Annotated in this window: 109 protein-coding genes and 1 riboswitch (2 of these 110 cut by a window edge); of the genes, 65 read left to right on the top strand and 44 right to left on the bottom strand. The window is 73.4% G+C overall.

Translation table 11 applies throughout. The annotated features are described in order from the left end of the window. Positions 1-292: the end of a carbohydrate kinase family protein gene (locus ACZ6W9_RS06825; protein WP_389956288.1), read on the top strand. It extends 695 nt beyond the left edge of the window; 292 of the gene's 987 nt are visible here — the last part of the coding sequence; its start codon lies beyond the left edge, outside the window; it ends in the stop codon at positions 290-292. 117 nt (positions 293-409) lie between these two features. Here the strand turns inward: ACZ6W9_RS06825 and ACZ6W9_RS06820 are convergent, their stop codons facing one another. Then, the gene (locus ACZ6W9_RS06820) at positions 410-679 is read right to left on the bottom strand and encodes a sulfurtransferase TusA family protein (RefSeq protein ID WP_389955057.1); all 270 of its coding nucleotides are present in this window, start codon (positions 677-679) and stop codon (positions 410-412) included. Positions 680-708: 29 nt separating this feature from the next. Next, complete coding sequence (locus ACZ6W9_RS06815; RefSeq protein WP_362945627.1) at positions 709-1,845, bottom strand: cysteine desulfurase family protein; 1,137 nt, start codon at positions 1,843-1,845, stop codon at positions 709-711. A gap of 130 nt (positions 1,846-1,975) precedes the next feature. Between ACZ6W9_RS06815 and ctaC the strand changes: the two genes are divergently transcribed. From ctaC to ACZ6W9_RS06795, 4 genes are all read left to right on the top strand, one after another. Then, positions 1,976-2,809: an aa3-type cytochrome oxidase subunit II gene (gene ctaC, locus ACZ6W9_RS06810; protein WP_470116846.1), complete on the top strand. Its 834-nt coding sequence runs from the start codon at positions 1,976-1,978 to the stop codon at positions 2,807-2,809. Then, positions 2,806-4,467 (top strand): aa3-type cytochrome oxidase subunit I, encoded by a 1,662-nt coding sequence (ctaD, locus tag ACZ6W9_RS06805; protein WP_389955047.1) that lies wholly within the window; start codon positions 2,806-2,808, stop codon positions 4,465-4,467. Before ctaC ends, ctaD begins: the two co-directional genes overlap by 4 nt. Next, positions 4,464-4,859: a cytochrome c oxidase subunit 4 gene (locus tag ACZ6W9_RS06800; protein WP_189244589.1), complete on the top strand. Its 396-nt coding sequence runs from the start codon at positions 4,464-4,466 to the stop codon at positions 4,857-4,859. Before ctaD ends, ACZ6W9_RS06800 begins: the two co-directional genes overlap by 4 nt. Before the next feature lie 200 nt (positions 4,860-5,059). Next, positions 5,060-6,271: a L,D-transpeptidase gene (locus ACZ6W9_RS06795; RefSeq protein WP_470116845.1), complete on the top strand. Its 1,212-nt coding sequence runs from the start codon at positions 5,060-5,062 to the stop codon at positions 6,269-6,271. A 168-nt stretch (positions 6,272-6,439) separates the two neighbouring features. On the opposite strand, the gene qcrB is transcribed toward ACZ6W9_RS06795, so the two are convergent. Genes qcrB through ctaE form a run of 4 tightly spaced genes read right to left on the bottom strand, consistent with a single transcriptional unit; the run spans position 6,440 to position 10,629 of the window. After that, a complete protein-coding gene (qcrB, locus tag ACZ6W9_RS06790) occupies positions 6,440-8,086 on the bottom strand; it encodes a cytochrome bc1 complex cytochrome b subunit (protein WP_389955040.1) in 1,647 nt (548 codons plus the stop codon). Beyond that, positions 8,083-9,189 carry a cytochrome bc1 complex Rieske iron-sulfur subunit gene (gene qcrA / locus ACZ6W9_RS06785; RefSeq protein WP_470116844.1) on the bottom strand — a complete coding sequence of 369 codons (1,107 nt, stop codon included), beginning with the start codon at positions 9,187-9,189 and terminating at the stop codon, positions 8,083-8,085. The genes qcrB and qcrA overlap by 4 nt, the downstream gene beginning before the upstream one ends. After that, entirely contained in the window at positions 9,186-9,995 is an 810-nt protein-coding gene (gene qcrC, locus ACZ6W9_RS06780) for a cytochrome bc1 complex diheme cytochrome c subunit (protein ID WP_470116843.1), read from the bottom strand. Before qcrC ends, qcrA begins: the two co-directional genes overlap by 4 nt. Positions 9,996-10,011: 16 nt before the next feature. Further along, a complete protein-coding gene (gene ctaE, locus ACZ6W9_RS06775) occupies positions 10,012-10,629 on the bottom strand; it encodes an aa3-type cytochrome oxidase subunit III (protein ID WP_470116842.1) in 618 nt (205 codons plus the stop codon). A 197-nt stretch (positions 10,630-10,826) separates the two neighbouring features. Here ctaE and ACZ6W9_RS06770 point away from each other — a divergent pair, with 197 nt between their 5' ends. Both ACZ6W9_RS06770 and trpD read left to right on the top strand, forming a co-directional pair. Further along, positions 10,827-11,225 carry a response regulator gene (locus ACZ6W9_RS06770; protein WP_389956286.1) on the top strand — a complete coding sequence of 133 codons (399 nt, stop codon included), beginning with the start codon at positions 10,827-10,829 and terminating at the stop codon, positions 11,223-11,225. Positions 11,226-11,263: 38 nt separating this feature from the next. Beyond that, positions 11,264-12,310 (top strand): anthranilate phosphoribosyltransferase, encoded by a 1,047-nt coding sequence (gene trpD, locus ACZ6W9_RS06765; RefSeq protein WP_389955030.1) that lies wholly within the window; start codon positions 11,264-11,266, stop codon positions 12,308-12,310. Positions 12,311-12,455: 145 nt separating this feature from the next. Here trpD and ACZ6W9_RS06760 read toward each other — a convergent pair whose 3' ends face one another. After that, on the bottom strand, positions 12,456-12,743 hold the full coding sequence (locus ACZ6W9_RS06760; protein WP_362945608.1) for an Lrp/AsnC family transcriptional regulator: 288 nt from the start codon (positions 12,741-12,743) through the stop codon (positions 12,456-12,458). A gap of 63 nt (positions 12,744-12,806) precedes the next feature. Next, positions 12,807-14,531, bottom strand: coding sequence for a DEDD exonuclease domain-containing protein (locus tag ACZ6W9_RS06755; protein ID WP_389955026.1), 1,725 nt, complete (start codon positions 14,529-14,531; stop codon positions 12,807-12,809). Between the two features lie 239 nt (positions 14,532-14,770). Between ACZ6W9_RS06755 and ACZ6W9_RS06750 the strand changes: the two genes are divergently transcribed. Together ACZ6W9_RS06750 and ACZ6W9_RS06745 are read left to right on the top strand one after the other, a co-directional pair. Continuing rightward, positions 14,771-16,093: an NYN domain-containing protein gene (locus ACZ6W9_RS06750; protein WP_389955023.1), complete on the top strand. Its 1,323-nt coding sequence runs from the start codon at positions 14,771-14,773 to the stop codon at positions 16,091-16,093. 181 nt (positions 16,094-16,274) lie between these two features. Beyond that, positions 16,275-17,216 carry a C40 family peptidase gene (locus tag ACZ6W9_RS06745; protein WP_389955020.1) on the top strand — a complete coding sequence of 314 codons (942 nt, stop codon included), beginning with the start codon at positions 16,275-16,277 and terminating at the stop codon, positions 17,214-17,216. A gap of 34 nt (positions 17,217-17,250) precedes the next feature. Here the strand turns inward: ACZ6W9_RS06745 and ACZ6W9_RS06740 are convergent, their stop codons facing one another. From ACZ6W9_RS06740 to ACZ6W9_RS06730, 3 genes are all read right to left on the bottom strand, one after another. Next, a complete protein-coding gene (locus tag ACZ6W9_RS06740; protein ID WP_389955016.1) occupies positions 17,251-18,363 on the bottom strand; it encodes a sensor histidine kinase in 1,113 nt (370 codons plus the stop codon). Between the two features lie 11 nt (positions 18,364-18,374). Further along, positions 18,375-19,073: a response regulator transcription factor gene (locus ACZ6W9_RS06735; RefSeq protein WP_389955013.1), complete on the bottom strand. Its 699-nt coding sequence runs from the start codon at positions 19,071-19,073 to the stop codon at positions 18,375-18,377. Between the two features lie 68 nt (positions 19,074-19,141). Continuing rightward, complete coding sequence (locus ACZ6W9_RS06730; protein WP_470116841.1) at positions 19,142-19,846, bottom strand: VanZ family protein; 705 nt, start codon at positions 19,844-19,846, stop codon at positions 19,142-19,144. 489 nt (positions 19,847-20,335) lie between these two features. After that, positions 20,336-20,494: riboswitch (cyclic di-AMP (ydaO/yuaA leader) on the top strand. An 82-nt stretch (positions 20,495-20,576) separates the two neighbouring features. Between ACZ6W9_RS06730 and ACZ6W9_RS06725 the strand changes: the two genes are divergently transcribed. The 4 genes from ACZ6W9_RS06725 (at position 20,577) to ACZ6W9_RS06710 (ending at position 24,502) form a co-directional block, all read left to right on the top strand. Continuing rightward, entirely contained in the window at positions 20,577-21,140 is a 564-nt protein-coding gene (locus ACZ6W9_RS06725; RefSeq protein ID WP_389955009.1) for a C40 family peptidase, read from the top strand. Positions 21,141-21,252: 112 nt separating this feature from the next. Beyond that, on the top strand, positions 21,253-22,041 hold the full coding sequence (locus tag ACZ6W9_RS06720) for a hypothetical protein (RefSeq protein WP_389955006.1): 789 nt from the start codon (positions 21,253-21,255) through the stop codon (positions 22,039-22,041). After that, on the top strand, positions 22,038-23,375 hold the full coding sequence (locus ACZ6W9_RS06715; protein WP_389955004.1) for a M48 family metallopeptidase: 1,338 nt from the start codon (positions 22,038-22,040) through the stop codon (positions 23,373-23,375). The genes ACZ6W9_RS06720 and ACZ6W9_RS06715 overlap by 4 nt, the downstream gene beginning before the upstream one ends. Beyond that, the gene (locus ACZ6W9_RS06710) at positions 23,372-24,502 is read left to right on the top strand and encodes a glycosyltransferase family 4 protein (protein ID WP_389955000.1); all 1,131 of its coding nucleotides are present in this window, start codon (positions 23,372-23,374) and stop codon (positions 24,500-24,502) included. Before ACZ6W9_RS06715 ends, ACZ6W9_RS06710 begins: the two co-directional genes overlap by 4 nt. A 114-nt stretch (positions 24,503-24,616) precedes the next feature. Here the strand turns inward: ACZ6W9_RS06710 and ACZ6W9_RS06705 are convergent, their stop codons facing one another. Beyond that, complete coding sequence (locus tag ACZ6W9_RS06705) at positions 24,617-26,410, bottom strand: AMP-dependent synthetase/ligase (RefSeq protein WP_389954998.1); 1,794 nt, start codon at positions 26,408-26,410, stop codon at positions 24,617-24,619. Positions 26,411-26,610: 200 nt separating this feature from the next. Between ACZ6W9_RS06705 and ACZ6W9_RS06700 the strand changes: the two genes are divergently transcribed. The 8 genes from ACZ6W9_RS06700 to ACZ6W9_RS06665 all read left to right on the top strand — a co-directional run bounded on the left by ACZ6W9_RS06700 (position 26,611) and on the right by ACZ6W9_RS06665 (position 32,906). Further along, complete coding sequence (locus ACZ6W9_RS06700) at positions 26,611-27,378, top strand: metallophosphoesterase family protein (protein ID WP_389954995.1); 768 nt, start codon at positions 26,611-26,613, stop codon at positions 27,376-27,378. Between the two features lie 52 nt (positions 27,379-27,430). Beyond that, positions 27,431-27,868: an SRPBCC family protein gene (locus ACZ6W9_RS06695; protein ID WP_389954992.1), complete on the top strand. Its 438-nt coding sequence runs from the start codon at positions 27,431-27,433 to the stop codon at positions 27,866-27,868. Between the two features lie 97 nt (positions 27,869-27,965). Continuing rightward, positions 27,966-29,135, top strand: coding sequence for an ArsA family ATPase (locus tag ACZ6W9_RS06690; RefSeq protein ID WP_389954989.1), 1,170 nt, complete (start codon positions 27,966-27,968; stop codon positions 29,133-29,135). Continuing rightward, on the top strand, positions 29,128-29,844 hold the full coding sequence (locus tag ACZ6W9_RS06685; RefSeq protein ID WP_389954986.1) for a hypothetical protein: 717 nt from the start codon (positions 29,128-29,130) through the stop codon (positions 29,842-29,844). Before ACZ6W9_RS06690 ends, ACZ6W9_RS06685 begins: the two co-directional genes overlap by 8 nt. 51 nt (positions 29,845-29,895) lie before the next feature. Then, positions 29,896-30,840, top strand: coding sequence for an ROK family glucokinase (locus ACZ6W9_RS06680; protein WP_389954984.1), 945 nt, complete (start codon positions 29,896-29,898; stop codon positions 30,838-30,840). A gap of 3 nt (positions 30,841-30,843) precedes the next feature. Continuing rightward, entirely contained in the window at positions 30,844-30,987 is a 144-nt protein-coding gene (locus ACZ6W9_RS06675) for a hypothetical protein (protein WP_470116840.1), read from the top strand. Continuing rightward, entirely contained in the window at positions 30,984-31,691 is a 708-nt protein-coding gene (locus ACZ6W9_RS06670) for an endonuclease/exonuclease/phosphatase family protein (protein ID WP_389954981.1), read from the top strand. Before ACZ6W9_RS06675 ends, ACZ6W9_RS06670 begins: the two co-directional genes overlap by 4 nt. A gap of 81 nt (positions 31,692-31,772) precedes the next feature. Next, a complete protein-coding gene (locus ACZ6W9_RS06665; RefSeq protein WP_470116839.1) occupies positions 31,773-32,906 on the top strand; it encodes a hypothetical protein in 1,134 nt (377 codons plus the stop codon). Positions 32,907-33,014: 108 nt separating this feature from the next. Here the strand turns inward: ACZ6W9_RS06665 and ACZ6W9_RS06660 are convergent, their stop codons facing one another. Beyond that, positions 33,015-33,503, bottom strand: coding sequence for a hypothetical protein (locus tag ACZ6W9_RS06660; RefSeq protein WP_362934372.1), 489 nt, complete (start codon positions 33,501-33,503; stop codon positions 33,015-33,017). Positions 33,504-33,569: 66 nt separating this feature from the next. Continuing rightward, entirely contained in the window at positions 33,570-34,334 is a 765-nt protein-coding gene (locus ACZ6W9_RS06655; protein ID WP_362934375.1) for an alpha/beta hydrolase, read from the bottom strand. 149 nt (positions 34,335-34,483) lie between these two features. On the opposite strand from ACZ6W9_RS06655, the gene ACZ6W9_RS06650 reads away from it, so the two are divergent. The 3 genes from ACZ6W9_RS06650 (at position 34,484) to crcB (ending at position 36,228) form a co-directional block, all read left to right on the top strand. Next, positions 34,484-35,302, top strand: coding sequence for a lysophospholipid acyltransferase family protein (locus tag ACZ6W9_RS06650; RefSeq protein WP_389954974.1), 819 nt, complete (start codon positions 34,484-34,486; stop codon positions 35,300-35,302). A gap of 105 nt (positions 35,303-35,407) precedes the next feature. Next, positions 35,408-35,857, top strand: a complete 450-nt coding sequence (locus ACZ6W9_RS06645) for a fluoride efflux transporter FluC (RefSeq protein ID WP_389954971.1) — start codon at positions 35,408-35,410, stop codon at positions 35,855-35,857. Continuing rightward, positions 35,854-36,228 (top strand): fluoride efflux transporter CrcB, encoded by a 375-nt coding sequence (gene crcB / locus ACZ6W9_RS06640; RefSeq protein ID WP_389954968.1) that lies wholly within the window; start codon positions 35,854-35,856, stop codon positions 36,226-36,228. Before ACZ6W9_RS06645 ends, crcB begins: the two co-directional genes overlap by 4 nt. Before the next feature lie 83 nt (positions 36,229-36,311). Here the strand turns inward: crcB and ACZ6W9_RS06635 are convergent, their stop codons facing one another. From ACZ6W9_RS06635 to ACZ6W9_RS06615, 5 genes are all read right to left on the bottom strand, one after another. Beyond that, on the bottom strand, positions 36,312-37,283 hold the full coding sequence (locus tag ACZ6W9_RS06635) for an acetylxylan esterase (protein WP_389954966.1): 972 nt from the start codon (positions 37,281-37,283) through the stop codon (positions 36,312-36,314). A 217-nt stretch (positions 37,284-37,500) separates the two neighbouring features. Further along, positions 37,501-38,364, bottom strand: a complete 864-nt coding sequence (gene mmuM / locus ACZ6W9_RS06630) for a homocysteine S-methyltransferase (protein WP_389954964.1) — start codon at positions 38,362-38,364, stop codon at positions 37,501-37,503. A gap of 322 nt (positions 38,365-38,686) precedes the next feature. Further along, entirely contained in the window at positions 38,687-40,315 is a 1,629-nt protein-coding gene (locus ACZ6W9_RS06625; RefSeq protein ID WP_389954962.1) for a DUF885 domain-containing protein, read from the bottom strand. Positions 40,316-40,405: 90 nt separating this feature from the next. After that, entirely contained in the window at positions 40,406-43,123 is a 2,718-nt protein-coding gene (locus ACZ6W9_RS06620) for a VIT domain-containing protein (RefSeq protein WP_389954959.1), read from the bottom strand. After that, the gene (locus ACZ6W9_RS06615; RefSeq protein ID WP_470116838.1) at positions 43,120-43,992 is read right to left on the bottom strand and encodes a MerR family transcriptional regulator; all 873 of its coding nucleotides are present in this window, start codon (positions 43,990-43,992) and stop codon (positions 43,120-43,122) included. The genes ACZ6W9_RS06620 and ACZ6W9_RS06615 overlap by 4 nt, the downstream gene beginning before the upstream one ends. Before the next feature lie 109 nt (positions 43,993-44,101). On the opposite strand from ACZ6W9_RS06615, the gene ACZ6W9_RS06610 reads away from it, so the two are divergent. Continuing rightward, a complete protein-coding gene (locus tag ACZ6W9_RS06610; protein WP_362934402.1) occupies positions 44,102-44,569 on the top strand; it encodes a Dps family protein in 468 nt (155 codons plus the stop codon). 425 nt (positions 44,570-44,994) lie between these two features. Then, positions 44,995-45,546 carry a hypothetical protein gene (locus ACZ6W9_RS06605; protein WP_389954952.1) on the top strand — a complete coding sequence of 184 codons (552 nt, stop codon included), beginning with the start codon at positions 44,995-44,997 and terminating at the stop codon, positions 45,544-45,546. A 25-nt stretch (positions 45,547-45,571) separates the two neighbouring features. On the opposite strand, the gene ACZ6W9_RS06600 is transcribed toward ACZ6W9_RS06605, so the two are convergent. The 3 genes from ACZ6W9_RS06600 to ACZ6W9_RS06590 all read right to left on the bottom strand — a co-directional run bounded on the left by ACZ6W9_RS06600 (position 45,572) and on the right by ACZ6W9_RS06590 (position 46,629). Further along, a complete protein-coding gene (locus tag ACZ6W9_RS06600) occupies positions 45,572-45,775 on the bottom strand; it encodes a hypothetical protein (protein ID WP_389954949.1) in 204 nt (67 codons plus the stop codon). A gap of 210 nt (positions 45,776-45,985) precedes the next feature. Continuing rightward, a complete protein-coding gene (locus ACZ6W9_RS06595) occupies positions 45,986-46,420 on the bottom strand; it encodes a PIN domain-containing protein (RefSeq protein WP_389954946.1) in 435 nt (144 codons plus the stop codon). Beyond that, complete coding sequence (locus ACZ6W9_RS06590) at positions 46,417-46,629, bottom strand: hypothetical protein (RefSeq protein WP_389954943.1); 213 nt, start codon at positions 46,627-46,629, stop codon at positions 46,417-46,419. Before ACZ6W9_RS06590 ends, ACZ6W9_RS06595 begins: the two co-directional genes overlap by 4 nt. A gap of 141 nt (positions 46,630-46,770) precedes the next feature. Between ACZ6W9_RS06590 and ACZ6W9_RS06585 the strand changes: the two genes are divergently transcribed. Beyond that, positions 46,771-47,313: a GNAT family N-acetyltransferase gene (locus tag ACZ6W9_RS06585; RefSeq protein ID WP_389954940.1), complete on the top strand. Its 543-nt coding sequence runs from the start codon at positions 46,771-46,773 to the stop codon at positions 47,311-47,313. Between the two features lie 218 nt (positions 47,314-47,531). Here the strand turns inward: ACZ6W9_RS06585 and ACZ6W9_RS06580 are convergent, their stop codons facing one another. From ACZ6W9_RS06580 to ACZ6W9_RS06565, 4 genes are all read right to left on the bottom strand, one after another. Further along, positions 47,532-48,341 carry an endonuclease/exonuclease/phosphatase family protein gene (locus tag ACZ6W9_RS06580; RefSeq protein ID WP_389954938.1) on the bottom strand — a complete coding sequence of 270 codons (810 nt, stop codon included), beginning with the start codon at positions 48,339-48,341 and terminating at the stop codon, positions 47,532-47,534. 235 nt (positions 48,342-48,576) lie between these two features. Further along, positions 48,577-49,245, bottom strand: a complete 669-nt coding sequence (locus tag ACZ6W9_RS06575; protein WP_389954935.1) for a DUF998 domain-containing protein — start codon at positions 49,243-49,245, stop codon at positions 48,577-48,579. A gap of 186 nt (positions 49,246-49,431) precedes the next feature. Next, entirely contained in the window at positions 49,432-50,673 is a 1,242-nt protein-coding gene (locus ACZ6W9_RS06570; protein ID WP_470116837.1) for an RNA polymerase sigma factor, read from the bottom strand. A gap of 2 nt (positions 50,674-50,675) precedes the next feature. Further along, positions 50,676-51,101, bottom strand: a complete 426-nt coding sequence (locus ACZ6W9_RS06565) for a YciI family protein (protein WP_389954928.1) — start codon at positions 51,099-51,101, stop codon at positions 50,676-50,678. A 185-nt stretch (positions 51,102-51,286) separates the two neighbouring features. Between ACZ6W9_RS06565 and ACZ6W9_RS06560 the strand changes: the two genes are divergently transcribed. After that, positions 51,287-51,490: a DUF6203 family protein gene (locus ACZ6W9_RS06560; protein ID WP_389954925.1), complete on the top strand. Its 204-nt coding sequence runs from the start codon at positions 51,287-51,289 to the stop codon at positions 51,488-51,490. Between the two features lie 184 nt (positions 51,491-51,674). Here ACZ6W9_RS06560 and ACZ6W9_RS06555 read toward each other — a convergent pair whose 3' ends face one another. Then, positions 51,675-54,935: a P-loop NTPase fold protein gene (locus ACZ6W9_RS06555; RefSeq protein WP_389954921.1), complete on the bottom strand. Its 3,261-nt coding sequence runs from the start codon at positions 54,933-54,935 to the stop codon at positions 51,675-51,677. Between the two features lie 384 nt (positions 54,936-55,319). Beyond that, positions 55,320-56,231, bottom strand: coding sequence for a bifunctional helix-turn-helix transcriptional regulator/GNAT family N-acetyltransferase (locus tag ACZ6W9_RS06550; RefSeq protein ID WP_389954918.1), 912 nt, complete (start codon positions 56,229-56,231; stop codon positions 55,320-55,322). Positions 56,232-56,429: 198 nt separating this feature from the next. Here ACZ6W9_RS06550 and ACZ6W9_RS06545 point away from each other — a divergent pair, with 198 nt between their 5' ends. The 3 genes from ACZ6W9_RS06545 (at position 56,430) to ACZ6W9_RS06535 (ending at position 60,351) form a co-directional block, all read left to right on the top strand. Next, the gene (locus ACZ6W9_RS06545) at positions 56,430-57,419 is read left to right on the top strand and encodes a lactonase family protein (protein WP_389954915.1); all 990 of its coding nucleotides are present in this window, start codon (positions 56,430-56,432) and stop codon (positions 57,417-57,419) included. Between the two features lie 75 nt (positions 57,420-57,494). After that, positions 57,495-59,039, top strand: a complete 1,545-nt coding sequence (locus tag ACZ6W9_RS06540; protein ID WP_389954912.1) for a N,N-dimethylformamidase beta subunit family domain-containing protein — start codon at positions 57,495-57,497, stop codon at positions 59,037-59,039. Between the two features lie 286 nt (positions 59,040-59,325). Beyond that, entirely contained in the window at positions 59,326-60,351 is a 1,026-nt protein-coding gene (locus ACZ6W9_RS06535) for a 6-phosphofructokinase (RefSeq protein ID WP_389954909.1), read from the top strand. Positions 60,352-60,910: 559 nt separating this feature from the next. Here ACZ6W9_RS06535 and ACZ6W9_RS06530 read toward each other — a convergent pair. Further along, a complete protein-coding gene (locus tag ACZ6W9_RS06530; RefSeq protein ID WP_362934451.1) occupies positions 60,911-61,084 on the bottom strand; it encodes a hypothetical protein in 174 nt (57 codons plus the stop codon). A gap of 80 nt (positions 61,085-61,164) precedes the next feature. Here ACZ6W9_RS06530 and ACZ6W9_RS06525 point away from each other — a divergent pair, with 80 nt between their 5' ends. Continuing rightward, a complete protein-coding gene (locus ACZ6W9_RS06525) occupies positions 61,165-61,422 on the top strand; it encodes a hypothetical protein (protein WP_470116836.1) in 258 nt (85 codons plus the stop codon). A gap of 531 nt (positions 61,423-61,953) precedes the next feature. Next, positions 61,954-63,156 (top strand): tRNA uracil 4-sulfurtransferase ThiI, encoded by a 1,203-nt coding sequence (thiI, locus tag ACZ6W9_RS06520; RefSeq protein WP_362934457.1) that lies wholly within the window; start codon positions 61,954-61,956, stop codon positions 63,154-63,156. A 29-nt stretch (positions 63,157-63,185) separates the two neighbouring features. Here the strand turns inward: thiI and aroF are convergent, their stop codons facing one another. Beyond that, the gene (aroF, locus tag ACZ6W9_RS06515; protein ID WP_389954901.1) at positions 63,186-64,223 is read right to left on the bottom strand and encodes a 3-deoxy-7-phosphoheptulonate synthase; all 1,038 of its coding nucleotides are present in this window, start codon (positions 64,221-64,223) and stop codon (positions 63,186-63,188) included. A 443-nt stretch (positions 64,224-64,666) separates the two neighbouring features. Between aroF and ACZ6W9_RS06510 the strand changes: the two genes are divergently transcribed. The 3 genes from ACZ6W9_RS06510 (at position 64,667) to ACZ6W9_RS06500 (ending at position 67,415) form a co-directional block, all read left to right on the top strand. Next, complete coding sequence (locus ACZ6W9_RS06510; protein ID WP_389956283.1) at positions 64,667-65,287, top strand: molybdopterin-dependent oxidoreductase; 621 nt, start codon at positions 64,667-64,669, stop codon at positions 65,285-65,287. A 49-nt stretch (positions 65,288-65,336) separates the two neighbouring features. Next, positions 65,337-66,554: a sensor histidine kinase gene (locus tag ACZ6W9_RS06505; protein WP_389954898.1), complete on the top strand. Its 1,218-nt coding sequence runs from the start codon at positions 65,337-65,339 to the stop codon at positions 66,552-66,554. Positions 66,555-66,647: 93 nt separating this feature from the next. Further along, on the top strand, positions 66,648-67,415 hold the full coding sequence (locus tag ACZ6W9_RS06500; RefSeq protein ID WP_389954894.1) for a LytR/AlgR family response regulator transcription factor: 768 nt from the start codon (positions 66,648-66,650) through the stop codon (positions 67,413-67,415). A gap of 561 nt (positions 67,416-67,976) precedes the next feature. Here the strand turns inward: ACZ6W9_RS06500 and ACZ6W9_RS06495 are convergent. Beyond that, positions 67,977-68,825 (bottom strand): deoxyribonuclease IV, encoded by an 849-nt coding sequence (locus ACZ6W9_RS06495; protein ID WP_389954892.1) that lies wholly within the window; start codon positions 68,823-68,825, stop codon positions 67,977-67,979. 153 nt (positions 68,826-68,978) lie between these two features. Between ACZ6W9_RS06495 and ACZ6W9_RS06490 the strand changes: the two genes are divergently transcribed. The 9 genes from ACZ6W9_RS06490 to alc all read left to right on the top strand — a co-directional run bounded on the left by ACZ6W9_RS06490 (position 68,979) and on the right by alc (position 77,709). After that, positions 68,979-69,644, top strand: a complete 666-nt coding sequence (locus ACZ6W9_RS06490) for a 2-oxo-4-hydroxy-4-carboxy-5-ureidoimidazoline decarboxylase (protein WP_389954889.1) — start codon at positions 68,979-68,981, stop codon at positions 69,642-69,644. 109 nt (positions 69,645-69,753) lie between these two features. Further along, positions 69,754-70,068, top strand: coding sequence for a hydroxyisourate hydrolase (gene uraH / locus ACZ6W9_RS06485; RefSeq protein ID WP_362934475.1), 315 nt, complete (start codon positions 69,754-69,756; stop codon positions 70,066-70,068). Between the two features lie 8 nt (positions 70,069-70,076). Next, a complete protein-coding gene (pucL, locus tag ACZ6W9_RS06480) occupies positions 70,077-71,030 on the top strand; it encodes a factor-independent urate hydroxylase (RefSeq protein WP_389954886.1) in 954 nt (317 codons plus the stop codon). Positions 71,031-71,032: 2 nt separating this feature from the next. Continuing rightward, a complete protein-coding gene (locus tag ACZ6W9_RS06475; RefSeq protein WP_470116835.1) occupies positions 71,033-71,893 on the top strand; it encodes an FAD binding domain-containing protein in 861 nt (286 codons plus the stop codon). Next, complete coding sequence (locus ACZ6W9_RS06470) at positions 71,893-72,366, top strand: (2Fe-2S)-binding protein (protein WP_470116834.1); 474 nt, start codon at positions 71,893-71,895, stop codon at positions 72,364-72,366. The genes ACZ6W9_RS06475 and ACZ6W9_RS06470 overlap by 1 nt, the downstream gene beginning before the upstream one ends. 95 nt (positions 72,367-72,461) lie before the next feature. Continuing rightward, positions 72,462-73,835 (top strand): 8-oxoguanine deaminase, encoded by a 1,374-nt coding sequence (locus tag ACZ6W9_RS06465; RefSeq protein ID WP_389956280.1) that lies wholly within the window; start codon positions 72,462-72,464, stop codon positions 73,833-73,835. 265 nt (positions 73,836-74,100) lie between these two features. Next, positions 74,101-75,282, top strand: a complete 1,182-nt coding sequence (locus ACZ6W9_RS06460) for a glycerate kinase (protein WP_389954877.1) — start codon at positions 74,101-74,103, stop codon at positions 75,280-75,282. 103 nt (positions 75,283-75,385) lie between these two features. After that, a complete protein-coding gene (allB, locus tag ACZ6W9_RS06455) occupies positions 75,386-76,759 on the top strand; it encodes an allantoinase AllB (protein WP_389954874.1) in 1,374 nt (457 codons plus the stop codon). After that, positions 76,756-77,709, top strand: a complete 954-nt coding sequence (gene alc, locus ACZ6W9_RS06450) for an allantoicase (protein WP_389954872.1) — start codon at positions 76,756-76,758, stop codon at positions 77,707-77,709. Before allB ends, alc begins: the two co-directional genes overlap by 4 nt. 63 nt (positions 77,710-77,772) lie before the next feature. On the opposite strand, the gene pknB is transcribed toward alc, so the two are convergent. The 4 genes from pknB to thiO form a co-directional block, all read right to left on the bottom strand. Further along, the gene (gene pknB, locus ACZ6W9_RS06445; protein ID WP_389954869.1) at positions 77,773-79,746 is read right to left on the bottom strand and encodes a Stk1 family PASTA domain-containing Ser/Thr kinase; all 1,974 of its coding nucleotides are present in this window, start codon (positions 79,744-79,746) and stop codon (positions 77,773-77,775) included. Between the two features lie 249 nt (positions 79,747-79,995). Next, entirely contained in the window at positions 79,996-80,754 is a 759-nt protein-coding gene (locus ACZ6W9_RS06440) for a thiazole synthase (RefSeq protein WP_362934502.1), read from the bottom strand. 5 nt (positions 80,755-80,759) lie between these two features. Next, positions 80,760-80,954: a sulfur carrier protein ThiS gene (thiS, locus tag ACZ6W9_RS06435; RefSeq protein ID WP_389956277.1), complete on the bottom strand. Its 195-nt coding sequence runs from the start codon at positions 80,952-80,954 to the stop codon at positions 80,760-80,762. A 2-nt stretch (positions 80,955-80,956) separates the two neighbouring features. After that, positions 80,957-82,129 (bottom strand): glycine oxidase ThiO, encoded by a 1,173-nt coding sequence (gene thiO, locus ACZ6W9_RS06430; RefSeq protein ID WP_389954865.1) that lies wholly within the window; start codon positions 82,127-82,129, stop codon positions 80,957-80,959. A 334-nt stretch (positions 82,130-82,463) separates the two neighbouring features. Here thiO and ACZ6W9_RS06425 point away from each other — a divergent pair, with 334 nt between their 5' ends. From ACZ6W9_RS06425 to thiE, 3 genes are read left to right on the top strand one after another with little or no spacing between them, the layout of a single operon-like run. Then, positions 82,464-83,621, top strand: a complete 1,158-nt coding sequence (locus ACZ6W9_RS06425; RefSeq protein ID WP_389954862.1) for an NAD(P)/FAD-dependent oxidoreductase — start codon at positions 82,464-82,466, stop codon at positions 83,619-83,621. Between the two features lie 48 nt (positions 83,622-83,669). Continuing rightward, positions 83,670-84,044 carry an Rv2175c family DNA-binding protein gene (locus ACZ6W9_RS06420; RefSeq protein WP_389954860.1) on the top strand — a complete coding sequence of 125 codons (375 nt, stop codon included), beginning with the start codon at positions 83,670-83,672 and terminating at the stop codon, positions 84,042-84,044. After that, complete coding sequence (thiE, locus tag ACZ6W9_RS06415) at positions 84,022-84,663, top strand: thiamine phosphate synthase (RefSeq protein ID WP_362934514.1); 642 nt, start codon at positions 84,022-84,024, stop codon at positions 84,661-84,663. Before ACZ6W9_RS06420 ends, thiE begins: the two co-directional genes overlap by 23 nt. A 14-nt stretch (positions 84,664-84,677) precedes the next feature. Here the strand turns inward: thiE and ACZ6W9_RS06410 are convergent, their stop codons facing one another. Further along, positions 84,678-85,745 carry a polyprenyl synthetase family protein gene (locus tag ACZ6W9_RS06410; RefSeq protein WP_389954857.1) on the bottom strand — a complete coding sequence of 356 codons (1,068 nt, stop codon included), beginning with the start codon at positions 85,743-85,745 and terminating at the stop codon, positions 84,678-84,680. A gap of 391 nt (positions 85,746-86,136) precedes the next feature. Here ACZ6W9_RS06410 and metF point away from each other — a divergent pair, with 391 nt between their 5' ends. Next, positions 86,137-87,081, top strand: coding sequence for a methylenetetrahydrofolate reductase [NAD(P)H] (metF, locus tag ACZ6W9_RS06405; RefSeq protein ID WP_389954854.1), 945 nt, complete (start codon positions 86,137-86,139; stop codon positions 87,079-87,081). 181 nt (positions 87,082-87,262) lie between these two features. Here metF and ACZ6W9_RS06400 read toward each other — a convergent pair whose 3' ends face one another. Together ACZ6W9_RS06400 and ACZ6W9_RS06395 are read right to left on the bottom strand one after the other, a co-directional pair. Beyond that, positions 87,263-87,835 carry a GNAT family N-acetyltransferase gene (locus ACZ6W9_RS06400; RefSeq protein WP_389954851.1) on the bottom strand — a complete coding sequence of 191 codons (573 nt, stop codon included), beginning with the start codon at positions 87,833-87,835 and terminating at the stop codon, positions 87,263-87,265. A gap of 144 nt (positions 87,836-87,979) precedes the next feature. Then, positions 87,980-88,510, bottom strand: a complete 531-nt coding sequence (locus ACZ6W9_RS06395) for a YbaK/EbsC family protein (protein ID WP_470116833.1) — start codon at positions 88,508-88,510, stop codon at positions 87,980-87,982. A 118-nt stretch (positions 88,511-88,628) separates the two neighbouring features. On the opposite strand from ACZ6W9_RS06395, the gene ACZ6W9_RS06390 reads away from it, so the two are divergent. Beyond that, complete coding sequence (locus ACZ6W9_RS06390; protein ID WP_470116832.1) at positions 88,629-89,474, top strand: L,D-transpeptidase family protein; 846 nt, start codon at positions 88,629-88,631, stop codon at positions 89,472-89,474. A gap of 569 nt (positions 89,475-90,043) precedes the next feature. Then, a complete protein-coding gene (locus ACZ6W9_RS06385; RefSeq protein WP_362934532.1) occupies positions 90,044-90,490 on the top strand; it encodes an SAV_6107 family HEPN domain-containing protein in 447 nt (148 codons plus the stop codon). A gap of 211 nt (positions 90,491-90,701) precedes the next feature. On the opposite strand, the gene ACZ6W9_RS06380 is transcribed toward ACZ6W9_RS06385, so the two are convergent. The 6 genes from ACZ6W9_RS06380 to ACZ6W9_RS06355 form a co-directional block, all read right to left on the bottom strand. After that, positions 90,702-91,922, bottom strand: coding sequence for a PP2C family protein-serine/threonine phosphatase (locus tag ACZ6W9_RS06380; RefSeq protein WP_389954841.1), 1,221 nt, complete (start codon positions 91,920-91,922; stop codon positions 90,702-90,704). A 146-nt stretch (positions 91,923-92,068) separates the two neighbouring features. Next, positions 92,069-92,563: a transcriptional regulator BldD gene (gene bldD / locus ACZ6W9_RS06375; protein ID WP_179818469.1), complete on the bottom strand. Its 495-nt coding sequence runs from the start codon at positions 92,561-92,563 to the stop codon at positions 92,069-92,071. 233 nt (positions 92,564-92,796) lie between these two features. Next, positions 92,797-93,729 (bottom strand): universal stress protein, encoded by a 933-nt coding sequence (locus ACZ6W9_RS06370; protein ID WP_470116831.1) that lies wholly within the window; start codon positions 93,727-93,729, stop codon positions 92,797-92,799. Next, complete coding sequence (locus ACZ6W9_RS06365) at positions 93,726-95,150, bottom strand: amino acid permease (RefSeq protein ID WP_389954835.1); 1,425 nt, start codon at positions 95,148-95,150, stop codon at positions 93,726-93,728. Before ACZ6W9_RS06365 ends, ACZ6W9_RS06370 begins: the two co-directional genes overlap by 4 nt. A gap of 206 nt (positions 95,151-95,356) precedes the next feature. Then, entirely contained in the window at positions 95,357-96,292 is a 936-nt protein-coding gene (gene arcC / locus ACZ6W9_RS06360) for a carbamate kinase (RefSeq protein ID WP_470116830.1), read from the bottom strand. A gap of 37 nt (positions 96,293-96,329) precedes the next feature. Then, a complete protein-coding gene (locus ACZ6W9_RS06355) occupies positions 96,330-97,574 on the bottom strand; it encodes an arginine deiminase (RefSeq protein ID WP_389954829.1) in 1,245 nt (414 codons plus the stop codon). Positions 97,575-97,846: 272 nt separating this feature from the next. Between ACZ6W9_RS06355 and pyrR the strand changes: the two genes are divergently transcribed. From pyrR to metK, 14 genes are all read left to right on the top strand, one after another. Beyond that, positions 97,847-98,413, top strand: coding sequence for a bifunctional pyr operon transcriptional regulator/uracil phosphoribosyltransferase PyrR (gene pyrR, locus ACZ6W9_RS06350; RefSeq protein WP_389954826.1), 567 nt, complete (start codon positions 97,847-97,849; stop codon positions 98,411-98,413). Then, positions 98,410-99,345, top strand: a complete 936-nt coding sequence (locus ACZ6W9_RS06345; protein ID WP_389954824.1) for an aspartate carbamoyltransferase catalytic subunit — start codon at positions 98,410-98,412, stop codon at positions 99,343-99,345. Before pyrR ends, ACZ6W9_RS06345 begins: the two co-directional genes overlap by 4 nt. Next, positions 99,342-100,646 carry a dihydroorotase gene (locus tag ACZ6W9_RS06340; protein ID WP_362934556.1) on the top strand — a complete coding sequence of 435 codons (1,305 nt, stop codon included), beginning with the start codon at positions 99,342-99,344 and terminating at the stop codon, positions 100,644-100,646. The genes ACZ6W9_RS06345 and ACZ6W9_RS06340 overlap by 4 nt, the downstream gene beginning before the upstream one ends. 264 nt (positions 100,647-100,910) lie before the next feature. Beyond that, the gene (gene carA / locus ACZ6W9_RS06335; protein ID WP_389954821.1) at positions 100,911-102,047 is read left to right on the top strand and encodes a glutamine-hydrolyzing carbamoyl-phosphate synthase small subunit; all 1,137 of its coding nucleotides are present in this window, start codon (positions 100,911-100,913) and stop codon (positions 102,045-102,047) included. Next, positions 102,040-105,375 carry a carbamoyl-phosphate synthase large subunit gene (gene carB, locus ACZ6W9_RS06330; protein ID WP_470116829.1) on the top strand — a complete coding sequence of 1,112 codons (3,336 nt, stop codon included), beginning with the start codon at positions 102,040-102,042 and terminating at the stop codon, positions 105,373-105,375. Before carA ends, carB begins: the two co-directional genes overlap by 8 nt. 257 nt (positions 105,376-105,632) lie before the next feature. Next, positions 105,633-106,484 carry a dihydroorotate dehydrogenase electron transfer subunit gene (locus ACZ6W9_RS06325; RefSeq protein WP_389954815.1) on the top strand — a complete coding sequence of 284 codons (852 nt, stop codon included), beginning with the start codon at positions 105,633-105,635 and terminating at the stop codon, positions 106,482-106,484. After that, positions 106,474-107,448 (top strand): dihydroorotate dehydrogenase, encoded by a 975-nt coding sequence (locus tag ACZ6W9_RS06320; protein ID WP_362934565.1) that lies wholly within the window; start codon positions 106,474-106,476, stop codon positions 107,446-107,448. The genes ACZ6W9_RS06325 and ACZ6W9_RS06320 overlap by 11 nt, the downstream gene beginning before the upstream one ends. Continuing rightward, entirely contained in the window at positions 107,445-108,158 is a 714-nt protein-coding gene (pyrF, locus tag ACZ6W9_RS06315) for an orotidine-5'-phosphate decarboxylase (RefSeq protein ID WP_389954810.1), read from the top strand. Before ACZ6W9_RS06320 ends, pyrF begins: the two co-directional genes overlap by 4 nt. Before the next feature lie 186 nt (positions 108,159-108,344). Next, a complete protein-coding gene (gene mihF, locus ACZ6W9_RS06310) occupies positions 108,345-108,668 on the top strand; it encodes an integration host factor, actinobacterial type (RefSeq protein ID WP_012889515.1) in 324 nt (107 codons plus the stop codon). 197 nt (positions 108,669-108,865) lie between these two features. After that, positions 108,866-109,438, top strand: a complete 573-nt coding sequence (gene gmk / locus ACZ6W9_RS06305) for a guanylate kinase (protein WP_389956275.1) — start codon at positions 108,866-108,868, stop codon at positions 109,436-109,438. Between the two features lie 12 nt (positions 109,439-109,450). Continuing rightward, positions 109,451-109,717: a DNA-directed RNA polymerase subunit omega gene (gene rpoZ, locus ACZ6W9_RS06300; protein WP_362934571.1), complete on the top strand. Its 267-nt coding sequence runs from the start codon at positions 109,451-109,453 to the stop codon at positions 109,715-109,717. An 8-nt stretch (positions 109,718-109,725) separates the two neighbouring features. Next, complete coding sequence (gene coaBC / locus ACZ6W9_RS06295) at positions 109,726-111,066, top strand: bifunctional phosphopantothenoylcysteine decarboxylase/phosphopantothenate--cysteine ligase CoaBC (protein ID WP_389954806.1); 1,341 nt, start codon at positions 109,726-109,728, stop codon at positions 111,064-111,066. Positions 111,067-111,309: 243 nt separating this feature from the next. After that, the gene (locus ACZ6W9_RS06290) at positions 111,310-111,678 is read left to right on the top strand and encodes a hypothetical protein (protein ID WP_389954803.1); all 369 of its coding nucleotides are present in this window, start codon (positions 111,310-111,312) and stop codon (positions 111,676-111,678) included. Between the two features lie 214 nt (positions 111,679-111,892). After that, positions 111,893-112,395, top strand: partial view of a methionine adenosyltransferase gene (gene metK, locus ACZ6W9_RS06285; RefSeq protein ID WP_362934581.1) — the start only. The gene runs 685 nt beyond the window's last position; the window shows 503 of its 1,188 coding nt (coding positions 1-503); the start codon lies at positions 111,893-111,895; its stop codon lies beyond the right edge, outside the window.

Below are 112,395 nucleotides of genomic sequence, written 5' to 3'. Positions count from 1 at the left end.
GCGCAGGGGCGAGCCCATCCTGCACGTCCCCGCCGTTCCCGAGCTGGGCAAGGCCGACCCCACCGGCGTCGGCGACGGCTTCCGCGCCGGATTCCTGGCCGGCCTGGCCTGGGGTCTGTCCCTGGAGCGCTGCGGCCAGCTCGGCAACCTCACCGCCACCCACGTCCTGGAGCACGTCGGCGGGCAGGAGTACCGCCTCGGCCAGCGGGTCTTCCTCGACCGCTTCGCCGCCGCCTACGGCTCCGAGGCCGCCGACGAGGTCTCCCGCCACGTGCGCTGCCACCACCCCTAGCGCCTGCCTCGCGGATCACCCCGTGGCGGGCGGGGTGATCCGCGGCCGGGACCAGGCGGTCCCGGCCGTACGGCACGCCGGGCACGGCGGCGGACGGCCCGTGCCGGGCCGGGCGGCTCAGTAGTTGCGCCGCACGTGGATGGCCCAGCCGCCCGTGGGAAGCTCGTGGCTGGCCACGTGGTGGTGCGACTTGAGCCGGCACCAGGCCGGGATGTCGGTGAACGCCGCGGGATCGTCGGCGAGGACCGACACGATCGCCTCACGCGGGACGTCGTTGATCTGCTGGGCGAGCATGATGATCGGAATCGGGCACTTCTTGCCCAGCGCGTCGATGGTCAGCGCCGGGGTCTGCCCGGCCCCCTCCGCGGTCGTCTGGCCGGCCGTCATGGCAACTTCACTCCCCGAAGAATGGTCGGTCACGGCTGCATCCCCGCTTCCTCGCGGATCCTCTTCACCACGTCCGGCAGGACGGCGAGGAAGCGGTCGACGTCCGCCGCGGAGGCCCCCCGGGGCAGCGACACCCGGAGGTTCCCGTGTGTCAGCACCCCCATGGCCTCCAGGACATGCGACGGGCGAAGCGTGCTCGCCGTACACGAACTGCCGGACGACACGGCGAACCCCGCCCTATCCAACTCTGTCAACAGTGCCTCGCCGTCCACGTAAAGACACGAAAAGGTGACGATGTGCGGGGCGCGGGCCACGGGGTCGCCGATGACCTCGACGTCCGGCACGATCCTCGGCACCTCGCTCCTGATCCGGTCCACGAGCGCGGAGAGGCGGGCCGACTCCCGGGCCGCGTCGGCGGCGGCGGCCCGCAGCGCGACGCCCGCGGCGATGATCGCCGGCACGTTCTCGAAACCCGGGACCCGCCGCCGCTCCCGGTCGTCCTCCGGCAGCGGGGAACGCCACCGGACGCCCTTGCGGACCGCCAGCACCCCGACCCCGGCCGGGCCGCCCCACTTGTGCGCGCTCGCGGTCAGCACCGACCAGCCGGCCGGCACCGGCATCCGGCCGACGGTCTGCGCGGCGTCCACCAGCAGCGGCACGCCCGCCTCGGCGCACGCCGCGGCGGCCTCGGCCACCGGTTGTGAGGTTCCCACCTCGTGGTTGGCGCTCTGCAGGCAGGCCAGGGCGGTGTCCCCGGCGCCGACGGCCGAGGCGAAGGCGGCCGGATCGACCGCGCCCGCCCGGTTCACGCCGACCGTCTCGACGGTTCCGCCGTCGCGCTCGTGCAGCGCGGCGGCGTGCAGCACCGCGGAGTGCTCCACCGCGGAGACCACCAGGCGGCGGCCCGCCCTGCGGCGGCCGGACAGTGCGCCGAGCACGCCCAGATGCGCCGCCTGGGTGCCGGAGGCGGTGAAGGAGACCTCGTCGGGCCGGGCGCCGATCGCCTCGGCGACCTCGGCGCGCGCCTGTTCCAGTAACATCCTTGCGCGGCGGGCTGAGCCGTACAGCCGCGCCGGGTCGGCCCAGCCGGCGTCGAGCGCCGCGATCAGCGCCTCGCGCGCCTGGGGGTGCAGCGGTTCGGTGGAGGCCGCGTCGAAGTACGCCATTCCTCAATCGTCGCACCGCTCGGTGGAACCGGGGGCTGCGCGGGGGGGCGAGGTGAGTCCGCGCTAATGTGTCCCCCAGCGTGAAGCTGTGAACTACGAGTTGTTAATACGAACAAACGACCGCCCAGGAGTGACTTCTGGGCTTCATCTGTGGGGTAGGCGATCCGTGAGTCCGACCCGCCGTTCTGCACGGCGTCCGTTGGCCCGCCGCCGGGTGCCACGCGCTGCCGCTCTGGCGCTGCTGCTGGTTTCCGTGACGGCGTGCAGTGCCGATGAGTGGAAGCGCGCCGGCATGCCCGTCGGCATCACCAAGCAGGCCGAAACGGTCCAGAGTCTGTGGAACGGATCCTGGATCGCCGCTCTCGCCACCGGTGTGGTCGTGTGGGGCCTGATCCTGTGGTCCGCGGCCTTCCACCGCAAGAGGAAGAACTCGAAGGAGGAGCTGCCTCCCCAGGTCCGCTACAACCTCCCGATCGAGATCCTCTACACGGTGGTCCCGATCATCATGGTCGGCGTGTTCTTCTACTTCACCGCCCGGGACGAGACCTACATCGACCAGATGTCCGGCAAGCCCGACGTGAAGGTGAAGGTCGAGGCGTTCCAGTGGAGCTGGCGCTTCACCACCGACTACAACGGCAAGCAGGTGGAGGTCGTCGGCCGGCCGGTCAGCGACTACACCAAGGGCCCCCAGCTGGTGCTCCCGGTGGACAGGAAGGTCGAGTTCGACCTGCACTCGCCGGACGTCATCCACTCCTTCTGGGTGCCGGCCTTCCACTTCAAGCGTGACGTGATCCCGGGCGTGGACAACAAGTTCGAGGTCGACACGCTGAACAAGCCCGCCGTCTACGCCGGCCGTTGCGCCGAGCTGTGCGGTGTGGACCACAGTCGCATGCTCTTCTCGGTGAAGCTCGTCCCCCAGGCCGAGTTCGACCAGTACGTCGCTAGTCAGGCGGGTGCCCAGTGACCGCACTTAACGAACCCCTCACCTCCGTCCCGGTGCCGGACCGCAAGGGCTCCGTCATCGCGAAGTGGTTGTCCTCCACCGATCACAAGATCATTGGGCACCTCTATCTGATCACTTCGTTCGCGTTCTTCCTGATCGGCGGCGTGATGGCGCTGATCATGCGGGCGGAGCTGGCTCAGCCGGGTCTGCAGGTCACCACCAACGAGCAGTTCAACCAGCTGTTCACCATGCACGGCACGGTGATGCTGCTCATGTTCGCCACGCCGCTGTTCGCCGGATTCGCCAACGAGCTGATGCCGCTGCAGATCGGCGCGCCGGACGTGGCCTTCCCCCGGCTGAACATGGTGAGCTACTGGCTGTTCACCTTCGGCAGCCTCATCGCCCTGTCGGGCTTCCTCACCCCGGGCGGCGCCGCCGACTTCGGCTGGTTCGCCTACACCCCGCTGTCGAACGCGATCAGCTCGCCCGGCGTCGGCGGCGACCTGTGGATCTGCGGCCTGGCCATCTCCGGTCTGGGCACGATCCTCGGCGCGGTGAACTTCATCACCACGATCGTCACCATGCGCGCCCCCGGCATGACCATGTTCCGCATGCCGCTGTTCACCTGGAACGTCCTCCTCACCTCGATCCTGGTGCTGATGGCCTTCCCGGTGCTCGCCGCCGCCCTGCTGGCCCTGGAGGCCGACCGCAAGCTCGGCGCGCAGATCTTCGCCCCCGAGACCGGCGGGCCGATCCTGTGGCAGCACCTGTTCTGGTTCTTCGGCCATCCCGAGGTGTACATCATCGCGCTGCCGTTCTTCGGCATCGTGACCGAGGTCATCCCGGTCTTCAGCCGCAAGCCGCTGTTCGGCTACATCGGCCTGGTCGGCGCGACCATCGTCATCGCCGGCCTGTCGATCACCGTGTGGGCGCACCACATGTTCCCGACCGGCCAGGTGCTGCTGCCGTTCTTCTCGTTCATGACGTTCCTCATCGCGGTCCCGACCGGGGTGAAGTTCTTCAACTGGATCGGCACGATGTGGCGGGGCCACCTGTCGTTCGAGTCGCCGATGCTGTTCGCGGTCGGCTTCCTGGTCACCTTCCTCTTCGGCGGTCTGACCGGCGTCATCCTCGCCTCGCCTCCGCTGGACTTCCAGGTCTCGGACTCCTACTTCGTGGTGGCCCACTTCCACTACGTCGTCTTCGGCACCGTGGTCTTCGCGATGTTCTCCGGCTTCTACTTCTGGTGGCCGAAGTTCACCGGCAAGATGCTGGACGACCGGCTGGGCAAGTGGCACTTCTGGACGCTGTTCATCGGCTTCCACACCACCTTCCTGGTGCAGCACTGGCTGGGCGCCGAGGGCTTCCCGCGTCGCTACGCCGACTACAGCCCGATCGACGGCTTCACCGACCTGAACATGATCTCCTCGGTCGGAGCCTTCATCCTCGGCGCCTCCACGCTGCCGTTCCTCTACAACGTCTGGAAGACGGCCAAGTACGCGCCGAAGGTCACGGTGGACGACCCGTGGGGTTACGGCAACTCCCTGGAGTGGGCGACCTCCTGCCCGCCGCCGCGGCACAACTTCACCTCGCTGCCGCGCATCCGCTCCGAGCGTCCGGCGTTCGACCTCAAGTACCCGCACGTGACCGCGCCTCGTGAGCTGGAGGACGCCCGATGAAGGTTCAGGGCTGGTTGTTCATCCTCTGCGGCGTCTTCTTCGCCGCGGTGGACGTCGTCTACTGGTACTGGTCCAAGGAGCCGGTCGGCACGACGGCGATGGCCATCTCGGTGGGCTTCGCCTTCATGATCGGCTACTACCTGATGTACACCGCCCGCCGCATCGGCGACCAGCCCGAGGACGACAAGCAGGGCGAGATCGCCGACGGCGCCGGGGAGCTGGGCTTCTTCAGCCCGCACAGCTGGTGGCCGCTGTTCGTCTGCCTGGCCGTCGCGCTCACCGCGGTCGGCCTGGTCATCGGCTGGTGGCTGTTCATGATCGGTGTCTTCGCGGTCATCATGAGCATGATCGGCTTCGTCTTCGAGTACTACCGGGGGCACTTCTCCCACTGACCGGCCCCGCCGGTCTCCGCCCCCACGGGGTCCCCGCCGCGGCGAGGGCCCCGCGGGACATCCGAAAGCGGACCACGGAAAGTTTCCGTGGTCCGCTTTTTGGCGTTTGTTAGCTGCACAAGCCGGATGTCCTCCGTAGTGATCCCCTTACTCCGGGTAATAACTGAATTAGTGGTTCAGAACCGGGACAGGGAGTTCATGTGCGGCAGGCGATCCGTGGTCCGATATGGGGGGTGAGCCTGCTGGCCCTGGCGCTGGCGGCCTCCTCCTGCTCGGACACCACCTCCACCCGGACGGCGGGCACGCCGGGCGCCACGCCGCGCGCCGACGCCGCCGTCGCCGTGAGCCCTCTCAACGGGGCCCTCAACGTGCCGACCGACGCGACCGTCCTGGTCTCCGCCCGCGACGGCACCCTGAAGAACGTCACCGTCACGGGCCGCAAGGGCCCCCTGGCGGGCGCGATGAGCGCCGACGGCACCCGCTGGCACAGCTGGGGCACGATCCCGCCGGGGGCCTCCTACCGGGTCACGGTGACCGCGGTGAACCCCGACGGCAAGCTCACCCAGACCACCAGCTCCTTCACCACGGTCAAGGCCCGGGAGACCTTCTCGATCGAGAGCGTCCAGCCGAACAGGGACGACACCGGGCTGACCGTCGGCGTCGGCATGCCGATCATGCTCACCTTCGACAAGCCGATCACCGACCGCGTCTCGGTCGAGCGGAACCTGCTGGTCACCGCCTCCAAGCCGGTCTCCGGCGCCTGGCACTGGTTCGACGACAAGACCGTGCACTTCCGCCCGAAGACCTTCTGGCCGGCCCACACAAAGGTCAGGCTGGAGGCCCGCCTCGCCGGGGTCCGCGGCGGCGACGGCCTGTACGGCAAGCGGAACCTCACGCTGGACTTCAAGGTCGGCCGCTCGCAGATCACCCGGGGCAGCACCGACACCCACTACCTGACCGTCAGGCGCGACGGGAGGAAGGTGCGGGTGATGCCGATGAGCGCCGGCCAGGGCGGCGCGTGGAAGTACTACACGACCAACGGCATCCACCTGGCCATGTCACGCGAGAACGTCACGGTCATGACATCGCCCGGGATCGGTCCCGGCGAGTCGGGCTACTACCAGATGACCGTCTACGACACGGTGCGGATCTCCAACAGCGGCGAGTACGTCCACGCCGCGCCGTGGTCGGTCGGCTCGCAGGGCAACTCCAACGTCAGCCACGGCTGCGTCAACGTCAGCCCGGCGGACGCCAAGTGGTTCCTCGACAACACGCTGGTCGGCGACCCGATCATCATCACCGGCTCGCCGCGCCCGCTGGAGCCCACCAACGGCTGGGGGCAGTGGCAGGAGAGCTGGAAGGACTGGCTGAAGTGGAGCAGCACCAAGCACTTCGTCACCGAGGAGCTGTGACCACCCTCCGAAAGGCCCTGAGCGGGCCGTACGGACGTCGTCGCCCCAGCTTCAGGGGTCATCGGCCGGTGAGGCCGTACGAAGCCCTGAGGGGCCGTGTGGAGACGGAAGAAGGGCCCGGACACCGTGGCGGTGTCCGGGCCCTTCCCGTGGCGGATCAGCGGTGGATCAGTGGGTGAGGGACCTGTCCTCGCCCGGCTCGATCGCGGCGTGCTCGTCGCCGTGACCGTGACCGTCCTCCAGCGGGATCTTCTCGCCGCCGTAGGCCCGGCTCATCTTGACGCGGAGCCTGCCGATCGGGCCGCGCAGCTGCCTGGGCGGCACGCCGTCGCGCTCGCCGCCGCCGTCGCCGTCCGCGCCCGGGAGCATCGGGACCGCGGCCTTGCCGCGCACGTGGGCCTCGATGATCGGGTTCGGCGGGACGTGGACCTCGATGTACTCACCGGTGGGCAGGCGCTTGATGACGCCCGACTCCACACCGTGCCCGATGACCGCGGCGTCGGCGCGCTGCAGGCCGAGGCAGATCCGGTAGGTGACGTAGTAGGCGATCGCCGGGCCGAGGAAGATCAGTACCCGGCCGGTGTAGGTGGTCGCGTTCAGCGAGACGTGGAAGAACGCGGCCAGCTCGTCGTTGGCGCCCAGCAGCCACAGGACGCCGTAGAAGGTGACCGCCGCCATGCCGATCGAGGTGCGGTGCGGGTTGTTGCGGGGGCGGTCGGCGATGTGGTGCTCGCGCCGGTCGCCGGTGACCCACTGTTCGATGAACGGGTACAGCGCCAGGCCCGTCATGATGATCCCCATCGGGACCAGCGCCGGGATCAGCACGCTCATCGGCAGGGTGAACCCGGCGACGTTGATCTCCCACGCGGGCATCAGGCGGAGCGAGCCCTCCAGGAAGCCCATGTAGAAGTCGGGCTGCGAGCCGGCCGAGATGTCCGCCGGGGTGTAGGGGCCGAACAGCCAGATCGGGTTGATCTGGGCGAAGGCGCCCAGCAGCGCGATGACGCCGAAGGTGAACATGAAGTAGGCGCCGGCCTTGACCATGAAGGCGGGGTAGAACGGCGCGCCGACGACGTTCTCGTTCGTCCGGCCCTTGCCCGGCATCTGGGTGTGCTTCTGCACCCACATCAGGATCATGTGGGCGGAGATGAGCGCCAGGAGGATGCCCGGGATGAGCAGGATGTGCAGCGAGTAGAACCGGGAGATCACGTCCTCGCCGGGGTACTCGCCGCCGAAGAGGAAGAACGTGATCCAGGTGCCGACCAGCGGCAGCGAGATCGCCACGCCCTCGGTGATCCGCAGACCGGCGCCGGAGAGCAGGTCGTCGGGGAGGGAGTAGCCGGTCAGGCCCTCCAGCAGGGCCAGCGTCAGCAGGCCGACGCCGATCAGCCAGTTCAGCTCGCGCGGCTTGCGGTACGCACCGGTGAAGAACACACGGAGCGCGTGCACCATCATGCCGCCGATGAACAGCAGGGCCGCCCAGTGGTGCATCTGCCGCATCAGCAGGCCGCCGCGCACGTCGAAGCTGATGTGCAGCGACGAGGCGTACGCCTCGGACATCATGACGCCCTTGAGCGGCTCGTAGGAGCCGTCATAGGGGACCTCGCCCATGCTGGGCTTGAAGAAGAACGTCAGGAACGTGCCGGTCAGCAGCAGGACGATGAACGAGTAGAGGGCGATCTCACCCAGCAGGAAGGACCAGTGGTCGGGGAAGATCTTCCTCAGGTTGCGCCGCATGAAGTTCCCGGCGCCCAGGCGGTCGTCGAGGAAGGTGCTCGTTCCCGCGATGGGCTTCGGGACGGTCGTGGTGCTCACGCGTGGCCTCCGTTCTCACGGACCTTCGCCTCGGCGTCCCCGCGCTCCCAGAAGCTGGGACCGGGCGGGACGGCGAAGTCCGCCGTGGCGACGAGGAAGCCCTCCTCGTCGACGTCGATGGGGAGCTGGGGCAGAGGCCGGGCCGCCGGGCCGAAGATCACCTTGGCGCCGTCGGCGGCGTCGAAGGTGGACTGGTGGCACGGGCAGAGGATGTGGTGCGTGGTCTGCTCGTACAGGGCCGCGGGGCAGCCGACGTGCGTGCAGATCTTCGAGTACGCCACGATGCCGTCGTGCGTCCAGTTCAGGTTCGTGCCGGACTTGAGCTCCTCCGGCCGGAACTTGAGCAGGATCAGCGTGGCCTTGGCCAGCGCGTTCAGGTCGTGCTCGTACCCTTCGGGCACCACGGAGAGGATGCCGCCGGGGGAGTTGAAGTCCGCCGCGCGGATCGGCGCGCCGGTGCCCTCGACGACGAGCCTGCGCGGCTTGCCGTCCTTGGTCTTCTCGCCCCAGACGGTGTGCCGGAGCTTGGCGGGGAAGTCCTTGTAGCGGGGGCCGAGGTCGCGCAGCAGGACCAGCGGCGCGAGGCCCAGCGGGGCCGCGGCGAGCAGCAGCGTACGGCGCAGCATCGGGCGCTTGACGAAGCCGCTCTCGTCGACGCCGTGCTTGAACGTCTCGGTGACGTACTCGCGGGTCGGGCCGTCGGAGGCCATCTCGTGGCGTTCCTGGACCATGTTGTACTTCGGCATGACCAGGCGGACCCAGACCACCATGCCGGCGGCCATGGCCAGCAGCGCGAGGGCGAGCGAGCCGCCCAGGGCCACGTTGGAGGCGCGCGCCGAGTCGATGTCCCCGACCTGGAAGACCACGTAGGAGACGATGAAGGCGACGCCCCCGAGGGCGGTCAGGAGGAAGCAGAGGGCGGCGATCCGCTCGCCCTTCCTCGCGGTCGCCTCGGCCTGCGGGACGACCCCGGGGACGCTCTGGTCCCCGGGGCGCTCGTCGACGCCGAGCACGGGCGCGCTCGTGGCGGGCGAGGGGGTGCCGATGACGCGCTTGGGAACGCGCCCCTCGGGCTGTTCGATGTCGTGGTTGTTGTCAGTCATTTGGCCTGTCGCTTCTTCGCGGTGATCCAGATGGCGGCCAGGACGAGCAGGCTGAGACCGACGATCCAGGCCGTCAGACCCTCGGTGACCGGGCCGATGCGGCCGAGACCGGCGCCGCCCGGGTCGACCTGGCTGCGGACGCCCGTGATGTAGGCGATCATGTCCCGCTTCTGCTCGGGCGTGATGATGCTGTCGTTGAACACCGGCATGGCCTGCGGGCCGGTGATCATGGCCTCGTAGATCTGCGTCGGCGTGGACTCCGTCAGGTTCGGGGCGTACTTGCCCTGGGTCAGGGCGCCTCCGGCACCGACGAAGTTGTGGCACTGGATGCAGTTCGCGCGGAACAGCTCGCCGCCCTTGGCCGGGTCGCCCTTGGCCGGGTCGACCTGCTCGGCCGCGGGGACGGCGGGGCCGCCGCCCAGCGACTGCACGTAGGCCGCGAGCTGGCGGATGGTCGTCTCGTTGACCCACGGCGGCGGCGGCTTGCGCGGCGCCTGGGCCTCGGGCTTGGCCAGCGGCATGCGCCCGCTGCTGACCTGGAAGTCGACGGCCGCGGCGCCGACGCCGACCAGCGACGGCGCCTGGTCGCCGCCCTCGGCGTTGAAGCCGTGGCAGCTGGCGCAGCTCTGCTGGAAGAGCTTCTTGCCCTCGGCTACGTCGTCGGCCCGGCCCGCCGCGATGGAGGCGTCGGCGCGCCCCGTCGTCGAGGCCACGAAGGTGTAGAGACCTCCGAGCAGCCCGAGGGCCAGAAGCAGGACGGCGTATCTCGCGAGGGGATGCCGCCGTCCAGCGGTGATCCTAGTCACAGAGATCCCCGATTCCTTAGTGAATGCCGTAGATGGTCACGAAAAGGCCGATCCAGACCACGTCGACGAAGTGCCAGTAGTAGGACACGACGATGGCGCTGGTCGCCTGCTCACGGGTGAAGCGCTTCGCGGCGTACGTGCGTCCCAGCATGAACAGGAACGCGATCAGTCCACCGGTCACGTGAAGGCCGTGGAAGCCCGTGGTCAGGAAGAACACCGAGTCGTACGCGGAGTGCGACAGGGTGTGCCCCTCGTGGACCAGCTGGCTGTACTCGTACAGCTGGCCGCCGACGAACACGGCGCCCATCAGGAAGCTGACGACGTACCAGAAGCGCAGCTTGGCGACCTGGCCCTTCTCGGCCGCCCACACGCCAAGCTGGCAGGTCACACTCGACAGGACCAGGATGATCGTGTTGACCAGCGAGAACTGGACGTTCAGATGAGCCTCGGGCCAGGGCATGCCCCGGCCGATGCTCACTGACCGGATGGTGAAGTACATCGCGAACAGCGCCGCGAAGAACATGAGCTCGGAGGACAGCCAGACGATCGTCCCCACGCTGACCAGGTCGGGCCTGCGGGACGAGTGTGCTGTCGTCGTCGTTGAGATTGCGGATGCTGTCGCCACGCCCAGCATTATTGCGGCTCCCCTGGTCGGGTCGCCGCACGGCCCCCCGATAGGGGCCCTGAATGTCACCTCAAACAGGACGAACAGAGTTTTCCGTCCGTCAGTGCCTCCGCCCTGGGTCCGCGGGCGGGGTGACCGGTAGCATCCCAGGTGACCATACATCGACAAGGGATGAGTGAGCGCAGACCGTGAGCACCGACGACAAGATGAGGGTCCTCGTCTACAGCGACGACGCCGCCACCCGGGAGAAGGTGCGGCAGGCCGTCGGCAGGCGCCCGGCCGCCGACGTGCCCCTCGTGGAGATCGTGGAGTGCGCCACCCACGCCAAGGTCGTCCAGCACCTCGACTCCGGCGAGATCGACGTGGCGGTGCTCGACGCGGAGGCCCAGCCGGCCGGCGGCATGGGGGTGGCCCGCCAGGCCAAGGACGAGGTCCACGACTGCCCGCCGATCTGCCTGCTGATCGCCCGCAGGGACGACCGCTGGCTGGCGGAGTGGTCGCGGGCCGACGCCGTCGTGCCGCAGCCCATCGACCCGGTGACGCTCGCCGACGCCGTCGCCGGCCTGATGCGCCGCCGGCTGTCCGGCCGCCTGACCGCCCACTGACCCCGCCCGCCGAAGACCCCGAGGACCCCGGAGACCCCATGGACGCGCGCACCACCTGGCCCGCGCTGCTGTCGGCCCTGATCGCCGGTGAGCACCTGACGGCGGACGAGACCGCCTGGGCGATGAACGAGATCATGTCCGGTACGGCCACGCCCGCGCAGGTCGCCGGCTTCGCCGTGGCGCTGCGGGCCAAGGGGGAGACGGTCGCGGAGGTGACCGGCCTGGCGCGCACGATGCTGGACCACGCCACGCCGCTGACCGTCGAGGGCCGCGTCGTCGACGTCGTCGGCACCGGCGGGGACCGCGCCCACACCGTCAACGTCTCCACGATGGCCGCGATCGTGGCCGCCGCCGCGGGCGCGCGGGTCGTCAAGCACGGCAACCGCTCGGCGTCCTCCTCCGTGGGCGCCGCCGACGTCCTGGAGCACCTCGGGATCGTGCTCGACCTGCCGCCCGCCGCCACCGCTCGGCTGGCCTCCGAGGTGGGCATCGCGTTCTGCTTCGCGGCCTTCTACCACCCGGCGCTGCGCTTCGCCGGTCCGGCCCGCAAGGAGCTGGCCATCCCGACGGTGTTCAACTTCCTGGGCCCGCTGACCAACCCGGCCCGGCCCCAGGCCCAGGCGATCGGCATCTTCGAGCCGCGCATGCTCCCGGTGATCGCCGGAGTGTTCGCCGAGCGCGGCGTGTCGGCGCTGGTCTTCCGGGGCGACGACGGGCTGGACGAGCTCACCACCGGCACCACCTCCACGGTCTGGGTGGTGCGTGAGGGATCCGCCACGCAGACCGTCTTCGACCCGGCCGTGCTGGACATCCCCAGGTCGGCCCCGGACGCGCTGCGCGGCGGCGACGTGGTCTTCAACGCCCAGGCCGTCCGAGACCTGGTCGGCGGCCGGACCGGGCCGGTCCGCGACGCGGTGCTGCTCAACGCCGCCGCCGCGCTGGTCGCCCACGACGGCCCGGAGGACGACCTGGACGCCGCGATGACGGCCGCCTACGCCCGCGCGGTGGAGGCCGTCGACTCCGGCGCCGCCGCCGCGCTCCTCGACCGCTGGATCGCCGCCAGCCGGTCGCTGAAGCGGGCCTGAGCCCCGGAACCCGGGCCGGAAGCCGGGAACGGGGCCGAAGGGCCCGGACCCTGAGGATCCGGGCCCGAAGGATCCGGGCCGGGAGTCCGCCCGTGGAACCCGGCCGGGCCGGCCCCGCCTGCCGCGCGGGCCGGCCGGGGAGACGTCAGTCGGACTCGCCGAGGCCGATCGAGAAGGCGGCGTCGAGGTCGTGCCGGGAGTAGGTGCGGAAGGCGACGTGGGTCTCGGTGTGCAGCACCCCGGGCACCTTGTTGATCCTGCCCGGGATGACCTCGGCGATCTGCTCGTAGGCAGGGACCCGCACCATCGCCATCAGGTCGTACTCGCCGGTTATGGAGTACACCTCGCTCACCCCGTCGAGTTCGGCGATCGTCTGGGCGACCTCGGGGATCCGGTCCACCTCGGCGGTGATGTGCACGATCGCGGTGACCACGGGCTTCCTCCTCGTTGAGTGCGGCTTGCAGTCTCGCAAAGCTGCTTGCAGTCTCAGAAGCTATCAGCGCTCCGGGCGGCCCTCACGCGGCCGGTGGGAGTCCATCCCGCGGTAGGCGTGGTCGATGCGGGCCCGCAGCCGCCCGGCCCCGTGCACCGGCAGGCTCCAGGTGCCCTCCACCTGCACCAGCCGCACTCCGGGGCCCTCCAGCCAGCGCAGCACGCACTCGGTCTCCTCGGCCAGGGCGGCGGGCAGCGGGCCGGGCCCCGGCACGACGGTCTCGGCCGTGGCCACCAGCGCCTCCACGAAGGGCACGGGGTGGACGCCGCGGGCCATGACCCCGGCCGAGACCAGCCGGCCGTGCCGTACGACGTGGACCTCCCAGGCGCCGTCCGCCGCGGGGGCGGCGGCGACGAGATGGGGGAGGGAGGTCAGCGCCCGCAGCCGCTGCATGCGCGCGGCGACCCGGACGTAGGCGGCCAGCCGGTCGCGGTCGGCCGCGGCCTCCTCGTAGCGCTGGTCGAGCGACAGGCGCGTCATCCGCGCCTCCATCGCGGCGAAGACCGCCGAGGCGTCCAGCTCCATCGCCCGGCGCGCGGCCGCGGCGAGCTCGCCGTACTCCTCGGGGCTCTGCCGGCCCTCGCAGGGCGCGCCGCACCGGCCGATGCCGAACAGGGCGCAGGCCGGGCGCCGGGAGCGGGGGGTGATCCGCTCGGTGCACTGCCGCAGCGGGACCGTCTCGTGCAGGGCGGCGCGGGCGTCCTCGGCGGCGCGGGAGCCGCCGAACGGGCCGAGGTAGGCGGCGCCGTCGTCCTTGACCTCGCGGACGATCGACAGGCGGGGGAACCGCTCGGCGGTCAGCTTCAGCCAGACCGCCCGCTCGGGGAAGCGCGACCGGCGGTTGTAGCGCGGCTTGGCCGAGCCGATCAGCCGCAGCTCCCGGACCTCGGCCTCCAGCGGGGTCGCGCAGACGATGGGCCTGACCCGCTCGGCCAGCCCGACCATCTCGCGGATCCGCGGGCGGGTCTCGCTCGCGGTGAAGTAACTGCGCACGCGGGTGCGCAGGTCGACGCTCTTGCCGACGTACAGGGGGTCGCCGCGGTGGTCCTCGAAGACGTACACGCCCGGGGCGGCGGGCACCGAGTCGGCGAGATGGCGCTTGCGGCGCTGCTCGCGGGTGGGCGCCCGGGTGAAGCCGCGCAGCTCCTCCAGGGTGTGCACGCCGAAGGACCCGGCCCGCTCCAGCAGCGCGTGCAGCACGTCCACCGTGGCGCGGGCGTCGGCCAGGGCGCGGTGGCGGGGCTCGGTGCCGCTGAAGAGCCGGGCCAGCGTGGCCAGCTTGCAGTTGGGGGCCTCGTCACGGGTCAGCAGCCGGCGGGCCAGCACCACGGTGTCGACCACCGGGTGGTCGGGCGGGGGATGGCCGTGGGCGGCGCAGGCCGCCTTGACGAAGCCCACGTCGAACCCGGCGTTGTGCGCCACCAGCGTCGCGCCCCGGGCGAACTCCAGGAAGGACGGCAGCACCGCCTCGATCTTCGGGGCGGCCACGACCATGCCGTCGGTGATGCCGGTCAGCACGGAGATGAACGGGGGGATGGGGGACCCGGGATCGACCAGCGTGGCGAACTCACCCAGGACCTCGCCGCCCCTGACCTTGACCGCGCCGATCTCGGTGATCGCGTGCTCGGCCGCGGAGACACCGGTGGTCTCCAGGTCGAACACGACGAACGTGATCTGGTCGAGGGGGGTGCCCAGCTCGTCCAGCGTTCCCTGTACGGCGTACTCCACGGTTCAAGACCATAGAAGCCCCCACCGACATTCGCCGCCCGGCCCCCGGTGTCCGCCCGGCGGGCCGGAGCCGTCGATCTCCGCTCGGGCCGGTGCCGCCGGGGGCCGATCTCACGCGGTGATCTTCGCTCGGGCCGGTGCCGCCGGGGACGGCCGTACGCGGTGATCTCCGCTCAGGTCGGTGCCGTCGCGGGCTGGCCGTACCCTTGACGTCAAGACCGATCCGAGTAGGGGCCGTGATGAGTTCAGCCGGAGAGGGCCTGTCTCGTCCGCTGCCCGAGCAGGTCCGCTCACACGTCGTGGAGCTGGCGGCGCAGGTCCTGGGGGCGATGCCCGCCGCCGCCGTGCCCTCCCCGCTCAGGGGGATCGCGAAGTTCGACCCGCGCAAGCGGGCCAGGCTGGGCAGCGCGCCGATCGCCGCCCAGCTGGAGAACGACAAGGAGTTCCGCGAGGTGGTCGCCGAGGCGCTGGCGGCCGAGTGGCCGGACCTGGTGGCGAGCCTCGCCGAGGGCGTGGCGCCGCCGGCGGCAGAGCCGTCCCTGGTGGCGGCCGCGGCCTACCTCACGCGCCCGCCCGGCTGGGCGGACATGGTCGAGGCCGCCCGCGACGACCTGGAGCGGTCGGCCGCCGCGGCCGAGGGGTCGGCGATGGAGCAGACCGTCACCCGGCTGCGCGAGCAGCTCGCCGCCCAGAAGACCGCCGCCAAGGAGGAGGGCGAACGGCTGCGCGAGCAGCTCAAGGGCGCCCGCTCGGAGATCTCCGACCTGCGGCGCCGGCTGCACGACGCCCGCGAGCGCGCCCGGGCCGCCGAGGCGCGGGCCGCCGGGGCGGAGGAGGAGGCCCGCGAGGCCATGGCCGCCGCCGCGTCGGCGGGCAGCGCGGGGGAGAGCGAGCTGCGCCGCCTGCGCGAGCGCCTCGCCGACGCCGAGCGGCAGCTGGAGACCACCCGCCGGGCCGCCCGCGAGGGCCGCAGCCTGGAGGACGCCAAGGTCCGCATGCTGCTCGACGCCCTCCAGGACGCCGCCGCGGGGCTGCGCCGGGAGCTCGCCCTGCCCTCCGGCATCCACCGGCCCGCCGACTCGGTGCTCTCTGTGGCGCCCGGCGGGCAGGGGGCCCAGGCGGTGCCCGCGCGGGCGCTCGCCGACGACGACCCGGCCCTGTTCGACCAGCTGCTCGCGCTGCCGCAGATCCACGTGATCGTGGACGGCTACAACGTCACCAAGACCGGGTACGGCACGCTCACCCTGGCCGACCAGCGGGCCCGGCTGCTCACCGGCCTCGGCGGGCTGTACGCGCAGACCCGGGTCGAGCTGACCTGCGTCTTCGACGGCGCCGAGCTGAACGGCCCGGTGCCGGTGTCGGCCCCGCGGGGGGTGCGGGTGATGTTCAGCTCGCCGGGGCAGATCGCCGACGACCTCATCCGCCAGCTCGTCCGCGCCGAGCCGGTCGGCCGCGCGGTCGCGGTGGTCTCCTCCGACCGGGAGGTCGCCGAGTCGGTCCGCCGGATGGGCGCCCGGCCGGTGCCCTCGGTGCTGCTGCTGCGGCGTCTCGGGCGTACCTGAGGCCCGTGTCCCGGCCGGGACACGCCGGGCCATCGGGAGAGATCACTTCGAAATCAAGCAAAACCCCCGAAAAGGTGAGCCAGCCCTTACCTGTTCTGTACTATTTCGCCCCAGGTCTTCGCACTGGGGAGGCGGCACTGTGGCCGTGGCGGGTATGCCGGTTTGGGTTGGACGTGTACCGGTGGCCGCGGGGCTCGCCCTCGCGCTGCTCCTGGTGCCGGTCGGCGGTGCGACCGCCGATCCGCAACCCACGCTCGCCCAGGCCAAGCGGAAGCTGGCGAAGCTCAACGACGAGGCCGACAAGATCGTCGAGAAGTACAACCAGGCGGGCGAGAAGTGGAAGAAGGCCCGCAAGAAGTACGAGACGCTGAACGGCGACCTCTCCAAGCAGACGGCCAAGGTCGCCGGCCTGCGCGAGGAGCTCGTCACGATGGCGGTCAGCTCCTACCAGTACGGCTCCGTGACCGGCTGGGAGGGACTGATCAACCAGAGCGACCCCGGGTCCCTGCTGAGCAGCATGGCCGCGGCCGACCAGATGGCCGCCTCCCGCGCCCGCTACCTCAACGCCTTCGACGAGGCCACCAAGACGCTGCGCGACAACCGGGACCGGGCCAAGACCGCCCTCTCCGAGGCCGACAAGACGCGTGACGAGCTGGCCGGCGAGAAGGCCAAGGTCGAGAAGCTGGTCAAGGCGCAGACCAGGCTCCTGGACCGGCTGGGCACCTACCAGCGGGGCAATCCCAACGGAACCGGGATCAAGTACAACGGCCCGGCCTCCGGAAACGCCCGCGCCGCCCTCGCCTTCGCCTACGCCCAGATCGGCAAGCCGTACCGGTACGGCGCGACGGGCCCGGGAAGCTGGGACTGCTCCGGGCTCGTCCAGGCGTCCTGGCGGAGCGGGGGCGTCAGTCTGCCCCGCACCACCTGGGAGCAGTGGAGCTGGGGCGCCAGCCGCCGGGTGCCGGTCAGCTCGCTCCAGCCCGGCGACCTCGTCTTCAGCTCGGGCCTGGGCCACGTCGGCATCTACGTCGGCGGAGGGAAGATGGTGCACGCCCCGCAGACCGGGGACGTCGTCAAGATCGCTCCCCTCCGCAGCGCCCTGGTCGGCGCCGTCCGCCCCTGAGGCGCCCGGGACCCCGAGGGGTCGGCGGGACCTCCTACGGCGCGCCGGGGAGCCGTACCGTGGCGAGGAGGCCGCCGTCGGGGCGGGGGGCGAGGACGAGCGTCCCGTCGTGGGCGCGGACGATGCTGTGCACGATGGCCAGGCCGAGCCCGACGCCGGGGTGCTCGCCGGTGCGCACGCGTTCCGTTCCGCGCCGGAAGGGCTCGGTGAGGGCCGGCACCAGTTCCGGCGGGAGCCTGCGGCCCGTGTTCTCGACCCGCAGCACGCTCGTGCCGTCGTGCGCCTCGGTGCGGACCGTCACGGTGCCGCCGGCGGGGAGGTTGTGGACGACGGCGTTCTGGACGAGGTTCGTCACCATCCGCAGCAGAAGCTCGGCGGAGCCGCCGGTCCTGGCCGCCCCGCCGGTGACGTCCAGCGTGATCCGGCGCTGCTCGGCGAGGGGGAGCAGCGTCTCGGCGGCCTCCTCGGCGAGGAGGGAGAGGTCGACGCTCTCGCGGGTGAAGTTCCCGCGGTCGCCCCGGCTGAGCAGCAGGAGGGCCTCGATGAGGTCGATCGCCCGCTGGTTGACGGTGTGCAGGCGCTCGATGAGCTCGTCCCGGTCCCGCGCGGGGTCCCTGCGGGCGACGTCGAGGAGCGTCCGTGAGATCGCCAGCGGGGTGCGCAACTCGTGGGAGACGTTCGCGGCGAACCTCTGCTGCTCGGCGAAGTGGGACTCCAGCTGTTCGAGCATCGAGTCGAACGCGTCGGAGAGCTCACGGAACTCGTCCTGGCGGCCCTCCAGGCGGATCCGGTGGGACAGCGACCCGTTCCCGGTCATCCGGGCCGCGTCCGTGATCTGTGTGAGCGGCGCGAGCATCCGGCCGGCGAGGATCCATCCGCCCAGCAGGCCGAACGCCAGCAGGAAGGCCAGTGCCTGTGCCGCGCGGGGGACGAAGGCGCGCTGGAGGTCGGTGCGGTTGGGGATGAACCGCAGGGCCGGCGCCCCGGGCCGGGCCGCCTCCGGCCCCGTCCCGAGGGCGCCGTCGGGCACGTAGCGCAGCAGGAACACCCACACCACGGCCAGCAGGAGGGCGCCGGCGAGCATGAGGAACCCGGCGTAGCTGATGGTGAGCCTCAGCCGGACGCTGGGCCCCGGACGCCTGTTCAACGGGCTCCTGCTCAACGGGCGCCGGGGCGGGCGGGATCGCCGCCCGCGCCGCCGGTGTCGATCCGGTAGCCGACGCCGGGCACCGTGGCGATGAGCCACGGCTCACCGAGCCGTTTGCGCAGCGCGGAGACGGTGATGCGGACGGCGTTGGTGAAGGGGTCGGCGTTCCCGTCCCAGGCCCGCTCCAGCAGCTCCTCGGCGCTGACGACCCCGCCCTCGGCGGCCACGAGGACCTCGAGCACGGCGAACTGCTTGCGGGTGAGCGCGACGTAGCGTCCGTCCCGGAAGACCTCCCGGCGGAAGGGGTCCACCCGCAGGCCCGCGATCTCCCTGACCGGGGGCCGGGCGTGGGCGCGTCTGCGGTCGAGCGCCCGGAGGCGCATCACGAGCTCCCGGAGGTCGAACGGCTTGGTGAGGTAGTCGTCGGCGCCGAGCTCGAACCCGGAGGCCTTGTCGTCGATCCGGTCGGCGGCGGTGAGCATGAGGATCGGGATGCCGCTGCCGGAGGCGACGATGCGCCGGGCGATCTCGTCGCCGGAGGGGCCGGGGATGTCGCGGTCGAGGACCGCGAGGTCGTAGGAGTTGACGCTGAGCAGCTCCAGGGCGGAGTCGCCGTCGCCGGCGATGTCGGCGGCGATCGCCTCCAGCCGCAGACCGTCACGGACGGCCTCGGCCAGGTACGGCTCGTCCTCCACGATCAGTACGCGCATGCCGGAAGCCTAGGCGGCCCGGCATATCGCCGGGGTATGCGAGGACCTGTACGCGGCGGGCACTCGGCTCAGCCCACCGGCGCCGGCTCGGGGCGGGACCGGCCCGGCGGAGCCTCCGCCGCGGTGCGCCACCAGCGGTGCGACGCCAGGGCGGCCAGTGCGGCGCCGGCGGCGTTGAGCAGGACGTCGTCCACCGAGGACACCCGGTCCAGCCGCAGGACGTACTGCGCGGTCTCGACCATGATCGAGCAGCCTGCCCCGAGCGCGAGGATCCGCGGTACGGACGCCAGCGCCGCGAACCGCATCGGGGCGAAGAACCCCAGCGCCGCGAAGATCAGCAGGTTGCCGCCGATGCCGAGCGGCCCCATCGTGGGCAGATCCTGCAGTGGGAGCAGACTCACCCGGCCGGGGGCGACGCCGGCCTCCGGGCCGGGCATCATGGTGATCCATACGAACGGCACCGTGCCGTGGACCATGCCCACCTCGGCCAGCGACGTCCGCCACGCCGACGCGGCGCCGGCGGCACGCCGGACGCGCGCCAGAGCCCACGCCACCAGGGCGGACGGCGGCACCGCGACCAGTGTCATGAGCAGCACGCCGTTCTCCGTGCCGAGGCAGCCGTGCCACCGGCCGGCCGCGCAGCTCGGGGCGGCCATCAGGAGCGGCCGCCGCAGGACGAACGCCACGCCCGCCAGGCCGAGGACCGCCAGGCAGGCGAGCACGATCCCGCGCGTACGGCGGGGCGGTGCTGACAGGGATGCACTCCGGTTCATGCCTCCCATCGAAGGGGGAGGGCCGTTGCGGGGACGTATGCGATTTTCGATACGCCGGCGATACACGGAGTCCCCGGTCGTCCCCGGTCGTCCCCGGCCGGCCCCCGCCGCGGGCCGGGACGGCGGGGCGGCGGAGCGGGACGGCGGGGCGGCGGCACGGCCGGTCGCACGCTCCGTCAATGATCGTTACCATCACGTGATTCACGTCACAAAAGCCATGATTTTTCGGACTGATCACGGAAGTGTGACAAGCGTCATATTTGCCCGGTGAAATCGGCCCCTGAACAGTGGCCCGTCGATCGCCCGAGGCGTTTTCGATCTATGTATCTTTTGTGATTCCTTTGCCCTCTCCTGGGAAACAGGGGTAACTTCTGGCGTCGCGGCGAGCAAGCCATGCCACCGCGCCGGGCCCGGCCCGTCATGCCGGCGCCTGTCAAAGATCCATAAAGATCCATTCGGCCGTCGCACCCTGCGAGGAACGCTCCCACCTGCGACGGCCTGCCGAATCCGTGCAGCCAGGAGGCACGGAACCGGGGACCCACCGGCCCGACACGCGGCCAGGGGTGAATCGGCGCGCCCGACGCGCCGTAGGGCTTCTTCCCGGCCCGAACCCGTCAGCTAACCCGGTAGGCGTCAGCGGAAGTCCCAAGGAGAAATCCTGTCTACCACCCCGCGTAACCCCCGTTCGTCGCGCTTTTTCCGCGTTTGCGCCAGTGGTTTCGCCCTCACCGTGACGGCCTCGGCCGGAGCGGTCACGATGGGCTCCCCGGCGGCGCTGGCCGACACGGGAACCGGTCCCGTTCTCCAGGTCAGGAGCACCGCCTCTCAGGTTGAGAGGCCGGTCGCCGCCTCCGCCGCCTCCGCGGCGCACACCAGCGCCAAGAAGACGGCGAAGGCGAAGAAGACCACGCTGAGCAGGACCGCACTGCAGAAGGTGAAGGCGTCCAAGGCCGTCTCGGCGGCCAAGAAGCAGATCGGCGATCCGTACCGGTGGGGAGCCTCCGGTCCCGGCGCGTTCGACTGCTCCGGTCTCGTCCGGTACGCGTGGCGCAAGGCCGGCGTCTCCCTCCCCAGGGTCACGAACAGTCAGTACCGAGCCGTGCGGAAGAAGGTCTCGTGGAGCAGCCTGCGCCCCGGTGACCTGCTGTTCTTCTACGGCAAGGGCCACGTGGGCATGTACGTCGGCAAGGGGAAGATGGTCCACTCCCCGAGCAGCGGCAAGACCGTCAGGGTCGTCCCCCTGAAGGGGTACTACCGGTCCTCCTTCTCCGGGGCGGTCCGTCCCGGAGCCTGACGGATCCCGGCCGCCGCCCCCCTGGAGCGACCGGGAAGACGGCCCCGCCCGTCCCTTCGAAGGGACGGGCGGGGCCGCCGCGCGTCCGGGGCCGGTCGCTAACATCGGACGTGTGCGCGTCCCGACAGAGCGTCGTGCCGTGCTCGCCGGAACCCTGACACTGGCGGTCGCCGCCCTGGCCACCGGCGCGGGCCCGTTCCCCGCGCCGCGCGACCCGTGGCCCGGCGGCTCCGTCACCGTCCGCGGCGAGCACTCCGTCGTGATCGGCCACCGCGTCCCGGCGGCCCGCCTCGCCGACCTGGCGGCCGGCGCCGACCGCGCCCGCCGTACGGTCCTCGACGTCTGGGGGCCGGTCCGGGCGGTGGTCCTGTTCCCCGCGGACGACGCAGAGGCGGCGGCGCTGGCCGGCGCCGCGCCCGCCGCCGTCGCCGGCCTGGCCGCGCTGGCCGACGCGGGCCGGGTGATCGTCCTGCCGTCGGGGTACGCCAGGCTGAGCGGGACCGGCCGGGACGTGGTGCTCGCCCACGAGCTCACCCACGTGGCCACCGGCGCCACCCGCGGCGGCCGGGTGCCGGTCTGGCTGTCGGAGGGGTTCGCCGACTACGTCGGTTACCGTGACGCCGGGATCGCGGTCCCGGCGGCCGCCGCCGAACTGGCCGCCGAGGTGCGCGCGGGCCGCCTGCCCGAGCGGCTCCCCGGCCCCGCCGACTTCGCCGCGGACGCCCCCCGGCGGGCGCAGGCGTACGAGGAGGCGTGGCTCGCCTGCCACTACGTCGCGCGGCGGTACGGCGAGCGGACGCTGGTGAGGCTCTACGGTAGCGATGTCGGCGATGTGCTGGGCCTGTCCCCGGCGGAGTTCGCCGCCGGCTGGCGCGACCACCTGAGAAGGGAGCTGGGTTGACGTCCTCCCCACGCCCGAGGGCGGTGTCCCGGCGATCGGCCGCGCCGGATGCGGCCGACGCCGCAGCGGCGGCGGTCGTGCCCGGGGGGTGGCGGCCCGCCGGATGGGCGCTGGCCGCCCTGGGCGCGGCCACGGTCGCGGTCGTGGCGCTCACCACGCCCTGGCGGGCCCTGCCGTCCGCCGCCCCGGCCGTCGCGCCCGACCCGGCGCGCGACTTCACCGCCGGGCAGATCGCCCGCTCCGAGGCGTTCGACGCCGCGCTCACCGCGCCCGCCTACCTTTCGCTCGGGCTGACCCTCCTGGTCGCCGGGGTGCTGGTGGCAACCCCGCTGGGCGCCCGGCTGCTCGGACGGCTGCGCGGACCCCGGTGGGTGCGGGCGCTGCTCGGCGTCGCCGGGCTGTCCGCGGCGGTCGAGGCCCTACGCTGGCCGCTGGGCATGTGGTCGGAGACGCAGCTGCGCGCCTACGGCCTGTCCACCCAGACCTGGCCCTCCTGGACCGCGGACCGGCTCAAGGACATCGGTGTCCGGACCGCGCTGCTCGCGATCATGGTGCTCGCCGTGACGGTGCTGGCCGGGCGCTTCCGGCGCTGGTGGATACCCGCCGCGGCCGGCGCGTTCACGCTGACCGTGGCCGCGTCCTTCGCCTACCCGGTGGTCATCGAGCCGATCTTCAATGACTTCACGCCGATGGCGGCCGGGCCGCTGCGCGACGACCTGCTGGCCATGGCCGCCCGCGACGGCGTGCCCGTCGAGGACGTCCTGGTCGCCGACGCCTCCCGGCGCACCACCGCGCTCAACGCCTACGTCTCCGGGTTCGGCGCGACCCGCAGGATCGTGGTCTACGACACCCTGCTCCGGGCGCCCGCGAAAGAGGTCGAGCTGGTGGTGGCGCACGAGCTGGGCCACGCGAAGGCGGGCGACGTGCTGTACGGCACGCTCGTCGGGGGGCTGGGCGCCGCCTTCGGCGCCTGCCTGCTGTACCTGGTGCTCGCCGCGGGCCCCGTACGGCGTCGCGCCGGCGTCGCCTCGGCGGCCGACCCGCGGGCCGTGGGCCTGATCATGGGGTTGCTGAGCCTGGCCACGGTCCTGTCCGGGCCCGCGCAGAACCTGGTCAGCAGGCAGATCGAGGCCCGCGCCGACGCGCACGCGCTGGAGCTGACCCGCGACCCGGAGACGTTCGCCGCGATGCAGCGGCGCCTGTCGGTCACCAACGTCTCCGACCTGTCGCCGGACTTCCTGGAATACGTCCTCTACGGTTCTCACCCGACGACGCCGCAACGGATCGCCATGGCGCGCTCATGGGCCCGGCTGAACGGCGTCCCGGAGCCGTGAGCCGCGCGCTGTTCCTCACCAACGACTTCCCGCCCCGGCCCGGGGGCATCCAGGCGTTCGTGCGCGGCCTGGCCGACGGCCGCCCGCCGGACTCGGTGGTCGTCTACGCCCCCCGCTGGCCCGGCTGCGACGACTTCGACGCCCGCCGGCCGTACCCGGTCGTGCGCCACCCCACCTCGCTGATGCTGCCCACGCGCGGGGTCGCCCGCCGGGCCGCCGAGGTCGTGGCGGCGTACGGCTGCGACACGGTGGTGTTCGGGGCGGCGGCCCCGCTCGGGCTGCTCGCGCCCGCGATGCGCGCCGCCGGGGCCCGCCGGATCGTCATGGTCACCCACGGGCACGAGGCGGCCTGGGCCGGCGTCCCCGGCGCCCGCGGGCTGCTGGCGAGGATCGGCGGGCACGCCGACGTGGTCACCTACCTGGGGGAGTACACCCGGCGGAGGCTGGAGCGGGTGATCCCCTCCGGCAGGCTGGCCCGGCTCGCGCCAGGCGTCGACACCGGGGCGTTCCGGCCCGGCGCGGGCGGGCATGAGGTGCGCGCGGCGCTGGGCCTGGGGGACCGGCCGGTCGTGGTCTGCCTGTCCAGGCTGGTACCGCGCAAGGGCCAGGACGTCCTGCTGCGGGCCTGGCCGCTCGTGCTGCGAGCCGTGCCGGAGGCCGTGCTGGTGATCGTCGGGGGCGGCCCGTACCGCCGCACCCTGGAACGGCTGGCCCGGCCGCTGGGCGACGCGGTCCGGATCACCGGGCCGGTGCCGTGGGCCGCGCTGCCGGCCCACCTCGACGCGGGCGACGTGTTCGCCATGCCGTGCCGTACCAGGCTGGGCGGCATCGACGTCGAGGGGCTCGGCATCGTCTACCTGGAGGCGTCGGCCAGCGGCCTGCCCGTGGTGGCGGGCTCCTCCGGCGGCGCGCCGGACGCGGTCCTACCGGGGGAGACCGGCGTGGTGGTGGACGGCACCCGCCCGCGGGAGGTGGCGCGGGCCGTGACCGGGCTGCTGGAGGACCCGGAGCGGGCGCGGAAGATGGGCGAGCGCGGGCGCGACTGGGTCACCCGCGAGTGGGGCTGGGACCTGGTGTCCGCCCGCTTCGCCGAACTGCTGCGGGACCCGGCGTCCACCGGGTCGTGAGCCGGCGCCCGCCGGGCTGTGAGCCGGGGACCTCGTACGGCGGCGCCCGGCCCGCGACGGGCCGGGCGGAGGCGGTGCGGCGGGGGCGCCGGCGGTGCGGCCGGCCGTACGGTGTCAGCCGTACAGGGCGTCGATCCGGTCGGCGAAGTCGCGCATCACGAGGTTGCGCTTGATCTTGAGGCTGGGCGTGACGTGCCCGGTCTCCTCGGTGAGGTCGGTGTCGAGCACCGTGAACTTCTTGATCTGCTCGGCCTTGGACACCGACCGGTTGGCGGTGTCCACCGCCTTCTGCACCTCGGCGAGGACGGTCTGGTCGGTGCTGAGGTCGGCCAGGGAGGCCCCCTCCCTGCCGTTGGTCTTCTTCCACTGCTCGAGGGCCTCGGGGTCGAGGGTCACGAGCGCGGAGACGAACGGCCGGCCGTCGCCGACCACCATCGCCTGGCTGACCAGCGGGTGGGCGCGGATGAGGTCCTCCAGCGGGCCGGGCGCGACGTTCTTGCCGGCGGCGGTGACGAGGATCTCCTTCTTGCGGCCGGTGATGCGGAGGTAGCCGTCCCCGTCCAGCTCGCCGACGTCGCCGCTGTGGAACCAGCCGTCGGCGTCGATCGCCTCGGCGGTGGCCTTCTCGTCCTTCCAGTAGCCGTGGAAGACGTGACGGCCCTTGATCAGGATCTCGCCGTCGTCGGCGACGGCGAGCGTGACGCCCGGGAACGGCTTGCCGACGGTGCCGATCTTGTTGGCACCGGGCATGTTGACCGCGGACGGCGCGGAGGTCTCGGTCAGGCCCCAGCCCTCGAAGACCTCGATGCCCGCGCCGCGGAAGAAGTGGCCGAGCCGCTCGCCCAGCGCCGAGCCGCCCGACACCGCGGCCGACAGTTTCCCGCCGGTGGCCGCGCGGAGCTTCCGGTACACCAGCCGGTCGAACACGGCGCGCTTGACCGTCAGGCCGAGCCCGGCGCCGCCCGCGGACTCGGCGCGGCTCCAGGCGATGGCGACGTCGACGGCGGCGTGGAAGATCTTGCCCTTGCCGCCGGCGGCGGCCGTCTGCTCGGCGCCGTTGTAGACCTTCTCGAACACCCGGGGCACGCCCAGCAGGAACGTCGGCATGGTGGCCTGGAGGTCGGGCGCGACGTTCTTCATGTTGGGGGTGTGGGCGATGACGGTGCCCGTCTCGACGAGCACGATCTCGATCATGCGGGCGAAGACGTGCGCGAGGGGCAGGAACAGCAGCGCCGCCCGGTCCTCGGTGGTGAACAGGGCCTCCAGCGGGCCGGCCGCCACGTTCCGCGCGGTGAACAGCAGGTTGTCGTGGGTCAGCCGGCAGCCCTTGGGCCGGCCGGTGGTGCCGGAGGTGTAGACGATGGTGGCCAGGTCGGCGATGCCGCGGGAGGTCCTGCGCTCGGTCAGGGTCTCGTCGGGCACCCCGGCCCCGGCCGCGCTCAGCTCCTCCAGGGCCCCGCCGTCGATGCGCCAGACGTCCTTGAGGTCCGGCAGCTCGTCCGTCACCTCGCGGACCGTCTCCTCGTGCGAGGCGAGCTCCACGAAGGCGGCCCTGGCGCCGCTGTCGGAGACGATCCACTTCACCTGGTCGGCGGAGGAGGTCTCGTAGATCGGGACGCCCACCGCGCCGGCGGCCCAGATCGCGTAGTCGGCGACGGTCCACTCGTAGCGGGTGCGCGACATCAGGGCGACCCGGTCGCCGGGCTCGATCCCGGCGCTGATCAGACCCTTGGCCAGGGCGGCGACCTGGTCGCGGAACTCCCCGGCGGTGACGTCCTTCCACTCCTCGCCGACCTTGCGGCGCATGACCACGGCGCCCGGCTCCCGATCGGCACGCTGGAACACCGTGTCGGTCAGATTGGCGGAGGGGGGGACATCCACCAGCACGGGGACGCTGTACTCGCGCACGGGCACTCCTGAGGTCACACGGATCGATGGGTCTGCCTGAGGTTCGACGCGACATGTTACGCGTGGGTAAGGCCGCCGACCAGGCGTTGTCCGAGGCGGATTCACGGTATCAGCCCAGCCGTCCGGGACGGTCGCACCGTACCGGTCGCGAATTGATTGTTACTTATGTCCGCTTTCTTGGCCCGGTTAGGATGTCCGCCATGCGGGTTCATGTCGTCAGTGATGTGCACGGTAGGACCGACGCCCTGGCCCGCGCGGGAGAGGGGGCCGACGCGCTCGTCTGCCTCGGGGACCTCATCCTGTTCGTCGACTACGACGACCACTCCCGGGGCATCTTCGCCGAGCTGTTCGGCGCCGAGCAGGCCGCCCGCTTCATCGCCCTGCGCACGGCCAGGCGGTTCGGCGAGGCGCGGGAGATGTCGGCGGCGCTGTGGGCCTCGCTCGGCGGCGACCCCCGCGACCACATCGAGCGCGCCGTCCGCAGGCAGTACGAGGAGACCTTCGCCGCGATGCCGGCCCCGGCCTACCTCACCCACGGGAACGTCGACCTGCCCCGCCTGTGGCCCGACTACCTGCGCGAGGGCCACCGCGTGCTCGACGGGGAGACCGTGGAGATCGGCGGCCTGCGGTTCGGCTTCGTCGGGGGCGGGCTGCGCACGCAGTACCGGACGCCGAACGAGATCGACGACGAGGAGTTCGCCCGCAAGGTGGAGGCCGTCGGCGAGGTGGACGTCCTCTGCTGCCACATCCCCCCGGCCGTCCCCGAACTGCTCTACGACGTGGTCGCCCGGCGCTTCGAGCGGGGCAGCGAGGCCACGCTGGAGGCGATCAGGCGGACGCAGCCGCGCTACGCCCTGTTCGGGCACGTCCACCAGCCCCTGTCGCCGCGCACCCGGATCGGCCGGACCGAATGCGTCAACGTGGGTCACTTCCGCGGCCGGGGAACGCCCTTCGTCCTCGAATGGTGAGCCGGGCGCGCGGCGGTGATCCGGGGAGAGCGGAAACGAGTACGGTAACCCCATGGCTGATCGCACCTCCTCCAGCATCACGATCGACGCCGCCCGCCCGGCCGTCATGGCCGTGATCGCCGACTTCCCCGCCTATCCCCGGTGGGCCGGCCAGGTGAAGGAGGCCGAGGTCCTGTCCACCGGGCCGGACGGCCGCCCGGCCGAGGTCCGGTTCGTCCTGGACGCGGGCGTCATCAACGACGAGTACACCCTCGCCTACACCTGGGACGGCGAGGAGTCGGTCGGCTGGCGGATCGCGAAGGAGGGCCGGATGATCTCCGGGCTCACCGGGCGTTACGTCCTGGACGAGCGGGGCGGCGGCACCGAGGTGACGTACGAGCTCACCGCGGACCTCAAGGTCCCGATGATCGGCATGATCAGGCGCAAGGCCGAGAAGGTCATCGTCGACACCGCCCTGAAGGGACTGAAGAAGCGCGTCGAGGCCGCATGAGCCGCGGCGGGCGGGCTCCGGCGGGTCTGGAGACCGTGCCGGGCCGTCCCCGGGTCATGGCGGCCCGTACCGGGGTCGCGCCGGGCCTGGAGGCCGCGTGAGCCGGGTCCTGCTGTTCACCGGCAAGGGCGGGGTCGGCAAGACGACCGTGGCGGCCGCCACCGCCGTCCTCGCCGCCCGCTCGGGGCGGAGGACGCTGGTGCTCTCCACCGACACCGCGCACTCGCTGGCCGACGCGCTGGGCGTGACGGCCGGGGACGGCCCCGCCGAGGTCGAGCCCGGCCTGCACCTGTACCAGGTGGACACCCAGAAGGCGCTGGAACGCCAGTGGGGCGAGCTGCGCGACTACGCCAGGGACGTCCTCGCCGACCTCGGCCTGGATGAGATCACCGCCGAGGAGATCACGGTGCTGCCCGGCGCGGAGGAGGTCATCGCGCTGCTGGAGCTGCGCGAGCAGGCCCGCGACGACCGGTGGGACGTGATCGTCGTCGACTGCGCGCCCACCGCCGAGACGCTCCGGCTGCTCGCCCTGCCCGAGGCCCTCGACTGGCACGTGAACCGGCTGCTGCCGACCGGCCGGCGGCTGCTGCGCGCGCTCTCTCCGGTGGTCCGCAGGGTGGCCCAGGTCAGCGTGCCGGAGGACCACGTGCTCGGCGCGGGGGAGCGCCTGCACCGGGGCCTGATGGAGGTCCGGGAGCTGCTCACCGGCCCGGACGCCAGTGTCCGGCTGGTCCTCACCCCCGAGGCCGTCGTGCTGGCCGAGGCCCGCCGTACGCTCACCTCGCTCAGCCTGTACGGCTACCGCGTCGACGCGGTGATCGCCAACCGGGTCTTCCCGGCGGGCGGTGCCGACCCGTGGCGGCGCGGCTGGGTGAAGGCCCAGACCGGCCGCCTGGCGGAGGTCCGCCAGTCGTTCTCTCCGCTGCCCCTGCACACGGTTCCCTACCTCGACGCCGAGCCGGTCGGCGCCGACTCGCTCGCCGAGGTCGCCGAGGCCGTGTACGGCGCGGCCGACCCCTTCGCGCCGCCCGCCGGGGACCCGCCGCTGCGGATCACCCCGGAGGGTGAGCTGGTCCTGGCGCTGCCGCTCGCCGAGCGGGACGAGGTGGACCTGGCGCGCAAGGGCGACGAGCTGATCGTCACCGCGGGCTCACACCGGCGGGTGCTGGCCCTGCCCGCCGCCCTGTCCCGCAGAAGGGTGCGTGAGGCGGTGCTCCGCGACGGGGTTCTCCGGGTACGGTTCGAGTCGGGAGGGCCAGATGACTGACATGACCGACAAGACCGGTAAAGCGGAAAGCGCCGGGTCTGACGCGCGGGACGACGTGTGGAGCGGCGTGAGCGACATCGCGCCGGACGGATCACGCGGCGACGCGCGGGACGACGTGTGGGGCGACGTGAGCGACGACGTGGGCGGCACGGTGCGGGACGCCCCACGCGGCACCCGGAACGACCCGCGCGGCGGCGTACGGGACGGCGCGCCCGGCCACGCCCGGAACGACCCGCGCGGCGGTGCGCGGAACGACGCGCGCGGCGGCTCCGCGGACCCGCTGGGCGGCGCCGTCGAGGAGGCGTTCAAGCTCTTCGACTCCCTCCAGCAGCGGGCCGCCAGGGAGCTGGGCAAGAGCCTGGTCAGGGGCGCCGTCCGGGACGTCCGGGGCACCGTCGGCGGAGTCTTCGGCGGTGGCGGTGGCGGTGGCGGTGGCCGTACGGCCGGCCGGGACGTGTGGGAGGAGGCGGTGTCCGGGCACGACGAGTACATCTGCCGGGCCTGCCCCGTCTGCCGGGCGAAGGCGGACCGGCGGGACCGGGAACGCGAGTCGGGCGTCGCGGTCACCGACCACCTGGTGCAGGCGGGCAGCGAGCTGTTCGCCGCCTTCAGGACCGCCGTGGACGGCCTCAACCGGCCCTCGCCCGCACAGCGGGCCCGGGAGCGCCGTCGCGACGAGACCCCGGTGGAGCACATCGACCTGGGGTGACCCCCGAAGTGGAACGGCCGGGGGCGGACCCCGGCGAGAGAGGTTGAGAACATGGCGCTGACCATCGGCGTTGACATCGGCGGCACCAAGGTCGCGGCGGGTGTGGTGGACGAGGACGGCCACATCGTCGAGAACCTGCTGAGGCCCACCCCGGCCCAGAACCCCGAGAAGGTCGCCGAGACCATCGCCGAGGTGGTCAAGGAGCTGTCGGAGGACCGCTCGATCGAGGCCGTGGGGCTCGGCGCCGCCGGGTTCGTCGACGAGACGCGGTCCGTCGTGCGCTTCGCCCCCAACCTGGCCTGGCGTGAGGAGCCGCTGCAGAAGAAGGTCTCCGACCTCGTCGGCCTGCCCGTCGTGGTGGAGAACGACGCCAACGCGATGGCCTGGGCGGAGTCGCGGTTCGGCGCCGGGCGCGGCGAGACCCACCTGGTGTGCTTGACCGTCGGCACCGGCATCGGTGGCGGCATCGTGCTCGACGGCTCCCTCTACCGGGGGCGCTGGGGCATGGGCGCGGAGCTGGGCCACATGCAGGTGGTCCCCGGCGGGCGCCTGTGCGGGTGCGGCAACCTCGGCTGCTGGGAGCAGTACGCCAGCGGCAACGCCCTCGTCCACGAGGCCAAGGAGATCGCCGGCGCCGAGCCGGGCCGGGCGGCCCGGCTGCTGGAGATCGCCGGTGGCACGCCCGACCGCATCGAGGGCCAGGAGGTCACCGAGGCGGCGGGCGAGGGAGACCCGGCCGCGCTGGCCGCGTTCTCCTCGGTCGCGGGCTGGCTCGCCCAGGGGCTGGCCGATCTCACCGCGATCCTCGACCCGGGCTGCTTCGTGCTCGGCGGCGGCGTCTCGCGCGCCGCGGAGTTCTGGTTCGACGAGGTCCGCGACACCTACGCGCGGATCGTGACCGGCAGGGGGCACCGTCCGCTGGCCGAGATCCGCCTCGCCGAGTTGGGCGCGTCCGCGGGCCTGGTCGGCGCGGCCGACCTCGCCAGGAGGCGCTGAGGGGTGCCGGACGGTGCCGGGCGCCCGGTGCGGCACGGCCGCCGGACCACGACGGTGGCCGTGCCGGTGCGGGACGGCGGCGGGACCACGATGCTGACCGTGCCGGTGCGGGACGGCGGCGGCGGACGCCGGGCGGTGACGCGGTGACGATCAGGGTCGCCGCCTACAACGTGCGCTCCATGAAGGACGACACCGCCGCCCTGGGCCGGGTGATCGCCGCGCTCCGCGCCGACGTGCTCTGCGTGCAGGAGGCGCCCCGGTTCCTGCGCTGGCGGAGCAGACGCCGGGAGCTGGCCGCCTTCGGCGGGCTGACGCCGGCGGCCGGCCTTCGCTCCGGAGGGGTGGCCGTCCTGGTCGGCCCGGACGTGCGGGTGCTGCACGGCGCGGGCCACCACCTGCGGTGGTTCCCCGGCCTGGAGCGCCGCGCGGTCGCGATCGCCGTGGTGGAGGCGCGCGGGCAGCGGCTGGCGGTCGGCTCGGTCCACCTCGACCTCGACCGGGGAGCCCGCCTGTACCACGCGGTCGAGGCGCTGGCCCTGCTGCGTGCGACGGCCCGCCGCTTCGACGCCCTGCCGGTGCTCGCCGGAGACCTCAACGAGCAGGCCCACGAGCCGGCCTGGCGCCACATCGCCGGACGGCTGGCCGACTGCCACCCCGTCTCGCCGCGCGGCGACGGCCTCACCTTCCCGGCGCGCGGGCCGCGGCTGCGCATCGACGCGATCTTCGCGGCCGGGGACCTCCGGGTGGTGTCCCGAGGCGGGGGCGGGGCCGACCCGGCCGATCTGACGGCGGCCACCGACCATCTGCCGGTGGTCGCGGAGCTGCGCCGTACGGCCGGCCGGAGCGGATGACCCCCCTCCCGGTGTGCCGAAGATGTCCCGGGAGGGGGGAGTGGCACACGTGATCCCCTCCGGCCCCGTACCATTTGGTGCATGACCCGTCGCCTTCCGCGGCGTGCGCTGGCGCTGTGCGCGGGAGGCATGCTCCTTCTGTCCTCGCACCCGCCCGCCGCGTTCGCCGAGCCCGCCGACCCTCCATCGGCCGGCGTCGTCTGGCAGACGCCGACCAGCGCTCGCCTGAGCAGCGACGGGTCGCTGTCCGACGTGGCCGGGGTCTCGGCGAGCAGCGCCTGGGCCGTGGGCCAGCAGAGCGTCTGGGACATCTGGCAGAGCCGCGGGGCGATCGCCCACTGGGACGGCTCGGCCTGGAGTGAGGTCGGCGTCCGGAACGACCCCACCGGGGCGGGCGTCCTGCGCTCGATCGCGGCGGCCTCCCCGACGGAGCTGTGGGCCGTCGGCGAGGGCCACGACGGCCTGCCGTACCTCGCGCGGGGGGACGGCACGGGCTTCGACCGGTTCGCCGTCGACGGGCTGCGCGTGGGCGACTGGCTGGGCGGGGTGGCCGCGACCGGCGGCCGGATGGTCTCGGTCGGCCGCCGCGGCAAGCAGCCGATGATCCTCACGGTGACCTCCGCCAAGCGGAAGGTCACCGCGCTCAAGGGCGAGGGCACGCTGTACGGCGTGGCGCTGTCCGGCAAGGACGACGGCTGGGCGGTGGGCGACGACGGCGACGGGCCGCTGCTCGCCCGGCTCTCCGGCGGGCGGTGGAAGACCGTCAAGGCCCCCGACATCCCCGACGGCTACCTCCGCGACGTCCACATCGACGGACCGAAGCGGGCACTGGCGGTCGGCGGCGTCTACCGGGGGGACTCCGGCGAGGCCGGTCCGCTGATCATGTCGTGGAACGGCAAGAAGTGGTCCCGGGTGCGCGTGCGCGGAGACCGGATGAACCTGTACGGGGTCACCGGCGACCACAAGGGGCACTTCTGGATCTCCGGCGTGGACCTGAAACGGCCGGGGGAGGCGTTCCTGCTGCGGTACGACGGCCGCACGCTCAAGTCCGTGCGCGGCGCCCCGGCCGAGGCCCGGCGCACCGTCCGGCTCCAGTCGGTCGCCTACCTCCCCAAGGACGGCGGCGTGCTGGCCGTGGGCCACGTCGTGGACGCCAAGGGCCGCTACACCGACGTCATCGAGCGGTTCGGCCTCCCGGAGCGGGCCAAATCCTGACCCGCCCGGCGGGACGCCGCGCCGGACCACGGCGTCGCGGTCCGGCCCGCCCGGCCGTGTGCGGCGCCGGACCACGGCGTCGCCTGGCCCGTCCGTTCGCGCGCCGCGTCAGATCACGGCGCCGTCGTCCCAGCCGGAGTCGCTGGGCGGCCCGTCGCCCATCCGCACCACCAGCGCCACGAAGCCGCCGATGAACGCGGCGACCGCGGTGAAGAGCACCCAGCCGGGCAGGCTCCAGTCGAGAGCCGCGCTGAGCAGCAGGTAGGCCGGACCGCCGAACAGGCCGAGCCAGGCGATCTTCGTGGTGGCGTCGGTCTTGGGCAGCGGGGGCGGCGGCGGGGGCACGTAGTGGCCCTCGTCCGTCTCCTCGCGGTCCTCCGGGTCCTCCCGGCCGTCGTCGCCGGGAGCGTCGCCGTCGCCGTAGTCGTCCTCGGCGAGGAGTTCCTCGTCCGAGCGCCGGACCACCCGCGGGGCGGGCTCCGCCGGGAGGTTCTCGCTGTCCGGCCACGGCTGATCCGCCGAGTCGCGCTCGGCGGTGTCATTGAAGGACGCGACGATCTGACGCCAGACCTCGTCCTCATCGCTCTGCGGCGTCACCTAGCTGGGCCCGTCACTCATCGGGCGGCCTCTTTCTCCCGGAAACCGCACATCCCCCACCCGCGTTCAACTTCCTTGCAAGGGTACAGAGGCGTTCGTGTCGATGAACTCCAGGCTCCTCGCAAAGATCTGTTCGGCGTCGTTGTCGAGCGTCGCGACGTGATAGCTGTCGCGGAGTTCCACCACATCGAGATTCCCCCTCGTCAGCTTCTCACGCAGAATGCGCACACTGGTCGGTTTCACCACATGGTCCTGCGGGCTGTGGAATACCAGCACCGGCTGGGTGATTCTTTCCAGGTCGGCCTGGGTCAGCGCCCACAGCCGGGGGAGGGTGGCGGCGGCCTTGACCGGCGTGCGCGTGTACCCCAGCTCGGACACCCCCTCCTTCTTGATGTCCCCGGCCACTCCCGGCACGGAGGAGACCACCAGCCGCAGCAGCGGCGCGAGTCTCAGCAGTGGGACGTCGTTGGCCACCGAAGGGTTGACGACCACCACGCCCCTGATCGCCCGGCCGTGCACCTCGGCCAGCCGCAGCGCCAGACAGCCGCCCAGCGACAGGCCCATCACGAACACCTCGGCGCAGTCGGCCCGCAGCCGGGCCAGCGCCTTGTCCAGCTCGGCGTACCAGTCCTCCCAGCGGGTGTGGCTCATCTCCTGCCAGGTGGTGCCGTGGCCCGGCAGCCGGGGCAGCGACACGGTCAGGCCGGCCGCGGCGAGATACTCGCCCCAGGGACGCAGCGACTGGGGCGAGCCGGTGAACCCATGACAGAGCAGCACGCCGATCTGTCCACCTCTGTGGTGGTACGGTTCCGCACCAGGCATGACTGGCATCGCAGCTCCTTGTCAGGTCCGCCCGATCGTCGCACGAGTGGGCCGTGTTTTGCGAGAGGTGGATTTGGGTGGTTTCGCGGTGTAGTTGGCTGAGTCCGAAAGTGCGAAGATAACTCCAGTTCGACGCCTGTCAACCGAAGGAGCCCCGCGTGTTCTACTGGGTGGTGAAGGCCATCCTCTGGCCCTTCCTCCATCTCATCTTCCGCCCGTGGGCGGAGGGGGTGGAGAACGTACCCGTGGAAGGGCCGGTGATCCTGGCCGGCAACCACCTGTCGTTCGCCGACCACTTCTTCGGGGCGCTGCCCCTGCCGCGCAAGGTGATCACCCTCGGCAAGTCCGACTACTTCACCGGCAGCGGCCTCAAGGGGCTCGCCAGCAAGGCGTTCTTCAGCGGCGTGGGCACCGTCCCGATCGACCGCTCCGGCGGCAAGGCCAGCGAGGCCGCGCTGCGCACCGGCAAGCGCATCCTCTCCGAGGGCCACGTGCTCGCGATCTACCCCGAGGGCACCCGCACCCACGACGGCCGCCTCTACAAGGGCAAGACCGGCGTGGCCCGCCTGGCGCTGGAGTCCCGCGTGCCGGTCGTCCCGTGGGTGATGGTCAACACCTTCGAGATGATGCCCCCCGGCCGCCCGCTGCCCAGACTGGGCATCCGCCCGGGGGTGAAGTTCGGCAAGCCGCTCGACTTCTCCCGCTACTACGGGATGGAGGAGGACCACCTCGTCCTGCGGGCCGTCACCGACGAGATCATGTACGCGCTGATGGAGCTCTCCGGCCAGGAGTACGTCGACAAGTACGCCGCCACCGCCAAGGCCGAGGCGGCCCGCGCCGCCAAGGACGCCGCCCGCGCCGCCAAGGAGGCGGCCAGGGGAGCGGCCCGCGCCGCCAAGGACGCGGCGAAGGACGCCGTCCGCGCGACCAAGGACGCCAGGAACATCAGGAAGGCCGGGGAGGCCAAGCACGACTAGGTCCTGTTCCGTGGATCCTCGCCACGGCGGAGAACCGCGGAACGGAACCCGGGACGTGCGGCTGGGCCGGGCCTCGTGGTCCGGACGGACCCTAAGCTGGCTGTCATGGCCGCCGAGCCCATCGATCCCGACGTCGATCTCACCGACGAACGCCAGCGGGGCGAGCTGAGCCGCTCGCACCACGCCGTCCTGGCGATCGTCGCCGCCGGCGGGGCCGCCGGAGCCGCGGCCCGGTACGGCGCCGGCCTGCTGTGGCCCACCCCGGACGGCTCCTTCCCGTGGACCACGCTGGGCGTCAACGCGGCCGGCTGCCTGCTGATCGGCGTCCTCATGGCCGCCCTGGCCGCGGCCCCGGCGGCCCCGGCCTGGATCCGGCCGCTCCTGGGCACCGGGGTGCTGGGCGGGTTCACCACCTTCTCCGCCTTCAGCGTGGACATCCAGGGCCTGCTGATCGGCGGGCGTCCCGGCGCCGCCCTCGCCTACCTCGCGGCCACCCCCGTGGTCGCCCTGACCGCGGTGACCGCCGGGTCGCGTGCCACCCGGGCGATCCTGTGAGCTGGCTGCTGGTGCTGCTCGGGGGCGCCCTCGGCGCGCCCCTGCGCTACCTCACCGACCGCGCCGTCCAGGCCCGCCACGCCACGGCCTTCCCCTGGGGCACCCTCGTCGTCAACATGATCGGCTCGCTGGTGCTGGGCGCGCTGACCGGGGCGGTGCTGTCCGGAGCCGTGGGCGCCGGCCCGCAGCTGCTGCTCGGCACCGGCCTCTGCGGGGCGCTGACGACCTACTCGACGTTCTCCTACGAGACGCTGCGGCTGGCCGAGAGCGGGTTCAGGACGCTCGCCGCCGCCAACGTCGCCGCCTCGGTCGCCGCCGGTCTGGGCGCGGCGACCGTCGGCTTCGCGATCGCCCGCGCCCTCACCGGCTGACGGCGTCGTCCCCGTCCGGCCGACCGTCGCCGCCCCGGCCTCCGTACGGGCTCCGGACCGGCGGCCCGGTCACGCTCGCGTGCTCAGCGGCCGGCCGGCAGCTTCCGCGCCGCCTTCAGGTGCTCGGCCACCTGGGCGGACTCCCCGCCCTCGTGCCCGTTGAAGTGCCACACCCGGATGTCCTTGGGGCCCGCGTAGTGGTTGTAGGCCGCGAACACCGTGGACGGCGGGGTGACGCCGTCGCGCAGCCCCACCGAGAAGAGCGCCGGGGTGGTGTTGCGGGCCGCGAAGTTCACGCCGTCGAAGTGGTCGAGGGTGGCGAACACCTGGTCGAGGCGGTGGCGGTGCGACTTCAGGAAGCGTCCGAGCTCGGCGTAGGGGTCCTCGTCGGTGATCACGGCGGCGTGGCGGATGTGGGACATGAACGGCACGTCGATGAAGGCGAACAGCAGGTCCGGGACCATCGAGCTGACCGCCATCGCGATGGCGCCGCCCTGGCTGCCGCCCGAGACGACCACTCGGGAGGGGTCCACCAGGGGGTGGGTCCGGGCGGCCTCGACGGCCCGGACGCCGTCGGCGTACAGGCGCCGGTAGTAGTAGTCGTCCGGATCGAGCACCCCCTGGGTGAGCTTGCCGCTCACCTGCGGACCGGTGCCCCCCACCGGGTCGGGGGTGTCGCCGACGCGCCAGCCGCCGCCCTGCCCGCGCGAGTCCATCACGAAGACGGCCCACCCGGCCACCGGCCAGGTCAGCCAGTCGTGCGGGACGCCCCGGCCGCCGTTGTAGCCGATGTACTGCACCACGCACGGCAGAGGCCCCTCGGCCGCGGCGGGCGTCAGCAGCCAGCCCCGGATCTCGTGGCCGCCGAAACCCGCGTAGCGGACGTCGAACACCCGCACCAGCGCCAGGTCGGTCTCCACCTCGGTGAAGACCGCGCCCAGGTCGTGGGCGCGGGTCTCGGCCAGGGTGCGCTCCCAGAAGGCGTCGAACCCCTCGGGCTCGTGACGGTCGGGACGGTACTCCAGCAGCTGTGCCAGCGGCATGTCGACGAACAAGAGGTCTCCCGGGATCGGGCGTGTGCGGAGAGGCCGGGAGGACCCGGCCGGTGCCGTGCCGTACCGGCGGTACGGAACGGTGGCGTTGGGGCTATTGTGGCGATTCGTCGCTGTCGGCGCCAGGGAGGGGTCTCTCCGGAGCAGCCCGGAGAGCCTGGAACGTGGCGGCCTTCCCGGAGCCGCCCGGGAGACTCGGGCACCCGGGAGGACCCTCCGCTCAGCCGGCCCGCAGGTGCCGCCGGATCTGGCGGATGTGCTCCGGCGTGGTACGGCAGCAGCCGCCGATGAAGTTCGAGCCGGCGGCGTGCCACCCGGCCGCCGCGGCGCCGAACTCGACCGGGTCGGCCAGGCCGAGCCAGCGGCGGCCCACCGGGTCCCAGGTCTCGCCGGAGTTGGGGTAGACGATCACGGGCTTGCCCTGGATCTGCCCGATGAGGTCGGCGACGTGCCGCGGCGCCGTGCAGTTCACGCCGACCGTGATCACCTGCGGGTTGCCGGCGAACAACGCGGCGGCCTCCTTGAGCGGGGTGCCGTCGTTGATGCGCTCGCCGTCCCGGCAGGAGAAGCTCACCCACCCCCGCATCCGGGGGGTCTCGGCGAACAGCCGGGCCAGCGCCCTGGCCTCCGCGTAGGAGGGGATGGTCTCGCAGGCCATCAGGTCGGCCCCGCTCCCGGCGAGGATGTGCCAGCGGTCCCGGTGCCAGTCGGCCAGGCCGTCCTCGTCGAGGTCGTAGTCGCCGGTGTACTCGGCGCCGTTGGCGAGGGAGGCCCCGTACGGTCCCACACTGGCCGCCACGGTCCCCTCGCCGTACTGGTCGCGAGCCTCCACGGCCAGGCGCACCGACAGCAGGATGAGGTTCTCGGCCTGGGCGGCGCTCAGCCCCCGGCGCATGAACGCCGGGACGTTGGCCTGGTAACTCGCGGTGATCGCGACGTTGGCTCCGGCGCGGAAGTAGTCGAGGTGCGCCTGCCGGATCACCGAAGGGTCCTCCACCAGCAGCTTCGCCGACCAGAGCTCGTCCTTGAGATCCGCGCCGAGCGTCTCCAGATGTGTGGCCAGTCCGCCGTCCAGAATCACCATCTCGCCACCCTAAGGCACTCGGGGCGACCTGCCACCGCCCCGAAGATCTTCGGAAAGGGCCCGCCGGGGCGGGGAGGACAGCATTCCCGCAACCCCGCGGATCACTGGGCGCGGAGGTAATAAATCCATGTGACCGGCGTGGGTTTACCGCGGGCCGGCCGCCCGTCCGGCCGCGTACCCCACGCCGGGTACGCGGCCGGGCCGCATCCGGTGCGGCGCGGTGCGGCACGGAGGGACCGGTCGGGCCGGTCGGGCCGGTCCACGACGCCCGCCGTGCGGCGGGGCCGGGTCGTACGGCCGGGCCGGGCGGCCCGCCGGGTGGTCAGATCCGGCGCAGGGCCTCGGTGAGGCTCGACAGGCCCACCGGGCCCAGCTCCAGCGCCGCGGTGTGCCAGCGCCGCAGGTCGAAGCCGGCGCCCAGCCGCTGCCGGGCCTCCTCGCGGGCGGCCAGCCAGGCGCGCTCGCCCAGCTTGTAGGAGGGGGCCTGCGCGGGCCAGCCGAAGTAGCGGACCACCTCGTTGTGCACCCGGTGCGGCTCGCAGCGGCCGCGGTCCCGCAGCACCTCGCACGCCCGCTCGAAGGTCCACCGGGAACCGTCGGGCAGCGGCAGGTCCAGGTGGACGCCGAGGTCGATGACGACCCGGGCCGCCCGCAGGGCCGACCCGGCCAGCATGCCCAGCCGGGTGCCCGGCTCGTCGAACCAGCCCAGCTCGTCGGCGAGCCGCTCGGCGTACAGCGCCCAGCCCTCGCCGTGCCCGCTCACCCAGGAGGCCAGGCCGAAGCGCGACAGGCCCTCGCCGACGACCCGCGTGGTGCCGATCTGGAGGTGGTGACCCGGGACGCCCTCGTGGAAGACGGTGGTCAGCTCGTTCCAGACCTCGAACCGGTTCCGGTCCGGGGTCACCGGCCAGTTGGTACGGCCCGGCCGGGACAGGTCCTCGCTGGGGCTCATGTAGGAGGCCGCGCCCGCGCTGGCGTCGAAGGACAGCACGACGTCCACCCGCCGCAGCGGCTCGGCGATGTCGAAGTGGGTGCCGTGCAGCCGCTCGATCGCCCGGTCGTGGCGCTCCTGCAGCCACTCCCGGTAGGCGTCCCGCCCCTCGACGTAGCAGGTCTCGTTGAGGATCGCGGTCGCCTCCTCCACCGAGGCGCCCGGCCGCACCCGGTCGGCCTCGGCGGCCAGCTCGGCCTCGATGCGGGCCAGCTCGGCCCAGCCCCACTCGTAGGCGTCGGCCAGGTCGATGTCGGCGCCGAGCTGGAGGCGCGAGTGCACGGCGTACCGCTCGGCGCCCACCCCGTCGGCCTCGCTCGCCCGGGGCGTGTACTCCTCGCGCAGGTAGCGGGCGGCCTCGGCGTAGCCCGCGTGCGCGGCGTCGGCGCTGTCGGCGAGCTCGTCCCGGAGCGGGCCGTCGCCGTAGGCGTCCACCAGGGACCGGTGCGTGCGGTCCTCCGCGAAGCGCGCGGCCTGGACGGCCGACTCCAGCGCCTGCCGGCGCGCGGCGCGCAGCCCCTGGTCCAGTCCGGCGGAGAGGCTCGCCTGCCAGCCCCGGAGCATCCCCGGGATGGCCGCGAGCCGCGTCGCGACGTCGCGCCACTCGTCCTCGGTGCGGTGCGGCAGCAGGTCGGTGCTCTCCCACAGCTCGCAGACCAGTCCGAACGGCGCGCGCACCGCGCGGAGGTGCTCGCCGGTCTCGTGCAGGGCCAGCTCGGCCTCCAGCCGTTCCCGCAGGTGGGCGGCGGCCCGCACGTCGGCCTCGCCGAGCGGCTCCAGGGAGGAGAGCCTGGCCAGGGTGTCCTTCATCAGCGCCGCGCGGGCGGCGTGACCCTCCGGGCTGTAGTCGGTGGCCGGGGCGAACGGGACGTCCACGCCCTCCATGCCGGCGCCGACCGGGTCGAGGGCCGCCGAACGGGTCACGTACTCATCGCAGAGCGCAAAAATCGGGCTGGTCATCCCGGCACTTTAACCGACCGGTACGCCGGGGAGCCCGGCGTACTCCGGGTGGCCGGGCCCGTCGGCCCGGCCACCCGGAGGGAACGGTCCTCAGCGCTTCCAGAACGGCCTGCGCCTGCCGGATCCGCCCGGCTCACCCGAGCCACCGGGGCCACCCGAGCCACCGGGGCCACCCGAGCCACCCGAGCCGCCGGGGCCACCCGAGCCGCCGGGGCCGCCGGGGTCCCGGAGGGCGGACAACGCCTCGACGGCCCTGCGCCACAGCGCGTCCGGGTCGCCGCCGGCCTGCAGCTCCTCGGCCAGGGCCGCGAGTTCGGCGTGACCGCCCAGGTAGGCGGCGAGGGCGGAGAGACGGCTGCCCAGATCGTCCAGGTAGCGCAGCTTCGCCGGGGCCGGGAGGGACTCCGCGGCGCGCAGCCGCTCCAGCTCCTCGCCGAGCCGGACCCGCAGCGTCTCCGACCGCCGGGCCGTACCGGACGCCCGCGGGGCCGGAGCCTTCGCCGCGCGGGCGGGCGAGCCGGGGCGGCCCGCCGTACCGCTCGGCGGGCCGCTCGGCGGGGCGCCCATCGCGCGCGCGAAGCCGGGGGCCGAAGCGGAACCCGGGGCGGGAGCGAAGGCCACGGGAGGACCTGACGGGGCGGGGCCGCCGGGCGCCGGCATCGGCCCGGAGGCGGCGGCCGGCATCATGGGCATCGCGGCCTGCATCATCGCCATCGGCGCGCCGCCCGCGCCCTCCCAGCCCGAGGGCGGTTCCACCGGCTGGATCACGCGGTGCTCCGGACCGCCCTCGGCGACCACCCTGGAGTCGACCGCGACGAAGGCGGTGAACCGGCAGAGCACGCCGTACCCGAGGGAGGTCGTCACGATCTCCTCCTCCAGCGACCGGTCCCCGACGGCGTAGCGGTCCTCCAGCTCGCGCAGCCGGGCGCGCGCCCAGATCGCCCGCACGGCCGGGTTGCCGCCGCGGACGCCGGTGACCCTGCGCTCCCACGGCCGCCCGGCCTCGTCCAGCCCGCGGACGGTCAGCGCCCCGGCGGCGTCCCCCCGGTACCGGCCGTGGACGGTCAGCGGCACGCCGTGGTGGATCGAACCGAGGCGGCCGGTCGTGTCCGGGACGACGTCGAGCCCGTCGGCGTCGAGGGACAGGTCGGTGACCAGCGGGGAGGCGATCCTGCGGTGGATGTGCTCCATCGCCTCGTCCAGCCGGTCCTCCGACTCCACCAGTTCGCAGCGGCCCGCGCCGAGCCCGGCCAGTCTGCCGAGGAACCCGGCGTTGACCGCGCGGTCGATGCCGACCGTGTGCACCCGCGTCTCCGCCAGGCCGCCGCCGATCCGCTCCAGGATCTGGTCCTCGTTGCCGACCTGGCCGTCGGTCACCAGGACCAGGACTCGGTCGGCCGGCCCGGCCGGTACGGCGCCGGCCGACCCGGCGGGGTCCCCGGACGCTCCGGGACGTCCGGGCGACACGGGCTCCGGGCGGCCGTTCAGCAGCGCGACGGCCTCCTCCAGCGGGGACAGCATCTCGGTGCCGCCGCGCGCCTCCAGCCGGGCCAGGTGCTCGACCGCCCGGTAACGGTTGCGGTCGGTCGCCTCCACCAGCCCCTCGCCCAGTCCGGGCGGCCGTTCCACCACGTGGTCGAAGGACAGCACGGCGAACCGGTCGCCGGTGGTGAGCGTGTCGACGATGCGGGCGGCGGCCCGCCGGGCGGCGACCATCTTCCAGCCGCCCATGCTGCCCGAGCGGTCGAGGACGAGCACGACGTCCTTGGGGCCGGCGGCGGCGGGGGCCGGTCCGGGCACGACGGTCAGCGTGAACGTCCCCCCGGACGCTCCGGCGGCTCCGGCCGTATCGGCGGCTCCGGTCGTGCCGGATGGCGTTCCGCCCGCGCCGGGGACCTGCCCTGCCGTTTCGGCGCCCGCCCCGTCCGCACCGGAGGCCGCCCCGTCCGCACCGGCGGACGGCCCGTGCGCTCCGGAGGCCGGTCCGGCCGGGTCGGGGACCAGTGTCAGGGAGGTCGAGGCGTCGAAGGCCAGGCGCAGGACGAAGTCGCGGTCCAGCCGTTCGCCGGGCCGCAGGCTGACCGTGACGCCCTCCCCGCCGTCCTCCTGGAGGACCGCGTGCAGGCTGGAACGGATCTCCCGCAGCTCCAGCCCGGCGGGATCGACGGTGACCGAGAGCGAGAGCCGTACCGGGGCCGGGAAACCGGGCAGCAGCACCGGGGGCGAGATCCGGGAGGCGTCCGGGACCGCGTCGGTGTCCGGGGACCGGCCGTCGCCGGACCGCTCACCGTCGAGCGGGGCGCCGGGGATGTAACGGGGGGCCACGACCAGCGGGAAGCGGAAGGTCGCGGCGCCGTCCTCGTACGGCAGCGGCTGGCTGAGCGTCAGGCGTACGGTGACCCGCTCGCCGGGCACGAGGTTGCCGACCCGGATGGTGAAGACGTCGGGCCGGTCCTCCTCGGCGATCGCGGCCCGCCTGCCCTCGGCGAGGGCCCGGTCGTAGTCGGCCCTGGCCTGGCCCCGCTCCTTGAGGATCCCCTCGACGACCCGGCCGTCGGCCTCCATCCGGAAGGCCGTGACGGCGGCCCGGTCGGGCAGCGGGAAGACGTAGGTGGCCTCCAGTGCGACGTCGTGGGGGTTGCGGAAGACCTGGGTCACCTCGGCCCCGGCGACCAGCCCGGACACCGCGGCGGTGACGTCCACGGCATCGAGCGGCAGGTTGCCGCGTTCGGTGGCGAGCGCGCCCAGCCCGGTGTCCGGTACCGGCGCGTACTCCTCCGGGCTGAGCGTTCCTATCGAGCTGATCATGACTGCTCTCCTTCCGGAGGGACGAGGTCGTGTTCACGCAGGACCGCGAGGAGCGCCCGGGAGGCGGCGCCGATCGCGGTGAGGTCGTCCGGGGAGGGCGCGCGGCCGCCGTCGAGCAGCAGCGTCACGCCCGGTGCGAGCCGTACGCCGTGGACGGCCACGGCCTGCGGCACGCCCGGGGGCGGGGCGGGGGCCCGCGGTCCCGGCGGGGTGGACGGCCCGGCGGGCGCGTCCGGTGCCGGCGGCCTCGCGGCGGCGGGAGGGGATGGGGGCGGCCCGGCTTCCGGGAGCGGCGCGGGTCGTGCCCCGGCGGGGTGGGGTGCGCGCCGGAGGGACCGCCCGGCGGTCCCGGGCGTCGCCGGGCGCGGGGGAGGGGTGGGTGCGGTGACGGGCGGCCGGCCGGTGGGTGACCGCGGGATGCCTGGCGGTGCACCAGGCGGCGCGGCGGGCGACGGGGGAGGGGTGGCCCCGGCGCCGGTCGCGGCGGGTGGCTCGGCCCAGAAGCGCGGGCGCGCGGGACGTGGTGGGACGGGCGGTGCGGCCGGCGGCCCGGAAGACCCGGGGATGTCGGCGATCGCCTCCAGCGTCCGGTCGGTGGCCCCCGCCAGCTCGGTCTGGATCTCGGCGATGGTCCGGCCCTCGGCCTGACGCCGCTTGACGGCGACGAGCTGGAGCAGGTGGCGCCTGCCGTACAGGGCGACGCGGCCCCTGCGGGTCAGGGGCGGGTCGAGGAGCCCGATCGTGGTGTACCACCGGATGAGGCGCTCGTTGGGTGCGTCCCGGACACGCCCGCTGAGCTGGGCGGTGGGACCCAGCAGGGTCGTCGCCCGCTCGGCCAGCTCACCGATCGTCCACTCCATGGCCTCCATGCCTCCACAGTGACACTGTCATCGTGACACTGTCAACATAAGGAGCGCTTCGATGGGTATGGCCGTTTCCGACATAGAGGGACATAAAGCCAAAACGGGGAGATATCTCATGTCCACGATCACCAGCCCGCTCACTCCCGAGAACAAGAAGGTCGTCGGCGAGACCCTCCAGGGCTCACTCGTCGACCTGCTGAACCTCTCGCTCCTGGGCAAGCAGGCGCACTGGAACGTGATCGGCCACAACTTCCGCTCCCTGCACCTGCAGCTCGACGAGATCGTCGCGGCCGCCCGGGAGCACGCCGACACCGTCGCCGAGCGCGCGGTGGCCCTGGGATGCAACCCCGACGGCCGGCCGTCCACGCTGGCCAACACGAACGAGCTGCAGCAGATGGAAGCGGGCTACATCAACGACGGCAAGGTCGTCGCCGCGATGACGGACATCCTCGGGTCCATGATCCGCAGGATGCGCGAGCGCGTCGCCGCCACCGAGGAGCCGGACCCGGTGACCCAGGACATCCTCATCACGATCACCCAGGACCTGGAGAAGCACCACTGGATGCTGGAGGCCCAGCGCTAGGCCGCCTCTCCGCGCCGGACCCGTCCGGCACGTCCCCGGCGCTCCGGCCCGGCCAGGGCCGGGGCGCACTCCCGGGCGCCCCGGCCGCCGGGGCGCCTTTCCACGCCCGGTCCCGCCGACACCGGATCCGCCTCGCCGGCGTCCGGGCCCGCCGGTACGGGGTCCGCCCTCGTCCGTGCCCGGCTCCGCTTCGTCCGTGCCCGGCCCCGCCGACACCGGATCCGTCTCGCTATGTGATCACTGCCGCGCTAGATTGCGGCATGCCCGGAAACGCCCCCCGCACCCCCGGAAACACATCCCAGCCGCCGGGAAACGCCCCCGAGCCGCCGGGGAACGCCTCCTCCGCGTCCGAGGACGCTTCCTCCGTCACCGGAGACGCCGCCCGGCCGCGGCTCGCCGTACCGGTTCGCGCCTCGCTCGGGCGGATGTTCACCGGTCCCCCCGGTCTCATGATGATCCCGCTGGCCGCGTTCGCCTGCGCCTGCCTGCTGTACGGCGCCAGCGCGCCCGGGGGCCACCTGACGGAGGTGGGCTCCGGAATCCTGCTGGGCCTCACCGTGGCCGTCGCCTGGGTGCCGCGCTTCCTGGCGGGGCTGCTGCGGCCGGAGGGCCGCCCCGGCCTGCTCCGGCACCGGGCGCGCTGGGCCGCACTGCCGGTCATGGGGGCGGTGACCGCCGCGCTCATCGGCTTCCACGTCCCCTACGACGTGCGGTTCGCCCTGTCCGAACCCGGCCTGGAGCGCCTGGCCCAGGAGATGACGGCCGGGAACGGGCCCGCGTACCACGAGGGGTGGGTGGGGCTCTACCCCGTGTACGCCAGGCGGGTGGACGGCGATGTGATCTTCATGGTCAGGAACACCGGCTTCCTGGGCACGCACGGCTTCGCCTGGAGCCCCCCGGGCGGCCCGCCGCACCGCCACGAAGGCGGCTACACGCACCTGCGCGGCCCCTGGTACGAGTGGCGCGCCGACTTCTGAGCCGTCTCGTCGCGGCGGCCGCACATCAGTTCTCGCCGCCGCCGAGCCAGACGAGGTCGGAGTCGAGGCGCAGGGCGGCGCGCTCGGCGTTCGTCCAGCTGCCGAACCCGTGACCGTCCGCGCCGACGGTCGCCGCCGTGCCGTCCGGCAGCTCCAGCCCGTACGGCAGCACCCGCTCACGGCCCTTCACCCCATCGGAGTCCTCGAACAGCCTGGCCAGGGCGAACATCCAAGGAAGACCGTTGATCGCCTACACTCACGCCAAGCAGGAGGCGTTCGTCGGCGGCGTCAAGGACGGCGAGTTCGACTTCCCCGTCTCCTGATGGGAGCTGCCGAGCCGATCTCGCCAGCGGCCCCGATTGCTGGTAGCCGCCCCGCGCACCTTCTCTCTGCCCTCCGTCTCTTCTGCCTCCGCGCCCACTGGCGCCAGCTGGGCCGGTCACACGTCGTGCGGAAGCACTCGAAAGTGATCGGCCCCCCACAATGGCCGTAGTTGCCGAAAGTGACGCTGATCGAGCGTGAGGATGTCGGTCGTACGGTATCGATCAGCGAGCACCACGTTGGAAGCGTCGGTAACGCCTACGTAGTCCTTGCCTTCTCGATGTCGCTCGATGATCGTCAAGGCAGTCGCGTGATCGCTGGGTGTCCATTCGACGAGTTCGTAGGCTTCGGTGACGATGTCATTGGCGAACCGGCGCGCCGCCACCGCACCGAGTCTGCTGTAGAGCATGTGGTCGGCTTCCGCGACGACGAAAGGGGAGACGACCAGCGGCCCGGGTGCGGACGAGATGATGTCAGCGATCGGCTTGTGCTCGTCGTAGGACTCATCGAAGAGCGCCAAGATGGCGCTCGTGTCGATGATGATCGCCGTCACGCTCCGAAACCTCGTGCAAGCTCGGTGTCAATCTCCTCCGCGTCAAGCGGGTGATCGCTACGGAAGCCGCCTATAGATGGTTTCGGCCGGGGCTGTTGCTGTTCGATCAATTTGTCGATCTCTTGGGCAAGAGTCAGGCCATCGGCGGCTGCGAGACGACGAAGGCGGTCCCGGGTCGTCTTGGGAACCTTAATGGTGGTTGAGGTCATACCGCTGAGTATACCGGCCCGAATGAAGACCGCTGGAGTACTCCAGGGCGATTCCTGATGTGATGAGCGTTGGGGCGTCGCGGAGAGGCGGGAGCTCTCATCGGTTTGCCGCCGGACGGCCCGGTCCGGTAGGAAGCCTGCGTGCTGAGAGGTGACAAGATCGGGCTCAGGGCCCGGCACGAGGACGACATCCCGATCCTGCAGACCGAGCTCCACGACGACGTGGTCAACGCCTCGCGGGCCGCGAGCGGGCCGTGGCGGCCGATCACGCCCGGCTCGAAGCACTCGCAGTTCGCGGTGGACGACAAGGAGGAAGGGCACGTCCCGTTCTCCGTTGTGGAGCTGGGCGGCGGCACGCTGGTCGGGGCGGCGACGCTGTGGGGCATCGACGGCCACAACCGGTCCGCGCACATCGGGCTGGGGCTGCTGCCGTCGGCCCGCGGCAAGGGCTACGGCACCGACGTGGTCGCGGTGCTGTGCCACTACGGTTTCGTCGTGCGCGGCCTGCGGCGGCTGCAGATCGAGACGCTGGCGGACAACGCCGCGATGCTGCGCTCCGCCGAGCGCAACGGCTTCGCCCGCGAGGGCGTGCTGCGCTCCTCGGCCTGGGTGATGGGCGAGTTCCTGGACGAGGTGCTGCTGGGACTTCTCGTCCAGGACTGGAATCCGGGCTCGAAGGGTTAGGCGGCGACGCCGGGGCGGGCACCGTCGTCGGGATGAGTCTCATTCGGGATCGCCGTGAAATCGACGTCGCCGGTACACGCGCCGACCCGGTATCGGGGAACGACTCCAGCCCGGTGAATCAGTGAGGGCGCATCCCAATTCGTCCCTGGCCGGTAGGATGGATGCGCAAATCCGCGTTTCGCCGGTAGAGCATGATGAACAACCTGGTGCTGGCCGGCTCAACGTGGTGCAGGCGGCGTTGAGCCTGCTCTCACCCAGGCGTGCAGCGGGACGTGATCAGACCACGTGCTCCGGGCGTAATCGACGAAGCATTTCCGTACGCGGCCCTCGCCGGCGAACACGTAATCAATCTTCCGCTTGCGGGTCACGTAGGTCCAGCGCCGGCGCGGGTCGCATTCGTCGCGGCCCTCGTAGGCCGCGGCGGCGTCGCGCGGCACCAGGTTGAGGTCGCCGCCGATCACACCCCGGCCGAGCTTGAACAGCTCGCGCAACTGGATGTGCCGGTAGGGCCTGCCCTTCTGCCTGTCGTCGTAGCTCGATCCCGACGAGAAGTGCGCGGTGCAGAACGTCCGGTCGGCCGTGCAGACGGCGTACCTGCGGGCTCCCCACGGCGGCGAGGTCAGCGCGTGCACGACGAGGCCGGTGTCCGTTCCGGCCACGGCCAGGGTGACGCTCAGCACCCCGCGTGGCCTGCCGTTTCTGTCGGGCAGGCACTGGTACGGAGAACCGTCCGAATACATCAGCCCCGCCGACCGGACGCTCCAGTTCCGGCCGGTACGGCGTTCGAGCTCGCGCTCCAGGTCGGCGTCGGCGCCCGTGCAGAACTCCTGAAGGAAGACCACGTCCGCCTCGGTCGCCAGCACTGCCACGTGCCAGGCCAGCTCGGCGTTCGAGCGGCGGAAGAGCGCGCACCCGGCGTTGGTGCCCGCGCAGACGTTCCACGTCATCACGTGGAGGAGAGGTGGCCGTGCCTGTACGGACAGGTTCGGTAACAACAGTCCGGCGATCAGGAGCTGGCTGATCATCATCACCGAGATCCCTCCACACATGATCCGAGCCGTCAAAAGACCGCTCAGCCGGCACATACGGCAGCCAGGAGCCTACTGGTCTTCATGGGGTCAGACCCGGGCGTACGAGCTGCCAAGAGCCTCTTCTCATGCCGGCCCGTCCCGGTTCTCTCCTGCTGATCAGCCCGACCAGGTTGGAAAAGCCTCAGTGGAGTCACCGGGGACGGGGACCGAGCCGAGGAGTTCGCCGACTGTGTCAGCTGCGAAGGACCGGGCTTTCCCGCCGGGCGACGGTCCGCCGGTGGGCGGGGGCGTCCGGGAGGCCGCGCGTCACGCGGATCGCCAGGGCGGCCACGAAGCCGAAGAGGATCGCCGAGGCGAGCAGGAGCCGTACGCTCATGCCCTCCGGGTCGGGCCAGGAGCTCAGCGCGAGGACGGCCACGGCGGTCGCCGCGCACGCCGTCACCCACCCCCACCGGCGCAGCGCGGCGAACCGGCGGGCGAAGACCAGGCAGCCCACGCTCATCCCGGTGAACGCCACCATGGCCCCGGCGCCGTGCAGGGCGCCGTGCCAGGTGATCTCGGGCGCCCCGGCCGGCGCGCCCGGCGGGAACCCGGCGCCCGCGTCGGTGAGGAAGACCCCGCCCATGACCAGACCGACGCCGAGGACGCCGACCAGCGGCGGCCCCCAGGTGCCGGCCCGGCCGGGTCGCAGGGCCCGCCGCAGACCGGCCGCGCAGGCCACGTACAGCGCGCCGGTCACCGTGAAGTTCGCGATCTGGACCCACCCCGCGTTCCCCAGGCTCAGCAGGCTCAGCGGGTGGCGGGTCACGTCGAACCCCTCCCGGGTGAGCGCCTGGACCAGGACCGTCGCCAGGAACAGCGGACCGGCGATCACCCCGCACATCAGCAGTCTGTTCCGCACCGATCTCTCCTCTTTCCGGAAAAGGCACCCCTTCCGGGTGCCGCTCAGCGGGGACGTCGGAACCGGGGACCGGATCCGGACATCTGACTCGTTGGGATCACAGCTCCACCTGGGCCGAAGCCGTCGGCCCAGGTGGAGCTGACGAGTCATCCGTCGGCCCGGCCCGAAAAGGGACACCACCGTGGATCAGTCGTCCGTCAGGCGGGCGGCGCGGGTGTGCAGGTGGCGGCGCTGGGGGAAGCCGGTGGCGCGGCGGGCCGCCTCCAGGTAGGCGGCGCGGGCCGCGGCGCGGTCGCCGTTCATCTCCAGCAGGTGGGCCCGTACGGCGGGCAGCCGGTGATCCCCGGAGATCCGCTCGTCGGCCTCCAGCGGCGCGAGCAGGTCGAGACCGGCGCGGGGGCCGCGGGCCATGGCCACCGCCACGGCGTGGTTCAGCCGCACCACCGGGTTGTCGGAGATCCGTAGCAGCAGCTCGTACAGCGCCGTGATCTGCGGCCAGTCGGTTTCCCCGGCGCTCGCCGCCTCGTCATGCACCGCGGCGATCGCCGCCTGCAACTGGTACGGTCCCGGCCTGCGGTGGGAGAGCGCCCCGGTGACGAGTGACACGCCCTCGGCGACGAGCCCGGCGTCCCACAGGTCCCGGTCCTGCTCGGCCATGGGGATCAACGCGCCGTCGGGGCCCGTCCGCGCCGGACGGCGCGCCTCGGTGAGCAGCATCAGCGCCAGCAGCCCCGCAACCTCGCCGTCGCCGGGCAGCAGCCGATGGACCATGCGGGTCAGCCGGATCGCCTCGGCGGACAGGCCGGCGCGGTCCGGGGACGGCCCGGAGGGGGCGGCGTAGCCCTCGGTGAAGACGAGGTAGAGGACGTGCAGGACCGCGCCGAGCCGCCCGTCCCGGTCGGCGGCCGACGGCGGGCCGAAGGGCACGCGGCTGTCCCGGACGCGCTGCTTGGCCCGGCTGACGCGCCGGGCCATCGTCGCCTCCGGCACGAGGAACGCCCGCGCGATCTCCGCGGTGGTCAGGCCGCCGACCGCCCGCAGGGTGAGCGCGATCTGCGACGCCGGGGACAGCGCCGGGTGGCAGCACATGAACAGCAGGACGAGCGTGTCGTCGGAGTCCGGCGTCCCGGCGTCCGCGGGGGGCGTCAGCCAGTCCTCCGGAAGCGTCCACCGGACGACGGTGTCCTCGCGGGCGCGGCGGGCCTGCTCGGCGCGGAGGAGATCGGTCAGCCGCCGCGAGGCGACCGTGATCAGCCAGCCCCGCGGGCTGTCCGGGACGCCGTCGGCGGGCCACCGGGTCGCGGCGGCGAGCAGCGCCTCCTGCACCGCGTCCTCGGCGGTGTCGAAATGCCCGTAGCGGCGCACCAGCGCGCCGAGGACCTGCGGCGCCTCCCGGCGCAGCAGGTCCTCCACACCGTCACCGGCCATCACTACGCGTCGAACCCGCCGGGACCGTCGTCGAGCGGCCGCACATCCACGTACCAGACACGGTCCGGCGTCGCGCCCTTCGGGGCGGGCGTGCGGGCCAGGCGTGCGGCGATCTCGGTCGCCCGGTCGAAGCTCGCGCACTCGACGATCGTGTACCCGGCGATGACCTCCTGCGTCTCGGCGTACGGCCCGTCCGTCACGACGGGGACGCCGTCCCGCAGTTCGACCCTCCTGGCGTGCACGGGAGCCGACAGGCCCCGGGCGTCGACGAACTCGCCCGACTCGGCCAGTTCGGCGTTCCACGCCCCCATGGACTCGTGCATCGCCGCGACCTCCTCGGCGGTCCAGCCCGGCCGGTCGCCGGAGTCCTTGCCGGACAGGGCGTCGTAGTCCCGCTGCGAGCCGTACAGCATGATCATGTATTTCATCGTCTTCTCCTCCGCCGGCACCCCCTCGGGCGCCTTCCGCCGGATACGTCGGAGCCGCCGCCCCGGTCCGGACATCCGGCCGCCGCCGAACCCAAGGATCCACGCCGGGCGGCCGGGACCGTAACCCCGCATGGGGGGCGGGGGCCTGGGTAGAGGGGACGGAGGCTACCGGGAAGAGGGAGAAGATGAAGAGGATTCTGCAGCTCGTGGCGACCCGCTGGCTGTCCAAGACGCCCCTCGGGATGGTCGCCCTCGGGGCGGGCTGGCTGTTCATGCGCAAGCGCCGCCAGAAGCAGGGCGACGTCCGCAAGGACACCCTGCGCCAGCCGGGCCGGGCCTCCCGGAACCCCTCCGCGTGGCGGGGTCCCTCGTCCGCCGGCCGCCGGTAGGCCCCGGCCGCGCCGCCGGGTTCGGCCGGGCGGCTCCCGGTCCCCGCGGGCGGGGCGTCCGGTCCTGGCCGGTCAGGTCTCGAAGTCGAAGGTCTCCCGGTCCTCACGGGCGGGGCGTCCATGCGGCGGCGGGTCCGCGGGCGAGACCGGCTCGGTACCTCCCGTCAGAGAAGATGGCGGGCCGTCAGAGGAGGTGGCGGGCCAGGGCTGCGACGGGGTGCGGGAAACGCAGCAGGTTCCGCAGCGGGTCCAGGTGGACGACGTCCCCGTCGTCGTCCGGCCCCGGCGTCCCCGGCATCACCGACGGTCCCCGGAGCCCCGGTGCTCCCCACTGCCCGGCAGGTCCCGGAGGTCCGTACGGTCCCGGAGGTCCGTACGGCTCCGGAGGGAACGGCCCCGGAGACCCCGCCTCGCGGACCGCCGCGAGTCCGCACTCGCGCACGGCCCGCTCCCAGGCGGCGTCGTCGCCCGCGGCCGCCTCCAGCCGCTCCAGCGCGGTCGTCCCGCCCGTCTCCCTGGCCAGGGAGGTCAGCAGGTGCGGCCAGTGGATGGTCAGCGCGGCGAGCTTGGCGACCTCCCCGTCGCTTGCGGGCTCCGCCCCGGCGAGCGTCCGCCGGTAGGCGATGAACGAGTAGAAGCGGAAGACGTTGACGTAGCGCTTGATCTCCCGGGGGTTGAAGAACATCAGGGCAGGCAGGACGAACTCGATGGCCCGGTAGGCGTTCTCGTCGCTGTAGAGCTCGTCGAAGACCCGGTCGGCCGCCTCGCGGGTCGCCGCGGCCAGTCCGCCGATCGCGTCCGGGCAGTCCACGCCCAGCTCCTCCTGGGCCCGCCGCGCCGCCTCGTCCAGGGTCGCGGCGGTCGGGCGGAGCGCCCAGATCGCGTCCTCCAGGCGGCTCACCAGCGACGGGTCCGGCGGCTTCACCGGTCCCGGCCGGGATACGGCGAGCGGCACGCCGACCGGTGCGCGCGCTTCGGGGACGTCGGGGCGGGCCGTCCCGGCGGCCCCGTCCCCGCCCGCGTCTCCGGCGCCCGCGCCATCCCGCCCGTCTCCGGTCGCGTCCCGGCCGTCGCCGGCCGCACGGTGACCGTTCCCGGGCTCGCCGCACGGGGACGGCGGCGGGACGTCGGCGGCCTCCGGCAGGCCCAGCAGCGCCCGGACGAAGGCCGGCAGCCGGTCGGCGTCGTCGAGCAGCGGCACGCTCAGCGGCAGTTGCACGATCTTCTCCAGGAACCGCCAGCCCAGCCCGGACCGCCCGTCGGCCGGCAGTGTCTCGGCCAGGTCCCGGTAGGCGGCCTCGACGTGCGCGGCCACCACCTCCGGCTCCATGGCCAGCACGAACACGCAGTTGGGGAACTCCCCGGCGAGGAACAGGTTGATCGCCTCGATGACCTGCGCCACCGTCCCCGGCGAGCACCGGTCCAGGTCGTCGACGAACACCACCAGGGGCCGCTCCTCGGTGGCCACCAGGTCGAGCACCTGCCGCATGTCGGTCTGCACCAGGTGCAGGAAACCCGCCCTGGACCGGTAACCGGGGCCGCCCATCAGCTCGCCGGCCGGGCCGTCGGCCGGTCCGGGGGCGAACAGGTCCGGCTGGCTGACCAGGTCGCAGAAGGCGTTTCCGGCGGACTCGCCGAAGAACCTCGCCAGCCGTACGGCTCCCGCCCCGACCGCGGTGACCGCCCCGGCCGCGCCGACCGCGGCGGCCGTGCTCCGCAGCAGGGCGTCGAACGCCGGCAGCAGCGCCGCCCCGGCGAGCAGCGCGCCGGTGAGGACGAGGGCGGCGAGCAGCCCGAGGGCGAGCGGCACCAGCCGGGTCACCGCGAGCTGGTAGGCGCGGCGGCGGACGGCCTCGGGGTCGATCCTGGACAGGTTCAGCTCCAGCCAGAACCGCTCCCGCTCGGTGCGGGGCAGCCGCCGGGTGACCTGGCTGATGATCTCGTGCGCCAGCCCGGCCCAGACCTGCTCCCCGCTCTGGTACATCCACGGGTTGAACCACACCGTCGGCCGCCAGTCGGCCCGCCGCACCGGCAGGGCTCCGGGTTCGGCCCGGCCCGCGTCGCCGCGCCGTCGCCGCCCGGCCCTGGACAGCACCTCGGCGTTGGTGAGGTCGCCCGCTCCGCCGGGGTCCGGCAGGTGGATCTCGGCGGGGCCGTCCCCGGCGGCCCCCGGGTCCAGGAGGTCCTGGATCATCCGCATCAGGGAGGTCTTGCCGGCGCCCCAGGGGCCCTTGACGCCGATGGTGAGCGGTGGCCGGGTCTCGGGGTGGCGGACGAACGCGGCGATCGCCTCGGCGTAGACCCGGTGGCCGAGCTGGTCGTCGGTGGTCCACCGGTCGGCGGTGAGCCTGGCCCGGGGCTGTACGGCCCGCCGCCCGGCCCGCCATCGCCGCAGCAGCGCGGACGTCCGCGCCCGCTCCGCCGGGCTCAGCCGGGAGTAGCCGAAGGCCCGCACGTCGGGGTGGGCGAACAGGGCCGTCTCGCCGAGCAGTCCCCAGTGTCGCAGTTCGGCGGCGTCGCCGAGGATCTCTTCGACCGGCTCGCCCTCCTCCAGCAGGGAGGCGCCGCGCAGCACCTGCCGGGCGTGCTCGCTCAGGTGCAGCTCGTAGACCCGCCGGACGATCTCGGTGCCCGAGGCCGGGGGAGCGGGGTCGCCGAGCACGGTGAGGGTGCGGGCGAAGGCGGCGTGCACCGGCGAGGGCACGGGCACGGCCGGGGGACGGGGCGGGGTCAGCGGGACGGCCGCGGCGGGGCCGTACGCCAGCAGGATGGGGGTGCGGGGGGAGGAGACGGCGGCGTAGTGGCGCAGCGCGTGGGCGTGCAGGTCTCCGACGGTGACCGGGCCGCGCGCCGGGTCGGCGGCCAGGGCGGCCAGGCCGTCGGCCAGGACACCGGTCAGGCTGGGGGCGGGCCCGTGGGCGGGTTCGCCGAACCGCAGGGCCAGGGTGAGCGCCGCCGCGGACAGGCGGGGCTCACCGGCCACGCCGAGCTGCCTGAGCGGCGGGGCCGAGCCGTCCAGGGCGCTCCAGCCGAAGTCCACGACCAGCAGCACGGCCGCCGCGGCCGACTCGCCGACCCGCCGGCCGAACGCGCCGATCATGGAGCCGAGCTGGCCGGAGGTCCAGGCGTTGCCTCCGGGCAGCCGGATCATCAGCACGTCGCCGTCCCCGGCAGACCGCAGGAACTCCCACACCCGCTCGCCGTCGTCCCGCGCGCCCTCGCCGGGGCGGGCGTCGACGGTGAAGCCCTCGGCGCGCAGCACCGCCGCCAGGCGGATGTCCGGTCGTCCGGCGGCCGGGGGGTCGAAGGGCCGGTCGGGTGTGGCGGGCGGCGCGTCCAGGAAGACGAGGGCCCGTCGCGCGCCCGTCCGGGTGGCGGTCCCAGGGGGCTCGGGGGCCTCGGGGACCTCGGGGATCGGTTCGGCGAACGCGAGTCCTTCGCTCAACGGTCCTCCCGGGGCGGCGGCGAGGGATCTCACGCGGGACCCGCGGGTCCCTGTACGGGGGTCCACGGTCCACGCGGGGTCCGCGCGAGATCTGCGTAGATCCACTGTGGACCCCCGGGGGTCCACGGATGCGGATCTTGAGGATGGGACGGTCCGATTTGAAGGACGCCCGCCCGTGTCCTTGCTGGAACTTTGCCTTCGCCCGGTGTGCGGCCCCACGCCGGGGCGGCTCCACCGCGTCGGCCACCGCCCGCCCCGGATCCCGGTCACCCTCACCCGTCGTCCGGCCCCCGGTCCGGCTCGGGCCCCGGTCCGGCCCGGGCCCCGGTCCGGCCCGGGCCCCGGTCCGGCTCGGGCCCCGCCACGGCTCCCGGGCGGAGCGGGTCAGAGGTCCATCGCCCAGACCTCCTCGACGACGTCGCCCGCCCGCCGCTCCTCGACCGGTTCGAAGCCCGCCGCCCGGTAGATCCGCCGGGCGCCGGTCAGCACGCTCCTGGTCCACAGCTCCATGCGCCGGTAGCCCGCCGCCCGGGCGAAGGCCACGCACTCGCCGACGAGCCGCCCGCCGATCCCCATGCCCCGGGCGGACGGCTCGACCAGCAGCATCCGCAGCAGTGCCGTCCCGTCGTCCTTGCGCACGCAGAACACGCACCCGGCCCGCTCGCCGTCCACCTCGGCGATCCACCCGGCCTCGCGCCGGGGGTCGTGGTGGTCGACGTAGTCGGCGACGATCCTCGCCACCAGCGCCTCGAAGTCGGCGCCCCAGCCGTACTCCTGGCTGTAGAGCACGCCGTGCCGGTGCACCACCCACCCCAGGTCGCCGGGGCGCGGCGGGCGGATGACGTACGGCTCCGCCCGCCGGGCGGGGGCGAGGATCTCCCGGATCGTCGCCATGCTCGCCACCAGCCGCCGCGCGTCCTCCTCGGTGACCCCTTCCAGCAGGCCCCGCACCTCGGCCGCCGAGCGCTCGTCGAGGGTGGCGAACGTGGCGCGGCCGGCGGCGGTCAGCGAGACCACCTGCCGCCGCGCGTCGGCCGCCGACCGCTCGCGGGTGACCAGGCCGTCGCTCTCGAACCGCCCGAGGATCCTGCTCAGGTAGCCGGCGTCGAGGCCGAGCAGCCGCCGCAGTTCGCCGGTCTCCGTCCGGTCCCCGCCGTTCAGCTCGAACAGCACCCTCACCTCGGTGAGGGAGTAGGGGGTGTCCAGGATGCCCTGGTGGAGCACGCCGATGACGCCGGTGTAGAAGCGGTTGAACGCGCGGATGTCCGCCACACGGCGGTCGATGTCCGAAACCATGCCTGACACGATCAACCATTTCGATGACCGAGTCAATGAATTAAGCGTCCTCTCGTGGGAAGGCCGGGTGCGCTAGGTTCTCAACCTGGCCGTGACGGGCGAAAAGGCCCGGAGGGCCCGGAAGGGTCCGGCGCGGCACGGAAGGCCGGGAAAGGTTCGGGGACGGCGCGGGCCGGTCCCCACTGCGGTGGGAGAGTGATGGCGGAGATCGCGTACATCGGCGGCTACACACCGGGAGACACGCCGGGGACCGAGGGCACGGGCCCAGGGATCACCCTGATGGAGCCGGCCGGGCTCACCCGGGTCGCGGAGACGCCCGCCCCGAGCCCGTCGTTCCTCGCCGTCCATCCCCGGCTGCCGGTCCTGTACGCGGTGGGCGAGGGCGAGCCCGGCACGGTCGCGGTCTTCGCCCGCGCCGCCGACGGGACGCTCACCGAGACCGACCGACGGCCCAGCGAGGGGGACACCCCCTGCCACCTGGCCGTCGATCCCTCCGGGACCCTGCTGTCGGTGGCCAACTACGGCGACGGCGTCGTCAGCGTGTACCCGATCGACGAGACCGGCGTCCTCGCCGCCCCCCAGGTCTTCCCGCACCGCGAGGACTCCCACGCCCACCAGTCCGTCTTCGGGCCGGACGGCGTGCTGTACGTCTCCGACCTGGGCGCCGGCGAGATCCGCCGCTACCTGGTCGCCGAACCCGGCCGGGCGGAGGCCCGGGTGACCCCGCACCCCGGCGGCCCGGTGCGGCTGGCCGAGGGCATGGGGCCCCGGCACATGGCCAGGGCGGGGGACCGCTGGTACGTCGCCGGGGAGCTGGACGGCACGGTCCGCGCCTACGACGCCGGAGACGACGGCTGGCGGGAGGTCCGGGCCGTCCCGGCCAGCGCGGCCGGCGGCGAGAACCACCCCTCGCACCTGGAGCTGTCCGGGGACGGGCGCTTCGTCTACGTCGCCAACCGGGGCCCGGACACGATCTCGGTGTTCTCCACGCCCGGCCTGGAGCCGGTCGCCGAGGTGCCCTGCGGCGGCGCGTGGCCCCGGCACTTCGCCGTCGCCGGGGACCGGATGTACGTGGCCAACCAGCGGTCCGCGGGCGTGGCCGTACTGCCGATGAGGGACGGCGTCCCGGGGGACGCCGAGGAGACGTTCGCCGTCGGCACGCCCTCGTGCGTCCTGCCGCCGTCCTGACGGTTTCCCCACGGATGGGGCAGGAGCCGGTCAAGTCGCGGACGGGGCGTACGCCGGGCGGCGATGATGCCGGGCATGTCCCGCACGCCCTCGCATCTGGTGGTCACCCTGCTGATGACCACGGCACTGGTCATGGGGTGCGCGACCGCCGCCCACCACCCCGCGAGCACTCTCGCGCCCTCCGGCTCCCGGCCCGCCGCGCCCGGTGACGCCCGCGGCGGGAGCGCCGCCGGGGACCCCGGGAGTCCCGGCGGCGCCGCCGGGAACGACACGGCCGCCGAGAACGCCAGGCCGGGAGACCCGCACTGGCGGCTGCGCCGCCTCGGGGCCGCGCACGAGATCGAGGGGTTCGCCGACCGGGTCAGCGTGCTGCCGGGGGAGAGGTTCCGGCTGTACGTCTCGACCACGGCCGACCGCTACACCGCCACGGCCTTCCGGATGGGCTGGTACGGCGGAGCCGGCGCGCGGCGGGTGTGGCGGGTGGCCGGGCTGCCCGGCGTCCGGCAGCCGGCGCCCAAGGTCGTCGCCGCGACCCGCACGGTGACCGCCGCCCGCTGGCGGCCGGGCCCGGAGGTGGACACCACCGGCTGGCCCGAGGGCTCCTACCTGATCCGCCTGGACGCCGCCACCGGCGGCGGCCGCTACGTCCCCGTCACCGTCAGGTCCGCCTCGGCGCGGGGGCGGACGGCGGTCGTCAACGCGGTCACCACCTGGCAGGCGTACAACGACTGGGGCGGCCGCAGCCTCTACCTGGGTCCCGGGGGCTTCGAGGACCGCTCCCGGGCGGTCAGCTTCGACCGCCCCTACGACACCTCCGGCGCCCGGCTCTTCCTGGACATGGAGTACGACGCCATCGCCCTCGCCGAGCGCACCGGCGTCCCGCTCGCCTACCTCACCAGCGTTGACCTGGACGACGACCCGCACGCCCTCGACGGCGCCCGGGGCCTGGTCTCCCTCGGGCACGACGAGTACTGGTCGCCGCGCATGCGCCGCGTCGTCGAGACCGCCCGCGACAGGGGCGTCAACATCGCCTTCCTCGGCGCCAACGCCGTCTACTGGCGGATCAGGTTCGCCGCGACGCCGCTGGGCCCCGGCCGGCTGGTCGTCTGCCACAAGGACACCGCCGAGGACCCCCGCACCGGCCTGTGGCGCGACCGCCGTCCCGAGAGTTCGCTGACCGGCCCGATGTACGACTGCTATCCCGCCGAGGCGGCCTACGTGGTCCACCGCCCGCGGAGCTGGATCTTCCAGGGCACCGGCGTACGGCGCGGCACCCGCTTCCCCGGAATGGCGGGGGTGGAGACCGACCGGATCGGCCTGAACGCGCCCCGCCCCGTGGAGGTGCTGTCGGTCTCGCCCGTCGACTGCGGCGGGCGGTCCACGGTCGCGCACAGCGCCTACTACACCGCGCCGAGCGGCGCGGGGGTGTTCAACTCCGGCACGATGCGCTGGGTCTGCGCGCTGCGCGGCGCCCGATGCGGGCACGGCGTCACCGGGCGGGCCAGGGCGTTCGTCCGCCGCAGCACGGTGAACATCCTGCGGGCCTTCGCCGCCGGCCCGGCCGGGCGCAGCCACCCGGCGGTGGACAACCTCGCCTCGGCGGGCCTCGGCGCGCGCTGACCGGCCCGGAACGTACGGCCGTACCCGTGTCGCGCGGCCCGGATGCGGGAAGGTATCTCCTCGCGCATCCCGGGCCGCACCGGCCCCGCCCGTCGCGGCGGACATCCGGGAGCGGGCCCGCGGCGTACCGGCACGGGAGGCGCGGACAACGTCGAAGTCTCCTCCATTTGGTCTAGACCATTGGTCTTTCAGCAGGCAGAATGCGTGAGGTCGGCGCGGGAGACCTCGCCGGTCGTGTCACCCCACTCGTTCTGGCTGTCTTGTTTCGGAACCACCGGAGGATGCCATGCGTATCGGAGTGCTAACCGGGGGCGGCGACTGCCCCGGACTGAACGCCGTGATCCGCGCCGTCGTGCGCAAGGGTGTGGGCGTCTACGGACATGAGTTCGTCGGATTCTGCGACGGCTGGCGCGGCCCGCTCGAAGGTGAGACGGTGCCGCTGGACATCAATGCGGTCCGGGGGATCCTGCCACGTGGCGGGACCATCCTGGGCTCCTCCCGGACCAACCCCCTGAAGATCGAAGGCGGCGTTGAGAGGATCAAGGCGAACCTGGCCGAGTCCGGGGTCGACGCCCTGATCGCCATCGGCGGCGAGGACACCCTCGGCGTCGCCAAGCAGCTCTTCGACCGCGGCGTCAAGGTCGTCGGTGTGCCGAAGACCATCGACAACGACCTGAACGCCACCGACTACACCTTCGGGTTCGACACGGCCGTCAACATCGCCGTGGAGGCGATCGACCGCCTGCACACCACCGCCGAGTCCCACCACAGGGCGCTCATCTGCGAGGTCATGGGCCGCCACGCCGGGTGGATCGCCCTGCACGCGGGCATGGCGGGAGGCGCCAACGTCATCCTCATCCCGGAGAAGCCGTTCGACATCGACCGGGTCTGCGCCTACGTCGAGTCCCGCTTCCAGACCCGGTACGCGCCGATCATCGTGGTCGCCGAGGGCGCCCACCCGATCGAGGGTCAGATGACCCTCCAGGCCGGCGAGCTCGACGCGTTCGGCCACGTCCGGCTGGGCGGCATCGGCGAGATGCTGGCCAAGGAGATCGAGAAGCGGACCGGCAAGGAGGCCCGCACCACCGTTCTCGGCCACATCCAGCGCGGCGGCACACCCACGGCCTTCGACCGGGTCCTGGCCACCCGGTTCGGGCTGCAGGCCATCGACGCCGTCCACGACGGCGAGTTCGGCGTCATGGTGGCGCTCCGGGGCACCGACATCGTCCGGGCCGGTCTCGGCGAGGCCACCGAGGAACTGAAGACGGTGCCGGTCGGCCGTTACGAGGAGGCGGAGGTCTTCTTCGGCTGACGGGAGCCACCGGGCCGGACGGCAGAGGTCTCCGGGCCGGTCGATGGAGATCACCGGATCGGATGACCGGGGTCGCCGGGCCTGCCGACGGGAGTCGCCGGGTCGGCCGAACGGGCGGATCCGGTGCCGGCCGGCCGCCGGTGAGGGCCCGCGGAGGACGACGTCTCCGCGGGCCCTCCTCCGTTCCGCCCCTCCCGTGGGACGCGCGCCCGCGACGGACGCCGTCGTCATTCCCAAACGGCGGTAACCCCCGCCTTTCCGTCCCAGAAGCCGGACGGAATCATTTCCCCCAGACGGCCGGGCCGGGTCGTGACGACCTACCCGGCCGTTGCCTTCCGGGGCCGCTGAGAATCTTCGCCGGGAAAGCCCTCCGCCGAATCGTTGTCACATAAGGTGACCGGTCGATTCCTTTCTGTTTCGCGGTTGAATCGAAAGGTAATTCGTGCGGATCAATGCTTTTGCTTCGGTGTGATGAGCGTCGGACTTGCTGCGATTTACCGTGGGACTTGCGGTTCTGTGCCGCTCCGGCGCCTTCTCCGGCGCCGATTCCACGTCTCACTCAGCCCCGGGTGTCGGCCGGGCCGGCCCCGTACGACATGGAGTGATCTCCCATGATCAAGACGAAGAACGCGATCGCCGCCGGCGCGCTGCTGGCCTCCGCTCTCGCCGTCCCCGTGACGATGTCCGCCCAGCCGGCCAGCGCCGGAACCACAGTCGAGACCGTCTCCTCCACGTCCGCCGTCGTCTCCGCGGCGACGCCCTGCTGGAAGAAGAGGAATCCCGCCAGGTGCTACGCCCGCCGAGGTGGCGGCGGTGGCGGAGGTGGCGGTGGCGGTGGCGGTGGCGGAGGTGGCGGTGGCGGTGGCGGAGGTGGCGGTGGCGGTGGAGGCGGCGGTGGCGGCGGCGCCAACGTCTCCAACACCAATACCAACATCAACACTGCCGGTGGCGGCGGCGGTGGCGGCGGTGGCGGCGGTGGCGGAGGCGGCGGTGGTGGCGGAGGCGGCGGTGGCGGTGGCGGTGGTGGCGGCTGACCCGCCCCGGCCGGCGCCCATGCCGAAGAGCCGCTGAACGGCCGTTGCGCTCCTTTTCCGCCCGCCCCGAGTGGTGCGGGGAAGGAGCGCCCGCGCCGCGGAGCCGTTCCGCGCGCCGTCGGTCCGTTCTTTCCGCCCAGGATTTCCGCCCAGGATTTCCGCTCGGGCTTTCCGCTCGGGTTTTCCGCTCGGGCTTTCCCGCGCCATGTTCTCTCGCGCGGTGTTCTCCCATTCGGCGTTTTCCGCGCCGTCCGCGGCCTGTCCCTGCGCTCCCGTGCCCCGCTCTTCGACTCGCGCCCTGCCCGCGCCACCCTGTCCCGGACGCGTCTCACTCTGCCCCGGACCTCCGCCCCGCTCCGGTCCCGTTCCGCCCCGCTCCGGCTCTGCTCGCGCCCGCCCGTGTCCCGTTCGCGCGCCCGCTTCCCGGCCCCGTCCCGCCTCTGCGCGGGCGCTGACAGGTCATGACGGCGACTAAAGTGGCGAGGTCGAGCCATTGCCTTTACGCGGTACCGCGCCAGACTTGGCCGTACCCCTACATTCCCCTCGAAGCGCCACCGGAGGTTGCACCATGACCATGTCCGCCTTGGGCGAGCCCTGCGTGCTGCTCAAATTGGGCGAGGTCGTCCTCAAGGGGGACAACCGCGAGCTTTTCGAACGGCGGCTTCAGTCCAACATCAAGGCGGCGCTGAAGGACCTCGGCCCGAAACCGGACGTGCGCCAGCGCCACGGCGTCATCGCGGTCTTCCTGCCGGACGGCACCGGCGTCGAGGTCGCCGACGAGGTGGCCCGGCGGCTCTCCCACGTCCCCGGACTGGTCTGGGTCCACCGGGCCTGGCGGGTGGAGAAGGACCCCGGAGCCGTGACCAAGGCGGCGATCGAGCTGCTGGCCGACCGGGAGGACGTCCGGCGCGGCGTCTCCTTCGCCGTCCGCTCCCGCCGCCGCGACAAGCGCTTCCCGCTGACGTCCATGCAGCTCGACCGTACGGTCGGCGGAGAGCTCAACGACATCTACGGCCTGCCCGTCGACCTGAAGAACCCCGGCCTGGTGGTCTCCATCGAGGTCGACCGCGACGAGGTGTTCGTCTTCACCGGGGGCCTGCCCGGCCAGGGCGGCCTGCCGGTCGGCGTCAGCGGCCGCGGCCTGGTCCTGATGTCCGGCGGCATCGACTCGCCCGTGGCGGCCTACCGGATGATGCGCCGCGGCCTGCGGGTCGACTTCCTGCACTTCTCCGGCATCCCGTTCACCACGTCGGAGTCGATCTACAAGGCGTACGCGCTGGTGCGGGCGCTGGACAAGTTCCAGGGCAGGTCCCGGCTGTGGGTCGTGCCGTTCGGTAAGGCCCAGCAGTCGATCAAGGCGTCCGGGCAGGACCGCCTGGCGGTGATCGCCCAGCGGCGCCTGATGCTCAAGACGGGCGAGGAGGTCGCCCGGCGGCTCCGCGCCGGAGCGCTGGTCACCGGCGACTCCCTCGGCCAGGTCTCCTCGCAGACCCTGCAGAACATCACCGCCCAGGACGACGCCGTGGACATGCCGATCCTGCGCCCGCTCATCGGCCTGGACAAGACGGAGATCATGGCCGAGGCCCGGCGCATCGGCACCCTGGAGATCTCCGAGCTCCCCGACGAGGACTGCTGCACCCTCCTGGCGCCCCGCCGGGCCGAGACCGCCGCGAAGGTCGCCGACCTGAGGCGGATCGAGCAGCGGCTCGACGCCGAGGAGCTCGCCGTACAGCTCGCCGGTTCCCTCCAGGAGTACAAGATCGAGGGCTGAGCCGGTCCGGCGGGGCGCGGAGGGCAGGGTCAGGCGGGCGTCAGCAGCTCACCGGCGGCCGTCTTGCCCAGCAGCGCCGGGAAGCGTCGCATGACGTCGGCCAGTTCGGTGAGGTCGCCGTCCACCAGCGCCTGGGGCCCGTCGCAGAGCGCCTGCTCCGGGTGCGGGTGGACGTCGATGATCACGCCGTCGGCGCCGACCGCGATGGCGGCGCGGGCGAGCGGGAGCACCAGGTCGCGCCGGCCGCCGGAGTGGGACGGGTCGACGATCACCGGCAGGTGCGACAGGCGCTGGGCGACCGGCACGGCCGAGACGTCCAGGGTGTTGCGGGTGGCGGTCTCGAACGTGCGGATCCCGCGTTCGCACAGCACGACGTCGAGGTTGCCGCGCTGGGCGATGTACTCGGCCGCCATCAGCCACTCCTCGATGGTGGCGTTCATGCCGCGCTTGAGCATGACCGGCCTGCCCGCCCCGCCGACCGCCTGCAGCAGGGCGAAGTTCTGCGCGTTGCGGGTGCCGACCTGGAGCATGTCGGCGTAGGAGGCGACCAGGTCGACGTCGTGGGCGTCGACGACCTCGGTCACCACCGGCAGGCCCGTCTCCTCGCGCACATCGGCCAGGATGCGCAGGCCCGCCTCGCCGAGGCCCTGGAACGCGTAAGGGGAGGTGCGGGGCTTGTAGGCGCCGCCCCGCAGCAGGGTCGCGCCGGCCGCCTTCGCCATCTCGGCGGCCTGGAGGGTCTGCTCGGGCGTCTCCACCGCGCACGGGCCGGCGATGAGGGTCACCGTGCCGGGCCCGATGGGCACGCCGCCGACCCGGACCGTGGACCGCTCCGGATGGTTCTCCCGGCTGACCAGCTTGTACGGCGTGCTCACCCGCATCACGTCGGCCACCCCGGGCATGGCGCGCAGGTCGAGGGCCTCGAACCGGACGATGTCGCCCACCAGGCCGATGATCGTGCGGTTCACACCCCGGCTGACGAACGCCTCGCCGCCCGCCGTGCCGATGGTCTCCACGATCGCCTCGATGTCCGAGGGGGTCGCGCCGGGGCTCATGACGATGACCATGTCTCTCCTTAGGAACCTTTGGAAGTTCGCCGAAGGCCGGCGGGAGATCCTCCGAGGGGCCCCGGGGAAAGCGAAGGCCCCGGGTCCTTGGTGGACCCGGGGCCTTCGTTCGCCTGGATGTCAGCGCAGCATCCGGTGGCGATCGGTCCGACCTACGGGTCCGTCGCCATACCAAAACCAGAACGCGGTACGCATCGCGGGCAATACTAGCGCATGGCCGGCGTCCGGCGCCGCGGACCGTCATCCCCGCGCCGCGGACCGTCATCCCCGCGCCGTGGACCGGCCGCCCCGCGCCGCCTCGCCCCGCGCCGCGCCGCCCCGTGTCGTGCCGCCCCGTGTCGTGCCGCCGGTCCGCGCCGCCGACCGCGGGAGGGGGCACCGGAAGGCCGCCGGAGGCGCGGTGGCAGGATTACCCCGTGCCGTCGGGGAAGGCGAGGGGAATGATGGTGGAGCAGTCCGAACCTCCACGGGAGGAACCTCGCCTGCCTCCGGGGCAGTACGTCCCCCGGGGCCGTCCGGTGATCCACTACGGCAGGGTGCCGACGTTCCGCCCGGCGACGTGGGCGTTCCAGGTCATGGGGGCGACCGCCTCCGGGGATCAGCACCGGTTCACCTGGCCGCAGTTCTCCGAGCTGCCCCGCGCCACGGTCCTCGCCGACTTCCACTGCGTCACCAAGTTCTCGATCATGGGCAACGAGTGGGGCGGGGTGGCCGCCGCGACGCTGCTGGAGCTGGCCCCGCCGGCGCCCGAGGCCAGGCACGTGATGATCTGGGCCGAGTACGGCTACAGCGCCAACGTGCGGATGGCCGACTTCACCCGCGACCACACGCTCTTCGCGCTGGAGCTGGACGGCGCGCCCCTGTCCCCCGAGCGCGGCTTCCCGGTCCGGCTCGTCGTCCCGCACCTGTACGCGTGGAAGAGCGTCAAGTGGGTGCGGGCCGTGGAGTACATGGTCGAGGACCGGCGCGGCTTCTGGGAGGACCGCGGCTACCACAACGTCGCCGACCCCTGGAGCGAGCAGCGCTACTCGTATCAGGAGGAACCAGGCGAAGGTCCCCCCTGATCCAGGTTTTCCCGTGATGGACCGTAATGGTTTGACTACGGTTTGCGTCATGTCGACCAGCGGCTGGGCGCTCCTGTGCGCCGCCAGTGTGCTCCTCGGGTTCGTCCTGTCCCGGTGGGCGGCCACCCGCCGGAACCCGCAGGGACCACCGGAGGAGGCGACGGACGCGGCGGCGGCCACCTTCGCCACCCTGCGCGTCGCGGCCCGGGCGGCCCCGTCACTGCGGACCGGCCTGAGCCGCGGCTCCGCCCGGGAGTCGGTCCGCCATCTGCGCGCCCTGCTGGGCGCCGACGCCGTCGCGGTGATCGACACCGAGGAGGTCCTCGCCTGGGACGGCGCGGCCGGCTGCCACCGCGGCCACGCGGTCCGGCACGCCCGCGCCGCGCTCGCCGCCGGCCGTCCGCTCGCCGAGGCGGGGGATGCCGCGGCCTGCGGCACGCCGGGCTGCGCCGTACGGGGGGCGGCGGTCGCGCCGCTGACGGTGGACGGCCGGGTGGTGGGCGCGCTGGCCGCCTACGGCGCCGGGGCGGGCGAGCCGCCGGTCCGGACCGTCGCCGAGCTGGCCCGCTGGGTCTCCGCCCAGCTGGAGCTGGCCGAGCTGGACTCCTCCCGGCGGCGCGCGACGGAGGCGGAGACGCGGGCGCTGCGCGCGCAGATCTCCCCGCACTTCGTCTACAACTGCCTGACCACCATCGCCTCCTTCGTGCGCACCGACCCCGAGCACGCCCGCGAGCTGCTGGTCGACTTCGCCGACTTCACCCGGTACGCGCTGCGCAGCGGCGGCGACCTCACCACCCTGGCCGACGAGCTGCACTGCGTGGACCGCTACCTGCAGCTGGAACGGGCCAGGTTCGGCGACCGGCTCCGCTTCACCGTCGAGGTCGCCCCCGAGGTGCTGTCGGTGCCGGTCCCGTTCCTGTGCGTGCAGCCGCTGGTGGAGAACGCCATCAAGCACGGCACCGCCCTGTGCGGCGGTGCGGGGCGGGTGCGGGTGGTGGCCGTGGACGCCGGGCGGGAGGCGCACATCAGCGTGGCCGACGACGGCCTCGGGATGGACCCGGAGCGCGCCAGGACGCTCCTGGGCGCCGGAGCCGGGACGATTCCGGGCGCCGGGCGGGACGACCGGTGCGGGGAGGGCGGCATCGGCCTGTCCAACGTGGACGTGCGGCTCCGCCGCATCTACGGTGAGGAGTACGGGCTGGTCCTGGAGACCGCGCCGGGCGCGGGGACGACCGTCCGGCTGCGCGTCCCCAAGCTCGTCTCCTGAGCCGCTCTCCTCCAATAGCTATTTGTAGTCATAGCATTACCTAAAGTTGACATGTCTCTTGCGGTGAGCGCGGTTTGGGAGCAGCGTGGGGGCATGCTGCGAGTCCTGGCCGTCGACGACGAGGTCCCCGCGCTGGAGGAGCTGGCCTACCTCCTGCGCCAGGACCCCCGCATCGAGCACGTCTCCACCGCCGAGGGCGGGGTCACCGCGCTCCAGGACATGGTGCAGATGGTCGGCTCCGGGGCGCGGCTCGACGGGGTGTTCCTCGACGTCCGGATGCCCGGTCTCGGCGGGTTCGACCTGGCCCGGCTCATCGGCGCCTTCCCCAACCCTCCCCGCCTGGTGTTCGTCACCGCCCACGAGGACTGCGCGCTCCAGGCGTTCGAGGTGGAGGCGGTCGACTACCTCCTCAAGCCGGTGCGGGCCGACCGGCTGGCCGAGGCCGTGCGCCGCCTGGAGTCCGCGGCGTCCCTGCAGCCCGCCCAGGCGGAGCCGCCCGCCGAGGACGTCATCCCGGTGGAGCTGGGCGGGCGGACCAGGTTCGTCGCCCGGCAGACCGTCCGGTTCGCCGAGGCCAAAGGCGACTACGTCCGGCTGCACACCGTGGACGGCGCCTACCTCGTACGGATGTCGCTGGCCGCGCTGGAGCGGCGCTGGGCCGCCTCGGGCTTCATCCGCGTCCACCGCAGCACGCTGGTCTCGGCGCGGCACGTCAGCGAGCTGCGCTTCGACGGCGGCCGGGTGGTGCTCCAGGTGGGCGAGGAGACCCTGCCGGTCAGCCGCCGCCACACCCGGCAGGTCCGCGAGCGGCTCGTCCGCCAGTTCCAGGACCGGCCGGTGCCCTCCGGCGCGGCCGGCTGATCGTGAGTCCGGACGCCCGATGCTCATGTGTCTCATGGTGCGGATGGGGTTCACGGGGTCTCCGGCGACCGCTCGTCGTCTCCCGGGCGCCGCTCGTCGCGCCGCCACCCTCCGTACGGCGACAACTACGCGCCGCTGACCGCGCTGCGCGGGAACCCCGGTTCACCCGCCGGGGCGCCGCTCTAGTGTTCTCACACACCGGAGAGCCGAAACCGCCGGGTCAGCGGGGGGACGAGGGGCCTGCAAGGCCCCTGACGTGGTCTGACGCGACGGGATTTCCGGGTGGCCGATTCCTGCGGCCACCCGCGCCGGGCTCCGACATCGGGGGAGGGCCCGGCCGGCTCCGGTGTGACGGGACGCCCGCGCCGCCCTGAGGCGGCGGGGAGCCGTGATCCGGTCCGCGGGGGCGGCCGGATCGCGGGAACGGGCGTCCCGTTCCGCCCCGCCGGCGGGCACGACCCGCCCGGCGGCGCGGAAGCCGCCACGCCACGGGGGGCGGCGCGGGCGGCGGGGGGCCGCCGCGCCACGGGGGGCGCGGCGGTCCGGAGGGGACGGCGGACGTCAGGCGCCGGGCGTGTCGCGGAGCTTCTTCAGCAGCTCGATGTCCTCGCGGTGCTTCTCCGGGCCGCCCGGGGTCTCCACGCACAGCGGGATGCCCGCCGCGACCGGGTGGCGCATCAGGACGGCGAACGGGTCGATGCCGATGTGACCCGCGCCGATGTTCTCGTGGCGGTCCCTCTTCGACCCGTGGGGGTCCTTCGAGTCGTTGACGTGGATCAGCCGGAGCCGCCCGGGGGCGATCGCGTGCAGCGCGTCGAGCGTTTCGGCGACCCCCTCGGCGGTCGAGAGGTCGTGGCCCGCGGCGAAGGCGTGGCAGGTGTCGAAGCAGACGCCCGCCTTGGGATGCCAGTCGAGGGCCGCGAGATAGGCCTCCAGGTCCTGGACGGTCGCGCACAGCATCGCGCCCTGCCCGGCCATCGGCTCCAGCAGCAGGTCGGGGCCGTCCTCGGGGATCTCGTCGAGCAGGGGGAGCAGGTGCTCGTGGAGCTGGCGCATGGCGTCGTCGCGCGGCTGGCTGACCGCCGAGCCGGTGTGGACCACCACGCCGGGGGCGCCGATCGCGTACGCCCGCCGGAGACCGTGCCGGACGACGGCCGTGGACTTCTCCAGGGTCTCGGCACTCGGCGTGCCCATGTTGACGAGGTAGGGAAGGTGGACGAAGGACAGCATGCCCGACTCGCGGAGCAGGGCGTCCTGTGCGGGGTCGCCGTCGGCGAGCGCCCAGCCCCGCGGGTTGGTGACGAACACCTGGATCATTTCGGCGCCGATGTCGGCGGCGCACTTCAGGCCGCCCTTGCCCAGGCCGCCGGTGACGGAGACGTGTCCGCCGATGAGGGAGAGAGAAGACATGGTGCCGTCAGTTTATGCGCCGGCCCCGACGTTTCCCGGCCGCCTCCGTCGTCGGCGTTTTGGAGCATGACACGAAAAACCGGGACCAACCTTTGGCCCGGTTGGGAGTTCCCGCTGCTGGACCGGCGCGGCGGCGCTGTGTGTACTGCTCACATGCCGAACATCGACGCCCCCGCCGAGGCGGGACTCGCCGGGTTCAACGCGCTCGGAGCCGCCGAGGCCGAGGCCGGGCTGCTGTCGTGCTGCGCGTCCCCGGTCTTCGCGCGGGAGGTGGCCGCCCGGCGCCCCTGCCGCGACCTCGCCGCGCTGGAGTCGGCGGTCGAGGAGGCCGTGCTCGGCCTGAGCTGGCCGGAGGTGCTGACGGCGCTGGCCGCCCACCCCAGGATCGGCGAGCCGCCCCGCGACGACGGAGCCGCGCCCGGCGCGCCCGGTCCCGGCGTGACCGGCCCCGATGTGGCCGGTTCCGGCGCGTCCGGTTCCGGCGCGTCCGGCCCCGGCGCGTCCGGCCCCGGCGCGTCCGGTTCCGGTGCGGGCGGGCGGGAGGCGTCCTGGTCACGGCGGGAGCAGTCCGGGGTCGCCGGGGCGGACCCCGCCGTGCTCACCGCGCTGGCCGAGGGCAACCGCGCCTACGAGGCGCGCTTCGGCCACGTCTACCTGGTCCGCGCCGCCGGCCTGACCGCCGGGGAGATGCTGGACCGCCTGCGGGAACGGCTGCGCAACGACGAGGGGACCGAGCGGGACGTCGTCCGGGCCGAGCTGGCCGGGATCGCCCGGCTGCGCGTGGCGCGGCTGCTGGAGGGCCCGGAGGGAACGGCGTGACGGCCGGACGTCCCCGGACGGGCACCCACCGGGCGGCCGGATCGGGAGGATCCGGAGGACCCGGAGACTCCGGCACGGGAAACCACCCGGACACGGGAGAGGAGAGTACGTGAGCCTGTCCACCCACCTCCTGGACGCATCGATCGGCCGGCCCGCCCCGGGCGTCCCCGTACGGCTGGAGCACGGCGGGAAGGTGCTGGCCGAGGGCGTCACCGGCGCCGACGGCCGGATCGGCGGCTGGGAGACGACCGAGACGGGCGCCCACCGGCTGGTCTTCGCCACCGGCGAGTACTTCGCCGCCCAGGGGATCGCGACCTTCTACCCGGAGGTGACGGTCGACTTCACCGTCGCCGACCCCGCCGAGCACCACCACGTCCCCTTGCTGCTGAGCCCGTTCGCCTATTCGACGTACCGAGGGAGCTGAGACGGGGCATGGCGGTCGTGCTGGGACCCAACCGTTACGGCAAGGCGGAGATCCGCCTGGTCCGCGTCGTCAGGGACGGCGCCGTCCACCACCTCAAGGACCTCAACGTCCGCACGTCCCTCTCCGGGGACATGGAGGACGCGCACCTGACCGGGGACAACTCCGCGGTCCTGCCGACCGACACGCAGAAGAACATCGTCTACGCCTTCGCCAGGAAGCACGGCGTGGACCAGATCGAGGACTTCGCGCTGCTGCTGGCCCGCCACCACGTGGACTCCCACCCCTCGATCCACCACGCCCGGGTGGAGATCGAGGAGTATTTCTGGGACCGCATCCCCCCGCCGGACGGCCGGGACGAGCGGCACTCCTTCGTCCGCTCGGGGCGGGAGACGCGCACCTGCGTCGTCCACCACGACCGCGACGGCTCCTCCACCGTGGTCTCCGGCCTGCGGGACCTGGTGGTGCTGAACTCCACCGGCTCGGAGTTCCACGGCTTCATCCAGGACGAGTACACCACCCTGCCGCCCACCCGGGACCGCGTCCTCGCCACCGAGGTCTCGGCCCGCTGGCGGCACCTGCCGGACGGCTTCCGATCCGCCGGGCCGCCCGAACCGCCCGAACCGCCCGGGTCATCCGGCGCGTCAGGGCCGCCCCGGCCGTACGGGTTCGGCGAGTCGTACGAGGAGGTGCGGAGCCGCCTGCTGGAGGCGTTCGCCGGGACCTACAGCCTGTCGCTGCAGCAGACCCTCTACGCGATGGGCGACCTGGTGCTCCGGACGTGCCCCGGGATCTGCGAGGTACGGCTGGCGATGCCCAACCGGCACCACTTCGCGGTGGACCTCACCCCGTTCGGGCTGGACAACCCGGGCGAGATCTTCCACGCCGCCGACCGCCCCTACGGGCTGATCGAGGGCACGGTCCTCGACGACGCGGCCCCCGACGCCCGCTTCGCGTGGGAGTGACGATGGACTTCCTGAGACCCGCGACCTGGGCCGAGGCGCTGGAGGCCAAGGCGGAGCGGCCCGGGGCCGTGCCCGTCCAGGGCGGCACCGACGTGATGGTCGAGCTCAACTTCGACGTCCGCCGGCCCGACGCGCTGCTCGACCTGAACCGGGTGGCCACGCTCGGCGAGTGGAGCGCCGAGGAGGACGGGCGGCTCCGGGTCGGCTCGGGCGTGACGTACGCGCGGCTGATCGACGAGCTGGGGGACCGGCTTCCCGGGCTGGCGCAGGCCGCCCGCACGGTCGGCTCGCCGCAGATCCGCAACCGGGGCACCGTGGGCGGCAACCTCGGCGCGGCCTCGCCCGCCGGGGACGGCCACCCGCCGCTGCTCGCCGCCGGCGCCGAGATCGAGGTCGAGTCGGCCGCCCGCGGGGTACGGATGATCCCGGCCGAGGAGTTCTATCTCGGCGTCAAGCGCAGCGCACTGGAACCCGACGAACTGATCCGGGCGTTCTGGACGCGTCCGGCGGGCGGCCCGCAGTACTTCTCCAAGGTCGGCACCCGCAACGCCATGGTGATCGCGGTCTGCTCGTTCGCGCTGGTCCTGCACCCCGCCGAGCGGCGGGCCGGGACCGGCCTCGGGTCGGCCGCCCCCACCCCGCGCCGGGCGGTCGCGGCGGAGGAGTTCCTCGCGGCCGAGCTCGACTGGGACACCGGCCGGCTCGACCCCGGGCTGCCCCGGCGCTTCGGCGAGCTGGCCGCGGAGGCCGCCTCGCCCATCGACGACGTGCGCGGCACCGCGGACTACCGCAGGCACGCCGTCGCCGTGCTGGCGCGCCGCACCCTGACCTGGGCCTGGCACGATCTGTGGAAGGAGGGCTGATGCGCGTCAGCCTCACCGTCAACGGCCGGCGCCGTACGGCCGACGACGTATGGGAGGGCGAGAGCCTGCTGTACGTCCTGCGCGAGCGGCTGGGGCTGCCCGGCTCCAAGAACGCCTGCGAGCAGGGCGAGTGCGGCTCCTGCACGGTCTACCTCGACGGTCTGCCCGTCTGCGCCTGCCTGGTCGCGGCCGGGCAGGCGGAGGGCCGCGAGGTCCGCACGGTCGAGGGGCTGGCCGGGGACGGCCGGCTCGACCCCGTGCAGGAGGCGTTCGCCGAGTGCGGCGCCGTACAGTGCGGCTTCTGCACCCCCGGCCTCGTCGTGCAGGCCCACGACCTGCTGAACCGGACGCCCCGCCCCACCGACGCCCAGATCCGCGAGGCGCTGGCGGGCAACCTGTGCCGGTGCACCGGCTACGAGAAGATCCTCGACGCGGTACGGCTCGCCGCCACCCGGAAGGCGGAGGCGCTGTGACCGGAGGCGCTGTGACCGGCGGCTCCTCCGCGGGCCTTCCAGGCGGGCGGGAGGTCGCGGGCACACCGGCCGTACCCGGGGCGGCGGACGGCGCGCTGGTGATCGAGGGCGCCTATCTCGTCCCGGTGACCGGCCCGGAGATCCCCTCGGGGCACGTCGTCGTCCGGGGCGACCGGATCGAGGCGATCGGCCCGGGACCGGCGCCCGACCTCCCCGGCGCGCGCCGTGTCGACGGGGCCGGCTGCCTGGCCACGCCGGGCCTGGTCAACACCCACCACCACCTCTACCAGTGGGCCTCCCAGGGGTTCGCCCGGGACGCCACGCTGTTCCAGTGGCTGGTGGCGCTCTACCCCGTCTGGGCGGCGATGGACGCCGAGGTCGTCAGGGGGGCGGCCGGCGCCGGCCTGGCCCACCTCGCGCTGTCCGGCTGCACCACGTCCTCCGACCACCACTACGTCTTCCCCGCCGGGCGCGGTGACCTGCTGGCCGCCGAGATCGACGCGGCCCGCGCGGTCGGCGTCCGCTTCCACCCCGCCCGGGGCTCCATGGACCGCGGGGCCTCCGACGGCGGTCTGCCGCCGGACGACGTGGTGGAGGACCTCGACACGATCCTCACCGCGACCGCCGAGGCGATCGACGCCCACCACGACCCCTCCTTCTCCTCGAAGCTGCGGGTGGCGGTCGCGCCCTGCTCGCCGTTCTCGGTCAGTACGGAGCTGATGACCGAGTCCGCCGCGCTGGCCAGGGACAGGGGTGTGCGTCTGCACACCCACCTCGCCGAGACCCTCGACGAGGAGGAGCACTGCCTGGCCCGGTACGGCGTGCGCCCGGTGGACCACATGGAGAAGCTCGGCTGGCTCGGCCCGGACGTGTGGTTCGCCCACGCCGTCCACCTGAGCGACGCCGACATCGACCGGCTCGCCCGCACCGGCACCGGCGTCGCGCACTGCCCCAGCTCCAACGGACGGCTCGGCGCGGGGATCGCCCGGGTCTCGGAGCTGCTCCGCCGCGGCGCGAACGTCGGCCTCGGGGTGGACGGCAGCGCCTCGGCCGAGCTGACCTCGATGGCCGGGGAGATGCGTCAGACGCTGCTGTTCCAGCGGGCGAGGCACGGGCCCGGGGCGCTGACCGCCCGGCAGGCCCTGGAGACCGCCACCCTCGGCGGGGCGCGCAACCTCGGCCGCGAGGCGGAGCTCGGCTCCCTGGAGCCGGGAAAGCTCGCCGACATCGCGCTGTGGCGGATCGACTCCTTCGCCGGGGCCGTCGCCGACCCGGTGCACGCCCTGGTCCTCGGGACCCGGCAGCCGCCGCTGGTCCGGCTCCTGGTGGGCGGCGAGACGGTCGTGGCGGACGACGAGCTGCGCACGGCGCCGCAGGACGAGCTGGGCCGGGCGGGCACCGAGGCCCACCGCCGCCTCATGCGCCTGGCCGCCGAACGGGGCGTCTCCCCTCCGGCTCCTCGCCCGTGACGTGCGTGAGGCCCGTGAGGGGCGGAAAGGACGGGAAGCCGTGACCCGCGGAGGACCGGGGACGCCCGGAAGGCCCGGGAGACCCACGACGTCAGAGGAATCCGGCGGCTCCGGAGGGGCCGGGACTCCCGGAGAATCCGGGACACCCTGGAAATCCCTTTCCGGGGTGATGTGATGATGGTGACCCACCTCACCGGACCCGGGCCGGTGCCGCCCGGGTGCGCCGGGCGGACCGCGCCGGCCCGCCGCACACCAGGGAGCAGGGTTGTCTGAGTCGTCGGGACACGTCGTCATCGCCCCGGACAAGTTCAAGGGGTCGCTGACCGCGGCCGAGGTCGCGGCGCGGGTCGCCGCCGGGTTCGGCCCGGACATCGCCACGGTCGCGGTGCCGGTGGCCGACGGCGGTGACGGCACCGTGGACGCGGCCGTCGCCGCCGGGTTCGGCCGCGTCGAGACCGAGGTCACCGGGCCCACGGGGGAGCCGGTCCTCGCCGCCTACGCCTGGCGTGAGGACGCCGGGACGGCGACGGCCGTGGTCGAGCTGGCCGAGGCGTCAGGGCTGCGCCGCCTGCCCGCCGGCCCACGGGCGCTCACCGCGACCAGCCGGGGAACCGGCGAGCTGATCGCCCACGCCGTACGGCGCGGCGCGCGGCGCGTCGTGCTCGGACTGGGCGGCAGCGCCTGCACCGACGGCGGCACCGGCATGATGGCGGCGCTCGGCGTCCGGTTCCTGGACGCCGAGGGGCGGGAGCTGCCCCCGGGCGGCGCGGCCCTGGCGGACCTCGACAGGATCGACGCCTCCGGGTTCGAGGCGTCCGGGCTCGGCCCGTCCGGCGGCGTGGAGTACGTGATCGCCAGTGACGTGGACAACCCGCTGCTCGGCCCGCACGGCGCCGCCGCCGTGTACGGCCCGCAGAAGGGCGCGGGGCCCGAGGACGTCGCGCTGCTGGAGAAGGCGCTGGGGCGGCTCGCCGCGGTCGCCGCGCACACCCACGGCCTGGGCGGCGCCGCCGAGCACGACGGCGTCGTGCGCGCCATGGGCGTGGCGGCCCGGCCGGGCGCGGGCGCCGCCGGGGGAGTGGGCTTCGCCGCCCTGGCCTTCCTCGGGGCGGACCTGCGGCCCGGCATCGAGTACCTGCTCGACCTGCTGCGCTTCCACGACCGGCTCCCCGGCGCCCGCCTGGTGGTCACCGGGGAGGGGTCGCTGGACGAGCAGACCCTGCGCGGCAAGGCGCCCGCGGGCGTCGCGGCGGCGGCGGCCAAGGCTGGGATCCCGGTCGTCGCGGTGTGCGGCCGCCGGTCGCTGGGCGACGAGGAACTGGCCGCGGCGGGCATCTCGGCCGCCTACGCTCTCACCGACCTCGAACCCGACCCCGAGGTGTGCATGGCGCAGGCGGGCCCCCTGCTGGAGCGCCTCGCGCGCCGGATCGCCGCGGAACGCCTGTGACCGGATCCGGGAGTCCACGGGAGCCGGGGAACGCCGGTGACGAGAGCCGGGGAGCAGCCGGGGAGCGCCGTTGACGGAAGTCGACGGAAGAGGAGGACGGCCCGTGACCGGGTGGGGAACGGACGGGCGGCGGCCGGACCTGGTGGTCCGGTCCCGCCGGGTGGTGCTGCCCGGCGGCGAGGCCCCGGCGGCCGTCGCCGTACGGGACGGCAGGATCACCGGCCTGCACCCCCACGACGCGCCCCCGGACGCCGCCGAACGGGCCGACCTCGGCGACGTCGCGCTGCTGCCGGGCCTGGTGGACACCCACGTGCACGTCAACGAGCCCGGCCGTACCCACTGGGAGGGCTTCGCGTCGGCCACCCGGGCCGCCGCGGCCGGCGGCGTCACCACGATCGTGGACATGCCGCTCAACTCGCTGCCGCCGACCGTGGACGTGGCCGCGCTCGACGTCAAGAGGCGGGCCGCCGAGGGCCGGTGCGCGGTGGACGTCGGCTTCTGGGGCGGCGCGGTCCCCGGGAACGCCGCCGCCCTGCGGCCGCTGCACGAGGCCGGGGTGTTCGGCTTCAAGTGCTTCCTGTCGCCGTCGGGCGTGGAGGAGTTCCCGCCGCTCGACGACGAGGGGCTGCGGCGGGCCATGACGGAGATCGCCTCCTTCGACGGCCTGCTGATCGTCCACGCCGAGGATCCGGCGCTGCTCGCCGACCCCCCGGGGCCCGGCTACGCCGACTTCCTCGGCTCCCGGCCCGGCGAGGCCGAAAGCCGGGCGGTCGAGCGGGTCGCGGCGCTGGCCGGGGAGACCGGCGCGCGCGTCCACATCCTGCACGTGTCGTCGGCGCTGTGCCTCGCGCCGCTGGCCGCGGCGCGGGCGCGGGGAGCGCGGGTCACCGCCGAGACCTGCCCGCACTACCTGGCGCTGACCGCCGAGGAGGTGCCGCCCGGCGCCACGGCGTTCAAGTGCTGCCCGCCGATCCGCGTCGCGGCCAACCGCGACGCGCTCTGGCGCGGCCTCGCCGACGGGGTGCTGAGCTGCGTCGTCTCCGACCACTCGCCGTCCACCCCGGACCTGAAGGTGCCCGACTTCGCCCGTGCCTGGGGCGGGGTCTCCTCCCTCCAGCTCGGCCTGTCCGTCGTCTGGACCGAGGCGGCGCGGCGCGGGCACGGCCTGGAGGACGTCGTCCGGTGGATGGCCGCCGGCCCCGCCGCGCTGGCCGGCCTGACCCGCAAGGGCGCGATCGAGGAGGGCCGCGACGCCGACCTGGTAGCCTTCGACCCCGACGCCGAACACACCGTGGACGCCGCCGCCCTGCACCACCGCAACCCGGTCACGCCGTACCACGGCAGGACGCTGCGGGGCGTGGTCCGCGCCACCTGGCTGCGCGGCCGCCTCACGGGTGGTGAGCCCGGCGGCGAACCCGGTGGTGAGCCCCGAGGAGTTCTGCTGCGCCGGCCCGACATCGGAAGGACCCCGCCGTGAACGACTTCACCACCCTGCCCGACCTGGCACTGCGCACCCACGGCGGCGCGGTCGTCGCGGCCAGCGACGAGTCCTTCGCCGAGCGGGAGAACCTCATCCGGCCCGGCCGGCCCGGCTTCCAGGCCCACACCTTCGGCGCCAAGGGGCAGGTCTACGACGGCTGGGAGACCCGGCGGCGGCGCGAGCCCGGCCACGACTGGGCCGTGGTCCGCCTCGGCGTGCCCGGCGTGGTCCGCGGTGTCGTGATCGACACCGCCTGGTTCCGGGCCAACCACCCGTCGCACGCCTCCGTCGAGGCGGCCGAGGTCACCGGGTACCCCACCGCGGCGGAGCTGGCCGCCGCCGAGTGGGAGGAGATCGTCCCGCGCGCCGCCCTCACCGGGGACGCCGAGCACCGCTTCGCGGTGACCGGGGAGCGGCGCCGCACCCACGTGCGGCTGAACATCTTCCCCGACGGCGGCGTGGCCCGGCTGCGCGTGCACGGCGAGGCCAGGCCGGACCTGACCGTCTACGACGGCCTGGGCCTGGACCTGGCCGCGCTGGAGAACGGCGGGCTGGTCACCGAGTGCTCCGACGGGTTCTACTCCCCGCCCGGCAACGTCATCGCCCCCGGCCTCGCCCGGCACCAGGCCGAGGGCTGGGAGACGGCCCGTCGCCGCGACGGCGGCAACGACTGGCTGGTGATCCGCCTGGCCGGGCCCGGCGTGATCGGGCTCGCCGAGATCGACACGACGAACCTGCTGTTCAACGCCCCGGCCGCCGTGTCGCTCCGGGGTACGGCCGACGGCCGTACCTGGACGGAGCTGCTGCCCAGGACCCCGCTGCTGCCCGACACGCGCCACCGCTTCCGCCTCGCGGACGCGCCGGTGACCACCCACGTCAAGGTGGACGTCTTCCCCGACGGCGGCCTGGCCCGGGTCCGGCTGCACGGCCTGCTCCACCGGCCCTGAGCCGTACGGCCCGCCGGGCACCCGGCCGGTCAGAGCGTGCGGCCGGTCAGAGCGTGCGGCCGGTCAGAACCAGAGGGTCACCTCGGTGCCCGGCGGGACCTGCTGACCGCCCCCCGGGAGCTGCGCCACCACCAGCCCCCGGCCCGGACCCCTGCGCATCTTCACGTTCATCCCCACGGCGCGCAGCTCCTCGCGGGCCGCCTTGGCCTCCTTGAACATCACGTTGGGGACGACGATCACCTGCCTGCCGTCGCCGTCGCCGGGCTGGCCGTCGTTCTCCCACGGCCAGTGCCAGCCGGGGTTGTCGCACTTGGAGAGGGTCATCCGCACGGTGATGCCCTTGTCCACCTCCGCCCCGGGCCTGGGGTCCTGCGCGATGACCGTGCAGGGGGTGGCGGCGTCGGTCTGCTCCAGGAACTCCGGCAGGAAGCCCGCGGTGCGCAGCGTGGCGTCGGCCTGGTCGCGGGGCATGCCCTTGACGTCCGGCATGAGCAGGCCCGCGCTGACCACCAGGGTGACCTTGCTGCCCTCCTTGACGGGGTTGCCCACCGCCGGGCTGGTCCTGATGACCTGATCACGCGGCACGGTGCCGCTGCCCTGCCGCCGGACGTTCCCGGCGACCAGCTTGACCTCGGCGAGCTTCGACCGGGCCGCGTTCTGGTCCATGCCGACGACGTTGGGCACCGGGACCCGCTTGGGGCCCGCGGAGGCGATCAGGGTGATCCGCGACTTCGGCTCGACCTCGGTGCCGCCGGCCGGGTCGGTCGACAGGACGTTGTCCTTGGGGACCTTCTCGTCGTACTGGGCCTGGCCGATCACGACGTCGAAGCCGAGCCGCGCGGCCTCCTTCTCGGCCAGCTTGACGTTCATGCCCACCAGCGAGTCGGGCACCTTGACGGTGCGGGTCTGGGAGAACCACCAGCCGGTCAGGCCGATCCCGGCCACCATCACCAGGGCCAGCGCGATCAGGAACCACGTGGGCCGGGACCCGCGGCGCCGAGCGGCCGCCCGCGCCCCGGGCGCGGCCGGGGCGCCGGGGTGATCGGAGGCGGGGGTGGTGAGCAGGTCGCCGCGCGGCTGGACCAGGGTGTGGCTGACGGCGGGCTGCACCGCCGTGGCGCCCGCCGGCCCCGGGCGCCCGGCGGGCCGTACCGGGGCGACCGGCACCTGCGGCGCCGGGCCGCTGTCGGCGGGCAGCGCCCGGTGCGCCTCCACCGCGGCGACCAGCATCGCGGTGGCGTCCGCCGGACGGCCCTCGGGGTCGCGGGCCGTGGCTCGGGCCACCAGCGCGTCGAGCTGCGGGGGGATGTCGGGCAGCAGGCCGGACGGCGGCGGCACGGTGTCGTGGACGTGCCGGTAGGCCACCGACATCGGGGTGTCGCCCTCGTACGGCTGGCTGCCGGTGAGGAGCTCGAACAGCATGATCCCGGCCGCGTAGACGTCGCTGCGGGCGTCGGCGGCGGCCGCCGTGACCTGCTCGGGCGACATGTAGGCGATGGTGCCGATCATGACGCCGGTCCGCGTCTGGTTGGTCGCCTCGACCGCGCGGGCCAGGCCGAAGTCCACCACCTTGATCCGGCCGTCGTCGCTGAGGAGGACGTTCTCCGGCTTGACGTCGCGGTGGATCATCCCGGTCTGGTGCGCGGCGCCCAGCGCGGCGAGCACCGGGATGATGACCTCCAGCGCCTCGCGGGCGGGCAGCCGGCCGCGGGAGCGGAGCACGTCGCGCAGGGTGCGCCCCGGGACGTACTCCATCGAAAGATAGACGTTGCCGCCGTCGGTGCCCTGGTCGAAGACGTGCACCACGTTGGGGTGCGACAGGCTCGCCACCGACTTCGCCTCGCCGATGAACCGCCGGACGAAGGAGGGGTCCTCGGCGAGGGATCGGTGCATCACCTTCACGGCGACCGTGCGGTCGAGCCGGATGTCCATGGCCAGGTAGACGGTAGCCATTCCGCCTCGGGCGATCCGGGACTCGACACGGTAACGCCCGTCCAGGAGTCTCCCGACCAGGGGGTCAGTAACCGTCGTGTCCACCCGGCTGAGTTTACGGGCGTTTTGGCGTCCACAGGGTGCCGGTGTTCCAAACCGATGCCGAGAAGTTGACTGTTTTCTGCGGATTCCGAGGGCATTCCGAGATCCACGGGACGGCCCGCCGCGCCCGTTTCCGGTGTCCCGGCCCAGGACCGCCGGGCACCTCGCCGGGAACCGCCGGGCACCCCGCCCGGTGTCCGGGAACGTCCTTCACGAAGCCGTACGGCCGCCCCGGGCCGGGGCCCCGGCCTCTCAGGGGGTCATGGGGGAGGACGCCTCCGCGTAGCGGCGCCGGGGGATCCGTCCCGCCAGGCGGGCGGCCCGCCCCGCGTCGACCGCCGACCGCATGGCCCGCGCCATCAGGTCGGGCCGCTGGGCCCGGGTCACCGCGGTCGCCAGCAGCACCGCGTCGCAGCCCAGCTCCATCGCCAGGGCCGCGTCGCTGGCGGTGCCGATCCCGGCGTCCAGGATCACCGGCACCCCGGCCGCCTCCACGATCAGCTCGATGTTGTGCGGGTTGCGGATGCCCAGGCCGGAGCCGATCGGCGCGCCGAGCGGCATCACCGCCGCGCAGCCCGCCTGCTCCAGCCGGCGCGCCAGGGCCGGGTCGTCGCCGATGTACGGCAGCACCGTGAACCCGTCGGCCACCAGCCGCTCGGCCGCGTCGAAGGTCTCGATCGGGTCGGGCAGCAGGGTGCGCTCGTCGGAGATCACCTCCAGCTTGACCCAGTCCGTCTCCAGCGCCTCCCTGGCCAGCCGGGCGGTCAGCACCGCCTCTTGGGCGGTGAAGCAGCCGGCCGTGTTGGGCAGGACCCTGATGCCGCGCCGGCGCAGCACGTCGAGGACGGAGCCGCGCGCCGACGGGTCCAGCCGCCGCATCGCGACCGTGGTCAGCTCGGTGCCCGAGGCGGCCAGCGCGGCGTCCAGGACCTCCAGCGAGGGCGCGCCGCCGGTGCCCATGATGAGCCGGGAGGCGAACTTCTCGCCGCCGATGATCAGGTCGTCGTCCACGTCCCTCAGCCTCCCTGCACCGCGGTGAGCACCTCGACCGCGTCGGAGTCGGCGAGCGCGGTGGAGTCCCACGCGCCCCGCGAGACGACCTCGCCGTTCACGGCGACGGCCACCCCGTTCCGGGTCTCGGTCAGGGTCTTCACGGCCTCGGCGACGGTGGCCCCGGAGGGCAGCTCGCGCGCGACGCCGTTGATGGTCACGTTCAACAGGGCTCCTGGAAGCGGAGGGGTGAGCAGATCTTCAGAAGGTCGGGGTCGCCGTCGCCCGCGCACAGGTCGGCGGTCAGCGGGGCGAGCAGCACTCCGTTGCGGTGGTGGCCGGTGGCCAGCCACAGGCCCGGCGGGCCGGCCGGGCCGATCACCGGGAGGTTGTCAGGCGTGCCGGGGCGCAGGCCCGCGACCGTGTCGGAGAGCTCCAGCTCGGTCACGCCCGGCACCAGCTCCCGGGCGTCGCGCAGCAGCTCCCACAGCCCCCCGGCCGTCACCCTGGTGTCGAAGCCCAGCTCCTCCTGGGTGGCCCCGACGACCAGTTCGCCGTCCGCGCGCGGCACGAGGTAGACGTGCGAGCCGTGGACCGTGCCGCGCACGCAGCGTCCCAGGATCGGCTCGGGGGAGCGCAGCCGCATGATCTGGCCCTTGACCGGCCGGACCGGCGGCAGGGCCCCGGGCGGCAGGCCCTCGATCGCGACGGGTCCGCCCGCGCCCCCGGAGCCGGCGGGGCCTCCGGACCACGCCCCGGTCGCCAGGACCACCCGGTCGGCCCCGACGGCCGCGCCGCCGGCCGGCCGTACCCCGGTGACCCGCCCGGCGGACGTCTCCAGGGCGGCGGCGCGCATCCGCAGGAGGGTGACGCCCCGGCGCTCCAGGGCGGACAGCAGGGCCGCGGTGACCCGCCTGGGGTCCACCCAGGCGTCCCGCTCGGCGAGCATGCCGCCGCGGACGGACGGGGCCAGCATCGGTTCCAGGCGGCGGCACTCGCGGCCGGTCAGCCGCCGGGCGGGCAGTCCCAGCCCGGTGGCGAACGCGGCGAGCTCCTCCAGCGCGGCCATGTCGTCGGCGCCGAAGGCGACGTCGAGGGTGCCGCCGTCGCCGTAGTCGAGGTCGCGCACCTCGCGGCCGGCGTCGGCGGCGAGCTCCGCGGCGAACGACGGCCACCTGGCCAGCGAGGCCAGGCCCAGCCGCAGCAGGGGCTCCTCGGTGTAGGTGACCTCGCTCACCGGCGCCAGCATGCCCGCCGCCGCGTGCGAGGCGCCGGAGGCGGGGGCGGGGTCCATCACCGCGGCCCGCAGGCCTCCTCTGGCGGCGCGCCAGGCCACCGAGAGGCCGATCACCCCTCCGCCGACGACCAGGAGGTCGAACCGCTGCGGCATTCCCATCCCGCTCCCTTCGCCGGCATGACCCGGATCAGGTTCCTGGCGGTCGAGGGCCCGCTCGCGGTCACGCCGGGTCGCGGCCCGCCCGCGTCGCCCGGCGGCGCCCACCGGGGGCGCTTCCGGTCGCGGTGCACGGCTCCGCGCTCCTCAGCGGTCTCGCGGCCCTCCTCTCAGCCCGGTGCGTGCCGGGCTCCCGCGCGTCTTGACATCCCAACCATAAGGGGTGCCTCCCGGGGAGGGCGTAGCACCCTCCGTGAGTTAAATGTCGGTTTCAGCGCACGTAGCAGATAGCCGGAGGTCCTCCGGCCGCCTAGGCTGATGAGGTGTGAATCATGTCGTGGTGGTTGGCGCCGGCCTGGCCGGCGTGCGCAGCGTCGAGGCGTTACGGGCCCGTGGGTTCGCCGGCACGATCACCCTGATCGGGGAGGAACGGCACCGGCCGTACGACCGCCCCCCCTTGTCGAAGGCCGTCCTGCTGGGCGGCACCGACTCCACGGTCGTCGACTCCGACCTCGGCGCCCTCGAGGTCTCGTTCCGCCCGGGGGTGGCCGCCAAGGGGCTGCGGCCCGGCGTGGTGGAGACCACCGAGGGTGAGCTGCCCTACGACGGGCTGGTCATCGCCACCGGCGCCCGCCCGGTCCGGCTGCTCGGCGACGGCCCGCAGCACGTCCTGCGCACCATCGACGACGCCCTCGCGCTGCGCGCCCTGTTCGCGCCGGGGGTCAGGATCGCCGTCGTCGGCGCGGGCTGGATCGGCGCGGAGGTGGCCACAGCCGCCCGCCGGGCAGGCTGCGAGGTCACCGTGGTCGAGGCCGCCGGCGTCCCGCTGGCCGCCGCCCTCGGCCCGGTCGGCGCGCGGACCGTTCCCTGGTACGAACAGGCGGGCGTCGACCTGAGGCTCGGCACCGCGGTCGCCTCCGTCGACCACGGCGGGCTGATCCTGGCCGACGGCTCGGCGATCGAGGCCGACGTCGTCGTCACCGGTGTCGGCGTCCGCCCCGCGGTCGAGTGGCTGGCCGGCTCCGGCGTCGGGCTCGACGACGGCGTCGTCACCGACGAGCACCTGCGCACCTGGCTGCCCGGCGTCGTCGCCGCGGGCGACTGCACCGCCTGGTGGTCGCGCCGTTACGGCCGCCGCCTGCGGGTCGAGCACTGGGACACCGCGCTGAACGCCCCCGAGGTGGCCGTGGCCTCCCTGATGGGGGAGACGGCGGTCTACGACCCGGTGCCCTACTTCTGGTCGGAGCAGTTCGGCCACATGGTCCAGTACGCCGGGCGGCACGACGGCGGCCGCATGGTCATGCGCGGCGACCCCGGGACCGACCCGAAGTGGGGGGCCTGCTGGGTGGACCACCGCGACCGGCTCGTCGCGGTGCTGTCCGTCGACCGGCCTCGCGATCTCGTCCAGGGCAGGCGCCTCATCGAGGGCGGCCGGCCCCTCGACGTCGAGCGCCTGGCCGACCCTGCGGTAGCGTTGCGCGACTGCGCGGCGTGATCCCGCGCCGGTGTTTGGCGAAAGGCTCGATGTGGTAGTGGTGGATTCGTGACGCTTTCTGTTGCGCAGATCGACCGGGAGACCGACCAGCTGGTGGGCGAGTGGCTCACCCTGACCGAGGTGGCCCGGAGGCTCGGCCTCAGTGCCGGCCGCGCCAAGCAGCTCCTCAAGGACCGCAAGCTCATCGGGGTGCGCCGGGGCGGGGGAGAACCCCAGATCCCGGCCGTGTTCCTGTCCGACGGCGACGTCCTGAAGGGACTGCCGGGCACGCTCACCGTGCTGCTCGACGCCGGATACGACGACGTCGAGTCGCTGCGCTGGCTCTTCACCCCGGACGACAGCCTGCCGGGATCGCCGGTGGAGGCGATCGCCGCGGGCCGACACACCGAGGTCAAGAGACGTGCCCAGGCCCTCGGTTTCTGACGCCCGCCTGTACCTCTGCACCGACGGCCGCCGTGACCGCGGTGACCTCGCGGACTTCCTCGACGCCGCCCTGAGCGGCGGCGTCGACATCGTCCAGCTCCGGGAGAAGGGCCTGGAGGCCCGCGAGGAGCTGGCGCTGCTGGAGGTCTTCCGCGACGCCTGCGACCGGCACGGCCGGCTGCTGGCGGTCAACGACCGCGCCGACATCGCCTACGCGGCCCGGCCCGACGTGCTCCACCTCGGCCAGGACGACCTGCCCGTGCCGGTCGCCCGCGACATCCTCGGCGACGACATCCTCATCGGGCGTTCCACCCACGCCCCCGGGGAGGCGTCCGCCGCGGCCGTCGAGCCCGGCGTCGACTACTTCTGCTGCGGCCCGATCTGGCCGACGCCCACCAAACCCGGGCGGTCCGCGCCGGGCCCCGGCCTGCTCCGGCACGCCGCGGCCCTCGCGACCGACCGGCCCTGGTTCGGCATCGGCGGCATCGACCTCGCCAACCTCGACGAGGTCATGTCGTACGGCGTGCGCCGGGTCGTGGTGGTGCGGGCCATCACCGAGGCCGACGACCCCAAGGCCGCGGCCGAGGAGTTCAGGCGCCGGCTGACCGCCGGAGGCTGACCGGCCGCGGCCGGTCAGGTGCGGCGGGACGTCGCGGCCACGGCCAGCTCGGCCAGCGCCGTACGGGCCTCCGAGGTGATCGGGGCGTGCTCCAGCGAGCGCAGGGCGTCGTCGAGATACTCCCGGATCAGGCTCTCGCACGCGGCGAGCGCCCCGGTCTCCTGGATGATCTGCCGCAGCCGGTCCACCCCGGCCCCGTCCAGCGCCGGGTCGCCGAGCATGGCGCGCACCTGGGCCGCCTGGGCCGGGGAGGCCGCCGCGAGGGTGCGGGCGATGAGCATGGTCCGCTTGCCCTCGCGCAGGTCGTCGCCGGCCGGCTTGCCGGTCTCCAGCGGGTCGCCGAACACGCCGAGGATGTCGTCGCGGAGCTGGAAGGCGATGCCCACGCACTGGCCGTACTCCTCGCAGAGCCGGTCGATCCACGGCTCGCGCCCCCGCGTGGCCAGCACCAGGCCCAGCCGCAGCGGCTGCTCGACCGAGTACTTCCCGCTCTTGAACAGGGCGACCCGCAGCGCGCTGTCGAAGGTGCCCTCGCCGTGGGCCTGCTCCAGCAGATCGAGATACTGGCCGCACATCAGCTCGGTGCGCATGTGGTCGTGGACGTCCTGGGCCGCGGCCAGGGCGGCCGGCGGCAGCCCGCTGGACCGCCACATCTCGCCCGACCAGATGAGCATCAGGTTGCCCAGCAGGATGGCGGAGCCCATGCCGAACTGCGCGGCCGAGCCGTGCCAGCCGGCGTCCTCGTGGAGGGCCTGGAACCTGCGGTGCGCCGACGGCATGCCCCGGCGCATGTCGCTGGCGTCCATCACGTCGTCGTGGACCAGCGCGCTCGCCTGGAGGAGCTCCAGGGACGCGGCGGCGTTGAAGAACGCCGGGTCGTCCTCGCCGCCCGCGCCGCGCCAGCCCCAGTAGCAGAACGCCGGGCGCAGCCGCTTCCCCGCGGAGAGGAAGTCCTCGGCGGCGGAGATGAGCGGCGCCGCCTCGGGTGCGCTGACCTGGGGCCGCTGCCGGTCGACGAACTCCCTGAGGGCGCGGTCCACCTCGATGCGGACGATATCGAGTGTGGCTGCGGAAGTGGTCATGCCCAGACATTATCGGTCCAAGCGGACGGATTCCTATCCGCGGGACACTACGGCGTTTCGCACGCACCGTTACCGAAGGAAGGGACACCCGAAAGGCCCCCGAGCAGGAAGGGCGCCGGAAACCGGGCCGCGCCGGCCGCCGTGCCCCCGCGCCCGGGGTGACGCGGTGCGACGACGCCCCGCGGATCGGGCCGTGCGGCGGCCGCGTCCCCATGGATCGGGCCGTGCGGGCGGCCGTGCCCCCCGGCCCTCGCGACCCTCCGCGTACCGGGCGACGCGGCGCGACGACTCCGCCGCGCGGCGCGACCGTCCCGCCGCGCACCGGGCGGCGCGACGCGACAGCGCATCCCACGAGTACGGCGGGCGGCGGCGCTCCGAGTACCCTTGGGGCATGGCTCTGGGTCGCCCGTCCGTCCTTCCCGACCGCGTGCCCACCGTCCGCGAGCTCCTCGCCGCCGGTGGCCGCTCCTTCTCCTTCGAGTTCGGCCCGCCGAAGAGCGCCGAGGGCGAGCGTCAGCTCTGGCGCGTCATCCGGGAGCTGGAGGCGCTGCGTCCCACCTTCGTGTCGGTGACCTACGGCGCCGGCGGCGGCACCCGCGACCGCACCGTGGAGATCGTGGAGCGGCTCGCCCACGAGACCACGCTGACCCCGGTCGCCCACTTCACCGCGGTCAACCACTCCCTGCGCGAGCTGCGCCACCTGGTCGGCCGGTTCGCCGGCGCGGGCGTGCGCAACATCCTCGCGGTGCGGGGCGACCCGCCCGGCGACCCCACCGGCGAGTGGGTGCGCCACCCCGAGGGCGTCCAGTACGCCGAGGACCTCGTCCGGCTGATCCGCCAGTCCGGCGACTTCTGCGTGGGCGTGGCCGCCTTCCCCTACAAGCACCCCAGGTCGGCCACGATCGAGTCCGACACCGAGTACTTCGTGCGCAAGTGCCGTGCGGGCGCCGACTACGCGATCACCCAGATGTTCTTCCGCGCCGAGGACTACCTCCGGCTGCGCGACCGGGTGGCCGCCACCGGCTGCGACACGCCGATCATCCCGGGCATCATGCCCGTCACCCAGATGAGCACGATCGCCCGGTCCGAGCAGCTGTCGGGCGCGCCGTTCCCGCCGGAGGTCGCGGCGCGGTTCGAGGCCGTCGCCGACGACCCCGCCGCCGTGCGCCGCCTGGGCATCGAGCACGCCATCGAGCTGTGCCGGACGCTCCTCGACGAGGGCGCGCCGGGCATCCACTTCATCACCTTCAACCGCTCCAGCGCGACCCGCGAGGTCTTCCAGGCGCTCGACATCTCCCCCGGGCTCCCCGTCGCCCCGCAGGCCGCCCTCGCCTGAGCCGGGTCCCGGAGCCTCAAGCCCGGTCGCGGGTGCGCGGCGGGCCGGAGCAGGACGCGGACGGCATGGCGGGCGGCACGGCGGGCCGCGGACCGGAGCCGGACGCGGACGGCACGGCGGGCGGATCGGTGGGCGGCGGCTTCGCGCTGCCCGCCGCGTCACCCCGCTCACGCCGTCCGGCTCACGCCTCCGGAGGCCGTCCGGCCATCGGCCTGAGGGGGAGCACCGTCCCGAGAATGGCGTAGCGCTCGTGGCCGCCCGGGAAGACGAACCGGGTGAGCAGGTCGACGAAGCCCATGCTGTGGTAGAGGTGCCTGGCCGCGGTGGGCCGGTCACGGGTCGACAGCACGGCGGTGCGTTCCGGACGGCCGCCGCACACCGCGACGACCATCGCCCGGCCGATTCCCCCGCCCTGGTGGTCGGGGTGGACGTGGACCTCGGCGAGGTCGAAGGCGTCTCCCAGCCAGCCCCGCGCGCTCCCCTCGCCGTTCCGGTCGGCGAGGGCCCGCATGACCACGTCGTGCCACCACTGCCCGGGGACCCCGTGGAAGCCGTAGGCGAGACCCACCGGCGTGCCGGTGGCGTCCTCGGCGAACACGCAGGAGAACCCGGGCTGGACGGAGTGGTTCTCCATGATCGTCCTGCGGCCCGGGACCTGCTCCTCGGGCGGGCTCATCGCGGCGGTGTAGACGGCGAGGACCGCGTCCAGCCGGGAGGTGAACTCAGCGGGTCCGACCCGGCGCAGTCCGATCACCTTCCGCACCCTAGCAGGGACGATGCCGCCCGAACCGGACCGAGCCGGGAAATGAACGCCCGGCGGTACGGCGGCGCGGCGGGAACCGGCCGGCCGTCCCGGTGAGCGCGCCGGCGGCCGACGGCCCGCGGCGTCACGGGCCTCCTACCCGGCGGTGGTCCTCTCCTCCGCCGAGGCCGTCTCCCGCGCGAGGGCCGGCTCCTCCACCTCGGTCGCGACGCCCCCGGTGAGGCGGAGCAGTTCGGCGAAGGACGTGGGGAAGACCGTGTGCGGGTGACCCGCCGCGGCCCACACCGTCTCGTACCGGCCGAGCCAGGTGTCGACCAGGGTCCGCAGGGGGGCCGGATGGCCGATCGGGGCCACCCCGCCGATCACCTGGCCGGTGGCCGCCCGGACGAAGTCGGGACTCGCGCGCCGTACCTTCGCCACGCCGGCCGTCCGGGCCACCAGGGCGGTGTCCACCCGGTGGGCGCCGCTGGTGAGCACCAGGAGCGGCTCGCCGTCGGCGTCGAAGACCAGGCTGTTGGCGATCGCTCCGACCTCGCAGCCCAGCCGGGCCGCCGCCGTCGCCGCGGTCGGGGTCGCCTCCTCGAACACCACGATCTCACCGGTGGCGCCGTGCTCGCGGAGGACCGCGGCGACCTTCTCCACATTCGGATGCAACTTTTCTGGCACGCGGCCACTCTAAACAGTTGGACCGTTGCATGCCGTCCCATTGACCGTGATGGGGACGAGACGCCGATGCACTATGGTCCCTTGATCCAGAAATCACGGTAACGAGGGGATGGTCCAGATGAGAGTCCGACGGCGGCTCGGAGCGGCCACGCTGGCTGCGGCGGCCCTCCTTGTCTCCTCACCCGGTCTCGCGAGCGCCGCGGCGGCTCCCCGCACCCCGGCGGGCGCCCTCCCGGCCGCCGCGGTCCCGGTCACCGCTTCCACGGTCACCGGGGCCCCGGTCGGCGCGGCCGCGGTCCCGACGGCGGCGCCCGCGTTCACCGCGCCCGGCCGGACGCTCCGGCTCGGCGCCAAGGGGGCCGAGGTCAAGGTGCTCCAGACGCGGCTGCAGCAGCTCGGCTACATGCCGGGCACGGCCGACGGCCGGTACGGCGGGGGCACCCTGACCGCGCTGTGGGCCTTCCAGAAGGTCAACGGCATCGCGCCGACCAGCACCGTGGCGAGCAGGACGTGGCGGGCGCTGGAGGCTCCGCGCGCCCCGAGGGTGCTCGTGCCGGGCGGCCGGGCGACCCGGGTCGAGGTGAACCTCACCCAGCAGGTGATGGTCCTGTACGTCGGCGGGAGGGTGCGGCTGATCAGCCACATCTCCTCCGGCAGCGGGATCCCCTACTGCGAGACGGCCACCTGGAACGGCCGGACCCAGCGGTTCTGCGGCAACGCCCGCACGCCGACGGGCGACTACCGGACGACCTGGCGGCGAAGCGGCTGGCACACCTCCTACCTCGGCAAGCTGTACAACCCGATCTTCTTCAACGGCGGCATCGCCCTGCACGGCGCGTTGTCGGTGCCGCTGGCCCCGGCCTCGCACGGCTGTGTGCGGCTGCCGATGAACGTCGCGTCGGCACTGCCCAAGCTGCTCGGCACCGGGGTGCCGGTGCACGTCCGCGGGAGGTTCGTGCGGTAGCCCACGGGGACCGTCCGCGGGAGGTTCGTGCGGTAGCCCACGGGGACCGTCCGCAGGAGGTTCGTGAGCTAGCCCACAGGGACCGTCCGCGGTCTCCACCGCGGCCCGTCCGCCGCCTCCCCGTACGCCGTCTCCGCCGCGGCCCGCCGTTCCCCGGCGGAGCCGGTACGGCGGAGGCCGCGGGGGCGCGCGGCGGCCGCGGCGGGAGCCCGTCCCGCCGGTTCGCCGGCCGTCCCCGAGCGCCTGTTCGAGCGCGGAGAACCCCGGGAGATCCCCATCTCCCGGGGTTCTCGCTTTTCCCGCCGATCGAACCTTTGTTCGCCGCACTGCTTGACAGTGCGGGTGATCGAATTTATGTTCGATGTAAAGATGCGAGGCTCGCGGCTCGCGTCCAGGGGCGGTCGTCCGCCGTCGCCGCCGTCACGGCGGCGACGGCGGGCGGGAACCGGACGGGGAGAGGGGAAGCTCCTCGTCCGGCCGCCCGGCGGATTTGTCGGTGGTGTCTGCGAGCCTTGACATCACCGGTGAGAACGCCGGGAGCCGCTTGCGACCAAGGAGGTTGAAGCGCAGTGATCCATCGACCCGGTGACTCGGGCGGGCCCCGGCTCTCGCCCACGGTCCGGGCGCATCTGGCCGATGCGCGCGACTGCCTGGAGGAGGCCGCCGCCGCGACCACCCCCGCCACCCGCTACGTCGCGGCCCACCTGGCGGCCCTGCGTGCCGCCGCCGCGGTCCTGGCCGCCCGCCCGCGCCCCATGGACGGCCGCAGGCGCAGGCTGCGCAGCGCCTGGGAGCTGCTGCCGGAGGCGGAGCCCCGGCTGGCCGACTGGGCCCCCTATTTCGAGATGAGCGCCACCAAGCGTGCCTCGGCCGAGGCCGGCATGACGCGCGTGGTGTCGGCGCGCGACGCCGAGGAGCTGATCTCCGAGGCGGAGCGGTTCGTCGCCACCGTCGAGAAGATGCTCGGCGTGCCCGTCCAGCCCACCCTGCCCGGCAGCGTCCCGCTGGCCGGCTGACCCCGCCGCCCGGCGCACCCCCTCACACGCCGGCAGGCGCGCCCCTCACCGCGTCGTTCCGTCATCCCGTCGCCCGCGTCCGCGGCGTCCCGGTCCCGTCCTGTGGCCCTGCCGGGCACTCAGGAGACCCCTGCCGGGCGCTCAAGAGACCCCTGCCGGGCATTCAGGAGACCTGGGGCAGGGGGCGCGGCTCAGGAGACCCGGGCCGGGCTCAGGGGACCGCCGAGGGGGCTGACGCGTCCGAGGAGTCCGTCCGGCGGTCCACCCGGTGGCGCAGCAGGAGCATCGCGGCGTCGTCGCCCAGCGGGCGGCCCACGTGCCGCAGCAGGTCGGCGCGCAGGGCGTCCAGGGCCAGTTGCGGATCCGATCCGCCGAGCAGGTGCGCCCGCGCCTCCAGCGGATAGAACTCGCCCGCCCCGTTGCGCGCCTCGATGACCCCGTCGGTGTAGAAGAGCACCTGCTCCCCGGGTTCGAAGGGGATGCGGTACGGTTTCGGCTCGCTGACCCGCAGTGCGCCCATGCCCAGGGGCAGCGCCTCCTCGGGCGGTTCGGCGAAGCACTGCTTGCCGCCGGCTCCCAGCACCATGGGCGGCGGGTGACCGCAGTTGACGATGGTGATGGAGGCGTCGCCGGTGATCTCGGCGAGGATCGCCGTCACGAACTGCTCGCCCGAAAGCTCTCTGGTCAGGGCGTTCTCCAGGCGGGTCACCACGCGCAGCAGCCCGGTCTCGTCGTGGGCGGCCTCCCGGAAGGCGCCCAGCACCACCGCGGCCGTCTCCACCGCCTCCAGGCCCTTGCCCTGCACGTCCCCGACGATGATCCGCACCCCGTGCGGGGTGGTGACCACGTCGTACAGGTCGCCGCCGATCCGGGCCTCGGCGGTGGCGGAGGTGTAGGAGACGGCGACGCCGATCTCGGGTCCGGCCCGGCGCGGCACCGGCCGCAGCAGAACCCGCTGGGCGGCCTCGGCCACCGAGCGGACGTCGGCGAGTTGCCGTTCGTGGCGGAGCCGGCCGGCGCTGGCCAGCACGCTGGCCATGGTGACGCCCAGGATGGCCATCATGGTGATGTTGGTGCGGGAGCTCCACAGGACGTCGTAGTGCAGGCCGAGGGCGACGCACAGCGCCAGCGCGACGATCCCGACCACCGTCGTCCGGCCCAGGCCGCAGGCGACGCTGGCGAACGCCGGGCCGAGGGCCAGCAGGGGGAGCAGCCCGGTCTCCGGGCCCGAGCCGAGGTCGGCCAGGGCGACCACGGCCATGACGACGAAGGGCAGCAGCCGTAGGGTGTCCTGGGTCCTGCTGGCCCCGACGGAGGTCAGCAGCCGCAGGAAGGCGCGGGTCTTCGTCGAGCCGAGCATCGCCACGACGACGTCGAGGCGGCTTTTCGGGGACGGAGGAGAGTGATCGTGCCGATCCTCTCTCCGTGCCATGTTCACCACATCTCGCTAAAGCCGTATTTGCCTTTTCCTACCACAGCGAAGGTCTTCTGTGGCGGTATGCGAGTGATCTTCCGGGGATACGGCGTGTCGCGCTCCGCGGCCGTGGGCGCGCCGCGGCGGCACGCCCACGGCGACGGTCAGAACGACTCGACGGCGCGCCGTGCCTCGGGATCGAGCACGCCCCAGTTGATGAGCTCCTCGGTGAGCTCGGCCGGGGACTTGTCGTAGATCACCGCCAGGGAGCGGAGGTCCTCCTGGCGGATGGACAGCACCTTGCCGTTGTAGTCGCCACGCTGGCTCTGGATGGTGGCGGCGTAACGGGCCAGCGCGCCGGCCTTCTCCTTGGGGAGCTGGGCAAGGCGCTCAAGGTCGATGACAAGCTTCGGCGTCGGGCCGAGCGGACTCGGCGCGGCGCCGCCGGGCAGCAGCTCCGAAACCGGCACGCCGTAGAAATCAGCCAGTTCGGCAAGCTTCTGGACCGTCACGGCGCGGTCACCGCGCTCATAGGAGCCGACCACGACCGCCTTCCAGCGCCCGCGCGACTTCTCTTCGACTCCGTGCAGGGACAGGCCCTGCTGGGTGCGGATGGCACGGAGTCGTGCACCCAGCGACTTGGCGTACTCAGACGGCATAGTGTGGCCCCCCGGCTCTGTTATGCACTGCTTTCACTTGATTGTGCTCCCTCGCAACTTATGCCCCAACCGCTGGGTTGGTGCGCGGGACAGGGACCTTCGGTGACGGGAGCGTCAGGGTTTACCCGATAAGGCCGCGAGGTGCGGTTACGGACAGTGACGGTAAAGCGGTGGACGCCCAAGGTCAAGCTGATTGGAAAAAAGATGCGGAATCCGGTCCGGTGGGTTCCGCCTCAAAGGCCGCAGTTGTCCCGCATGGGCGATACGGCCCCATGGGTCGCCGTGCCGGACGGCCGCGGCGGCGGGTTGCGGGGCAGCATCATCACCGGGCACGCCGACGCGCGGATGATCTTCATTGACGTGTCGCCGAGGAAGACCCGGCGCAGCGGGCCGGCCGTGCTGGAGGCGCAGACCAGCAGCGCGCCCTCGCACCCGGCGCCGCCGAGCGCGGACGCCACGTCCCCGCCCTCCAGCACCTGCGTCGTGACCTCCACGTCGTGCCCGTGCGCCGCCTCACCGAGGTCGGCGGCGGCCCGCTCACGCAGCCGGTCGAGCGTCTGCTCGGCCGCCTTCACCCGCATCCCCCGGCTCACGACCAGGGTGATCAGGTGCAGCGGCGTCCCCAGCGCCACGGCGATCTCCGCGGCCGGCCGTACGGCGTCGTCGGAGGCGGGGTCGCGGCGGTAGGCCACGACCAGCCGCCGGATCGCCGGCGGGTGGTCCTCGGCGTACCCGCGCGGGGCCAGGGCGACGGGCACCGGGCAGGAGTGCAGGAGCTGGTCGGCGGTGCTGCCCAGTGCGATGCGGCCCCGGGAGCCCCTGGGCGCGGAGCCGATGACCACCGCGTCGGCGCCGATCCGCCCGGCGAGCCCGACCAGCCCGCGCCCGCTGCCGCGGTCGGCCTCCAGCATGTAGTCGATCGGCACGTCCCGGACGCCGGTCAGGGCCAGCCGCGCCTGCTGCAGCGCCTGGGCGGCCTGCGCGGTGATGTAGGCCCGCCACTCGGCGTCGACCTTCCCGGGGCCCGGCGTGGGCCAGGCGGGCGGGTGGACGTGTCCGACGGTCAGCCGGGCCCCGGCCTGCCTGGCCAGCAGCACGGCCAGCGCCAGCCCGTCCCTGCCCCGTGTCTCGGGGATGAACCCGGCGAGGATGTGCTCGATCTTCATCTGGCGCTCCGGTTGAGACGGGAGTGGCGGTAGCCGTACAGGAAGTAGGCGAGCAGACCGGCCGCCATCCAGGCCCCGAACGCGAGCCAGGTGACGGACGCGAGCCCGGCCATCACGACGAAGCAGAAGATCACCCCGAGGATCGGGGTGACGGGGAAGAACGGCGTGCGGAAGCTGCGCGGCAGCTCCGGGCGGGTCCGGCGCAGCACGAGCACACCCGCGTTGACGATCGCGAAGGCGAACAGGGTGCCGATGCTGGTCGCCTCGGCGAGCTGGCCGAGCGGGACGAACCCGGCCAGCGTCGAGACGAACAGGGCCACGATGAGGGTGTTGGCGACCGGCACCTGACGGCGCGGGTCCACCCGCTGGAAGACCTTCGGGATCAGGCCGTCGCGTGACATCGCGAACAGGATGCGGGTCTGGCCGTACAGGACGGTGAGCACGACGCTGGCGATGGCGACGACCGCGCCGAAGGAGATGACGATCCCCGGCCAGGTCGCCCCGGTGGCCCGGTCGGCGACCAGGGCGAGGCTGGCCTCGGTGGTGTTCGGGTCGAACAGCCGCCAGTGCATGGCGCCGACGGCCGACAGCGCCACCGCGACGTAGACGATCGTGACGATGACCAGGGACAGGATGATCGCCCGCGGCAGGTCGCGCTTGGGGTCGCGCGCCTCCTCTCCGGCCGTGGAGGCGGCGTCGAAGCCGATGTAGGAGAAGAACACCTGCGAGGCGGCGGCGGTGACGCCGGCCATGCCCAGCGGGGCGAACGGCGTGAGGTTGCCCGCGCGGAACGCGCTGAAGGCCACCGCGCAGAAGAACACCAGCACCACGATCTTGATGAGCACGAAGACGACGTTGGCCCTGGCGCTCTCGGAGGCGCCGCGCAGCAGCAGCCAGGTGGCCAGCAGCACGATCAGGATCGCGGTGAGGTTCAGCACGCCGCCCTGGTCGCCGGGGGAGTGGGTGACGGCGTCGGGCAGGCGCGTGCCGGACAGGTCCTCCAGGAAGCGGTTGAGGTACTCGCCCCAGCCGACCGCCACGGCCGCCACCGAGACCGCGTACTCCAGCATCAGGCACCAGCCGCACACCCACGCCACCAGCTCGCCCATCGTCGCGTAGGCGTAGGAGTAGGACGACCCGGAGACCGGGATCGTGCCGGCCAGCTCGGCGTAGGACAGCGCGGAGAACAGGGCGGTGACCGCGGCCAGCACGAAGGAGGCGACCACCGCGGGACCGGCCTTCGGCACGGCCTGGCCGAGGATGACGAAGATGCCGGTGCCGAGGGTGGCGCCGACGCTGAAGAGGGTCAGCTGCCACATGGTCATGGTCCGGCGCAGCTCGCCGCCCTCGCCGTGGCCGCCCTCGGCGACGATCTCGTCGGCCGGCTTGGTGCGCAGCAGCCGGCGCGCCATGGAGACCATCGGCGCCCCCTTCCCCTCGTCGCGCGCGGGTGCGCGGCCCGCGCCCTGCTCCGCCCCTCGCGGAGGGCATTACCCCGGCCGGGCGCCCCGGACGCCGCCGGGCCGTACGGAGGGGTCCCGGAGGCCGCCGGGCCGTACGGCGGGGTCCCCGGCCTCCCGGGGCCGTACGGCGGGGCCCCGCGGCCGGGCCCCGGAGGCCCCGGAGGTCACGGCACGCCGTCCGGCGGCCAGGTGCCGCCGGGCGTGACGATGGTGCCCGCCGTGCCCTCAAGGATCCGCGCCGCGTCCTCCAGCCTGCCGATGGCGGCCATGTCGCCGGTCGTCTCGACGAACCGGGCGACCGCCTCCACCTTGGGCCCCATGGAACCGGCCGGGAAGTGCTCGGCGCGCAGCTCGTGGGGCGTGGTGCGGGCGATCTCCTCCTGCCGCGGGGTGCCGAAGTTCCTGGCGACCCCCGGCACGTCGGTCAGCGACATGAACACGTCCGCCTCCAGCGCCTCGGCGAGCAGCGCGGCGGTCAGGTCCTTGTCGACGACGGCCTCGATCCCCTGGAGCAGGCCGACCTCGTTGCGGATGACCGGGATGCCGCCGCCGCCCGCGCAGATCGTCAGGACGCCGTCGCGGACCAGGCGGCGGATCAGCCGGGTCTCCACCACCCGCTGCGGCACGGGGGAGGGCACGACCCGCCGCCAGCGGTCGCCGTCCTGCTTGACGGTCCAGCCGTACCGGGCGGCCAGCTTCTCGGCCTCCTCCTTCTCGTAGCCCTGGCCGACGAACTTGGCGGGGTCGTCGAAGGCGGGGTCCACGGCCGAGACGAGCGTCTGGTTGACCAGCGCGGCGACCTGACGCCCCGGCAGGGCGTTCTGCAGCGCCTGCAGCAGCCAGTAGCCGATCATGCCCTGCGTCTCGGCGCCGATCGTGTCGAGCGGGTAGGGCCGGCTCAGCTCGGGGTCGTGCGCGCTCTCCAGGGCCAGCACGCCCACCTGGGGGCCGTTGCCGTGGGTCACGATGAGCTCGTGCCGTACGGCCAGCTTCGCCAGCGACGCGGCGGCGGCCAGGACGTTGTCCCGCTGCGCCTCGGCGTCGGGCCGCTGCCCGCGCCGCAGCAGGGCGTTCCCTCCGAGGGCGACCAGGATGCGCACGGCTCAGCCTCCCGGGGTGGTCGTCACGGCGGCCTTCTCAGACGCCGTCGCGTTCGAGGGGGCAGCTCATGCAGCGCGGGCCGCCCCGGCCCCGGCCGAGCTCGCCGCCCGGGGTGGTGATCACCTCGATGCCGTTCGCGCGCAGGTGGTCGTTGGTGACGGTGTTGCGCTCGTAGCCGATGACCACGCCCGGCTCGACGGCCAGCGTGTTGCAGCCGTCGTCCCACTGCTCCCGCTCGGCCGCGCGGACGTCCTGCGTGGGCGTGAGGATCTCGATGTCGTCCAGCCCTATGGCGCGGGCGATGGCCCGGTGCATGTCCTCGGGGGCGTGGTCGGTGATCTTGAGTTCCTTCTCGGTGTCGCCGGGCTCGACCGTGTAGGAGGGCAGCATGCCCAGGCCGGCGAACTTGGTGAACACCCCGACGTCCACGTTCGTCATGACGGTGTCCAGGTGCATGAACGCCCTGGCCTTCGGCAGGTGCAGCGCGACGATCCGCTCGGCGCCGCCCCGGGCGAACAGGCTGCGCGCGAGCATCTCCACCGCCTCGGGCCTGGTGCGCTCGCTCATCCCGACCAGGACCGCCCCCCGGCCGATGACCAGGACGTCGCCGCCCTCGATGGTGGCGGGCGCGGCCGACATGCCGGGCATCCAGACGTCGTAGCCGCCCTCGCCCGGCCGGTCGTAGCCGGAGGCGAACATCGGGTGGTAGCGGTAGATCGCCTGGTAGTTGACGGTCTCGCGGCGGCGGGCCTTGCGGCGCATCGCGTTGATCGAGACGCCGCCGTAGATCCAGCAGGAGGTGTCGCGGGTGAACAGGTGGTTGGGCAGCGGCGGCAGGACGAACTCGTCCGGCTCGCGCGTGTGGAACGCCAGGCTCTTGGGGTCGGTGCCCCGCTCCACCAGCTCGCGCTTGGTGATGCCGCCGACGAGGTGGCGCTGCAGGTCGGCCGCGTCCATCGAGTCCAGCGCGTTGCGCAGCGCGTCGACGGCCATCGGCCCGAAGTAGCGCTCGTCGATGACGTTGTCGAGGACGTATTTGCGCGCCTCGGGGACCTCGACCGTCTCGCGCAGCAGGTCGGCCAGCAGGTGCACGACGACGCCCCGCTCGCGCAGGATGCGCTCGAACTGCCGGTGCTCCTCCATCGCGCGCTCCACCCACAGCACCTCGTCGAAGAGGAAGTCCTCCTTGTTGGAGGGGGTGAGGCGCCGCAGGGCCAGCTCGGGCCGGTCCAGCAGGACGCGGCGGAGCCTGCCCACCTCGGAGCCGACGTGGAAGGTCATGTCTTTCGTCCTCCGTGTTGCCTCGATGCGCATCGGGCGCTTCAGGGGTGGTTCATCCACTGCTTTCCCGGTTTTCCCGGTTCTTCGGGTTCTTCCCTCTTTTTGGAGTTTTTCCCGCAGGTCGCCGCCGGAAGGCCGGAACGGCCCGCGCCCCGCCCGGCGACGCCGGAGGCGCGAAGGGGCTGGTTGGGAGGCATCACGGCGCGCCTGCTACCGTGAGGCGTCGACTTCCTTTAAGACCCGTCCCGTGAGGCGGGAAAGGTGGTGTTCTTTTGGCTGACGCCGTTTCGCATGCCCAGGACGCGCGGGCGGTCCTCGAGGGACCCGACATCAACCGCGCCCTGATCCGCATCTCCCACGAGATCCTCGAACGCACCAAGGGTGCCGAGGACATCGTCCTGCTCGGCATCCCCACCCGGGGTGTCCACCTGGCCCGCCGCCTGGCCGGCCACATCGCCCGCTTCGAGGGCCGCCCGGTGCCCGTCGGGTCGCTCGACATCACGATGTACCGCGACGACCTGCGGCTGCGCCCGGCCCGCGCCCTCGGCCGCACCGACCTGCCCGCCGACGGCATCGACGGCAGGGTCGTCGTCCTCGTCGACGACGTCCTCTTCTCCGGCCGCACGGTCCGCTCCGCGCTCGACGCGCTCAACGACCTGGGCCGCCCGCAGGCCGTGCAGCTCGCCGCCCTGGTCGACCGCGGCCACCGCGAGCTGCCGATCCGCGCCGACTACGTGGGCAAGAACCTCCCCACCTCCAAGTCCGAGATCGTCAAGGTCTACCTGGAGGAGAACGACGGCCGCGACGCCGTCCTGCTGCTGAGGGGGGACGACCGGTGAGGCGCCATCTCATCTCCGCGGCCGACCTGAGCCGCGACGACGCCCTGCTCATCCTCGACACCGCCGACGAGCTGGCCAAGATCTCGGACCGCTCGATCAAGAAGCTGCCGACGCTGCGCGGCCGTACGGTGGTCAACCTCTTCTTCGAGGACTCCACCCGGACCCGGATCTCCTTCGAGGCGGCGGCCAAGCGCCTGTCGGCCGACGTGATCAACTTCTCGGCCAAGGGCTCCAGCGTCTCCAAGGGCGAGTCCCTCAAGGACACCGCGCTGACCCTGGAGGCGATGGGCGCCGACGCCGTCGTCATCCGGCACGGCGCCTCCGGCGCGCCGCACCGCCTGGCCGGCTGGGTCCGCGGCAGCGTCGTCAACGCCGGCGACGGCACCCACGAGCACCCCACCCAGGCGCTGCTCGACGCCTTCACCATGCGCCGCCGCCTGGGCCCGCTGGACGGCAGGAAGGTCACCATCGTCGGCGACGTGCTGCACAGCCGGGTGGCCCGCTCCAACGTCCTGCTGCTGAGCACGCTCGGCGCCGAGGTGACCCTGGTCGCCCCGCCGACCCTGCTGCCGGTGAGCGTCGGCTCCTGGCCCTGCGAGGTCTCCTACGACCTCGACGCCGTGCTGCCCAAATCGGACGTGGTGATGATGCTGCGCGTCCAGCGCGAGCGGATGAACGCCGCGTTCTTCCCCACCGAGCGGGAGTACAGCCGCCGCTACGGCCTCGACCGCGACCGCGTCGCCAGGATGCACGACGACGCCATCGTGATGCACCCCGGCCCGATGAACCGGGGCATGGAGATCGCGGCCGAGGTGGCCGACTCACCGCGCTCGACGATCGTCGAGCAGGTCGCCAACGGGGTGACCACGCGCATGGCCGTCCTGTACCTGCTGCTGGGCGGCGCCGACCTCGGGGGAGAGATCCGACAGTGAGCGAGCAGCGAAGCACAGTGATCAAGGGAGCGCGGATCCTCGGCGGCGAGCCCGCCGACATCCTCGTCCGCGGCGGGGTCGTCGAGGAGGTCGGCCAGGGGCTGACCGGCGACGAGACGATCGACGCCCGGGGCCTCATCGCCCTGCCCGGCCTCGTCGACCTGCACACCCACCTGCGCGAGCCGGGCCGGGAGGACGCCGAGACCGTCGAGACCGGCACCCGCGCCGCCGCCCTGGGCGGCTACACCGCCGTCCACGCCATGGCCAACACCGACCCGGTCGCCGACACCGCCGGCGTCGTCGAGCAGGTCTGGCGGCTGGGCCAGGAGGCCGGCCACTGCGACGTGCGCCCGGTGGGCGCCGTCACCGTCGGCCTGGAGGGCGAGCGGCTGGCCGAGCTCGGCGCGATGGCCGACTCGGCGGCCCGGGTGCGGGTCTTCTCCGACGACGGCAAGTGCGTCTCCGACGCGGTGCTCATGCGCCGCGCCCTGGAGTACGTCAAGGCGTTCGACGGAGTGATCGCCCAGCACGCCCAGGAGCCGCGGCTGACCGCGGGCGCGCAGATGAACGAGGGCGCGGTCTCCGGCAGGCTCGGCCTGACCGGCTGGCCCGCGGTCGCCGAGGAGGCGGTCATCGCCCGCGACTGCCTGCTGGCCGCGCACGTCGGCTCCCGGCTGCACGTCTGCCACGTCTCCACCGCCGGCTCGGTGGAGATCATCCGATGGGCCAAGTCCAAGGGCTGGGACGTCACCGCCGAGGTGACCCCGCACCACCTGCTGCTGACCGACGACCTCGTCGAGGACTCCCCGGTCGGCGCCTACAACCCGATCTACAAGGTCAACCCGCCGCTGCGCACCCGCGCCGACGTCGAGGCGCTGCGCCTCGCGCTGGCCGACGGCACGATCGACTGCGTCGCCACCGACCACGCGCCGCACCCGGTCGAGGACAAGGAGACCGAGTGGTCCGCCGCGGCGATGGGCATGATCGGACTGGAGACGGCGCTGTCGGTGGTTCACGAGGCCATGGTGGAGACCGGCCTGCTTGACTGGTCGGGTGTCGCCGAGCGCATGTCGTACGCCCCGGCCAGGATCGGCCGCCTGGCCGGTCACGGCCGTCCCGTCGAGGCGGGCGCCCCGGCCAACATCACGCTGTACGACGCCTCGGCGCGCGCGGAGGTGGACCCCTCGGGCTTCGCCTCGCGCAGCCGCAACACGCCCTACGAGGGCAGGACGCTGCCCGGCCGGGTCGTCGCGACCTTCCTGCGCGGCAGGCCGACCGTCCTGGACGGCAAGCTCGTCTGACGCCTCACCCCGCCGCCCGCCGTACGGTCCGCTCCGTACGGCGGGCGGGAGGGGCCGCCGGATCCCGGCCCGCGAAGGCGCGGAGCGCCGGGGGGAAGCGCACCCGACGACGCGTGCGCGGACGCGTGACGGCCGGCCCGCGCCCGGGAACGGGCGGGCGGGGCCGGACGGACGGCGCGTCTCACATCGTGGAGGCCCCCTCCACCAACATGCCTGATATTTCATACTTTGCGGAGCAGTGACCGATATGATCGGGGTTTTCGAGTGACCGCAGTGCTAGTGCTGGAAGACGGCCGTGTCTTCCAAGGGGCGCCCTACGGCGCCGAGGGAGAGACCTTCGGCGAGATGGTCTTCAACACCGGGATGACCGGCTACCAGGAGACGCTCACCGACCCCTCGTACCACCGTCAGATCGTCGCGATGACCGCGCCGCACATCGGCAACACCGGCGTCAACGACGAGGACCCCGAGTCCTCGCGGGTCTGGGTCGCCGGCTACGTCGTCCGCGAGCCCGCCCGCGTCTCCTCCAGCTGGCGCGCCCGCCGCTCCCTCGACGACTACCTCCGGGAGCAGGGCGTCGTCGGCATCGCCATCCCCGGCACCCGCGCCCTCACCCGCCACCTGCGCGAGCGCGGGGCCATGCGCGCCGGGATCTTCTCCGGCGACGCCCTCGCCACCGTCGAGGAGCTGGTGGAGCGCGTACGGCGCAGCCCCGGCATGGAGGGCGCCGACCTGGCGCGGGAGGTCTCCACCGCCGAGCCGTACGTGGTGCCGGCGATCGGCGCCAAGCGTTTCACCGTGGCGGCCGTGGACCTCGGGATCAAGGCGATGACCCCGCACCGGCTGGCCGAGCGCGGCTGCGAGGTGCACGTCCTGCCCGCCGCCAGCACCGCCGAGGACATCCTCGCGCTCGACCCCGACGGGGTCTTCTTCTCCAACGGCCCCGGCGACCCGGCCACCGCCGACGCCGCCGTCGAGGCGCTGCGCGGCGTCCTCGCCGCGGGCAGGCCGTTCTTCGGCATCTGTTTCGGCAACCAGATCTTCGGCCGGGCCCTGGGCCTGGGCACCTACAAGCTGCGCTACGGCCACCGCGGCGTCAACCAGCCGGTCCAGGACCGGAGCACCGGCAAGGTGGAGATCTCCGCGCACAACCACGGCTTCGCCGTACAGGCGCCGCTGGACGGGCCGTTCGACACGCCGTACGGCCCGGCGGAGGTCAGCCACGTCAACCTCAACGACGACTGCGTCGAGGGGCTGCGGCTCACGGACCGGCCGGCCTTCAGCGTCCAGTACCACCCCGAGGCGGCGGCGGGTCCGCACGACTCCGCGGGCCTCTTCGACCGGTTCTGCGACCTGATGGAGCAGCACGCGACCATGAAGACGGAGGATAAGGATGCCTAAGCGCACGGACATCCGGTCGGTCATGGTGATCGGCTCCGGGCCGATCGTGATCGGCCAGGCCTGCGAGTTCGACTACTCCGGCACCCAGGCCTGCCGCGTGCTGCGCGCCGAGGGCTTCCGCGTGATCCTCGTCAACAGCAACCCGGCGACGATCATGACGGACCCGGAGTTCGCCGACGCCACCTACGTCGAGCCGATCACCCCGGAGATCGTCGAGAAGATCATCGCCAAGGAGCGGCCGGACGCCCTCCTGCCCACCCTCGGCGGCCAGACCGCGCTCAACACCGCGATCGCGCTGCACGAGGCCGGGGTGCTGGAGGAGTACGGCGTCGAGCTGATCGGCGCCGACGTGGACGCCATCCAGGCGGGCGAGAACCGCGAGATGTTCAAGGCCATCGTCGGCAAGGTCGCCGCAGAGCGGGGCCTGAACGCCGAGTCGGCCCGCTCGGTCGTCTGCCACACCATGGACGAGTGCCTGGCCGCCGCCACGGAGCTGGGCTACCCGCTGGTGGTGCGCCCCTCCTTCACCATGGGCGGCGTCGGCTCCGGCTTCGCCCACGACGAGGACGGCCTGCGCCGCATCGCCGGGGCCGGCCTCGACGCCTCCCCGACCAGCGAGGTGCTCCTGGAGGAGTCCATCCTCGGCTGGAAGGAGTACGAGCTGGAGGTGATGCGCGACCGGGCCGACAACGTCGTCATCGTCTGCTCCATCGAGAACCTCGACCCGATGGGCGTGCACACCGGCGACAGCGTCACCGTGGCCCCCGCGCTGACCCTGACCGACCGCGAGTACCAGAACATGCGCGACGTCGCCATCGCGGTCATCCGCGAGGTCGGCGTGGACACCGGCGGCTGCAACATCCAGTTCGCGGTCGACCCGGCCACCGGCCGCATGGTCGTCATCGAGATGAACCCCCGGGTCTCCCGCTCCAGCGCGCTGGCCTCGAAGGCCACCGGCTTCCCGATCGCCAAGATCGCGGCCAAGCTCGCCATCGGCTACACCCTGGACGAGATCCCCAACGACATCACCCGGGAGACCCCGGCGTCGTTCGAGCCCTCGCTCGACTACATCGTGGTCAAGGTCCCGCGGTTCGCCTTCGACAAGTTCCCCGGGGCCGACGCGACGCTGACCACCCACATGAAGTCGGTCGGCGAGGCCATGGCCATCGGCCGGTCCTTCCCCGAGGCCCTGCAGAAGGCGCTGCGCTCCCTGGAGAAGAAGGACGCGGTCTTCACCTGGGCCGGGGAGCCCGGCGACAAGGACGCGCTGCTCGACGCCTGCCGCACCCCGCACGACGGCCGCCTGCGCGCCATGCAGCAGGCCATCCGCGCCGGGGCGACGCCCGAGGAGCTGTTCGAGGCCACCTCGGTGGACCCGTGGTTCCTCGACCAGCTCTTCGCGATCGACGAGGTCGCCGGCGGGCTGCGCCGGGCCCCGCGGCTCGACGCCGAGGCGCTGACCCTGGCCAAGCGGCACGGCTTCAGCGACGCGCAGATCGCCGAGCTGTGCGACATGACCGAGGAGCGGGTGCGCGACCTGCGCCACGCGCTCGGCGTGCGGCCGGTCTACAACACGGTGGACACCTGCGCCGCGGAGTTCGCCGCGCGGACGCCCTACCTGTACTCCACCTACGACGAGGAGACCGAGGTCCCGCCGGGCGAGCGGCCCAAGGTCATCATCCTCGGCTCCGGTCCCAACCGCATCGGCCAGGGCATCGAGTTCGACTACGCGTGCGTGCACGCCTCCTTCGAGCTGTCGAAGGCCGGCTACGAGACCGTCATGGTCAACTGCAACCCCGAGACGGTCTCCACCGACTACGACACCTCCGACCGGCTCTACTTCGAGCCGCTCACCCTGGAGGACGTCCTGGAGGTCGTCCACGCCGAGCAGCAGAGCGGCCAGGTCGCGGGCGTCATCGTCCAGCTCGGCGGCCAGACCCCGCTGGGCCTGGCCCAGGCGCTCAAGGACGCCGGCGTCCCGATCGTCGGCACCTCGCCGGAGTCGATCCACCTCGCCGAGGAGCGCGGCGCGTTCGGCCGCGTCCTGGCCGAGGCGGGCCTGCCCGCGCCCCGGCACGGCACCGCGACCGGCGAGCAGGACGCCCTGGAGATCGCCGCCGAGATCGGCTACCCGGTGCTGGTGCGGCCCTCCTACGTCCTCGGCGGCGCCGGCATGGCCATCGTCTACGACGACGAGACCCTGGTCACCTACATGTCCCGGGCCGGGGCCGCCAGCGACCACCCGGTGCTGGTGGACAAGTTCCTCGACGAGGCCGTCGAGATCGACGTGGACGCCCTGTTCGACGGCGAGGAGCTCTACCTCGGCGGCGTCATGGAGCACATCGAGGAGGCCGGCATCCACTCCGGCGACTCGGCGTGCTCGCTGCCGCCGATGACGCTGGGCAGCCACGACATCAAGCGCATCCGCGCGGCCACCGAGGCCATCGCCCGCGGCGTGGGCGTGCGCGGCCTGATCAACGTGCAGTACGCCATGTCGGCGAACATCCTGTACGTGCTGGAGGCCAACCCGCGCGCCAGCCGTACGGTGCCGTTCGTCTCCAAGGCCACCGCGGTGCCGCTGGCCAAGGCGGCGGCCCGGGTGATGATGGGGGCGGGGATCGCCGAACTGCGCGCGGAGGGCATGCTCCCGGCCGAGGGCGACGGCGGCACCCTGCCGCTGGACGCGCCCATCGCGGTCAAGGAGGCGGTGCTGCCGTTCAACCGGTTCATCCGCAGCATGAACGACGCGGTGGACACGGTGCTGGGCCCGGAGATGCGCTCCACCGGCGAGGTGATGGGCATCGACGAGTTCTTCGGCATCGCCTACGCCAAGTCGCAGGCCGCCGCCTACGGCTCGCTGCCGGTCAAGGGACGGGCGTTCGTCTCGGTGGCGAACCGGGACAAGCGCGCCATGATCTTCCCGGTGAAGGCGCTCGCCGATCTCGGCTTCGAGATCCTGGCCAGCGAGGGCACCGCCGAAGTGCTGCGCCGCAACGGCGTCCATGCCAAGATCGTGCGCAAGCAGAGTGACGGGCCGGGCCCCGACGGTGAACCGACCATCGGCCGGCGGATCCTGGACGGCGAGGTGGATCTCATCGTGAACACGCCCTTTGGCAGCCCCGGCCAGTCCGGGCCGCGGCTGGACGGCTACGAGATCCGCACCGCGGCCGTGCTGCGGGGCATCCCGTGCATCACGACCGTCCAGGGCCTGGCCGCCGCCGTGCAGGGCATCCAGGCGATCGTACGCGGCGACGTGGGGGTACGGTCCCTCCAGGAGCACGCGGAGCGGCTGAGGGGACGAGTGAGCGAAGTGGCCGGCGAAGGATGAGCCGTCCGCGGAGTGAGCGAGGAGCCGAACGCGACCGTGTGGACGGGCGGCTGAGGGGACGAGTGAGCGAAGTGGCCGGCGAAGGATGAGCCGTCCGCGGAGTGAGCGAGGAGCCGAACGCGACCATGGGCACTGCAGACTGAGGGGATGAGACCCGGGAGGACGTAGGCGGGGGGCGAGGCGAAGGAGACCACGGGCACGGCGGATCTGCGGGGCGGACGCCCCAGGCGGAGGTGAGGAAGACGCCTGTTACTCCGGTGCAGGTGACCGGCACGGTGCTGACGACGCGCCGGGTCGACGCCTACCATGCGCTGACCGTGGTGGCGCCCGGCATCGCCGAGCGCTTCCGGCCCGGTCACTTCGTGGCGGTGGCGGTCGGCGGCGCGCGGACGTCGTCGCTGACCCGCCGTGCCTTCTTCGTCCACGACGTCAAGCCCGACTACGGCGGCACCGTGGAGTTCGTCTTCACCGTGCGCGGACCGGGCACCGAGTGGCTGGCCGAGCGCCGGGCCCGCGACACACTCGACCTCGTCGGGCCGCTCGGCCGCCCCTTCCCGCTGCCCCGCGACCCGGTGGGCTGCGTCCTGGCCGGCGGGGAGCACGGCTCGGCCGCGCTGTTCCCGCTGGCCGACGCGCTCCAGCGGCGCGGCTGCCGGGTCGACTTCGTGCTCGGCGCGGCCTCCGCCGACCGGGTGTTCGGCGCGCTGCGCGCCCGCCGGATGGGGGAGACCACCACGCTGACCACCGAGGACGGCTCGGTGGGGATGCGCGGCAGGGTCACCGACGTGCTGCCCGGGGTGATCGCCGACGTGCGGGCCGACGCGGTCTACGCCTGTGGCCCGATGGCCATGCTGCGCGGCGTCACCGCCGTGGCGGTCGAGTTCGACATCCCGGTCCAGGTGGCCGTGGAGGAGCGGATGGCGTGCGGGACCGGCGTGTGCATGACGTGCGTGCTGCCGGTCATAGGGGACGACGGCGTCACCCGGATGGTCCGCTCGTGCGTCGAGGGCCCGGTCTTCCGGGGTGAGCGCGTCCGCTTCGACGATGTCGGAACGATCCCGTTCGACGCGCTGGGAGCGCCCGGTGGGGGATCGCGGCATGCCGGTTGACATGCGCACGTACCTGGGGCACGTGGAACTGGTCAACCCGATCACCACGGCCGCCGGGTGCGCCGCGTCGGGCGCCGAGCTGGCCCAGTTCTTCGACCTGGGCCGCATCGGCGCGCTCACCACGCGGTCGATCACGATGGCCCCCAGGGCGGGCCGTCCGACGCCCAGGATGGCAGAGACGCCCTCGGGCATGCTGAACTCCGTCGGGCTCCAGGGGCCGGGCGTGGACGTCTTCCTGGAGCGCGAGCTGCCCTGGCTGGCCCAGCGGAGCGTGCGGACGGTCGTCTCCGTCGGCGGCGGCACCGTGGCCGAGTACACCGCCCTGGCCCGCAGGCTCACCGACGCCCCCGGGGTGACCGCCGTGGAGGTCAACCTGTCGTGCCCCAACATCGAGGACCGCGGCCGGGTCTTCGCCCGTGACGGCGCCGCCTCGGCGGAGGTGATCGCCTCGGTGCGCTCGGTGATGCGCTACGACGTGCCCGTCGTGGCCAAGCTCTCCCCGGACGTGCCGGACATCGTCAGCGTCGCCCGCGCGTGCGTGGACGGCGGCGCCGACGCGCTCTCGATGATCAACAATCCGCTCGGCATGAGCATCGACACCGAGACCATGCGGCCCGCGCTCGCCGCGGTCACCGGGGGGCTGTCCGGCCCCGCCGTGCGGCCGCTGGCCGTACGCTGCGTGTGGCAGGTGCACGCCGCGCTGCCCAGCGTGCCCATCATCGGCATGGGCGGCGTGCTGACCGGCAGGGACGCCTTCGAGCTCATCCTGGCGGGCGCCTGCGTCGTCGCCGTGGGCACGGCCCTGTTCCACGACCCCTACGCCTGCATGCGGATCCTGCGCGAGCTGGAGGAGCTGCTGGCGGCCCGGGGGTTCAACCGGCTCGCCGACGCCGTCGGGCTGGCCCACCGCCCGCCGGGCTCATCGGCCCGGCACCGTACAGACCTGGAGGAGAGTTCCCTGTGAGGCCCGCACCCATCGCCGTCGCCCTGGACGCGCCCGACCTGGAGACCGCGGCCCGCTGGGCGGCCCTGGTGACGCCCCACGTCAGCACGATCAAGGTCGGCCTGGAGCTCTACCTCCGCTACGGCCCCGAGGTGATCGCCTCGGTGCGCGGCGCGAGCGGCATCGACATCTTCCTCGACCTGAAGCTGCACGACATCCCCAACACCGTCGCGGGCGCCGCCAGGGCCGTAGGACGGCTCAGACCGGCCATCCTGACCGTCCACGCCGGGGGCGGCCCCGCGATGATCTCAGAGGCCGTACAGGCCCTTCCAGACACGAAGGTGGCGGCCGTGACGGTGCTCACGTCACTGTCGGAGGCCGACCTGGAGCGGATCGGCCTCGCGGGCCCGTCCGGCGACGCGGTGCGCCGTCTGGCGGCCATGGCCGTCGGCGCGGGCGCCCAGGCGCTCGTCTGCTCGCCGCAGGAGGTCGCCGCGGTGCGCGGCGAGGTGGGGCCGGACATCACCCTGATCACCCCCGGTGTGCGCCCCGCGGGCTCCGGGAGCCAGGACCAGGCGCGGGTGGCGACGCCCGAGCGGGCGCTCGCCGACGGGGCGGACCTGCTCGTGATCGGCCGCCCGATCACCGGTTCGGCCGACCCCGGCGCGGCCGCCGCGGGCATCGCCGCGGCCCTCCGGAGGAGCGTCGTGACGGGCGGACGGCAGGTGTGATCTTCGTCGCTGAAAACGCCGTGTAGACCGTACTTTCGTCGACACCATGTCACAATCTCGTCACGCAGGGCGACAAAGTAGATTTTCTGGGGGGAGAAACCGGTCTTGACGTTGCTTGGAGCGTCATGACCAGCTAGTTTCCCTTCCCGTCCGAGTACATCGACAGGAAATTCGAGGTGACCCGGCGTGGCTCTTCCTCCCCTTACCCCTGAGCAGCGCGCCGCAGCCCTAGAAAAGGCTGCCAAGGCCCGCCGAGAGCGTGCCGAGGTTAAGAACCGTCTCAAGCACGGTGCCATCTCTCTGGCTGAGGTGCTCAAAGACGGGCAGGCCGACGACGTCATCGGCAAGATGAAGGTCTCGGCCCTCCTGGAGTCGCTCCCCGGCGTGGGCAAGGTCCGCGCCAAGCAGCTCATGGAGCGGCTCGGCATCGCAGAGTCCCGCCGCGTGCGGGGCCTGGGTGCCAACCAGCGGGCTTCACTCGAGCGTGAGTTCGGCGGAGCCGAGAGCTAGTCTCGGTTCACGCAGGACCATGTTCGTCCCGCTCAGGCGGGAAATGTCATCACGGGGGGTTTGGAGTGGCCGGATCGACGCGGCAGGGCGGCAGCCCTGCCTCGGGGAAAGCCGCTGAAAGCGGGTCCGGCGGCTCCACGTCCTCGGCCGCGGGCCGCGAGCGGGCGCAAGCCCTCTCCGGCCCGGCCGGCAGGCGCCTGACGGTCCTCTCGGGGCCGTCGGGCGTCGGCAAGTCCACGGTCGTCGCCGAGCTCCGGCGGGCACACCCCGAGGTGTGGCTGTCGGTCTCGGTGACCACCAGGAAGCCCCGTCCGGGCGAGACCCACGGCGTGGAGTACTTCTTCGCCGACGACGAGGAGTTCGACCGCCTGGTCGCCTCCGGCGAGCTGCTGGAGTGGGCCGAGTTCGCCGGCAACCGGTACGGCACGCCGCGCGGCCCCGTGCTGGAGAAGCTCGCCGCCGGGGTGCCCGCCGTACTGGAGATCGATCTGCAGGGCGCGCGGCAGGTGCGCGCGACCATGCCCGAGGCCCTCCTGGTCTTCCTGGCCCCCCCGACCTGGGAGGAGCTGGAGAAGCGCCTGCGCGGCAGGGGCACCGAGCCCGAGGACGTCATCGAGCGGCGCCTCGCGGCCGGCCGCGTCGAGATGGCGGCCGAGAGCGAGTTCGACCTGACTCTTGTCAACACGTCCGTCCGGGATGTATGCCACCGGCTGATAGCCTTGATGGCTGATGCTCCCGAGGCCTCGCGCCCCGGCCGTTCACCTAGCTAGGGGAAATCACACGTGGCTACCAACACCTCCTCCTACTCCGAAGGCATCACCAACCCGTCGATCGACGCGCTGTTGGAGATCGTCGACAGCAAGTACAGCCTCGTGATCTTCGGTTCGAAGCGGGCGCGGCAGATCAACGCCTACTACTCGCAGCTCGGCGAGGGCCTGCTCGAGTACGTCGGCCCGCTGGTCGAGACCCACGCGCAGGAGAAGCCGCTGTCCATCGCGCTGCGCGAGGTCAGCGAGGGCCTGCTCACCTCCGAGCCGATCGAGGGCTAGTCACACCGATGACGTCTGGCGAGGGCCCGGCGGCGGGCCGCCCGGCCGCGCCGGACGACGGCCCGATCGACGGTCTGATCGGCGACCCGGCCGGTGACCGGCACGGCCTCCCCGCTGACGCCGCGGCGCGCGCGGAGGGCCGGCCGCACCGCCCCTCCGTCGTCCTCGGCGTCAGCGCGGGCATCGCCGCCTACAAGGCGTGCGAGCTGCTGCGCCTGTTCACCGAGTCCGGCCACGACGTCCGGGTCGTCCCGACCCGCGAGGCCCTGAGGTTCGTCGGCGAGCCGACCTGGGCCGCGCTGTCCGGCAACCCGGTCGCCACCGACGTCTGGGACTCGGTGCACGAGGTCCCGCACGTCCGGATCGGCCAGGGCGCCGACCTGGTGGTGGTGGCGCCCGCCACCGCCGACGTGCTCGCCCGCGCCGCCCACGGGCTGGCCGGCGACCTGCTGACCAACACCCTGCTCACCGCCCGGTGCCCGGTGGTGTTCGCCCCCGCGATGCACACCGAGATGTGGGAGCACCCGGCGACCAGGGCCAACGTCGCCACGCTCCGCGAGCGCGGCGCGATCGTCATCGACCCCGCCGTGGGCCGTCTGACCGGCGCCGACACCGGCCGCGGCCGGCTGCCCGACCCCCGCGAGATCTTCGAGGTCTGCCGCCGGGCGCTGCGCGGGCGCGGCCCCGATCTGGCCGGCCGCCGCCTGGTGGTCTCCGCCGGGGGCACCCGCGAGGCCATCGACCCGGTCCGCTTCATCGGCAACCGCTCCTCGGGCCTCCAGGGGTACGCCCTGGCCCGCACGGCCGTCGCCCGCGGGGCCGAGGTCACCCTGGTGGCCGCCAACGTCTCGCTGCCCGACCCGGCGGGGGCGACGGTGGTCCGGGTGGAGTCCGCCCTGGAGCTGCGCGAGGCCGTCCTGGCGGCGCTGGAGGGCGCCGACGCGGTCGTCATGGCCGCCGCCGTGGCCGACTTCCGGCCCGCCGCGCAGCACGACTCGAAGATCAAGAAGACCTCGGCCGGGCCCGAGCCGGTCCACCTGGTCGAGAACCCCGACATCCTCGCCGAGCTGGGGGAGCGCCGCCGCGAGGGGCTCAAGCCGTACCCGCGGGTCATCGTGGGCTTCGCCGCGGAGACCGACGACGTCCTGGCCAACGGCCGCGCCAAGCTCGCCCGCAAGGGCTGCGACCTGCTCGTCGTCAACCAGGTGGGTGCGGGCCTGGCCTTCGGCACCCCGGACAACGCGGCCGTGGTGCTGGGCGCGGACGGCGGCCGGACAGATGTGCCCCGCGGTCCCAAGGAGGACCTCGCCGACGTGGTCTGGGACCTCGTCGCCGAACGCCTGGCCTGACCCGCCGCCCGCCACGGGTCCTCCGCGGACCCCGGCCGTGTCCTCCGGCGGGTACGGCGGGCACCTTCCGGGTTCTCGGCGGGGTCCCGGCCGGTGCCCGCAGGGGGCGTCCGTCCCGGCTGACGCCGACCGGTGACGGGCGAGGTTCCCGGCGGATCTCCGTAAGCGCTTGCCGGGGTTCCCCCGTAGGCGGATACTTCGTCCGGAAGGTCGTGGAACGCGTCCGGCCGGGAGGAGTCCACCATGCCGGTGTCCGCCGCCGTCCGGGCCCGGTGCCGCGCCCTGCTGCCCCCCGGTGAGGACATCCGCTACGTCCTGCCCGCCCTGTCGGTGGGCTCACCCGGGATGGCCACCTTCCTGATCGTGGTCTCCAGCCGGTCGATCTTCGTCCTGTCCACCCGGTTCTTCGACCGGGACATGCCGACCTCGGTGTACGCCACGCACGCGCGCCGTACCCGCCTGGGGCCCGTCGAGTTCTCGGTGGGCGCGGCCATCGAGCTGGGCGGCATGGTCTTCGAGATCGAGGAGGAGTACGCGGCGGTGATCTCCGCCGCCGACGCCGAGGTCTTCGCCCCCGAGACCCTCCCCCCGGACCCCCTCCCCGACCTCTGACCCCCACCCCGCCCCCGAGCCGCGACGCGCAGCGTCGCCATGAGCACAGCGGCACGATGCGAGATGTCGGCACCGGCCCCGACACGAGATGATACGAACGTGATGGTTTCGCGGCGCCGTCACAGGGGGGGCTAGACTTCGGCGGAGCGCTACTGGCGTCGTGCCGACGCCAGAGCCCCAGACGCCAGCAGCCGCTGCATGAGGAGCCACTGACTTGTCCCGTCGCCTGTTCACCTCCGAGTCGGTCACCGAAGGCCACCCGGACAAGATCGCCGACCAGATCAGTGACGCGATTCTCGACGCCATGCTCAAGGGTGACCCCAGGAGCCGCGTCGCGGTCGAGACGCTGATCACCACCGGCCAGGTCCACGTCGCCGGAGAGGTGACGACGGAGACCTACGTCGACATCCCCGGTCTCATCCGGGAGAAGATCCTCGACATCGGCTACGACGCCTCCCACAAGGGCTTCGACGGCGCCTCCTGCGGCGTCTCGGTGTCCATCGGCGCCCAGTCGCCCGACATCGCCCAGGGCGTCGACGACGCCTACGAGGCCCGTGAGGGCGAGGCCGGCGACGAGCTGGACCGCCAGGGCGCCGGGGACCAGGGCCTGATGTTCGGCTACGCCTGCCGGGAGACCCCCGAGCTGATGCCGCTGCCGATCACCCTGGCCCACCGCCTGTCCGAGCGCCTGTCCCAGGTCCGCAAGGACGGCACCGT

It is taken from the genome of Streptosporangium sp. NPDC053982, from assembly GCF_055585205.1.
This window is presented reverse-complemented; position numbering and strand designations above follow the sequence as displayed.

Excerpts from the sequence above, each read along its gene's own strand:
- ACZ6W9_RS06570 (WP_470116837.1), bottom strand. The coding sequence starts at position 50,673 with ATGGCCGGTGACGGTGTGGAGGACCTGCTGCGCCGGGAGGCGCCGCAG.
- trpD (WP_389955030.1), top strand. The coding sequence starts at position 11,264 with ATGGACGCGCGCACCACCTGGCCCGCGCTGCTGTCGGCCCTGATCGCC.
- ACZ6W9_RS06370 (WP_470116831.1), bottom strand. The coding sequence starts at position 93,729 with ATGAAGATCGAGCACATCCTCGCCGGGTTCATCCCCGAGACACGGGGC.
- ACZ6W9_RS06685 (WP_389954986.1), top strand. The coding sequence starts at position 29,128 with ATGACTGACATGACCGACAAGACCGGTAAAGCGGAAAGCGCCGGGTCT.
- ACZ6W9_RS06495 (WP_389954892.1), bottom strand. The coding sequence starts at position 68,825 with ATGTCTTCTCTCTCCCTCATCGGCGGACACGTCTCCGTCACCGGCGGC.
- metF (WP_389954854.1), top strand. The coding sequence starts at position 86,137 with ATGGCTCTGGGTCGCCCGTCCGTCCTTCCCGACCGCGTGCCCACCGTC.
- ACZ6W9_RS06600 (WP_389954949.1), bottom strand. The coding sequence starts at position 45,775 with ATGTTCGCCCTGGCCAGGCTGTTCGAGGACTCCGATGGGGTGAAGGGC.
- ACZ6W9_RS06770 (WP_389956286.1), top strand. The coding sequence starts at position 10,827 with ATGAGGGTCCTCGTCTACAGCGACGACGCCGCCACCCGGGAGAAGGTG.
- ACZ6W9_RS06680 (WP_389954984.1), top strand. The coding sequence starts at position 29,896 with ATGGCGCTGACCATCGGCGTTGACATCGGCGGCACCAAGGTCGCGGCG.
- ACZ6W9_RS06545 (WP_389954915.1), top strand. The coding sequence starts at position 56,430 with ATGGCGGAGATCGCGTACATCGGCGGCTACACACCGGGAGACACGCCG.
- ACZ6W9_RS06380 (WP_389954841.1), bottom strand. The coding sequence starts at position 91,922 with ATGGCACGGAGAGAGGATCGGCACGATCACTCTCCTCCGTCCCCGAAA.
- ACZ6W9_RS06565 (WP_389954928.1), bottom strand. The coding sequence starts at position 51,101 with ATGAAATACATGATCATGCTGTACGGCTCGCAGCGGGACTACGACGCC.
- ACZ6W9_RS06500 (WP_389954894.1), top strand. The coding sequence starts at position 66,648 with ATGCTGCGAGTCCTGGCCGTCGACGACGAGGTCCCCGCGCTGGAGGAG.
- ACZ6W9_RS06615 (WP_470116838.1), bottom strand. The coding sequence starts at position 43,992 with ATGGAGGCCATGGAGTGGACGATCGGTGAGCTGGCCGAGCGGGCGACG.
- ACZ6W9_RS06645 (WP_389954971.1), top strand. The coding sequence starts at position 35,408 with ATGGCCGCCGAGCCCATCGATCCCGACGTCGATCTCACCGACGAACGC.
- ACZ6W9_RS06580 (WP_389954938.1), bottom strand. The coding sequence starts at position 48,341 with ATGATGATCAGCCAGCTCCTGATCGCCGGACTGTTGTTACCGAACCTG.
- ACZ6W9_RS06620 (WP_389954959.1), bottom strand. The coding sequence starts at position 43,123 with ATGATCAGCTCGATAGGAACGCTCAGCCCGGAGGAGTACGCGCCGGTA.
- ACZ6W9_RS06815 (WP_362945627.1), bottom strand. The coding sequence starts at position 1,845 with ATGGCGTACTTCGACGCGGCCTCCACCGAACCGCTGCACCCCCAGGCG.
- mmuM (WP_389954964.1), bottom strand. The coding sequence starts at position 38,364 with ATGGTGATTCTGGACGGCGGACTGGCCACACATCTGGAGACGCTCGGC.
- ACZ6W9_RS06540 (WP_389954912.1), top strand. The coding sequence starts at position 57,495 with ATGTCCCGCACGCCCTCGCATCTGGTGGTCACCCTGCTGATGACCACG.
- ACZ6W9_RS06695 (WP_389954992.1), top strand. The coding sequence starts at position 27,431 with ATGGCTGATCGCACCTCCTCCAGCATCACGATCGACGCCGCCCGCCCG.
- thiI (WP_362934457.1), top strand. The coding sequence starts at position 61,954 with ATGACCATGTCCGCCTTGGGCGAGCCCTGCGTGCTGCTCAAATTGGGC.
- ACZ6W9_RS06800 (WP_189244589.1), top strand. The coding sequence starts at position 4,464 with ATGAAGGTTCAGGGCTGGTTGTTCATCCTCTGCGGCGTCTTCTTCGCC.
- ACZ6W9_RS06750 (WP_389955023.1), top strand. The coding sequence starts at position 14,771 with ATGAGTTCAGCCGGAGAGGGCCTGTCTCGTCCGCTGCCCGAGCAGGTC.
- ACZ6W9_RS06610 (WP_362934402.1), top strand. The coding sequence starts at position 44,102 with ATGTCCACGATCACCAGCCCGCTCACTCCCGAGAACAAGAAGGTCGTC.
- ACZ6W9_RS06730 (WP_470116841.1), bottom strand. The coding sequence starts at position 19,846 with ATGAACCGGAGTGCATCCCTGTCAGCACCGCCCCGCCGTACGCGCGGG.
- ACZ6W9_RS06820 (WP_389955057.1), bottom strand. The coding sequence starts at position 679 with ATGACGGCCGGCCAGACGACCGCGGAGGGGGCCGGGCAGACCCCGGCG.
- ACZ6W9_RS06605 (WP_389954952.1), top strand. The coding sequence starts at position 44,995 with ATGTTCACCGGTCCCCCCGGTCTCATGATGATCCCGCTGGCCGCGTTC.
- ACZ6W9_RS06700 (WP_389954995.1), top strand. The coding sequence starts at position 26,611 with ATGCGGGTTCATGTCGTCAGTGATGTGCACGGTAGGACCGACGCCCTG.
- ACZ6W9_RS06410 (WP_389954857.1), bottom strand. The coding sequence starts at position 85,745 with ATGACCACTTCCGCAGCCACACTCGATATCGTCCGCATCGAGGTGGAC.
- aroF (WP_389954901.1), bottom strand. The coding sequence starts at position 64,223 with ATGGTCATCGTCATGAGCCCCGGCGCGACCCCCTCGGACATCGAGGCG.
- qcrA (WP_470116844.1), bottom strand. The coding sequence starts at position 9,189 with ATGACTGACAACAACCACGACATCGAACAGCCCGAGGGGCGCGTTCCC.
- ACZ6W9_RS06665 (WP_470116839.1), top strand. The coding sequence starts at position 31,773 with ATGACCCGTCGCCTTCCGCGGCGTGCGCTGGCGCTGTGCGCGGGAGGC.
- thiO (WP_389954865.1), bottom strand. The coding sequence starts at position 82,129 with ATGGGAATGCCGCAGCGGTTCGACCTCCTGGTCGTCGGCGGAGGGGTG.
- ACZ6W9_RS06510 (WP_389956283.1), top strand. The coding sequence starts at position 64,667 with ATGGTGGAGCAGTCCGAACCTCCACGGGAGGAACCTCGCCTGCCTCCG.
- ACZ6W9_RS06590 (WP_389954943.1), bottom strand. The coding sequence starts at position 46,629 with ATGACCTCAACCACCATTAAGGTTCCCAAGACGACCCGGGACCGCCTT.
- ACZ6W9_RS06560 (WP_389954925.1), top strand. The coding sequence starts at position 51,287 with ATGAAGAGGATTCTGCAGCTCGTGGCGACCCGCTGGCTGTCCAAGACG.
- ACZ6W9_RS06320 (WP_362934565.1), top strand. The coding sequence starts at position 106,474 with ATGCCGGTTGACATGCGCACGTACCTGGGGCACGTGGAACTGGTCAAC.
- ACZ6W9_RS06535 (WP_389954909.1), top strand. The coding sequence starts at position 59,326 with ATGCGTATCGGAGTGCTAACCGGGGGCGGCGACTGCCCCGGACTGAAC.
- ACZ6W9_RS06505 (WP_389954898.1), top strand. The coding sequence starts at position 65,337 with ATGTCGACCAGCGGCTGGGCGCTCCTGTGCGCCGCCAGTGTGCTCCTC.
- ACZ6W9_RS06550 (WP_389954918.1), bottom strand. The coding sequence starts at position 56,231 with ATGGTTTCGGACATCGACCGCCGTGTGGCGGACATCCGCGCGTTCAAC.
- carB (WP_470116829.1), top strand. The coding sequence starts at position 102,040 with ATGCCTAAGCGCACGGACATCCGGTCGGTCATGGTGATCGGCTCCGGG.
- ACZ6W9_RS06470 (WP_470116834.1), top strand. The coding sequence starts at position 71,893 with ATGCGCGTCAGCCTCACCGTCAACGGCCGGCGCCGTACGGCCGACGAC.
- ACZ6W9_RS06390 (WP_470116832.1), top strand. The coding sequence starts at position 88,629 with ATGAGAGTCCGACGGCGGCTCGGAGCGGCCACGCTGGCTGCGGCGGCC.
- ACZ6W9_RS06625 (WP_389954962.1), bottom strand. The coding sequence starts at position 40,315 with ATGACCAGCCCGATTTTTGCGCTCTGCGATGAGTACGTGACCCGTTCG.
- coaBC (WP_389954806.1), top strand. The coding sequence starts at position 109,726 with ATGACGTCTGGCGAGGGCCCGGCGGCGGGCCGCCCGGCCGCGCCGGAC.
- ACZ6W9_RS06475 (WP_470116835.1), top strand. The coding sequence starts at position 71,033 with ATGGACTTCCTGAGACCCGCGACCTGGGCCGAGGCGCTGGAGGCCAAG.
- ACZ6W9_RS06290 (WP_389954803.1), top strand. The coding sequence starts at position 111,310 with ATGCCGGTGTCCGCCGCCGTCCGGGCCCGGTGCCGCGCCCTGCTGCCC.
- ACZ6W9_RS06490 (WP_389954889.1), top strand. The coding sequence starts at position 68,979 with ATGCCGAACATCGACGCCCCCGCCGAGGCGGGACTCGCCGGGTTCAAC.
- bldD (WP_179818469.1), bottom strand. The coding sequence starts at position 92,563 with ATGCCGTCTGAGTACGCCAAGTCGCTGGGTGCACGACTCCGTGCCATC.
- ACZ6W9_RS06735 (WP_389955013.1), bottom strand. The coding sequence starts at position 19,073 with ATGCGCGTACTGATCGTGGAGGACGAGCCGTACCTGGCCGAGGCCGTC.
- ACZ6W9_RS06355 (WP_389954829.1), bottom strand. The coding sequence starts at position 97,574 with ATGACCTTCCACGTCGGCTCCGAGGTGGGCAGGCTCCGCCGCGTCCTG.
- ctaE (WP_470116842.1), bottom strand. The coding sequence starts at position 10,629 with ATGCTGGGCGTGGCGACAGCATCCGCAATCTCAACGACGACGACAGCA.
- ACZ6W9_RS06365 (WP_389954835.1), bottom strand. The coding sequence starts at position 95,150 with ATGGTCTCCATGGCGCGCCGGCTGCTGCGCACCAAGCCGGCCGACGAG.
- pucL (WP_389954886.1), top strand. The coding sequence starts at position 70,077 with ATGGCGGTCGTGCTGGGACCCAACCGTTACGGCAAGGCGGAGATCCGC.
- ACZ6W9_RS06655 (WP_362934375.1), bottom strand. The coding sequence starts at position 34,334 with ATGCCAGTCATGCCTGGTGCGGAACCGTACCACCACAGAGGTGGACAG.